The sequence below is a fragment of the Thalassospira sp. MCCC 1A02491 genome (assembly GCF_001613785.1).
Classification (GTDB): domain Bacteria; phylum Pseudomonadota; class Alphaproteobacteria; order Rhodospirillales; family Thalassospiraceae; genus Thalassospira; species Thalassospira povalilytica.
The window spans coordinates 115,344-204,543 of sequence record NZ_LPVX01000005.1 but is presented as its reverse complement, the minus strand read 5'-3'; the positions used below and the strand labels follow the sequence as shown (position 1 = coordinate 204,543).

Below are 89,200 nucleotides of genomic sequence, written 5' to 3'. Positions count from 1 at the left end.
GGTGAAAAACCGCCGCAACCCCAATGGCCCGGCGCTTGGGCTGGCGGTTGGGGTGTTGCGCCTGACCGATATGATCACCCGCGCGGCCCGGGTTGCACGCATCCCGCTTGGTTTTGAAATTCACCTGGCTGACCTGAAATCCGAAGGCGACGATCAGCTGATCTATACCAACCGTCAGGCCGATTACGCCGCGGAGCATATCCGCTCGGAACTGAATACCCCGTTCAATCCGAATGTCTCGAACTTCACATTCGGCTATCGCGACTGGACAATTGTCCTGCATCCGTCCCATAGCGGATTTGCCAGCCTGTATTACTGGCAGCCCTGGGCGATCTTTGTCTTTGGCAGCATGGTCAGCATCCTGTTGCTGATTTACCTGCGCTCGCTCAACCGCACGGAAAAATACGTCGTTGATCTGGTCGCACGCCGCACCAAGGAACTTGAAGACGCCCGCGAGGCCGCCGAACGGGCCATGAACCAGGCACAGCAGGCCGACCGGGCAAAATCCGAATTCATCGCCCATATGAGCCACGAATTCAGATCGCCGATGACCTCTATCCTTGGCTATACCCAGCTTGCCAGCGACAATCTCGACAAGGATTTCTCGGTCGATACGCTGCGTGATTATCTGGCAACCATTCGCGGGGCCGGGCGGCATGTGCTGTCGCTGATCGGTGATATTCTTGATATCTCCAAGATCGAGGCCGGGCGTCTTATTCTTGAAGAAGTACCCTTTGATCTGCACCGGATTTGCGAAGAAGTCACTTCGATGATGCTTGTCCCGGCACGGGCACAGGAAAACCAGCTGCATCTGGAAATCCCCGCAGACATTCCGCGCTGGGTGATTGGCGATCCGGTTCGCTTCAAACAGGTTCTGACCAACCTTGTTTCCAACGCCATCAAATTCACCAAGTTCGGCAACATCCATCTGACCGTGACCCCGAAATCGGTGACCGATGATGAACTGTCATTCCGCATTTCCGTGCGTGATGAAGGCATCGGCATTCCGTCGAACAAGCTTGAAACCATTTTCGAAGCCTTCGCCCAGGTCGATACATCGACCTCGCGGCGCTATGGCGGCACGGGGCTTGGACTGGCGATTTGCCAGCGCATGGTCAAGGCCATGGGTGGCAAGATCAAAGCCGAAAGCATCGAAGGTCGCGGCAGTGAATTCTGGTTTGAACTGACGCTTCCGCGCAGCTCGGCCGAGGCGGTCGCCGCCATCGAAAAAACCGAAGATCAGGATATTGACGGTCAGGACAAGGAACGCGTGATCGGCTGGAACCTGCTTCTGGTTGAAGATATCGAAATCAACCGCATTCTGGCCCAGAAGCTCCTTGAACAGCAGGGCCACACCATCACCCCGGCCGCAAACGGGCAGGATGCGCTTGAAAAACTCGCACAAGATGATTTTGACGCGGTCCTGATGGACATTCACATGCCCGTTCTTGACGGTGTCGAAGCCACCCGCCAGGTCCGGGCCTTTGAAGACCCGGTCAAGGCAACCATCCCGATCCTTGCGCTGACGGCCGACATTTCCAACGACAACCTTGCGACATTCCGGGCAGCGGGCTTTGACGCCCACTGCACCAAACCGCTTGATATCAAGGCAATCAATCGCGAACTGATGCGCCTCGAAAGCCGAATGCTGATCCGCCGCCGGGAAGCACTGTCCTCACAAGACGAATAGCAGCCATTCGCACGCAAGGTTTTCTTTGACCCGCCTTGGGCAAAAACCCTATTCTGACGCCCGGATTTGACCGCCCCACAGGCAAAGCCGGGCCAGTCCCCGGCTCCCACCAAGAATAATCAGGAGTACAAGAATGGGTCACGCCGCCACAGACAGCACCCCCACCACCTGGACCTGGTATAACGGCGAATGGTACGAAGGTAACCCCAACATCATGGGGCCGCAGACCCATGGTGTGTGGATGGCATCGACCGTGTTTGACGGGGCGCGCCGCATGAATGGCAAGATGCCCGATCTTTATCCGCATTGTGCGCGTGTGCTGCGTTCGGCGCAGTTGATGGGGCTTAAACCGTCGATCACCACCGATGAAATCGTTGCCCTGGTCAAGGACGGCGTTCAGAAATTTGATCCGGAACTGGCCCTTTATATCAAGCCGATTGTCTATGGTGGCGACGGTTTCCTGGCCCCGAACCCCGATAGCGCGCAATTCGTTCTGTGCATTTCGGTATCCGAAATCCCGGCCGCCATCGAAACCGGCTTTACCGCGCGCAAATCAAGCTTCCGCCGTCCGTCACCCGAAAGTGCACCGACCGAGGCAAAGGCCGCCTGTCTTTATCCGAACGTCGGCCGTGCCGTGACCGAGGCCACCGATGCCGGTTTTGACACCGGCGTGATGCTTGATCCGATTGGCAATGTTGCGGAATTTTCCTATGCCAACCTGTTCTTTGCCAAGGATGGCACGGTTTATACCCCGGCGATCAATGGTACGTTCCTCAATGGTCTGACCCGCCAGCGCGTGATCACGCTTTTGCGTGAAGACGGTGTCGAGGTGGTCGAGAAAACCTGCAAATACGAGGAACTCGAAGCCGCCGACGAAATTTTTGGCACCGGCAACTATTACAAGGTCGCACCATGCGTCAAACTTGATGATCGCAACCTGCAACCGGGCCCGATCACGCGCCGCGCCCAGGACCTTTACATGGCCTTTACCGCCGCCAGTGCCGACTGATCATCCAGCGCCGACTGACCACAAGGCAATATCGACTAAAAAGGGCCGGTTTTCCGGCCCTTTTCTGTTTGGTGGTTCTTCTTGGCAATTTGTCGGCGAACAGTTGGATTACTGTACCGGTGGCACGGCAACGCCACTGCCCGCGACATAGGGATATTGCGCAAAGATTGATGCCACGGCGTTGCGTACCGTTTCGTTCGGGGCTTCGCGTACCGAGCTTGTGACGCGCGCAACAGCCGTGCCTTCCCAGACCATCTGATTGGTGCGGCGATTGACCATATCAACCGTCAGCGTGCCCTCGGTATAGGTATCGACATATCCCGGCTCGACATAGCCCGGCCAGCCGACATACATGCCGCTGCGATATCCGTAATAGCCGCCAACATAAACCGGCGGAGAGCTTCGGGTTTTTTCCTGGGTCTTGAGATGGAAGTTGATCAGGATATCGGGATTGTGGATATCCACCCGATAGCCGCGCGCCTCAAGGGCGGTGCTGATCGCATCCTCGATCCGCTGTCCCGATAGGGTCTGATACTGGGCCTCGGCGTTTTTGCCCGCTTCTTCCATGAAGGCGAATGTGCGGAACTGGCTGAAATCCGCAGCCGGATCAACATCGGTATAAATCCGCGGACCGCTTGCGGCACATGCCGAAAGCATCAGGGCCATCACGCCCGCGATGACAAGTTTCATCTTTGTCATGTCCCGTATCCTTTGTCCTGTTGCGGCCTTTTCTGGCTACTTACTATGACGTTTCACAACAGGAATTACACCATCATAAATTGCCAAAATAATGGTAAGCGCATGCTGACAGTATGTGTTTTTCGATCAATTGCGCCCGCTTCGGTGCGCCCACCCAACAGCCCCAGCCTCGCCCGGGTTTGATGGCACTCGGCAAGCCGGGTGACCGGCGCAGTCAGATAAACATCCCGGATCCGGCCTTAAGGGCGCACGCTTGGGGCGTGGGGCTTTGGGCGTGGAGCGTGGAGCGTGGGGTTTCAAACTTCTGGCTTCGCGCTTCCGACGGCGAGCTTTAAGCGTGGGCGTGGGCGTGGGCGTGAGCTTGGGCTTGGGCTTGGGCTTGGGCAACCGACATAATCGGTGCGCGGGATCCAACCGGTAGCAACCGCCCGGTGTGCTGTGCAGGCCATCCCCGGCCACTTCGCCGTGTTGGCTCAGGGCATGGAGGCGCTGTGGCGCTGCGATGCGGTGCTGTGGTGCGGCGGTGCGGTGGTACTAAGGTCCCGTGGCGCTGATGCTCCGCAGCACTACGCCCCGGGCAGTTGGTATCCTCGAACACACCCTGCCGCGTCCACCAGCCCCTTTACGCCCCGTCGATCAGCCGGTTGGCGGTATCGCGCAGGTCACGGATTTCATCATCAAGGATCGCGCGGTCGGCCATGGAATGGGCAAGGATGATCGCCCCCTGCCAACGCAGGATCATCCGGCGACCTTCGGTCCTTGCGCGTTCATCGGCCATGCCGGCCCTGGCGAGTTGCCCGGCAACCCAATTGATCAAACCGTCAAACACCGCCTGCCCGGTCTGACGCGCCGGGTCAAAGGCCCCGTCAGCCGGAAGATCAAGCATCAATCTTGCCAGCGGGCAGCCATGGCTGACCCGGCGCGGGGTCATCGCATCAAGATAGTCAAAAAAGATCGACAGCCGTTGGCGCACCGTGCCATTGGGCGCGATGCTGGCCAAAAGCGGCGTGAACTCGTTTTCCATGGTTTCAAGGGCAGCCTGGGCAAGATCGTGCTTTTTGGGAAAACGATAAAACACGCCCCCGGCCGGCAGGCCCGCCTCGTCGGCGACGGCCTGGATGGTGGCGGCATGATACCCGTCACGCCAGATCACATTCATCGCCGCACGCGCCAGTTTCTGGCGCTTTTCCCCGGAAGTCAGTTTGCCTGCCATCAATTCAGTCCCACTAAAGTCAGTTAACTGACTTATGCATGAAATCAATAAAAAATCGTCAATGCCGACCATCCGGTTGCGCGACGCAGGGGAGATTGGTCGTTGCCGCGCTCCCCAAACGGCCTCAAAGACGATGCCTTTGAAAACCACGCCAAAAAAAAACGATGCCAAAACCACGCCCAAAAACGATGTCCCGAACACGGTGCTCCGGCAACGATGTGCCGGAAAGAACATCCCGGCGACGACACCCTGGCGACAATGCGCCATCCGCGACGCTTAGGAAACCATGCCCCACCCGGCGTTGTGGCAAAACTGCACCGCAACCACAGCGGAACCGCATCACGTGAAATTGCGATTTTTCTGATATTTCGTAAAAATTGATCCCGTCGGCATTGGGCGCTATCAACAAGGCGTCCGGACTTTAAAAACCAACGGAACCACGCGCCCCATGAAAAACCGACAATTTTCCATCGCTGAAATCAGGAACGCCATCGCGGCTGGCGTCATCAGCGAAGAATCCTTTGCCAGACTGGAAAGCTTCCTGATCGCGCAATCGCACGAAGCCGCCGAGACCGAGAAATTCACCCTGTTTCGCGGCATGAATGACATTTTCATCGCCCTTGGCGTTGTCGCACTCAGCATCGGCTGGTTCATTCTTTGGGGCATGCTTACCGCAAGTCCGGCATTCTGGGTGGCACCGCTTGTCGCGATTGCCGGTTACGTGGTGCTGGCGGAATATATCGCCGGCAAGCTCAAGGCGACCCTGCCATCGATTGCGATCATGGCATCGCTTGGCGTGACCATCATGCTCTATGCGGTTGCGATCTATATGTCACTGACCAGCACGCCCGATCAAATGTCGGGGCTGGATGATGTCGTTGATTTCGGCAAACGGTCGATCAATGTGCTTGTTGTGGTTTCGGTGATCGGCTTTGCCTTTCAGGTCGGCTTTTTCCTGCGTTACCGGTTGCCGGTTTCCTTTGCGTTGATTGCCGCCGGCATCCTTGGCGTCCTGTGGTCGGCATTGACCGCCGCCGTCGGCCCGGCCATCGGCAGCTATTTGCATTACCTGATCACCGCAACCGGGCTTTTGCTTTTGGGGCTTGGGGTTTTCATCGACAGTCGCGATCCTGATCGCATCAATGGCTGGGCGGAATGTGCATTCTGGCTTTATGTCATGGGCGCACCGATGACCATCCATTCGGTCGCCATTGCCTTTGACGCATCACCCTGGGTGATGGTGCCGGTCATTGTTCTTGCCATGCTGTTTTCGCTGATTGTTGATCGCCGGTCCCCGATCATCAGCGCGCTGATCTATGTCGGCTACTTGCTGCAATCCGGTTTCGAAGGCGTTTCCATCGATCCGTCGATCACCATTGTTCTGGTCTGCTTTATCATTGGCGGGCTGGTCATGGCATTTGGCGTTGGCTGGCAAAAAGCCCGTCAAACCATTCTTGCCCCGTTCGAAACCCATGCCTGGCGGCGCTATCTTCCGCCAAGTTAGGCATTGCAAACCAAAGGCCCGCCTCATTATGAAGCGGGCCTTTGTTATCTGGCATATCGTGATCCGGTTGGCAAAGCGGCATCACTTGATCGCCAGGATGTCATAATTCCGGACATTGGCGACAACCCCGTCCGTCCAGCCACCCCGGACAAGATCGCCCGATTTTTCCATCAGCAGTCCCGCGACCTGCCCGTCAAAATGCGCCGCACGGCCGGCTTCATCGGCGAAAATGTCAAAGATGGCAAAGGTCGTCTTGTCGATCTGCACCCCCGCCCAGAACAGGGTCCCCGGTTCGGTTTTCGCAACAATCGGCCCGGCCGCACGCAACAGGGCCGCCAGCTGGTCACTTTGCCCCGGTGCTGCTTCGATCATGATGAATGTTGCGGTTTTTGCGCTGTAAAGATCGGTGGCATCCTTGGTCGAAAGCACGTCGGCATTGCGGATATTGGCAACAACCCCGCGATCCCAGCCACCCGCAACCAGATTGTCAGCATTGTCTTTGAGCGCCGCGGCCACAGCACCGGCAAAATGCGCATCGCGCGCCGATGCATCAACAAAGACATCAAAGATTGCCAGCCTTTCTTGTGGCTTGTCTTGCGGCGTGTCTTGCGCCTTAAGCGCAAACCAAAGGGCGGTTCCCGGTTCGCTCTGTTTCACCAGTGGCGCGGCATCGGCCAGAAATTCGGCAAAGGCATCGGCCTGACCGGGTGCGGCCGGCATTTCGATAAAACTGGCGGTACGGTGATCGGCGGCATTTTCCTGTGCCCGAACCGGCATGCCGGCCACAACAAAGGCCAAAGCCGAAACGATTGGAAGGATGGCAGCTTTCATGGTCAGATCTCCTGAATATTGGTGGTTAACCGGGGCCTATCCCGTGCCACACTTGTCCCATGACGTGCCGGGTCTGCGCCAATTCCGATGCCCTATTTTACGATAGCCATTGACTATGGTTATTGATCGGAAGACCCTGTCAAAGGTGACAAAACCGGGAGACTGTCATGGAGATGAACCAGATCCGCTATTTTCTGGCGGTATGCGAACATCGCAACTTCACCCATGCGGCAAATGCATCGAACGTGTCGCAACCGTCCCTGACCACTGCGATCAAAAAGCTTGAAGATGAATTGGGCGGGCCTCTGTTTATCCGCGATCGGGCCGGGTGCCGGCTGACACCGCTTGGCAAACTGGTCAAACCGCGCCTGACCCGGGTTCTCGCCGAAACGATCGAAGCCAAGGCCGACGCCATCCGCCATACCCGATTAGACAGGGTCCCGATCAGCATCGGCATCGGCGAAACCATTGGCCATAACAGGGTCTCCAGGGCGGTCGAACGGTTCAGAACGCGCATCCCACAGGCCGAAATCGAACTGATCATCGCACCGGCTGACGGGTTGTTTTCCGGGCTGCGTGATGGCGATTTTGACATTGTCATCACCGCCCAACCGGCCAGTCCGACGCTATATCGCATAGATAGTCTCTATCGTGAGGACTATAAACTTGTCGTCGCCCCCCATCATCGGCTTGCCCGGTGCGATGGCGTTTCACTTGGCGATCTTGCCAGTATCAACATGCTGGACCGGCCCAATTGCGAAATGCGCGATACCCTTCATGCCGCCTGTGCCGATCAGGGGCATGTGCTGTATGCGGCCTATCGTTCCAATCGGGTGGATTGGTTGATTGAACTGGCGCGTCAGGGATCCGGGGCCGTGATCTTGCCTGCAACGGCAATTCCGGCGGGGGACGATCTGGTATCGCTGCCGATCCGCGATATGGAAATCACGCGCGATGTGGTCGCCCTGCGCTATCGCCATCAGATATCAAGACCGGAAACCAATGAACTGATCGCCGAATTTACCCGGTGCTGACAGCCAACCTGAACGCAACCGGCGGCAGGTGCATCTACAAGAGACCAGCCAGCCCCAAAACAAAAAGGCCCGCATCACAACGATGCGGGCCTTTGTCATGTTTGGTAACGGTCGGCCTGAAATCAGGCCCCCAGATCTTCGCCGGCCAAGGCGCGGTCGATCAGGGCAACGCTTTCTTCAAGACCATAAAGGGCAATGAAGGAGCCCATGCGCGGGCCCTGTTCCTGACCCAGCAGGATTTCATAAAGCGTTTTGAACCAGTCACGCAGGTTCTCGTAATTGTGGTTTTTGCCAACCGTGAAGACTTCGGTCTGGATGTCTGACGGATCGGTGCCCGGTTCGATTTTCGACAGCGCATCGCGCAGATCGCGAAGGGCTGCCTGCTCGGCCTCGGTGGCGGCACGGTATTTCTTCGTCGGTTTGACGAAGTCACGATAATAGTTGATCGCATAGCCGACCAGCTTGTCGAGATACGGCGCGCTTTGCGGGGTTGCACCGGTGGCATAACGCGAAATGAACTTCCACAGCAGATCACGGTCATCGGTGTTACACACCGAAACCAGGTTCAGCAAAATGCCAAACGACAGCGGAATGTCGCGATCCGGGGCCGTACCGGCATGGATGTGCCAGGCCGGGTTCTGAAGGATTTTGGCCGGATCGGTTTCGGTTTTGAGCTTCTCGGCAAAGGTCAGATATTCATCCACGGTTTTCGGGATGACATCGAAATAAAGACGCTTTGCGGTTTTCGGCTTCTGGAACATGAACAGCGACAGGCTGTCTTCCGGCGCATAGGTCAGCCATTCTTCAACCGACAGGCCATTGCCCTTGGATTTGGAAATCTTCTGGGCATTTTCATCGAGGAACAGCTCGTAATTGAAGCCTTCCGGCGGGGTGCCGCCAAGCGCCTTGACGATCTTGTTGCCAAGTTCGACCGACGGAATAAGGTCCTTGCCGGCCATTTCGTAATCCACACCCAGCGCATACCAGCGCATCGCCCAGTCGGGCTTCCACTGCAATTTGCAATGACCGCCGGTGACCGGGGTTTCGACCAGCTTGCCGGTTTCGGGATGTTCGTAAACGATGGTGCCGCTTTCGGGTTTCAGTTCGGTGACCTTGGCCATCAGGACCTTGTTGGTGTCCTGTTCGACCGGCATGAACGGGCTATAGGTCGCACGGCGTTCTTCGCCAAGGGTCGGCAGCATGATTTTCTGGATCGCGTCATACCGTTCCAGAACGCGCAGCAACGCATCGTCAAACATGCCCGAACGATAGCATTCGGTCGAAGATTTGAATTCATATTCAAACCCGAACCCGTCAAGGAATTCGCGCAGTTTGGCGTTGTTATGATGGGCAAAGCTTTCATGGGTGCCAAACGGGTCCGGAACGGATGTCAGCGCCTTGCCAAGATGCTGGGCGACCATGTCCTTGTTCGGGATATTGTCGGGCACCTTGCGCAGGCCATCCATATCATCGGAAAAGCAGAAAAGCTTGGTCGGGATATCGCACATGGTTTCAAACGCGCGGCGGACATAGCTTGTGCGCGCGACTTCGCCAAAGGTGCCGATATGGGGCAAACCCGACGGACCATAACCGGTTTCAAAAAGGACATAGCCCTTTTCAGGCGCCTTCTGTTTATACCGCTTGACCAGCTTGCTGGCTTCCTGAAAAGCCCAGACGTTGCTGTTAAGTGCGGCATCTCGAAGATCGGCTGTCATTTTTGAAACCTTGTTTGTCAGTTGGATCGTTAAATTAACGTGGAAAACCAATGCACGGCAGATCACCCGGATCGCGTGCGTGCGCGAAGCTATACCTCACCACCGCCCAAGATCAAGCATCTGTTGCGCATGGCTGCCAAATAATCGCGGAATTCGTCATGCCTGCGACCTCATGCAAACCCGTTTGCCCCGTCCCTGCCCCGCACCAGCCCCGCCCGACCCCGGGCGCAACAGCCACATCGGCCCGGCTTTCCCGAACCTGCCCGATAATTGCCGCACATTCCCGATAGATCATTGCAAAGCCCCGATCTTTTCGGGGTGGCCAGCGTCCCGATACCGGCATTTTGTTGATAGCAACCCGAATGCATGGTTGTATGGGACGTGATCTTTGCATCCTGTGCCATCAGACAAGGAATTTGCCAATGCTGCCCCTTCCTGTGACCGTCTGTACCGTTGCGATTTTCGCCCTGATGCTTACGGGGCTGAGTTTGTTTGTGTCGCTGCGCCGCCGTGATCTGGGGATCGCGACCGGTGATGGTGATGACCGCATCCTGCGCCGGCGCATTCGTGCCCATGGCAATTTCATTGAAAATGCACCGCTTTGCACCCTGCTTGTGCTTGCGCTCGAGGCCGTTCTGGCAACGTCTGACATTATCTGGGTGGTTGCGATCATTCTGATTGCCGCACGCATCATGCATGCAATCGGGACCCTGAACTGGTCAAGCAAACGGCTGATCCCGCCGGCCATGGTGATGCAACATGCCACCATGGTGATTTGTGGTATCTGGTTGCTGGTTCAGACATTTGGCAATCTGACCATGGCTGCTGGCATGTGATGGGCATTGACCAAAAATCACCCGCCATAACGGCAAAAATCGCACATTTCCCCGCCCCGGCCCGTGACAAGATCAGCCGGATCCGCGACATGATCCATGATGTGGCTGCCGGGCTGGACGGGGTTGGTGCGATTGAAGAAAGCCTGAAATGGGGGGAACCGGCCTGGCGCCCGATATCTGGATCGGGCACCACCATTCGTGCCGACTGGAAGGAAAAGACACCCGATCAGGTGATGATCTTCCTGGATTGCAAAACCGACCTGATTGACCGCGCCCGCAGCCTTTTGCACCCCGAACTGACCTGTTCGGGCAATCGCGCGGTCATCTTCGCCCTTGATCAGCCGCTTCCTGAAAATGCGATCAGAACCCTTTTGGGATGGGCGCTGACCTATCATCTGGACCGCAAAAAGCGCGCCTGATGGCGCGACATACAGCCGGTTTTTAAAAAATAAGCCTGAAAAAACACCCCAAAAAAACGCCTGAAATACCCCTGAAACGCCCGTGTGCCGCGCGATGGCGGTGCGTGGTTGTATGAGTGCGGACAAATACCTCCCCATATGAGGGTATATTCCTATTCTATGGTATTATATACCTATGGGTAGTTTCCTATACTTTTACAGATAGAACTACATCGGGGATAAAGGTCAATGCCAAGCGTTTTCAGGAATTTACGTATTTCGCACCGGCTTTACAGTCTGGTTGGAATGCTGGTCGTGTTCATCGGCATTCTGGGTGCCGTGGGTGTCTATACCATGTCGGTTATCGGGCATGAGCTCGAAGAAGTCGCCCATCGCGACCTGCCGCTGAATGGTATTCTGGAAAAAATCACGCAGCATCAGCTTGAACAGGCCATCCTGATGGAAAAGGCATTGCGGATCGCCAATATTTCCGCCCATGACAAAAGCGAAACCTTTGAGTCCGTGCGCGCGCATTTCACCGAAGTCGCCCACCTGACCGACGACGAAATCGCCACCGCCCATCAGATGGTCAAGGATTTCCTGGCCGGTGATCTCAGTGATGCGGCGCGCACGGAGTTTGAAAAAGTCCTGATCGCGCTTGAACGGATCGAAAAAGAACATCTCGATTATGAACTTCATATCGAGGAAATCTTTGATCAGGTCACCACCGGCAATTATGACGCCGCCACGTTCGAGCAGGCCGTCATCAAGGTCGAGGAAGAACAAAGCGTCCTTGATCACGAAGTCGAAGCCCTTCTTTCGGAAGTTTCCGCCTTTACCCGTGCCTCGATGGAAGTTGCCCTTCAGGATGAAATTCGCGGTCAGACCATGATCGCCATCCTTTCAAGTGCGGCGACCGTGCTTGCCATCATCTTGTCGGTTCTGCTGGGACGCAGCATTTCCGGCCCGATGAAGAACCTGACGTCGGCACTTGGCGCGCTGGCTGATGGAAAACTCGATACCCCGATCCCGGCCAGCAAGTATCGCGACGAGGTTGCCGATATCGGCGATGCGATGAAAGTGTTCCAGGCCAACATGATCCGCGCCCGCGAACTTGAAGAAGAACAAAAGAAAATCGATGCTCTTCAAATGCGCCGCCAGGATGAACGCAACCATCTGGTCAGCGTGTTCGGGTCCTCGATCGGTGCGGTTTTCGGCCGTATCCTCAACAGTTCCGAAAGCATGGTAAACCGTGCAAGCGGTGTGCGTGACAATTCGGGCCGGACCTATGACCTGGCCCTGACGGTCGCCACCGAAGCCGAACAATCTTCGGGCAATGCAAGTTCGCTAAGTTCCGCGGTCGAGGAAATGGTGGCATCGATCGAAGAAATTTCGAACCATGTTTCGAACTTTACCGATGTGTCGCGTGATGCCGTGCGCCATTCCGAAGTCTCGCGCGAAGAAATGAAAAACCTTCAGGAAGTGGCAAGCGAAATCGGCGAAGTGGTCAGCCTGATCACCTCGATCGCGCAACAGACCAGCATGCTGTCACTCAACGCCACCATCGAAGCCGCCCGTGCCGGTGAAATGGGCAAAGGCTTTGCCGTGGTCGCAGGCGAGGTCAAAACCCTTGCCAAACAAACATCAAACGCAACCGATGAAATCGCCCAGCGCATCACCCGCATTCAGGAAGTCGCCGACCGTTCGGCCCGTGCGATTGGCGATGTTGCTGCCGTGATCGAAAGCATCGACGAATATGTCACCGGTATCGCCGGGGCCGTCGAACAGCAAAATGCCGCAACCCGCGAAATTTCGCGTAACGTGACCTTTGTATCGGAAAGCGCGACACGGGTGGCCGGCAATATGGGTGAAATCCGCGGTCAGGTCGAAGATGTCAGCGGCAATGCATCCGAAGTCCACACCGTTGCGGAAACCACCGCCAAAGAAGCCGCCCTTCTGAGCCGCGAGGTCGATATTTTCCTGGCTGCGGTACAGAATTCCGACATTCATGACGATACCTACAGCGTCCATGACATCAATGTCGGCGGCAGGATCACGTTTGGCGAACAGGCGATGAACATCACCCTGTCGGAAATTTCCTGTGCCCATGTCCGGATTTCGCCGTCACCGGATCTGCGTCCGGGCGAAGTGGTCGAACTGGTGATTGATGGCATCAATCAGCCGATCAATGCCCGTGTTGCCCGCCATGAAGACGGACACAGCATCCTGCAATTCCCGCTTGATGGTGACCATCTTGCGGTGATGCGCGCCCATATCGATACACTCACCACACACAACAAACAGGCTGCATAATCATAAAATGAATTGGGAGTGGTGGTGAAACGGGGCGGTCATATGACCGCCCCGTTTTGGTGTGCCGACACTTGCGCAGACCAGATGATCAGGCGCGGCGCGGTTTTTCGATCTGATCGCGCAATGCCCGCAAGTCGCGATTAAGGCGCTTGGCAGTTTCAATATCAAGGCCGGTGGCCTCAAGAATGCAGGTCGGAATTTCTTCGGCCTTTTCGCGCAAGGCCTTGCCTTGTTCTGTCAGGCGGATGCGCACAGACCGTTCATCATTGGGATCACGGTTGCGCATGACCAGACCATTGGCTTCGAGCCGCTTAAGCAACGGTGTCAGGGTGCTGGATTCCAGATACATCTTTTCACCGATGCTGCGAACCGACTGGTCGTCTTCCTGCCACAGGCTGACCATCACCAGATATTGCGGATAGGTCAGGCCAATCTGGTCAAGCAGCGGCTTATAGATCCGGTTAAAGGCATGGCTTGCCGAATAAACCGAAAAGCACAGAAACTTTTCAAGCTGCAAAAAGTCTTCCTTGGACGTGTCTTTCATCGGTTCATCCTGTCTGAAACTGTCGGGCATCGCGTCTTTGTCAGATCACCGCACGGTGTCCTGACATCTGTATATATGGTGCCCTGACATATATCGGGCGGCGGTTATGGTCAAACCCGCGGCCCGGCCTTTGGGCGACATCACAGGATCACCTTCGGCTTTCTTGCCGGTGTCCTGCGGGTTTTTCTGCTTTTTTCTTAAACTTTCTGCCGTTTGCTTCACGAAACCTTCGGTGCAATCCGGATCGGCCTGAAACACAAAGCCCGACAATTTATATCGTGCACGATTTAATTACAAGCGATTCATTTGCATGCCTGCTATTTCATTTTTTATATCGTGCACGATTTAATTGTGTACGATACATAATTCCACACAGACACACAGCGCCCGCTACCGGGCCGATCAAAGGAACAGACCCATGAGCCCATTGAAATCAAAAATTGCCACCGCCGCAATATCTGCTGCACTGGCCTTTTCGACCGCGATTGCCTCTTCTGCTGCTTTTGCTGAACCGGTTCTTGAACCGACCACCCGGAACTTCATCAATGCCCTGGAAGCATCGGGCGGCCCGGCGATCTATACCCTGACCCCGACCGAGGCCCGCAATGTTCTGTCCGGTGCCCAGTCCGGCAAAATTGCCAAACCGGCCGTCGATATTACCGATACCGTCTTTGGCGTCGGCCCGACCGGCCAGACAAAAGTCCGCATCATCCGCCCGGCCGGAAATCAGGATCGCCTGCCTGCGATTGTCTATTTCCACGGCGCTGGCTGGGTGATGGGCGATACCGGCACCCATGACCGCCTGGTTCGGGAACTGGCCGTGCGCGCCAATGCTGCCCTTGTCTTTGTCGATTACGAACGTTCACCCGAACAGCGTTATCCGATCGCCATCGAACAGGATTACGCCGTGACCAAATATGTCGCCGAACATGGTGAACAGCTTAATATCGATCCGACCCGCCTTGCCATTGCCGGTGACAGTGTCGGGGGCAACATGACCGCTGTGGTCTCGCTTCTGGCCCAGGAACGCAAAGGTCCGGCGATCACCGCCCAGGTCCTGTTCTATCCGGTGACCGATGCCGATTTTGACAATGGCTCCTATCGCGCCTTTGCCAATGGCCCATGGTTGACCAAACCGGCAATGGAATGGTTCTGGAACCAGTACCTGCCCGAAGGCGTTGATCGTAAGGACCCGAAAATAACCCCGATCCATGCCAGCGCCGAACAGCTTTCCGGACAGGCACCTGCTCTTGTGATTACCGCTGAAAATGACGTGCTGCGTGACGAAGGCGAAGCCTATGCCCGCAAACTGTTCCAGGCTGGCGTCGATGTCACGGTCACCCGATATAACGGAACGATCCATGATTTTGTCATGCTTAATGCCCTTGCCGATACCCCGGCCGCCAAAGGCGCGATTGCCCAGGCTGCCCAGTACCTGCACACGGCCCTTCATGGCAAATGATCAACCGGTCTGACACGAAACCTTCACACTCTCTTTCGGGTAGGCGCGGTTGCGCCTGCCCACCCCCGGCGACATATGCAAGAAGATGCGATGGACAGCCGGGTCGTCAACCAGAACTGAAACACGGTTCAAACAAAGGATGAAAACCATGTCTGTAGATGTCAAATACACCGCACAAGCTTCTGCAACCGGTGGCCGCGATGGTCGCGCCAAAACGGCTGATGGCTCGCTTGATGTCAAGCTGACCACGCCCAAGGAACTTGGCGGTGCGGGTGGCGACGGCAACAACCCCGAACAGCTGTTTGCCATGGGCTATTCGGCCTGCTTCATCGGTGCGATGAAATTCGTATCTTCTCAGGGCGGCCCGAAAATCCCGGCCGATGTTTCCGTGACCGCCGATGTCGGGATCGGCCCGCGTTCGGCCGGCGGCTTTGGCCTTGCCGTCACCCTGACCGTCTCGCTTCCGGGCCTTGATAAGGCCGAGGCTGAAAAACTGGTCGAAGAAGCCCACAAGATCTGCCCGTATTCGAATGCAACGCGCGGCAATGTCGATGTCAAATCGGTCATTGCCTGATCACAAGGCTCCCCCCTGCTGATCGGCACTCCCCCCGAAAGCTGATCGGCGTTGCAAGGCCCGGTGTCCCCCGCACCGGGCCTTTTTTATGGCGTGTTCAGGCGATCATGCGTTCGATCAATGCTTCGTCGCCAAATCCACCGGATTTCGTCACGATATCGACACCGTCAAACTGTCCGCCCAGAATGCGCGACACCGGCAATCCCGGCCCGACTTCGCCAAAACATTCCATTGATTGTGCGCCGCTGGCCGCCAGAATGGCCGACAATGTATCCCCGCCAATCACCATGAGACCGGTTCCCGGATGCACCGAAAGTTTCGGGACCTCTTCCATCAGTGCGGCGACTGTTTCCTCGGCGTTTTTTGCCGTCGGTACCGGATCAAGCAGGACCGGCCCGTTCGCGACGGATCCAAGACCGTGACGCACGGCATTTGCAATCTGTTTTCGGGTCACCGGATGGGCCGTACCCGCCACAATGACGGATAACCGCGGTTGCGGGCGGCTTGTGAATTCCGGGGTCAGTGCCTGTGCAAGTCCGCGACTTCCCGCCCACAGGATGTCGGGCACATCGCGACAGCGCGCCACCAGCACATCAAGATCTGCTTGCGTCACCGCATTGCCGATCACAACGCCTTTGACCGGGTTCCCGGGTGAAAATATCTGTGCTTCGACACCAAAATCGGCAAACGCCTGGCGCAAATCATGGACCGATGCCGGTTCCCAGTCATTGCCGGACCGCACTTCATGCATGCCATCGCGTGTACGGCGTCCCATTTCGGGGAAGGCCGGTGCAAAGATACAGGTCGAAAATGCCCCGCATCGCATCATCTCGATGGTTTCAAGGATCGAATTGCCGCGCAGGACACTGTCGACCTTTTTAAACCACAGGGCCCGATCCTGACCCGTGCGGTTCACATTATCCCCGCCATCGCCAAGCAGCTGATAGGCTCGCCCGACCGCGGCCCGGCTTTGATCTTCGGGCAGATCGCGGCTTTCGCTGCTGATCGTCACCTTGGCACCTAGCATTCCGCCATCCGACAAAATCAGGCGCACCGGCGCATCAGGCGATGCAAACGGGGCTGCGGCATCAAGTGCACCGGTCAAATCATCGGCCAGAATACGCACGTCACTCATTGGGCACCTCTTGCGATACCGTTTCGACCGGTATGTTTCTTTGTTTCAGTTCCTTGAGCATGTCCGGGCTGATCCGGTCATCGGTAATGATCAGTCCGATTTCCTCAAGACCGCCAAACAGACTGAAGCTGCGGCTGAAAAACTTGCTGCTGTCGACCAGCAGAACCACGAATTCCGCCGCCGAAATGATTGCGCGTTTGACTTCGCACAGTTCGATTGAACTGTCGGAAAGACCATCGTTTGAAACCGCGTGGGCCCCGATGATCGCAACATCGGCGCGAAGCTGTTCGATCATGCGCACGGCCGACGCCCCCAGCAATGTAGATGACCCGGGGCGCACATTCCCGCCCGCGACAAAGGTATTGATCGTGTTGCTTTGGGAAAAAACTGACGCGATTGAAAGATCGTTCGTAAAGGCGGTGAAAGGCACATCGCGTTCGACCATGGCATGTGCCGCGGCAAGGGTGGTTGTTCCACTATCTACCAAAACGGTCTGACCGGGCTGAATAAGTGCAGCCGCGCGTTGGCCGATGCGGTTCTTGGCATCCCTTTCCAGTTCGGATGAAATCGCGGCTTCGGGTTCGAATCCCTTGCGGTCGCTGACATTCATCATCGCCCCGCCATGGGTGCGTGTCAGATGCCCGGTGGAACACAGATATTCCACATCGCGCCGGATCGTGGACACCGACATGTCCAGCCGTTCGGCCAGCTCCTTGAGTGACGCCATTTCCTCCCGGCGCAGGAATTCGATAATTCTGGCACGTCGCTTGGCTGGCAACATGAACGCCTCCTTGGTTTTTTCTTTGTGTTAGCACATCTCCGCACGCCAAGACGAGCCAATATCTTCCAAAATCACCCAACGGATACAAATTTTGGATATTTTTATGAATATTTTCTTCCAATAAATTCCATTTAGTGTCAATTTCTCCCACGATCAATCAAAATCAATCGGGAAATTAATTTCCCCACAGCGGTCCTTCGGGAGGAACCCATGAAAATCAAACACACACTCGAACGCATTCCTGGCGGCATGATGATTGTCCCGCTTTTGCTTGGCGCGACCATCAATACCTTTGCGCCGGACCTGCTGCGCATCGGCAATTTCACCGAGGCCCTTTTCGTCAATAGTGCTGGCGCACTGATCGCACTTTTCCTGCTCTGTGCAGGTGCGCAGATCACCCTGTCAAATGTCGGAACGGCGGCCGCCAAGGGCGCGACCCTTCTGGTTGTCAAATGGATTGCCGGTGCTGCGGTCGGTCTTCTGGCCTATGCCATGGCCGATAGTGGCGGCCTGTTCTTTGGCATGGTGCCGATTGCCATCATCGCGGCAATGACCAACTCGAACGGCGGACTTTATGTCGCGATTGTCGGTCAGTACGGACGCGCCGATGACAAGGCTGCCTATTCCATCCTTGCCTTGAATGACGGTCCTTTCCTGACCATGATCGCACTGACAGTCTTTGGTGCGATGGGCTTTGTCGAAGGCTTCTTCTCGATCATTTCGTTTGTTGCCGTGTTGCTGCCGATTGTTGTTGGCATGGTGCTTGGCAACCTTGATCATGAACTGCGCGCATTCCTTGCCAAAGGCAGCGACATGCTGATCCCGTTCTTTGCCTTTGCGCTTGGCATGGGCATCAATTTCCAGGCCATCATCGAAGGCGGCCTTGCCGGCATTCTGATCGGTATCCTGACGGTCTTTGTTACCGGTACTGCGGGCTATATCGTGTTCCGTGTCATGAAATGGAACCCGATTGTCGGCGCGTCCGAAGGATCGACCGCCGGTAACGCTGTTGCCACCCCGATGGCGATTGCGGCGGCCAACCCGCTGTTTGGTCAGCTGGCCGATCTTGCAACCGTTCAGGTCGCGGCATCGACCGTGACAACGGCCATTTTGCTGCCGATCTATATCTCGTTCCTTGTTCGCCGCACCGACTTGACCGGGATGACCGACCAGCAGGCAGAAACCACAACCGGGTCGGGCGAAACCACCGCCTGATCACCCGGCACGCAGATAAAAGAAGGTAAAAACATGAAACCGATCGTAGCAATCACCATGGGCGATGTTTGCGGTGTAGGTCCGGAAATCGTTGCACGCACCGTTGCCGATCCGCAAACTTACGAAATGGCCCGCCCGATCGTTATTGGCGATGCCGGCAAACTGGCCGTCGCCCGCGATATCGTCGGTGCAAAATTCGACATCAAGACGTTCCTGCCAACCGATCCGGTTCCGCAAGAACCGGAATTGGGCACCGTTCTTTGTGCCGATCCGGGCTTTGATCTTGGCGATCTTCCGTTTGGCGAAGTCAATGCCAAGGCCGGTCATGCCGCCTTTGAATATCTGAGTGCCGCCATCGATATGGCCAAGGCAGAGCGCGTGGCAGCAATTGTCACCGCTCCGCTCAACAAGGAAGCCCTGCATGCCGGTGGCCATATCTTTCCCGGCCATACCGAAATCCTCGCGGAACTGACCGGGACCGAAAGCTATTCGATGATGCTGGCGACCCCAAAGATGAAGGTCATTCATCTGACCACCCATGTTGGTCTGATCGAAGCCATCCGCCGCATCAACCCGGAACGGACCTATCAGGTGATCCGGCTGGCCCATGACACCCTGTCCAAGGCCGGTCAGACATCACCGCGCATTGCCGTTTGCGGCATCAACCCGCACGCCGGTGAAAACGGCCTGTTTGGCGAGGGCGAGGAAGAGGAAAAACTCATCCCCGGCATCGAACGCGCCCAAAAGGAAGGCATCGATGTTCAGGGCCCGCTTCCGGCCGATACCCTGTTCTACCGTGCAACACGCGGTGATTTTGACGTCGTGGTGGCCTGCTATCACGATCAGGGCCACGGCCCGGTCAAGGTGCAGTCGATTGACGAAGGTGTGAATATCACCGTCGGTCTTAAGGGCGGAATTATCCGCACATCGGTCGATCACGGCACCGCATTCGACATCGCCGGCAAGGGCATCGCCCGTTACGAAAGCCTGATCGCAGCCATCCGCTATGGTGTTCAGTTGGCACCAAATGATCGCGCTATCGGTCCTGCGGCATAATCTGTTTTTCAGATTATCGCTTCTGGGGGTGGACCGACCAAAGCCCGGCGTCAATGCGCCGGGCTTTTTTATGTCTTCGATGCTGGACCGCGCCGCAAAAGCAGGCTAATCCGGTGCGATGACAACCGATATCGCCCTTTTTGCCGGGTTATTATTTTCTGCCCTGACCTCGGCCACCATCCTGCCCGGCACGTCCGAGGCGGCACTGGGCGCCCTTGTCGCCAAGGGGGATCACGCGGTCTGGCTGCTTGTCATGATTGCGACTGCGGGCAATGTCATCGGATCGATCATCAACTGGGCGCTTGGCCTTTATATCGACCGGTTTCGCGATCGTCGCTGGTTCCCGGTATCGGGCGCGGCACTTGATCGTGCGGCACGATGGTTTTCGAAATACGGGCTGTGGTCGCTGCTTCTGGCCTGGCTTCCGATCATTGGCGATCCGCTGACCCTGTTTGCCGGGGTGATGCGGGTCCGTTTCATCCCGTTTCTGATCCTGGTCACCATTGGCAAGGCCGCGCGCTATGCCATGATTGCCGGCGGGGCATCGGCACTGGCATCGATGCTGTCATAATGCCATCACGTCACACCCTGCACTGATACAAACCATCGGCTGGGGCCACCGGTTTGAGCAATCTGCTTGGGTAATCGGCATAAGCAATCGTCACGGGCAATAGGCACTGGCAATCCGCTTGGGCACTGCGTCGGCCGGGGCAAAATTCCCGACAGGGCAATATCGTTCAATAAATCACGGCAAAACGGTCTCATCCTGCCTGCAACAATTTAACCGCTCCGGCCCCACAAAGCGGACACCAGCCAGCAGGAAACATCCGATGACCGCCACCCTCAGCCTTTATCTTTCCATGGCAAGTTTCGCGCTCGCCGCCTCGATCACGCCGGGCCCGGTCAATATTCTGGTGCTGAGTTCCGGCGTCCAATACGGGTTTCGCCCTTCGCTTCGTCTTGTCTTCGGGGCGACGGCGGGCTTTTGCCTTTTGCTGCTTTTGATCGGGCTTGGCCTGCATCAGTTGCTTGAAACCTTTCCGCAGCTGACCACGATCATTCAGTGGGCCGGTGTTGCCTTCTTGCTGTTCATGGCCTGGAAGCTGTTTTCATCAAATGGCGAGTTGGGAAAATCCGATGCCGGCACGGGCCCGTCGGTCATGACCGGTGCGGTGATGCAATGGCTTAACCCCAAGGCGTGGCTGGCATCAATCGCCGGTATGGGCGCCTACGCCGCGTCCGGTGCGCCGACCCTGATCTGGGAATTTACCGCGATCTATTTCGTGATCTGTTTTGCTTCTGTTGCCTGCTGGGCCTATGCCGGGGCGTTTTTGTCACGCTTTTTGGGGAATCCCGCCCGCATCCGCATTTTTAACCGCATCATGGCGGCCCTGCTGGCGGCAAGTGCGATCTATCTGACGCTATAAGCCGACCGTGCGGCTACTGGGTGTCGTCCTTGTTGCTATAGGCATCCTCCCCGATAAAGTGCGGCTGAACAATCGGCAGATCGCCCAGCACCTTGTCCTGCGTCAGTGACACCAGATAGTGATAGACAACATTGCCAAGGTTATAGAAATCAATCGCCACCAGCCCGTCGACCATTTTATCGCGCAGGATCGACACATGTTCGGGTGTTGGCGCGCCTGTCCCGCCAATCAGGATCAACGGCCGGTTCTGGCGTGCGTCTGCCGGTAAATTGCGAAAGGTCTGCACATATCGCTGCGGATCATGCAACGGCCATGACCCGACTGTGATAAAGGCATCCAGCCTGTCATCCAGCATGCTTTGGCGGAACTGCGTCATCGCCAGATCAAGATTGTCCTTGTTGAACCACGGACAGCGCGGGCTTTCGAACCAGCCGCCACTGCCATTTAACGGCAACTGACTGCCCAGATCGGACGTCTTTCTGATTTCGCTTCGAAACCCGTTGATCCGTTCATTCAGATTGGGGTCATAGGGCCCGGCACTCATCAAACAGACATTCCCGCCAAATGGCAGGCGGTTTTGCAATTCACGGGCAAGCATCCGCCCGATCAGGTGGTTTTCCACACCGATAAAAGCCTGTCTGAGATGGTGAAACGGCGCAATCAGATCGGAATCAAACGTAATAACCGGCACACCGGTTTCAATCAGCTTGGGCAAACCGTTTTCTGCAATGAATTCCGATTTGGTGACCGAAATGGCAACCCCGCTATAACCTTCGCCAACCGCATCTTCGATCGCGCGGTTCTGGGCCCTGAAATATCCCAGATTGTCGCCGCCCAGATGCACACACCGATCCCCCTTGATGCGCGCAGCATCATTGCATCCGCGCCAGGCCTCGATGAAATTGGGATCACCGACATTCTTGGTGATCAGGGCAAAAACCCGCTCGGCCATGGCATGCCGCGACGGGCCTGCAAAAATGCTGATTGTTGCGACCACCAGCAACAAGGACTGAAAACCAAAACCGGCCCTGACACAGGAAATCATTCCAAACGGTCTCCTTTTCGGCGCGGCTGGTGTTTGGCACCCCGATCAATGCCAAAAGCCGCGCCCGATTTATCTGTTCGCCCCTTCTTTAAAATAGAATAACTAAAATGAAACACGTTTTGGTTGATTAAGATCAAGGAGATTTAAATCAAAACAAACCACATGTTGAACCCGACACTGGCCGCACCCGCGCCGACCCCGGCCTCATCCGGGACCACCGGGCCACAACGGATTACACACGAACACACAAACGCGCACCGGGCTTGACCGGGTGTCGGATCAATGGGTCATTGCGGCGGAAGATCAGGGAAAATCAGGCGGCCTGCACGCGCGCATATTGGCGTGGTGTGGTTGCCATCAGACGTTTGAACATGCGTTGAAAATGCGCCTGATCGGCAAAACCGGTTTCAAGCGCGACATCAACGATCTTTTCCCCGCGCCTGAGCGCATGACGGGCGCGCTGCACCCGGCAATTGATCAGATAGGCATAAGGCGTCATGCCAAAGGTCTTTTTAAAAGCCCGCACCAGATAGGACCGCGAATAGCCCGCCAGATCGGCAAGATCATCCAGACTGATGGTTTCGGCATAATGGGTTTGGATATAATCGCCGACCCGCATCATTTTGCGGTCATGCACCGACCCGCCTGCCCTGCCCGACCTGCCCGACCCGCCCGTCCCGTCCAGCACCCCGCGCCGGTTCAGCCGCACATGCAGATCGCCAAAGAACGACACCAGTGCCGTTTCCTTGCCAAGAATATCAATATCCGCATTGACCAGCGTATCGGCCAGATCAAGCAACCCGCCATAAAGATGGGGATCATGGCTTAGCGTATCGGAAAACATCGCAAACTTGCCGGCCGCATCGGCATCGATTTCGATCTGCAAATCCAGAAGCCAGTCCGGGTCCACAAACAGCATGTCATAGCACCAGTCCGCCCCCTTGACCGGGTTGCAGCCATGAACATCCTCGGGATTAAGGATCACCACCGATCCTTCTTGCGTTTCATGGGTTTTGCCACGGTTCCAATAGGTGCTGTAACCGTCCTTCACCGTGCCGATCGAAAAGGTATCGTGGCTGTGGCGCTCGTAACAAACCGCATGCCCGTCCGCCACGCGCCGCAATTCGACAAACGGCAAAGCCGGATCGCGCCAGAAATGCTGATTGCGGGTGTTGGGGGCATTCATGCGGTGTGATCTTCTTGCGATTACAGTCAAGCTCGATAAATTCCAAGATAGGTCAATTTCCCCGGTAGCGCCACTGCACGTGCGCCCTTATAGTGCCCCAAATGTTCGATGATCGTTCCGAAGAAGCCCAGCCGCGTTTCATGCCGCCCAATGCACCTGTCATGGTCGTTGGATTGCGCCATGCTGTGTTTCTGTCGCCCGATGGCGAGATCGAGGAACTACCGCACGGGGCTGCGGCCAAGCGGGCACGCGCAACGCGGCCCATTCTGGTCCATACCCCGGCCTGTGCGCGGCGTTTAAAAATTGATCCGTTTGCCGCACATGATTTGCTCGAACTGTTTGCCTTTGTGCGTCCGGCACAGTTTTGCGTGCCGACCCCGCGCGGCATTGCGCTGGCCACCGGGCAAAAACCGGCCGATGACCTGATCGGTCAGGCAGAGGCCCTGGCAGAAGCCATGAAACGGCTTTTGCAGGAACTTGCCACCCTTCATCGCAACAAGCGCGGCCCGGCCCTATCCATCGCATGGCCGATGGCACGCGGGCATTGGCCGTGGGGCGTTTCGGTTCTGGCCGCCCTTGGCGCGGATGGCGATGGCCCGCATCGCTATGCGGTGTATGAAGGGCTGAAAGTCTGGAAAAAGCTTGGCGAATGGGCCGAACATGCCCCGCCACCGCCGCCCGCCAATTATCCGGTTGATCCCAAGGATGCCCGCAAGCGCCTGAAAGAACTTCTGGGCGAAGGGGCCGAAGAACGCCCGCAACAGGCCGATTATGCATCGTCCGTCTGTTCGGCCTTTGGCCCGCGCCTCCATGATGGTGCGCCCAATATCGTACTGGCCGAGGCCGGAACAGGGACAGGCAAGACGCTGGGCTATGTCGCACCGGCATCACTTTGGGCACAAAAGAATGACGGGGCAGTGTGGATTTCGACCTATACCCGTAACCTGCAACGTCAGATCGATCAGGAACTTGATCGCCTCTATGACGATCCCAAGGACAAGCGCCTTAAGGCCGTGGTGCGTAAAGGTCGTGAAAACTATTTCTGTCTTTTGAATTTCGAAGAAGCGCAAAGGCCGCTCGCCCAGCAACCCCATCAGGCCACCCCGCTTGGCCTGATTGCCAGATGGGCATCGACCACGCGCGATGGCGATATGGTCGGTGGGGATTTCCCGGCCTGGCTGACCGAGCTTCTAGGCAATCGTTTTACCGGGGCGCTGGCCGATCAGCGCGGCGAATGCATCTATGCCGCCTGCCCGCATTATTCGAAATGCTTTATCGAAAAGACCGTGCGTCGCGCCCGTTCCGCTGAAATCGTGGTCGCCAACCATGCCCTTGTCATGGTGCAGGCCGCCTTGGGCGGCCTTGATGACAGCTCCATGCCGACGCGATATGTCTTTGACGAAGGCCATCATTTGTTTGATGCAGCCGACAAGGCATTTTCATCCCACCTGACCGGTCAGGAAGGACAGGAATTGCGCCGCTGGCTGCTGGGGGCCGAGCAAAAGGGATCATCGCGTGCGCGTGGTCTTAAGCAGCGGCTTGAAACCCTGATCCATGATCGTGATGAATTGCGCGATGCGGTCAATGCCGTGATTGTTGCCGCACAATGCCTTCCCGAACAGGGATGGCTTGGCCGTATTCACGACGGATCGCAACATGCCAAGGGCCCGGCAGAAGTATTTCTGGCCCATGTGCGCGCACAGGTGATGGCACGGTCCGCCGATGGGGATCGCGGCTATTCGATTGAAACCGATTGCAAACCGGCCTTGAACGAAGTCCTGGCCAGTGCGGCCGACCTTGACCGCGCGCTTGAAGCCATGGAAAAACCGGCCAGATCGCTGATCAAGATCATCGCCCATATGCTTGATGAAAAGGCCGATGAACTTGACAGCGCCGAACGTCAGCGCCTTGATGCCGCGATCCGATCCCTTGAACGCCGCGCGATCATGCAGGTTGCAGCATGGCGTGAAATGCTGGCATCCCTGGTCGAAGAAACGCCGCAAAGCTTTGTCGACTGGTTTGCGATTGAACGCCAGTTTGGCCGTGATTTCGATGTCGGCATGCATCGTCATTATCTTGACCCGACATTGCCGCTGACATCGGCACTGGCCCCCACCGCGCATGGCATGGTGGTGACGTCCGCGACCCTTCGCGATGGCACCGGGGACGAAGATTTTGACTGGGCCGTAGCCGAGGACCGCACCGGGGCATCGCACATGCCGCTTCCGGCCATCCGGGCGGCGATGAAAAGCCCCTATAATTACCGCGAACAGACCCGCGTTTTCATCGTCAATGATCTGGGCCGTGATAACCCGGACCACATTGCCGCGGCCTATCGCGAACTGTTTCTGGCATCCGGCGGTGGCGCGCTTGGCCTGTTTACCGCGATTTCACGCTTGCGCGCGATTTACGAACGGCTGACCGGGCCGATGGATGATGCGGGCCTGCAATTGCTGGCCCAGCATATTGACGGCATGGATGTTTCGACCCTGATTGATATTTTCCGGGTTGAACGTGATGCCTGCCTGCTGGGGACCGATGCGGTGCGTGACGGGGTCGATGTTCCGGGCGACAGCCTCCGTCTGATCGTGTTTGACCGCGTGCCCTGGCCGCGCCCCGATATCCTGCACCGTGCGCGCAAATCGGCCTTCCACGGCGCACGCTATGACGACATGCTTACACGCCTGCGCATGAAGCAGGCCTTTGGCCGCCTTGTCCGCCGTGCCGAAGATCGCGGTGTGTTTGTCCTGCTGGATAACCGCATGCCATCACGGCTTCTGGGCGCCTTCCCCGAAGATGTCGAAGTCCAGCGTGTCGGCCTGCGCGAAGCGATTGAACAGACCCGCCTTTTCCTTGGCAATGTGCAGAACAGCGAAAACTGATCATCCGTCCGACCGCCTTTTCACTGCCGGAATTGGGTATTAAAGTCTGTCAGGCTTCTGATCCGTGAACCGCTTTTGCGAACGGCAAAAAGGATAGATCATGCATGTCATGCTGATGACCTATGGGACACGCGGTGATGTGCAGCCCTTTGTCGCCCTTGGCCGTGGTCTCATCGAAAACGGGCATCAGGTCACACTTGCCGCCCCCGAACGCTTTGCCGGTTTTGTTACGGGTCACAATCTTGAATTCGCGACCCTTGGCGATGCGCTGATCGCGCTTATGGATGATCCGCACTTTGGCCGGGCGTCCGGTCCCAAAGCATCATGGTTGCAAAAACTGATTTCTCTGTTTGCGATTGGCAAAAAGGCGCGCCGACTTCAGGACGGGCTGATCGATGATATTTTCCGCGCAATTGATCAGAACAAACCCGACGTCATTGTGTTTCATCCCAAGACCTTTGGCGCATTTCCGATTGCCAATCATTTCGGCATTCCGGTGGTCATGGCGCAACTGATCCCGTGCTTTATCCCGACCGGCGATTATCCCCATATGGGCGTCCCCGATACTGGTCTGCGAAACCGGTTCGCACGATGCTATAACCGTCTGACCGGCAAGCTTGTTTACAGGTTGTTGAACGCAACATTGCGTCGGCAATTTTGTCGCTGGGCGGCCCGACGCAAGAACGGCATTGATGGCAGGTCTTTGGACATCGTGAAATCATGCCAGTCCGGTGCCCTTCGGATCATTCATGCCTTTGGCAACGCCGTGATCCCGCGTCCGTCCGACTGGCCGGAACATGCCCGTGTCACAGGGTACTGGTTTCTCGATACAGATCCCCAAACCGGCATGCCCGATCGGGCGTTACAAGACTTTGTCGAACGCCACAAGAACCTGATTTATATCGGGTTTGGATCGATGCATGGCAATGATCCGACCGCAATGGCACAGATGATTTCAAATGCCGTTGCACAAACCGGCAAACCCGATCTGGCAGCCATTGTCGCAACCGGCTGGGGTGGTATGGATGACATTGACTGGCCATCCAATATCCTTGCGGTGCGCGAGGTCCCCCACGACTGGCTGTTTCCCAAGGTCAAAATCGTTCTTCATCACGGCGGCGCTGGCACCTGTGCGGCGGCCCTTCGCGCCGGTCGCCCGTCAATCATCATTCCGTTTTTTGGCGATCAACCATTCTGGGCCAAACGCCTTTGGACGCTGGGCGTTGCGCCAAAGCCGATAAAGCCGGCAAAACTCGATGCCGCAATTCTGGCAGACCGAATCAAGACCGTTCTTCAAACGCCGTCCTATCGCGCCAATGCCCAACATCTCGCGGGCAGGATTGCTGCCGAAGACGGGATCAACACAGCAATTGCCGAAATCATCCGTGCGGCCGAAGAAACCGACCACACCCGGACTGCAAGCCTTTGACAGCAGCGCTCAAACCCCATAAACAGCATCATGGTCAAACCGTGATGGAACGCGATACGTGCGACGCTGCTGGCATATCAGCCTGATCTGCAGACAGTGCCTTTTGGCGCTGGTCAGCGTCCTGTTCCTGGCCAATACCATCATGTTCGGCTTCATGCATATTCCGATGGCCAAGGCCAACGGGGCGTCGCTGGCATCCATGATGGATGGCGTGGTCCGTATTCCGATTGTGATTTGTACCGGCTCCACCTTCAAAACCATTCTGGTCCGTGCCGACGGCCTGCCCGATGAACCGGCCGAAAATGCCGATACGCCAGATGGTTATGAATGCGCGCTATGTGGTTTGGGCAATTATGCCTTTGGCATGCCCGTCGCACCGGAATTGCCCAAGCTTGCCGCGATCGAGCTTAGCAACGCCGTCACCGCCCTTCATATCACCGCGACAATGCATGGCTTTTGCGCCATTGCCCCGTCGCCGCGTGCCCCGCCTGCTGTTTCCTGTCCTGTAATCAAGCACGTCTGAGAAAACGCACCCGATCGGATCAGATCCATCGGTCGTGGCGTTTTCCGGTCTGCTTTTCCTGAAATTCAAGTGCCTTTGCCGGGTCGACAACGTTACGACCGGGAATGCACGCATCTGGACAAGAAACATGACCAAGAATTCCCGATCCCCTGAAAATCAGGGGAATACAAGCCTCTATCGCGCTGTCTGGCGCTGGCATTTCTATGCCGGTCTTTTGATCCTGCCCTTCATGATCCTGATGGCGGTCACGGGAGCAGCCTATATTTATCGCGATGAAATTGACGACTGGTATCACGCCGATCTTAAATTTGTTGAAGCATCAGGCAATACCGCCCTTCCGATCAGTTCACAGATCGACGCGGCCCTTCTTGCCGTTCCGGGCACCCCGGTCAAGGTGATGCCGCCCGCCGACCCGACGCGCAGCAGCGAGATCGTGATTGCCGCTGATGCCGGCGGACGGCAGGCGGTTTATGTCGATCCCTATCGCGGGGATGTGCTTGGCCATATGCCAGATCGCACCACATTGATGTGGGTGGTTCGACGTATCCACAGTCTGGCCGAGTTCGGCACGATCCCGAACTATGCGATTGAAATTGCGTCGGGCTGGGCGATCCTGCTGGTGCTCACCGGCACCTATTTGTGGTGGCCGCGCGGTGATCAGAAAGGCGGTATTGTCACGCTGCGCGACACGCCCAAACGCCGTCGCTGGTGGCGTGATGCCCATGCGGTAACCGGTATTTTTATCGGCATTTTCATCATCTTCATGGCCGCAACCGGCATGTTCTGGTCGGTCTTCTGGGGCAAATATGCCAACGAATTTGCCAATGGCACACCCAATGGCTACCCATCCGGGGTGCGGGTTGATGTGCCACTTTCAACCATCCCGATGATCGAGGCCTTTGGCGAAACCAGCTGGACCAATGAAAACATCCCGCTGCCGCAATCGGTTGATGGCGGGAATGGACAAACCGCAAATCCGGGCCCGATTGGCATTGATCGTGCGGTGTCGATTTTTAACGAAATGGGCCTGACACCGGGCTATGCTATCTCGCTCCCGCGCGGGGAAACCGGCGTTTATTCTGCTTCGATCTATCCTGATGATTTGTCCCTGCAACGGGTCATTCACCTTGATCAATATTCCGGCCGACCACTGATCGACATGGGATATGGCGATTACGGCCCCTTTGGCAAAATCATGGAATTTGGCATCAATGTCCATCTGGGACAGGAATTTGGTATCGCCAACCAGATCCTGTTGCTGGTGATCTGTGGCCTGATCATTTTCATGTCGGTTTCAGCCGCCGTGATGTGGTGGAAACGCCGCCCGTCGGGAACGCTTGGCGTCCCGCCGATGCCGCGTAATACCCGCAACCTTACGGTCGTAACCGCGATCCTTGCCATTGGCGGGATCATCTATCCGATGGTCGGCGCATCAATGATCGTGATCTGGCTGCTTGATTACCTGTTCGTTGTCCGTCTGCAACGCAGGTCGCGTATGGCTAGAACCTGATCGGAAATACTGGCGCAGCCCGGGTCACACTCGGGCTGTGCATCGCATCATCAAAATCTGGTTTCCTCAACAATATCGGCATCAATGTCATGCCGTATCGCCAGTCTGAGCGCATTAAGGATCGCGATCACGTCAATGCCTTCCTGCAACAGCGCACCGGCGACCGGGGTGATGTGGCCTGCGGCGGCAAAGCCCATGGCAAGGATGGATAAAACCATACCGCCAATCACGCTTTGCAAAAGGATGCGGCGCATGGCCATGCTGATGTGAAGAAGCTCGTCGACGGTCACAAGAGATGCTTCGGGGATGACCGCCCCGGCCGCATCGGCGGTCACCGCACTTTCCTTGCCAAAAGCAATGCCGACCGTGGCGACCGCCAATGCCGGGGCGTCATTGATGCCATCGCCCATGAATAGGGTCGGGGCCTTGGCGGCCTCGGCCCGGACGATGGCGACTTTCTGTTCCGGGCTTTGCGAGGCAAGGCTGTCGCGGATGCCCAGCAGGTCGGAAAGATAGCTGACCTCACTTTCGCGATCGCCCGACAGCAGCATGACTTTTTTGAAATGATGGATCGCGCCCAGATGCCCGACGAAATTTTCGCCCTCGGCCCGCGGGGTATCGCGGAAACGAAAAGTCGCGCCATACTGCCCGTCAATCAGCACCACGCATTCCAGCCCCGCCGCCGTTTCCGGCAGAAGGGCCGCGATATCGGGATCGGATTTCACCAGCTTGTTGCGATGGGTCACCGCCACATCATGGCCGTCGACCTGCCCGCTTAGACCCTGTCCGGGTTTTTCGGATGCGTGCGAGACTTCATCAAGCGGCAAATTGCGAAGCCGGGCCTCTTTGAGAACCGCCGATGCCAGCGGATGCTTGGAATAACGTTCAAGCCCGGCCGTCAAACGCAACACCAGATCGGCATCAAAATCCGGCCCCGCCAAAACATCAACCAGTTCGGGCCGGCCATAGGTCAGGGTCCCGGTCTTGTCAAAAATCGCGGTCTGACATGTCGGCAATCGTTCAAGGACGGTCGGGTCGCGAATGACGATGCCCCGCCGTGCGGCAATCGAAATCGCACTCATCACCGTGATCGGAATGGCAATCAGAAGCGGACAGGGTGTCGCCACCACGAGGACCGCCAGAAACCGCGATGAATCCCCGCTCAGATACCCGACAATAATGGCAAACAACAATGCCGCCGGGGCAAACCACGCCCCGATCTGATCGCCAAGGCGGCGGATATGCGGGCGTTTTTGTTCGGCCTCGGCCATCACATTCATGATCTGGGCATAACGGGAATCACGTGCGCGTTTTTCCGCCCGGATGATCAGGACCGCCTCGCCATTGATCGCACCTGAAAGGACTGCCGTTCCCGGTGCCTTTGACACGACATAGGGTTCCCCCGTCAGATAGCTTTCATCCATCGTGCCATGCCCGTCGACAACCGTGCCATCGACCGGGGCGGTTTCATGGGGAAAGACCGCAATCAGGTCATTGATTGCAATATCATCAAGGGCAATGTCGGCAATATCGCCATCGGCATTCTTGCGGTGCGCGACACTGGGCATGCGGCGTGCCAGTGCATTCAGGGCCGAGGACGCCTTGCGCATGGCAAAGCTTTCAAGAACCTGCCCGCCGGTCAGCATCAGAATGATCAGGCTGGCCGCCAGATATTCATCCAGCACAATGCCCGTGACAAAGGAAATCGCGGCCAGAAAATCCGCCCCCATTTCCCGTCTGAGCAACTTGATGGCAAGCTGCCCAAGGATCGGCAACCCGCCCGATACAAACAGGATAAAAAGTGGAATGTCGGCCGTTCGATATGCCCCGATCTGCTCGGGTGCGCCCCACATCAGGACAAAATGCCCCGCCATGGCAATCAGCGTCACCGCCAGAATGGCCCGGTTTAGCGCGGGCGCAGACAGGGCGCCATCAACCCGCGCAAGAACCCTGTCAATCGCGTGATCCGTCATGCCGCCTCCGAACATCATTACATTATCATGGCGTAAAATGAATGATAACGCCAGCGTTCAGGAAACAGCCAAAAGGCGATCAAAGATGGATCAGAGATCGATCAAACCCCGGTCAGACACGGGCGACTTTGCCCATTGCCATCGACACCATCAAATAGCTGAAGCCCGAAGACAACAGATTGATGCCCAAAAGCAATCCGATCGCCCAGGTGGCCGAACTTGGCAATTCGGCAAAGATCAGGATACCGGCAAGAATGGCGATCGCGCCTGAAAACAGCATCCATTTCCAGCCGGGAAACTGTTGCAGCCACATCCCCATGACAAGCTCGAACAAGCCATGCAGGATAAAGCCGATCGCCAGCAACACGGTAAGTGTCACAATCCCGCCAAGCGGCAGGAACGCCAGCCACACACCGATCACGCCAAATACAAGCCCCTGAATGATATCAACACCGCGGCGCGTCGGGGTATCGGCATTCCAGGCCCCGTAAAAATGGCCAAGTGCGCCAATGATAAACAGCCAGCCAATGATCGTCTTGAACGCAATCGTGGTCGCAAAAGGAAACGCCACCGCAAGGATCCCCAGCACCAGCATGACCACGCCAATATTGCGAAGCCGCTTGCGGCCCTTGTCAAGAAGTCCGCGCATTTCCGGGGTGCCGTCATTTACGATCTGGGTCATTGGCTTGCTCCTGCCTGACTGCGGTTTGTATCAACAGCTTCAACTCAAAATAGTTCATTTTGTTCCGACTGAATACAAAAGTTTATGAATTGCAACATGTTGGGAAGCTGTGATTGGTGATGCAATTGGCACTATCCCCAACCAAAACCGGGGTGAAAAACCGGTTCTGAAACCGCCCCGTCAAGGTCTTGAAACCCGGCCTTTGGCGAAAAAATTTCACTCCTATTTTACGCCGTCTGATGGTCATGCGGATGCACAGAGCACGGGTGGCCTGCCATTGCGGGACTTTCTGGAAGTATTATAAAAAAATAGTGATAACTGGTTCACAAATGCAGGCTTTGACAGGCCGGTTTCAAAGGTCTATTGAAAATCCGTATCTTTCCAATCTGGATAGAAAGCCGTGAGAACCACCCGAAACACCATACCGGTCGTTCGACGCACACTGTCACTCTTTGTCGGGTGGCTGTTGCTGGTGAACGCCCTGATGTTCGGGTTCATGCATGCGCCTGTCGCCCTTGCATCGGTTCCAAGCGGCATTGAAACTTCCGATGTGACCTATGTGCCGTTGATCATCTGTACGGCAAACGGCATCAAAACCATTTCGGTTCCCGCCGAGATCGCCAAGGATGGCGGTACATCGCCGCACAGCTCGGACGCCTATGAAGGCTTCCAGTGCGCCAGTTGCGGTCTTGGCAATCATGCCGTAGGCATGCCCGTCGAACCGGAACTTCCGCAAGTTCACCGCATCCGGCTGTCAAATCAGGTTACGGCCCTTCATATTACGGCCCGCCTGCATGATTTCTGCCCGATTGCGGCATCGCCGCGCGCCCCGCCCGCTTTGATCTGATTTTGTTTCGGCTGCGTTGGGCGGTTTTGCGCCACTGATGTATCCAGACGCCCGGAATCCGTGCCTGAAACAGTTGTCCTTGCCCATCCAATCGGGCCATCCCGGATGCCATGCCGGGTCAAAAGACTGGTGTCGATACGCGACCCCGCACTTGCCGCGTATCCTGATTTTGCCAATGGGGGACAACCCATGAACAAACAAGACGCCTTTGAACTGCTTGAAAAACTGGCGGAACCGGCAGCTCTTAATCTGCCCGCAGATGCCAGCATCGGCCACCATGCCGAAGATCAGACCTATATCTATCTTCTGGCAAGCGGCCTTGCGCTTCGGTGCAAATATACAGAAGACGGCGAAAGACAGGTCTGCCGGGTTTATCGTCCCGGTGACTTTATCGGGCTTGAGATGCTCGCAGTCAGTGATCCGTCACTGGTGATCGAAACCATTGCACCATCGATCATCAAACGCCTGCCGATCCAGCGGGTGCAAGCAGCCCAGCAAAAGGACCGGCATATACAGGCTGCGGTCATGTCACTGCTTGCGACCGAAGTCATGGACGCCCAGCAGCTTAAAATAAGCTTTGGCACCGGATCGGCGATGCGACGCATCTGCCGGTTCCTGCTTTGGGCGTCGCACAAGGATCAGGTTGCCCTGCCCAACCGTGAAAAGCTTGGCAATATCATTGCGACCACGACCGAAACGGCCAGTCGCATGATCGCCAATCTCAAACGTGAAGGGGCCCTTTCCAAAAGCCCGGCCTTGCCGACCGTCATGCAGATCAATCGTGACAAACTCTGCAAGGGGGCGGGCGAAGCCCAGCAACAATCTGCGGCCTGAACTACGGTAAGGGCCATCCAGGCCGATCCGGTCAAACCAAAAGGTGCATGGCATTGTGTCATGCACCTTTTTTCATGCTTTTTCGGAAAATGGCCCGCGGCACTATTGGGTTAGCAGGCCAAAGGGCTAGTGGGCGGTATTGCCATGACCGCTAAGCGGGAAGTGGGTCGGCGCGATTTTATTGGCCTTGAGCAACGCTTCCATGTCGGTTGCCGAAACCGGCTTGCTGAAATAGAAGCCCTGAACTTCGTCGACACCCTCGGATGCAATATGTTCAAGCTGGGTTTCGGTTTCGATGCCTTCGACATTGACCGCCATGCCAAATGACCGCGCCAGGAACACCACCGCACGCACAATCGCGGCATTGCCGTCTGAACTGTCGATATCAATGATAAAGGACCGGTCGATCTTGATCTTGTCGACCGGGAACCGTTTCAGATAGGCCAGTGACGAATAGCCGGTTCCGAAATCATCAATCGCAATACGAATGCCCTGATTGCGCAGGATGCCAAGGGTAATGGCGGCTTCGCGCGGATTGTCCATCACCGCACCTTCGGTGACTTCGAATTGCAGCTGGCGCGGATTAAGCCCCGACCGCGACAGAACTTCGCCGACACTTTCGATCAGATCTTCATGACGGGCCAGTTCAAGCGGCGACAGATTGACCGAAATCGTCAAGTCGCCATATCCGTCATCGCGCCAGGCACGGGTCTGTTCACATGCACGGGTCAAAACCCATTTGCCGATATCGCCGATAATGCCCATGCGTTCGGCCACCGGGATGAAATCGACCGGACTGACCGGCCCGCGCGACGGGCTGAACCAGCGTACAAGTGCCTCCATCCCGATGATGCGATGCCCGCCCATATCAATGATCGGCTGATAGAACAGTTCAAGTTCATCATTTTCGATCGCATGGCTCAGATCGCGTTCCATCGCCTTGCGTTCCTGGACTTCGACCTGCAATTTCGGTTCAAAGAAATGATACCGGTTGCGGCCTTCGGCCTTGGAGCAATAAAGCGCCAGATCGGCATTGCGCAAAAGGTCCTTTTCGTCGCGACCATCTTGCGGATACATGCAAATCCCGACCGATGTCGATGCCTGCACCTCGTTACCATCAAGCATGAAGCGTTCGGAAACCCGTTCAATCAGACGCTGGGCGACAAAGGTGACTTCCTCGACCGAGCCCGGTTCATGGATCAGAACCGCAAATTCGTCACCACCAAGCCGTGCCACCACATCCTCGTTGCGCAGGCAGACGCGCATGCGCTCCCCCACCCCCTGTAAGAGTAGGTCGCCGATAGGATGACCAAGCGTGTCGTTGATATCCTTGAAGTTATCAAGATCGAACATCATCAGCACAAAATTGCGCCGTTCGCGTTTGGACCGTTCGACCGCCGCGGCAAGGCGTTCCTGGAACAGGGTGCGGTTGGGAAGCCCGGTCAACCCGTCATGATGGGCCAAAAACTGAATGCGGGCTTCGCTGCGTTTGCGGTCGGTAATGTCGGTGATCGATCCTTCGATCAGGCTTGGCCGGCCCTTTTCATCGCGGACCAGACGGGCATTTTCCTCGACCCAGATGATCTTGCCATCCGTGCGGCGCAGTTCGGTTTCAAAACCGTGGATCGCGCCATCGCGCATCAACCGCCCCGTAAGGCGCAACCGGCTTACCGGATTAAGGTAATGATGCTGAAGCTCCTCACCCTGGGCCATCAATTCATCAACGGATTCATATCCCAGGATCGACACAAAGGCCGGGTTGGCCGACAGGACCGGGCCAAGCGGCCGGCTTTGATAAAGACCTTCGGCAGAGTTTTCGAAAATCCCGCGGAATTTTTCCTCGGCATGACGCAGCGCGCGTTCAACCGCAAGCTTTTCGGTCACGTCCTGCCCGATACAGATCACACCGGCAACATCGCCATCCTCGCCGAAATGCGCACGCGCATTCCACTGCAACAGGCGAATTTCCCCGTCGCGCCGTTTGAACGAAAATACTTCATCCTTGATGATTTCACCCGATAACAGGCGGCGCACAGCCATGCGCACCCGCGCACGGTCGCTTTCGATCAACAGGAAATCAAAGAAGTTCTGACCGGCGGCCTCCATCCAGGAATAGCCAAAAGTCCATTCGCATTCGCGGTTATATTCAAGAATGCGTCCTTCGGAATCCAAAAACAGGATGACGCTGCCCGCGGTCTGAACCAGCGCGCGATAGCGTTCCTGACGACGGCGCAGGTCATATTCCGCCTGCCGACTTTTGGTGATGTCGGTAATTGTGACGCTATATCCCAGAAGCCCGCCGCCCTCGCCACGGATTTCGGTTGCGTTGAAGCGCACCCAGATCTGACTGCCGTCCGAGCGGCGCATTTCAATATCGCGGGCCTGAACACCGATGCCGTTCGCCAGATCGCGGCGCAACTGGATGCGGTCGCTGTCCTGGGCATAGAAGGATTCCGGACGGCGCAAATAGGCCTGCATAACCTCGCGCACGGAATCATAGTTAAACAGGCTCGCGGTTTCTTCGTTCACACTGGTAATGGTGCCATCGGCACTCAGTTCAATGATCCCGTGAACCGCATGTTCAAGCGCGCGGCGATAGCTTTCCTCGCGGGTGCGTTCCTGTCCGAACAGAACCACGAAATCGGCCCCGAACAACGGCATGCATTGCCATTGGAAGAAACGCTGTCCGTAATGGACCGTGCGCGAATTTTCCGCATCAAATTGCGGTCCGTCATGATCGACAAGGGCGCGCTGATCGCTGGGATGGGCCAAGGCAAACGGGGTAACAAACCCCATTTCAAGCGCAACCTGCTCGGCCGCACTGTTGGCACAGCGCAACGCACCGCCACGTTCGAAAATCAAAACCGGTTGCGGCGATATCAGGCTGCCCATGCCCGATGACACATCATCATCCATCACCAGCAGACGGATATAATCCTGTCCGCCCACGGTCAATTTCCAGCCAAACAGAACCCTGTCAGTGCCTTTGACCTCTGATGTGCGGCTGTGATAACCGCCTTTTTCAAGGATTTCGTCTGCCAGATCGGGCAACAGTTGCGCCAGGCAGCCAAGATCGTCGATCTTGTGCCATTCGGACTCTTCCAGGGCCTTGTCGAACCAGGGAATCCATAACGAATTGACAAGAAGTCGCTTGCGGACAGGATCAAACAATCCAGCCGGCATACGCAGGTGGCTGATCAATGCCGCCAATGTGTCGACGGAATTGATTGCTTTGATGTCTCCCATATCCGCTTTAATCGTCATATTCGTTATCGCTGCGAGACCATAACTGCTACCCCATGCACTGCAAAGGCAATTTTTCCCCAAAGAGAGCAGGCAGCCACTTTATTTCGCTATTATTTTGATCCGACGTGTTTTTTTATTTTGCCCGAGACACGTGCGTCATTCGACGCATTTTTAACCCCCGCGTGACCGGCGCAAACAGATTGCGCCAGATTTTCCTACGCAATCATTAAAATCCAAAAAATTTAATTGCTTAACTGTTGCCCGTAAATTGTTATCAGCTTACCATTTGAACGCCTAATGGTTGTCACAGTTTGGCGGTATCCCCGTCAAATGTCCGCAGAGACGCGTTTCTGACACCCATATTGGAAAGGAGTAACCAACGTGATTTCGCATCAGGACGCCTTGATCTACACAATGGTTATGGTTTCGGCCGCCGATAACGACATTACCGATGCCGAACTTTCTGCGATGGGACGCCGGGTGCGTTACCTTCCGATTTTTGCCGGGTTTGACAATGACGGGGTGACCACGGTTGCCCGTGATTGCGCAAGTCTGCTTGGCGAAGAAGACGGGATGGACCGTGCCCTGACGATGATTCGCGACGCCCTGCCGCGCAAATTGCGCGAGACCGCCTATGTCTTTGCCTGCGAAATTGTTTTGTCTGACGGTGAAATCAGTCAGGAAGAATTGCGTATTCTTGAACTCCTGCGTCACCGGCTTGATATCGATCGGCTTGTGGGTGCGGCAATCGAACGGGCCATGGCCGCCCGCTATGTCCGCCCCGGCGATTTTTAAGACCGACCGGCACACCAGACAGTATGCTCACTGTTATGCTCAATGTATGGTCCGGATCGCCCGGCTCTGCCGACCGTAACCGTCCCGCACGGGACAATACAAAACACAACATCATAAATCAGCATTACCTGAAAGAACGAGGCCCCGTCTGATTGAAGTTGTGGCATAACAAGCGCATTTCGGGCATGGTCCCCTTGAAATCGCAGCTTTCATCCATGCCGCAATGTGATATGGCCTTGCCAACATGTTTTGCCGCACATGTGCCCGTCCGGCGCAGGTGCGGTTGCGTATCGACGTAACTGTTTTCGCCCACCGCCAAAAAGGGACTGCTGTCATGACTGCTCTTTCCGGGGAAAAGATTGCCTTTATCGGACTTGGACTGATGGGGCGCCCGATGGCGCTGAACCTTGAAAAGGCGGGTGCCCACCTGACGGTCAATACCCGCAATCCCGAAACGCTCAATGCCTTTGAAGATCTTGGCATTGCAACGGCCGGCACACCGGCCGATGCCGTGTCCGATGCCGATATCGTCATCATCTGTGTTGCCAATACCCCGGCCCTTGAAAACGTCCTTCTGGGCGAAGACGGGGTTATTGACGGCATGGAAGAAGGCACAATCGTTATCGATATGGGCACCACGGCAGTTGATGCGACACGCCGGTTTGCCGATGCGGTCGAAGATGCCGGTGGCAAATGGATCGACGCCCCGGTATCGGGCGGAACCCATGGTGCGGAAAACGGCACATTGTCGATCATGGTCGGTGCTGATCCCGAAGATTTCGAACGCGCCCACCGCGTCTTTGAAGTTCTGGGTGCCCGCGTGACCCATGTTGGCGATGTCACATCGGGTCAGATCGCCAAGGCCGCCAACCAGATGATTGTCGGCATTACCATCGGCGCCGTCGCCGAAGCCTTTTCCATGGCTGATGAAGCCGGTGTCGATCTTGGCAAGCTGCGCTCGGCACTGACCGGGGGCTTTGCTGATTCTGCGATCTTGCAGAAACATGGCGAACGCATGATCGAACGCAATTTCGAACCGGGCGGCAAGGTCGTCACCCAGCGCAAGGACCTTTATCAGGCGCTTGATTTCTCCGAAGGCGAGCTTGGCCTTGAATTGCCGATCACCCGTCTGGTGATGGAACTCTATGACGAAGTCATCGCCATGGGGGACGGTGATCTGGATCATTCGGCCCTGATCAAAGTCTATGAAGAAGACTGACGAAAACCGCATCGAACTGACATCGGTACTGACCTGTCCGGAATGCGGTCATGTCAGTACCGAAACCATGCCGACTGACGCCTGCCAGTATTTCTATGACTGCACGGGATGCGGTGCGGTTTTGCGCCCGCATCCGGGGGACTGCTGTGTGTATTGCTCATACGGCACCGTCCCCTGCCCGCCGGTGCAGCTGCATGGCAAAAATGCCGATTGCTGCGCCCCGACCCGATCGGGTGTTCCACCGCACGACTAGGCTGTCGCACGATTTTCCCCGCCATCATCAGGCCGGTTTATGTTTGCCGAACCGATACAGGTAAAGGCGATCGGTGCTGGTTTTCATCGGCACTTCGCCAAATGCCTGCCAGCCGGGAATGGCAAAGCCGCGCGATATGACAATCGCTCCGTCACGCAGGCGCTGCGAACAGACATCGCCAACATCGGCCATCACACGCGGATCAATAAAACACACCACAACATCCCCGGGATCGCGATCAAGTTTGCGAAAATCGCCACGGATAAAACGCAGGTTCGGCTTGCCCGCCAAAACCGCGCGCATCCGGCTGATTGCATAGGGAACGGGCGAAAGTTCAATCCCGGTGACCGAAATATCGGGACGGGCCCGCGCAATCGCGATCGCCAGATCCCCCCAGCCCGATCCGAAATCGGTCACCGACCGGATATCGGCGGGGATATAGGCGATAATTTCATCAGCCGCAGAACGCAAAGTCGGCATCGGCACCGATTGCAGGCGAACCGAATAGATCGCAATCAGCGCCAGAATGATCACAACAAAAACAAGTACCGATAAATCCGTCATATATCCGCGAAATATGTTACTGTCCGCCATGGGTTCCGACCCAGGTTCAATCACAGTCCTGCCATATGGCGGCATCCAAATCCAGAAGATACAAGCATGCATAACGACGATACGGAAAACCGCATCACCGAACTTGAAACCCAGCTCGCCCACATGGATTCCGTGGTAAGCGACCTTTCTGACATGATCAAATCCCAGTGGGACCGCATCGATCTTCTCGAACGTCAGAACAAACTGATGTCTTCTGATATTAAACGCATGATCGATTTTCTGCGTACAGCCCCCGAAGACGACGCCCCGCCGCCCCATTATTAAGGACGGGCTTCGTTTCGCGCGATCTTTTGGCTGTGCCCTGATCGATCGCGCCCCGCCACCGAGCTTGCGAGAAAGACGTGACCAGCCCCAACCCCAACGCCAACCCTTATCTCGACATTCCCGTCTTTGACGACTTTGCCAAGGTTCTTGACGGGTCTGTCTATCGGTCCATTCCCGATGACTGGTGGGTTGGCACATCCGATATTGTCGGATCGACCGGAGCCATTGCCGCGGGCCGGTTCAAGGATGTCAATATGGTCGGGGCATCGGTGATCTGTGCAGTTGGCAATGCCCTGGGTCATTCCGACTATCCGTTCATGTTTGGCGGCGATGGTGCAAGTTTTGCCTGTGCGCCCGACCGCATTGATGCGGTCCGTGACGCAATGGCGGCAACCGCGACATGGGCGCGCGAAACCCTTGGCTTTGAATTGCGCATCGCGCTGGTGCCGATTGCCGATATCCGCGCGACCGGCCGCGATGTGCGGGTGGCGCGCTTTGCCGTTTCACCGCCGGTATCCTATGCCATGTTCAATGGTCGCGGCCTCAGATGGGCCGAAGACCAGATGAAATCAGGCCATAACATGATCCCGCCCGCCCCGCCGGGCACCCGGCCCGATCTGTCGGGTCTGTCCTGTCGCTGGTCACCGATCCGCGCAACTGGCAGCGACCATATCCTGTCGATCATTGTTCATCCCGCCGATGACCGCGCCCGGTTTGATCATGTCGTCACGGGTCTTTTTGACATTCTCGATGACAGCCCGCGCAAAAGCAGCCCGATCCCGGCGCGCGGTCCCGACTTTTCCTTTCCGCCCAAGGGTCTGAAACTCGAAGCCCTGGCGACCCAGCATAAGGAAGGCGGCTATATCAAGGCCTGGCTCAAGGCGCTTTATATTTCGCTGATTGCGCTGGTTCTGATGAAAACCGGCTGGAAACTGGGGGATTTTGATCCCAAACGCTATCGCGATTTTACCGGCTACAACACCGATTTTCGCAAGTTTGGGGATGGACTTTGGATGACGGTCAATTGCACGGTACAGCGTAGCGAAGAAATCGATGCCTTTTTGCGGGCTGCCGAAGATCGCGGTGATATCCGCTTTGGCCTTCATCGTCAGCGCACCGCAATCATGACCTGTATCGTGCCGTCCATCACCAATGATGCCCATTTCCATTTTCTGGATGGCGGCGAAGGCGGTTATACTGCCGCCGCATCGGCCTATAAAGCCAAAATTCCCGATGCCGACCGCGCATAACATGCATGAAATGCATCAATAATTTCGAACCAATAGATTGATTGCATCGCGATAAAAAATCCATGACACTGTCGCGACCCTTGGCAGCTGTGGATATGGATCATGGATACCCGCGAACTCGAAGCATTGATTGCTGTTGCCGATGCCCAGTCTTTTCACGGGGCGGCAAACCGGCTCGGCCTGACCCAGCCTGCGGTGACCCGGCGTATTCAACGACTTGAAGAACGCATCGGCACATCGCTGTTTGACCGTTCGACCAAGCCGCTGCAACCCACCCCGGCGGGTCATCGTGCCCTGACCGAGGCCCGCGATCTGTTGCGCAGGCTTGACGGATTCAGTGATTCCGTTACCGGCATGGCGCGCTGTCATGGTCCGTTCCGCCTTGGCGTCAGCCACGGTGCCGCCCCGCTGCTTGCCGCCCGCGAATTGCGCGATCTCCATCAGGCATTTCCAGACATGTCACTTACGATCAAAAGCGGCTGGTCGGCGGAACTGCTGCCGCTTTTGCGCCGGGGTGAAATCGATGCCATGCTGTCGCTTGATGGCCCGCACGGCATTGTCGGCGGTGTTCAAAGCCGCGACCTTCCGGCAAGCTTGCTGCCGGAAACCCTGCTTGATGACCATATCGTTGCCATCGGTCCGAAATCGGCGCGTCAGCACCCGACCACCATCGCCGAACTTGCCAGACACCCGATGGTGCTGATGCCCGAAGGATGCACTTTTCGCGCCCTTGGCAATGCCTGGGCCCACAAGAACGGGGTGGAATTCAATTCCGTTCTCGAAGTATCGGCACTTGAATTGCAAATCGAAATGGTCGCCGCCGGGGCCGGCTATGGCATCATGGCGCGGCGTTTTTGCATGCACAGTCCCGCCCATGACCGCATCCGCATTCTTGATATTCCCGGCATGAACTGGGGCATGGCGATCACGCTAATCCGGCGGGCCTCCAGCGGGGACCTTAATGACATTATCGACAAGGTTGGTGAAATCGTCATTCAGGCCGGCGAGATGTCCAACCTCGATCATGCACGAATGTTATCAGCATCATGAACCGAATGAATTGGACGCATTGACGATCCGCCGCCACAATCGCCACCAACTTGCAATCTGCCTTTCGGAGGACACCTGATGAGCCCCACCCAAAGCCCGCAAAACAGTCCGGGACGCATGACCATCATGCGCGCGACCAAATGGTTCCCGTGGCTGGTTCTGCTTTGCGGCTGCCTTGTTCTGTCGCTGAACCTTGGCGTCCGACAGTCGCTTGGCCTGTTCATTCCCGACATGCTCAATGATACCGGCTGGAATGCTGCCACCTTTGGTCTGGCCTTTGCCATCCAGAACCTGATGTGGGGGATTTCGGCCCCGATCGCCGGGGCGCTGGCCGACCGGTTCGGCACCACGCGTACCCTGATTGGCGGATCGGTATTATATGGTCTTGGCCTTTATATGATGGGCACGTCATCATCGCCCGGCGAATTGCACCTGACCGCGGGCTTCCTGATCGGGACCGGGGTTGGTGCCACCAGTTTCCCGGTGATCCTTGCTGCCATCAGCCGGGTATTCAGCCCGGAACGTCGAAGCTTCGCCCTTGGCCTGGCATCGGCCGGTGGTTCGGTTGGCCAGTTCATCATGGCCCCGACCGCACAGGCACTTAACGGATCGCTTGGCTATGTCACGACCCTTGCCATTCTTGCCGCGATTTCGATGCTGATTGTTCCGGCCGCCTTTGCGCTGACCGGCAAGGCCGAAGGCAACAGCCCGACCGCGGCCCCCGATCTTGGCCCGCAAGGATTGGCTGCGGCCTTCCACGAGGCCCGCAAACATCGCGGCTTCCTGCTTTTGAATGCCGGGTTCTTTGTCTGCGGTTTCCATATTGCCGTGATCGCCACCCATCTTCCGACCTTTACCGAACTGTGCGGCTTGCCGCGTTCTGTCGCCGCCGAAGGCCTGGCACTGGTCGGGCTGTTTAACATCTTTGGCACCCTGACGGCGGGTTGGGCCGGTGGCAAATGGCGCAAGAAAAATGGCCTGTCGGTGATTTACGGCATGCGGGCCCTTGTGATTGTCGCCTTTATCTTTGCGCCCAAAACATCTGAAACCATCTTGCTGTTTTCGGCATCGATGGGGGCATTGTGGCTTTCGACCGTGCCGCTGACCAGTGGCCTGATCGCACAGGTTTTCGGCCCGCGCTATATGGCGACCCTGTTTGGCATCGTCATGCTGTCCCATCAGATCGGGGCCTTCTTTGGCGCCTGGATGGGCGGGATTGTCTATGACCTGACCGGCAATTTCGATGCGGTCTGGTGGGCATCGGTTGCGCTTGGCATCTTTGCGGCCCTTGTCCATATGCCGATTGATGACAAGGAATTGCGCAGCACGGCCAAAGCGGCCTGATCGCTGTCCGAATATCTGAAAACGGGGGCGATCTGTTTTGGCAGGTCGCCCCTTTTTTTACGGTCTTTTCGCGTCAGGTTCTTTGGGGTAAAAGCCGGTCATGGACAGACCGATTTACATCACGCCCGAGGGCCTCGACGCCCTTAAATCCGAACTCGACCACCTTTGGAAAAAGGAACGGCCCGAAGTTGTCGCCGTTGTGCATTGGGCGGCGGGCAATGGCGATCGTTCGGAAAATGGCGATTACATTTATGGCAAAAAGCGCCTGCGCGAAATTGACCGCCGGGTGCGCTATTTGCGCAAACGGATCGAGGATGCGGTGGTTGTCCGCCCCGAAGAACAGCCCGATCATTCCCGTATTTTCTTTGGCGCGACAGTGACTTACGTCAATTCCCGTGACGAGGAAAAAACCATCCGCATTGTCGGCGAGGACGAGGCCGACAGCCTGAATGGCAAGATCAGCTGGATTTCCCCGGTCGCCCGCGCCCTGATGAAATCGGGTGTCGGCGATGTCGTAACGGTCCGCACCCCTGCTGGCGAGGACGAACTCGAAATCCTCGATATCCGCTATCCTGCCTGATCGGCAGGAATTCCCGCATCAATTGCCCGTAATCGGCACATGCAGGCCCATGTTCAGCCTGTCGCTTTTCTGGCCGCTTTTCCCGGCATCTTTTTCTGGCAAAAGTTGCATATCTTTTGTCAGAAAAAGGCGTCATGAATGGACGTCAAATCGTTACTTTGGCGGGCAGGATGAAACAATTTGTGCTGAGAAGTCTTGCGCAATCAATCAATTCGCGCCCATGATTGGGTCGTAAAACGCGGCGGATTGAAGATGGATTGCTTCCCCCGAAATACGTGATTTCTGACGAACTTTATCGACATTCAAGAAAACGGCCGGAAATTGAAAATGAGTGATTCTACGTTCCCGATTGGCATGAAACTGCGCCATGCACGCAAGCTCAAAGGAATGAGACTGTGCGATCTTGCCGATCAGGTCGAATGTTCCGAAGGCTTCCTGTCAAAACTTGAAAACGACAAGGTCAAACCGTCACTGCAACTGTTGCATCGCATTGTCGCGGTGCTGGAAACATCCATCAGCGCCCTGTTCAGCGAAGCAAGTGACAGCATCGTTTCGCGTGCGGGAACAAGACAGGTCCTGCATACCAGCAACATCCGTCCGGGCGAAGGTGTCAGCCTTGAAACGCTGGTTTCCCCGTCATCGGGGCATCTGTTGTTTGGCACGATCCATATTGTCCGCGCCGGTGGCGGCAGTTCGGGCACCATCGTTCACGAAGGCGAAGAACTTGGCTATGTGCTCGAAGGTGAACTTGATCTGAATGTCGATGGCGTCGAATACCATCTGATGCCGGGCGACTCATTCTTCTTCCCGTCCAGAATGCCACATGGCTATCGCAATCCGACCGATAAGGAAACCCGGGTTCTCTGGGTCAACACCCCGCCGACCTTCTGATTTTTCAGGCCTAAGTAAAATTACTTGCGTATTAGGCAAGTGACTTGACCAATAGGAAAGACTTGGTCAGTATGCCCCCTGCTGGCTAACTCGCAAACCCACCGCACACAAGGTGGCCAGGTCAAAATGACCCAGGTTCGGGAAGAAACATAACTCTCGCATCGATGTGGCTGGCGAAACCTCGGAACCCTTTTCAAAGGGTCTTTCGGGCTGTTTTCAAAAAAGCCAACAGGGGGCTTATCTTTATGAAATTTCTAAGCAAATCGGCTGTTTCTGCGATTGCATTCTCGATGGCGCTGACCGCTGGCGCGCATTTCGCCGACGCCAAAGACAAGGTAAAAGTTGCCTTTATCGGCCCGCTGACCGGCGGTGTTTCCGCAGTGGGTGTGGGTGGCCGTAACTCGGCAGAACTGGCAGTTCAGCTTCGCAATGCCGACCCGAATGCCAAATACGAGTACGAGCTGGTTGCAATGGATTCCGAATGCAAACCGAACGTTGGCGTTCAGGTCGCAACCAAAATTGCCGCAGACAGATCGATCATTGGCCTTGTCGGACATTATTGTTCGGCAGTCGCAATGGGCGCGGTTGATATCTATCACAAATTCAACCTGCCAATGTCGGTCTGGGGTGCGGTTCTGCCTGATGTCACCTATGGCAATGACTACAAGGAAATTCACCGTGTCAACGGTACGATGATCAACCAGAACGATGTTGCGGCAAAGTTCATGACGGAACAGGGCTACAAAACCTGGGTCATCATTCATGACACGACCGATTACGGCAAAGGCCACGACAAGTATTTTTCTGAATACCTGACCCAGAACGGTGGCGAAATCCTTGCTGATTTCGGTGTCCCGGCCGATCAGCAGGACTTTACCGCCGAACTGACCAAAGCCAAGCAGCTTAATCCGGATGTCATTTATTTCGGTGGTCTGACCCCGCTTGGCGTGCGCATCCGTGCCCAGATGGAAAAACTTGGCATCACTGCACAGTTCCAAGGTGTTTCGGGCATCAAGTCTGACTCCTTTATTGACGGTGTCGGTGCCGACCTGTCCGAAGGAGTGGTCAGCTTCCTTGAAGGTGCACCGGTCGACAAACTGCCAGGTGGCCAGTATTTCACCGAAAAATACAAGGCAGCCGGTTTTGCTGAATCCGAAGAAGCCTATGGACCGTTTGCATTTGCGGCGATGAACCTGATCCTTGATGGTATCGAGGAAGTCGGCCCGAACCGCAAAAAACTGACCAAATACCTTGGTGACATCCACGGGTATGAGTCAATTGTCGGCGAAATCTCGTTCGATGATCACGGTCAGAACACCGTTGCGGCCATCACCAAATATGTCGTCCAGGACGGCAAATGGGTTGTCTGGGAAGACAGCGAATACGCAACAGGCAAGCGCAAGCTCGCAGGCAAATAAGCCGGTTGAAACGCTCCCTTCCCTGTCGGGTTGTTCCTGACGGGGAAGGACGGGCTGTTTTCTTCGCAAGAAACTCAACTAATCAAATCAAAGAGGTAGGTTGGCCATGGATGTGGGCCTTCTCGGTCAGTTTGTTGTTAACGGCATGATGCTTGGCATGATGTATGCCCTTGTTGCTGTTGGCTTCACGCTGTTTTTCGGTGTGCTTGATGTCATCAAGTTTTCTCATGGTGATGTCCTGATGGTCGGCACCTTTGCGGGTTTTTCGACCTATCTCGGTATGACCGCGATCGGGATCGATAACGCGTTCATTCAGCTTGTCGGTGTTCTGGTGATCGCCGTCGGGTCGATGGCCATTCTCGGGGCCATTATTGCGCGCTATCTTGTGCTTCCGCTTAAATCGGCACCGCCGCTCAATACGCTGCTGGTGACACTTATGCTTGGCACCGTTCTGCGCGAAGCGATCCGTCTGTTTTATCCCGACGGTTCCAACCCCAAACACTTCCCGTCGCTGTTGCCGACGGAATCCTGGTCTTTGGGATCCTTCACATTGCGCGCTGACAGCGTGATCCTTCTGATTGGCGGGCTTCTGGTCATTATTGGCGTGAATGTGCTGATCAATCGCACCCGTCTTGGTCTGGCGATCCGTGCTGTGGCCCAGGATGAAGAAACCGCCAAATGCATGGGCATCAATTTCAAGATGATCGTGCTTCTGACCTTTGCGCTGGGGTCCGGTGTTGCCGCCTTTGCCGGGGTGATGAACGGTCTTTACTACAATGAAATCAACTTCGGCATGGGCCTTCTGCTTGGCGTGATCGGCTTTAGTGCCGCCATCGTTGGTGGTCTTGGCAACATTTATGGCGCCATTCTTGGCGGCTTCCTGTTTGCCGGATTGCAGACCCTTGGTGCCGTCGCCCTGCCCTTTGCCAGTGCGTACAAAGACGTTTTCGCGTTTGCAGTGGTCATTGCCATCATCGCCTGGCGCCCGACCGGCCTGATCGCCGAAAAAACAAGCGAAAGGGTCTGATCAATGACGCAATCGTTTAAAGACAAGGCCGTGATTGTTCTGCTGGCCGCTGCTGCGGCGGCGTTCACGATCACATTCATCGCCATCGAAGAACAGGCCGAGATTTTCGCACTGATTTTATTCGCCGCTGCCCTGGTCTTTGCCGGTGCAAAGTTCGGCTTTACCCGGTCAATCGCACAATCGCTTTCGCGTAATGAACGACTGATGAATATGGCGGTGATTGCCGCAACCCTGGTCGTTATTTTCTGGTTCCGCGAAGACCATTTCCCGTTGCTGATGATCGCGACTGTCATGCTGTACGTGATTGCCTGTTGCGGGCTGAACATGCAGTTCGGCTATACCGGTGTCGTCAACTTTGCCGGTGCGGCCTTCTTCGGGGTTGGCTGTTATACCGCCGCGGTTCTTGGCGATACATCCATTCCGCTTTTGCTGGTCATCATTCTGGGCGGCGTCATCGCCGCCATTGTCGGATCGGTGCTGATTATTCCGGTTCTGCGCACACGTGGCCATTATGCGGCGGTTGTCACCATTGCCTTTGGCCTTCTGTTTCGCACCTTCCTTGAAGTCAATGACACGCTTGGCGGTCCGCAGGGACTGGGCGTTTCGGGCATGAACCTGTTTGGTTGGGATTTCAACAACAACATCGAAATCACCGAAAACATCGAACTTTCATTCTATCTGAACTACGTGATCCTGGCTCTTGTCATGGTCATTCTGACCTTTGTTCTGATGCGTCGTATCGAACGGTCGTGGATCGGGTTGAATTTCGATGCCGTGCGTCTTGATGAAACCGCTGCTGCCTGTTTTGGCATCGACATCAAACGCTGGAAAATTGTTGCCTTTACCCTTGGCAACTTCCTGGCCGGAACGGCTGGTGCGCTTTACGCCATGATGCTTGGCTTTATTGCACCGTCGAACTTTGCATTTTCGGACTCCCTTATTCTGGTTTCGATTGTTCTGCTTGGCGGGATGGGAAGCCTGTGGGGTACGATCCTTGCTGCCGGTCTTGTCGTTCTGCTGCCTGAAAAGCTTCAGGTCATTCAGGAATACCGGTTCCTGATCTATGCGGTGGTGATGATCCTGATCCTGCTGTTCCGTCCGCAGGGCATCCTTCCGCGTGGTTTGCGTGCATATATTCCAGGCTGGAGAGGTTGATATGGCCCAGCAACAAGAAACCGTACTGGCCTTTCGCGAACTGACCCGGCGTTTCGGCGGTGTCGTCGCACTCAACAAGTTCGACATGGAACTTACCAATGGCCAGATCCTGGGCCTGATCGGGCCGAACGGATCGGGTAAAACCACGTCGTTCAATGTTTTGACCGGCATCTATGAAGCCAATGGCGGCAGCATCGAATTTCTCGGACAGGACATCACAAGCTGGCCTGCCCAGAAAGTCTACGAAGCCGGCGTTGCCCGCACGTTTCAGCGTTCGCGCCTGTGCCTTGAATTGTCAATTTTCGACAACATCATGATCGGCAATCACAAGCGCCTTGATCAGGGATTGCTGTTCAACATTTTCAAGCGCAAGGCCCTTCGCGAACAGATCCGGGAAAATCACGAAGAAGCCCGCAAGCTTCTTAAGATTTTTGATCCGGCCCTGGCCGACAAGATGTTCGATCCGGTCGGAAGCCTGCGCATGATTGATCGTCGCCGCATTGAAATTTGCCGTGCGCTGATCAGTCACCCGCGCCTGTTGCTTCTTGATGAACCATCCGCTGGCATGACCCACGAAGAAACCCGCGAATTGATGGATGATATTCTTGAAGTCCGCGAAATGATCGATGGTCTTTCGATCATTCTGGTCGAACATGAAATGGGCATGATCGAACGTGTGACAGACAAATGCATTGTCTTGAACTTCGGACAGAAAATTTGTGAAGGCGCCTATCGTGACGTCGCCTCGGACAAGCTTGTCCAGGAAGCCTATCTGGGGGGAGAATAATCATGGCCACGGCAAGTGCACTCGAAGTCAAAGACATCTATGCGGCCTATGATTCCGCCGACGTTCTCGAAGGCGTGTCGCTAAAGGTTCCAGCAGGCAAAATCACCTGCCTGCTGGGATCAAATGGCGCGGGCAAATCGACCATCATTCGCGCCATTCTTGGTCTGACGCCACCGCGTTCCGGCGACATCCAGATCGATGGACAAAGCCTGATCGGGCTTCCGACCCACAAGATCATCTCGGCGGGCATCGCCTGCATTCCCGAAGGCCGCAAGGTGTTCCCGAAAATGACGGTGGTCGATAACCTGCGTCTTGGCGGCTATCAGGAAAATACCGAAGCCGTCCTGCGCGATCGCATGGATCAGGTATTTGAGATTTTCCCCCGTCTCAAGGAACGCCGCAATCAGCTGGCCGGTACGATGTCGGGTGGTGAACAGGCAATGGTGTCCATCGGGCGCGGCCTGATGGCGGCCCCCAAGGTCCTGCTGATCGATGAACCGTCCCTTGGTTTGTCGCCGCTGTTCGTCAAAGAAAACTTCAACATCATCAAACGGATCAACGATCAGGGCATCACCGTGTTCCTTGTTGAACAGAATGTGCACCAGACGCTGGCCATCGCCCATTACGGCTATGTGATGTCGCAGGGGCGTGTTGTCGCCGAAGGTACGGCACAGGAACTGTCTGAAAACAAGGAAGTCCACGAGGCTTACTTCGGCTGATCCAAATTCGAAATTCAGCGCCCAAAGAACGCAGAGGAAACAACGTGCCCAACACCAAAATTGATGCGGTCGAACTGACCCGTCAACTGATCCGGTTTGAAACCGTCAATCCGGTCAATCCCGAAAAGGATTGCGTCGAATATGTCGGTAGTCTTCTGGCCGAAAACGGTTTTGACATTTCCTATCATGACTTCGCACCGGGCAGAACCAACCTGATTGCCCGGATCGGTGGGTCGGAAACCTGTCCCCCGATCTGCTTTACCGGTCATCTTGATACCGTCCCGCTGGGTCACACCGAATGGTCGATAGCACCGTTTGGTGCCGATATCGCGGACGGCAAGCTTTATGGTCGCGGATCAAGCGACATGAAATCGGGCGTCGCCGCATTTGTCGCCGCCGTGATCGAAATTTCCGCTGATCTGGCCAAGGGTCCCGGTGTGGTTCTTTTGATTACCGCGGGCGAGGAAACCGGGTGCGAAGGTGCGGCCTATATCGCGGGTCTTGGCGATGTGATTGGCAAGGCCGGTGCCATCGTTGTCGCCGAACCGACATCGAATTATCCCTATGTCGGGCACAAGGGTGCCTTGTGGATGAAGGCCGTGACCGATGGTGTGACCGCCCATGGTTCGATGCCTGAACTTGGCGTTAACGCCATCTATAAGGCATCGCGCGCGATCACCAAGCTTGAAGACTATGACTTCAACGTTGCCCGCCATCCGGTCATGGGGCCTGCGACCTTAAATGTCGGGACGGTTGATGGCGGTATCAACGTCAATTCCGTGCCCAACCGGGCCGAAATCGGCATCGATGTCCGCACCATCCCCGGTCAGGATAATGATGTCATTTTGAAACAGCTCGCTTCCTATCTGGGGGACGAGGTGACATTGACCCCGACGGTCAATCTGGAACCGGTCTGGACATCGCCGGAAGATCCGTGGATGCAGTCGGTGTTCGAGGTGGTTGCACCGCTTCATGACGACCCGATTGTCAACAAGACCGCGGCCTATTTCACCGATGCGTCGATTTTCACCCGTGCCTATGACTTTGCCCCAACCGTCATTCTTGGCCCGGGCGAAGCCGCCATGGCCCATCAGACCGACGAGTTTTGCTATGTCTCGCGGATCGAAGAGGCGGTTGGCATTTACCGCACACTGGCCGAAAACTGGAACAATCAATGATGTCACAGCCAAACAGATTGTCGCTTCTCGATGCGGCCAGTGCGATTTCCGACGGTCAATTGACGCCGGAAACGCTTTTGGCATCCTGCCTGAATCGCATTTCCGAACGTGAAGGCCATGTTCGCGCATGGATGCATATCGATGCAGAAAGCGCCAAGGCACGGGCCAGCAATCCTGCGAGCGGTCCGCTTTCGGGTCTTCCGATCGGGATCAAGGACCTGATTGATACCGCCGATATGCCCACGGGCTATGGATCATCGATCTATGACGGCCATCAACCGGCACAGGACGCCGCATGCGTTGCAACCATCCGCAATGCCGGCGGGATTGTTCTTGGCAAAACCGTTTCGACCGAATTTGCCTATTTCCAGCCGGGCAAAACGGCCAACCCCAATGACCTTGGCCGCACACCGGGCGGATCATCAAGCGGCTCGGCCGCGGCCGTTGCCGATTACCATGTTCCGGCCGCCTTGGGCACCCAGACGGCTGGTTCGATCATTCGTCCCGCATCCTATTGCGGGGTTGTTGGCTATAAACCCAGTTACGGCTTCTTGCCGTTAACCGGCATCCGTCCCCTCGCGCCATCGATGGATCACCTCGGGGTTATGACCCGTACGGTGAAGGATGCCGGTTTCCTTGCTTCTATCCTTGGGCGTCGTCCCGAACTCGCCATTCATCAGGATAGCGATGATTTCGTCCCCACCATCGGTTTTTGCCAGACACCGCAATGGGACGCGGCCGAGGCATCGACACAGTCGCTTCTTGAAGATGCCGCAACCAGATTGGGTAAGGCCGGTTCGAAAGTTTCCAGCTTTGCTCTGCCCGACATCTTTGAAACGCTTGCCAATGCCCATGGCATTGCGATGGATTACGAAGTCAGTTTCACCGGTCTTTATGATGTTTCAAACCACCCGGATCAGGTCAGCGCAAAGTTCCGCGAACGATTTGATGCCGGGATGAAGGTTTTGACATCTGATTATGACAAGGCACTTGATCAGGCCAAGCAAAGCCGCACGGCCCTTGCCAATGCCATGGGGGATTATGACATCCTGATCTGTCCGAGTGCGCCGGGCGAGGCCCCGCTTGGCCTGAACGCCACGGGTGATCCGGTGTTTAACCGTATCTGGACATTCTCTGGCGTGCCCTGCATCAACATTCCGGGCCTGTCTGGCCCCAACAACATGCCGGTCGGCTTGCAGGTAATTGGCCGCTTTGGCGATGATGCACGGATGCTTAAGGCGGCGGACTGGGTTTCCCGTCATCTCTGATTTCGGGCGGGAACCTACATCCGGCTTTTAACACGGCGTGTGGGTTCCGCCTGAAGCGGGTCATCGGGCCAGTAATGTTTGGGATAGCGTCCCTTCATCTCGGCTTTGAGCTGCGCATAGGACCCGTTCCAGAAGCCCACCAGATCACTTGTGACCTGGATCGGGCGCTGGGCCGGGGACAGAAGATGCAAGGTCACGGCAACCTTGCCACCGGCAACCTTTGGCGTTTCGGTCGCGCCAAACATTTCCTGCATCCGCACCGGCAAGGCCGGGGTTTCGCCGCTATAATCAATGCGGATATTTGATCCGGTCGGCACTTGCCAATGAGTGGGTGCCAAACGGTCCAGTTCCTGACGCTGGTTCCAGTCGATCCCGGCCAGTAGTGCCTCGGACAGATTGATCTGTTTAAGCTGCCCGCGTTTGGTAATCCCGGTCAAATAGGGCGCGATCCAGTCTTCAAGCGATGCCAGCAACCCGTCATCAGACATATCAGGCCAATGATCGCCATCGACCCGATGCAGGAAGGATAACCGTTGGCGCAGGCCTTCCGATGCTTTGTCCCATGGCAGGCAATGCAGGCCGATCTTGCGAATGCCTTCGATCATCGCGGTTGCAATCGCATCGGGATCGGCTTCGTCATGGGTGGCTTTTTCATCCAGCACCAATGCACCGATCCGGCGTTGCCAGCGGGCCTGTACCGCATCTGATTGCGTATCCCAGGAAACCTCGGTGCCTTCGGAAATCTGATCGGCGAAGTGGGTTTCAAGGGTTGCGCGTGCCACCGGCGCGGCAAGATATATCTTGGCCTCACGTGCCTGCCCGTCCAGTTCGGCAACGGCGATATAGGCTTCATTCGCAAGACTGTCTTCATTGGGTAAAACGCCACCGCGCCCGCCCGACAGGCGATAACGCGCATCTGCCCCCTTGCGCCGTTCACCAATCCGGTCGGGATAGGCAAAGGCCAGAAGCAACCCGACCTCGTCGGCACGATCAACCTTTGTATCCTTGCCTTTGGGAAGGTTGGCCTGACGCATGACATCGCCAAGCCTGCGGGCAAGCTGCTTGGCGGCCTCGCTGATCATTTTGGGCGCATGGCCGCGTAGGATGGCATCAATGCGCAACCGCAAATCCGCCCCGCGCCCGCGCATGAAATCCCGATCCGAAAGAAGGGCAGCCAAGGCACAGGCAACCTGATCGAGCCCCAATGCCGCCCCGCGCAACATCATGTGCGCCAGTCTGGGATGGACCGGTATGCCCGCCATCGCCGTCCCCATCGCGGTAATCCGATTTTCATGATCAATCGCTTCCAACCCGCGCAGAATATCGCGGGCCTGATCAATTTTGGCGGCTTCGGGCACATCAAGCCACGGCAGGCTTTTGGGATCGGTGACACCCCAACGCGCCAGTTCCAACGTCAGGGGGGCCAGATCGGCCTCGGCAATTTCCGGCGCGGTAAAGGGCGCACGGGCACGTTGTTCATTTTCCGCCCACAGACGATAACAGATACCCGGTTCCAGACGTCCGGCACGACCACGGCGTTGTTCGGCACTTGCCTGTGATGATTTCACCGTGATCAGGCGGGTCATGCCCGATGCCGGATCAAAACGCGGGAGGCGTTGCAACCCGCTATCGACCACAACGCGAATGCCATCAATGGTTAGCGACGTTTCGGCAATCGCGGTTGCCAGAACCACCTTGCGCTTACCATCGGGTGCGGGCTGGATCGCGATATCCTGTGCCTTGGCATCCATAGCGCCATAAAGCGGGGCGATGATGATATCGCTGCCGACCGCTTCCTTAAGTGCTGCCTCGACCCTTGTGATTTCCCCCTGTCCGGGCAGGAAGGCAAGGATCGATCCGCTTTCCTCGCGAAGGGCGGTTTTGATCGCGGCGGTCATTTCCCCGTCAATGCGGATATTGCCCCATTTATCGGGCTTGGGTGGGAAATACCGGGTTTCGACCGGGAAGGCGCGCCCCTCGGACGTGATTACCGGACAATCACCCATAAGCGATGCCATCGGCCCGCCATCAAGGGTTGCCGACATCACAAGGATGCGCAGATCATCACGAAGCGCGCCCTGGGTTTCCAGGGCCAGTGCCAATCCAAGGTCGGCATCAAGGGATCGTTCGTGAAATTCATCAAACAGGATCGCACCAATCCCTGAAAGCTCCGGGTCGTCCTGGATCATCCGGACCAGAATACCCTCGGTCACGACCTCGATTTTGGTTTTTGCCGATACCTTGCTGTCAAACCGAACGCGATAGCCAACCCGCTCGCCAACCCCTTCGCCCAAAAGCTGCGCCATACGGCGCGCAGCCGCACGGGCGGCAAGCCTTCGGGGTTCGAGCATGATGATCTTCTGATCACCAAGCCATCCACCATTACGCAACGCCAAGGGCACCTTGGTCGTCTTACCCGCGCCCGGCGGGGCCTGCAAAACCGCATTGGTCCCGGTTTCCAGCGCCGCACACAGATCGGGCAGAACGGTATCAATCGGAAGGGCTGGAAATTCAGGCATGTTGGCTTTCATCAGTCAGCAGGGTTCTGGCTGTTTATGACGCAAAGCCGCCCTACCCGCAATATCAGCGCGCGGGACTAGTTTCCGCCTTCAAACGTCTTGACGATTTCGGCTTGCCCCATCTGATCAAAATCACCGGGCACTTCAATCCCGGCGTCTTTCAGAAAGCCGATGCGGGTTGCTTTAAGAATGATCCCGCGTTCCCCGCCAATTCGTTGCAGGGTCTTCATCCCGCGGGTCAGGCCATAAAGGGCCTCCATATCGCCGGCGGCTTTCATCTGCGTGGCCTCGGCCCGCGTGATTGCATAAAGGGCGCGAAAGGCATCCTCGGACAAGGCCCGCAACGCCGCCTCCTTTGCCGGGCGGTCCGGATCGGGATGGGCAAATGAAAGCGGTGCGGTTGGATCAAATTCCGGCATTGGTCATTCTTGCTGCGTGGGTTTCATTGCTTCTATCACGATTGACAGCCCCCAGACCATCCAGGCCTGTGTCCAGCGCATATAAACGTGCCTATCGCGCCCCAATCGTCCAATCCCGGCATAAAACACATCGCGTTTGCGATCATAAAGGGTTTGCACCGCCCATTCTGCAACATGGATTGCCCCACCGAGATCGCCAAACCGGCACAGGCTTGCCATTGCCTGTGCGACCGCATGGGCATCAAGATATCCGCCCCGGCCGGCATAGCTGCGCGGGATGCCCGCATCGTCAAAGCAGGCTTTGCGATAAAATGCCCATCCGCGTGCAATCGCATCATCAAGGCTATCCACACCCGCCGCCCGAAACCGGTCCAAAAGATCAAGCACATAGCCAGTGTGAAACCCGTCAACAAAGCCATGATGGCCGCGTGTGCCATAAACCCAACTGCCATCGCGTTGCTGGGCATCGACAACCCGGCGCAACGCGCATTCCGATTTCGCATTTCCCGGCCTGATCCGGTTCAGGGCAAAGGTCGCCCAAAGGCTGGCATTATGAATTTCAGTATCATCATGGGCGAAATAGGCGAAATACCCATCCCGCCAAAGGTCCCGTTCGATGAAATCTGCCGCCCGGATCAGGGCGGGGTCATCGGGGGTGACGCCGCCCTTGCAGATGCTGTCCATGACAAAGCTTGTAACGATTGCATTGCTTTGATGTCGTTTGGCGTGAAAGGCGCGCGCCTGCCATTCAAATGGATAAGCCCACCCGCCATCGGCTTGTTGCATGGAACGCAACCGGTCTGAAAAATCACCAAGCCTGATCCCCTCGCCTGCCCCGTTCAGCAAGGCCAATGTCTTGGGATTGATCATCGGGGCAATATCGGCCAACCGGCGCAAAAAGCGTGGTCCGCGCTTGATTGCCTGAAGCCAGATCAGACGGCATGTCCGAAACCGGCCAAGCCCGCTTGCCGCAAACAGGCGGCTTTCAAGCCCGTCAAACGGATCGGCACCGGCAAAATCGTCTTGCGCCATTCTGGCCAAGACCCGATCGCGGATATCAATCATTTCGGACCGGTTCACCGTTCTTTCCTTCTTGCGCGCTGATCCCGGCCGCAATGGCACAACAGATCAGATAATGGCCGTAATTCAGACTGTTGTCCGTAATCATGGTGACGAAAACCGACAGCAAGATACAAACCGCCAATCGCGTCTGGCGCACCATCAAGATCACGACAGCCCACCCCGTCCCCCACAGCAACGCGCCGACAATCCCGGTTTCAAACAGAATACGGAAATGATCGTTGTGAAGTGCGCCAAATGATCCGAACGATGCGGTCTGAGACAGGATTTCTTCCACCGACCCGGCCCCGAAGCCAAGCCACCTTTGCCCGTCTGATCCGTCACGCCAGATTTCGGCAAACATCGTCCAGAATGCCAGCCGCCCGCTGTCATGGGTCATCACAAGACGGGGCAGATACGCCATCACACCCCCGGCCACAATGCCGACAATGATCAAGCCCGCAATCCACGTCATCGCCCGTGAAAACCGGATCATGCCGAAGGCATTGATCAGCATCGCAATCACGGCAATCCGGGTTTGGGACAGAAAGACCGCACCCGCAGTCGCCATCATCAACCAGCGCCGATGGCCGAAATTGCAAACAGAACACAGGGCAAAAAATCCCAGAAACAAAAAGGCGTGATTAAGCCGCGCCCCTTCATGGGTCAGATAAAACGAACTTGAAAGGATCAGGTAAAACAGCATGGCGGGCATCAGGATGCGCAAACAATCGCGCCCGATCACCGCCCCGGCCACAAGCCCGACCGGCATCATCATCAGATTACCGATCAGGCGGATCTTTTCATCACCTCCGCCATTCCCGAACATGATCAGCCCGGTCAATCCGGCAAGGATCAGCAAACCGGTCAGCAAACCGGGGCCAAGCCGGATCGTGCGGAGCGAACCCGCCACCATCAGCACCCAAAAGGCCAGCAAAACCAGCTTGGCCAACATCCCCCCGGCCCCAAGCAACCAGAATGATGCTGCCATCACCCCGTTGCCCGCAATCACCACCCATATCGGCAATCGACGCCGGGCATTCTGACCGGAATGGCGATCGGTTTTACCAAAGTGTGGTTTGCCAATTCCCGGTTTGGCAAATGATGCGGTCTGCCTATTGCCGTTCATGGCAATCCCCGCACTGCTTGTGGTCAGGATTGCCGGTTTGGCTGGCGACAGGCCGATCAAATTGGGCTAGGGTCATCTCCTTCATTTCAAAGCAGATTGGCACAGGTCGATGGTGCGACTGGCGCAGTTTTGTCTGATGGCGGAAATCATTCTTGCCCCCGTGATGCTGGGCGGCGGGCGGCCTTGGACGATTGCGGTTCTCGCCATCCTGACCGGGGTCGGGTTGATCGCCATGTGCTGGCGAATGCACACCATATCCCTGCCCCGCTACGTGATCGGTGTCTGGCTGTTTGCCGCCATTATCGTCATCTGGATGATCATACAGGCATCCCCGGTCTGGCCGGATCAAGCCTTTCCGTTTGATGTTCCCTTTGTTGCCCTGTATCCCGCGGCCTGGATCAATCAAACCTTTGATATCATCTGGCTTTGCGCGACCGTCACGCTGATATCCCTGATCGCGCAAAAGGCCCCCAATGGCGGGCTTTTGGCAATTTTGCATGCCATCATCATTGCTTGCACCCTTCAGATGGTGCTGGCGCTTGGCAATGCGGTTTTTGACGCACAGACAACATTCTGGTTTGCCAAGACCGCCCATATCGGGGACTGGACCGGAAGCCTTGCCAATCGCAGTGCGTTTGGCGGATTGATGGGGATCGGATATATCGCCAGCATCTATCTGTTTATGGTTCCCCATACCAATTACCGTCATGCTGGCGCTGATGCCGATACCCGTCATCATGTGCCGATTGGACGACGCCTTGATCAGTCGGGCGGCTATCTTGCACTTGCCATCCTGTTTGTTGCAGCCCTGACCCAAAGCCATTCGCGCCTGGCATTTGCCCTGGTTCTGATCGCGACCTTTTTCATGATCGGCTTTGCCCGGTATCCGGGCCGATCGACCCACATGCGGCACTGGGGAAAGCTGTTTTTTGCCGGTTTCTGTGTGATCGGCATCGGGCTTGTCGCATCGGTTGGTGTACCTGAACTGGTATCGCGGTTTCATGATCTGACGCGCTTTGACCTGATCCAGCGCGATGATGCCTGGGCGACGGCCCTTCGGGCCATTTCCGATCGACCATTCACCGGCTTCGGACCAGACAGCATTGCCCTTGTCATGGGTCATTTTGCGACCCCGGAACTCAATAAAGATGCCAACTGGTTCAGTACGCATAACCTGTGGCTTGATGGTGCAATTATCTTTGGGGTACCGGTAACTTTGGCACTGGCAATTGCCGTGATTTTCAGTGCAGCCTTGATCATGCGTGCCACATGGAACCAGCCATTTCGGGGACTTATGATAGCCGTGATCAGCCTGTTTCTGACAAGCACGATATTTGACTGGGTCATCGGGCTACCGGCCCTGATTTTGCCGGTTGTTGCCATTTTGGGGGCCGGGTTTGAAGCATCAATTGCCCGGCATCGCGCATCGTCCTTATCCGCCGGTCATGCGGGGCAAGTGACAAGGCCCGGTCAAACAGGGCCGCACGCCGTTGCAGATCACGGTCATCCCTAACCATCCCCGACAGGGCGGAAACCGCCATCAAAAACGGATCGAACGGGGCATGGCTACGCTGATCGGTGATGGTGTGATCAAGGATTTTCGGGTCACCCGTCGCCAGTGCCTTGTGCAATGCCTCGGTGCGAAGGGCGGCTTCAAATCCGTTTGCATTGGCAAATCCGGCTTGCGGGTCATCAAGTTTGCGCAATGCCGCCGCTTCTGTCGCCAGTTGCCCGCCGGCATAAAGGATCACGGCCAATGCCCCGGCCATCACAATGCCCCGCATCATACCCGGCCCCCCATCGTTTGGGGCATATCGGCCCGTCCATAGGCCGGTCGCGCCGGACCGCCATTCAAGACGATGCCGCTGGCAACAATACCCGCCGTGGCAAGACGATCAAGCGCGTCCTTGGCGTCGCGCTTTTTGCTTGATCCGTGTCGCAAAACAAACAGCCTGACATCGGCAAGCCCCATGGCAACCAGCCCGTCCGCAACCGACAGGATCGGCGGCGTATCAAGGATGATGTAATCAAACTGATCGCGCAATTGATCAACAAGCGGTCCCAGATGTCGCTCAATCAGTCCGGTCGCGATGGATCCGGGCACCGCCATCCTTGCCCCCAGATGCCAATATTGCCCGGTTTGCCCGTCGGTCTTGGCAGCGGCGTCTTTAAATCCGGTCACATCCGTTTCGCCGGAAAGAAGGGCGACCAGATCGGCAAAGACGCGGTTGGTATTTTCCCCGCCGGTCGGATCATGAAGGTCCCCATCAATCAGCAGGGTTTTGTGACCAAGCCCGGCAAAACATGATGCAAGTGCGTGGGCGATGTGGCTTTTGCCTTCGCCGGTTTGTGCCGATCCGATGGCGATGATCTGCGCGGTTGATCCGGTTGGCGGGGGTTTTCGGTTCTGATCAACGATGCGCATCAAAACCGCCAGATGCCCGATTGCTTCATCGCCTCCGCCATCCGTCGCAAGCCCCCTGCCATCCGTCATATTGCGGGCGGGGATGCGCGCATAAAGCGGCACGCCCAAAACGTCTTGCGGTTCGAAATCATCGGCAATGGTTTGATCGAAATAGTGCCGCAACAAAGCGGCAATCACCGCGGCAAACAATGCCACCATGATGGCCAGCGCCATCAGATCGCGTTTGGCCGGAAATTCCGCCGACACCGGAAGGGTCGGTGATTGCAGAATTTCCAAATCGCCGCGAAAGGATGCCAGTTCACGGCGCAATGTCTGAACGTGCCGGGAAAGTTGATCGACATTGTCACGCGCCAGTGCCACCGCACGCTGCAATTGGCCCTGACCTTGTGTACGGGCATGGCGGTCATTCAATCGGCTTTGCCAAAGATCACGTTGCCCGGAGATCAGACGAAGCCTTTCCCGCGCACTGGCAAGCGCATCACCCATCTGCCCCGATACCGTCATTGCCGCATCCACCAATTGCGCATAAAGATCATCAAGCACCTTCTGGCGGCCTTGCATTATCGGGTGTTTGGGTCCGTAACGCTGATCAAGCCTGTCAAACTCCTGACGTTCGGTTTCATAGCGTTGCGAAAGCTGTGCGACCATCGGATGCCCGGCGATATCAGGAATGGCCAAAAGATCGTCAAGCCCGTTTGCCATTGCCCGGCGACGGGCCGCCAGTTCAAGGGTTGCAACCTCCTGACCGATTTTTTCGGCCTGCTCGTCAAGCGCATAGATCCGTTCAAGCATCAATGCGCCTTCTTCCTGATCAAGCATCCCGGCCTGTTGTTGCCAGGCCAGCAAATCACCTTCGCGGGCAAAAAGGTCCTCGCGGGCGGTGGCAAGCTGACTGTCCGCATCCTCAAGACGGGATCGAATGACATGTTTCTGGCGATCTTCACGCTGCCAGACATAGCTTTCGACAATTGCCTGAAGGGCGACCTGACTGACGGTCGCATCCGTTGCGACAAAGCTTGCCTCAATCACGGCGGAATGACCGATCCGTTCGGCCACGAACCGGGCACGCAGCCAGTTGATTGCACCGGTTTCAGGCACCCCTGTTCGGGGCGCAGGATCATTTGCCAAACTGTTTTCGACACCGCCCGGATCGAAACCGATGCCCGCACCACGCAGGACCGCCAGGGCGGTCGCCAGGGTTTCCTCGCTGCGCATTTCGGCAATCACGGTTTCGATTTGCTGGGCGGTCAATTCACCGGTTCTGTGGGCTGCACTGTCACTGGCGCGATCACCAGACATCGTGACAACCGGTATCAGGCCGACTTCCGCCGTCGCACGATATCCCGGCTGCCAGTTGGCAATCACGCCAAGCAGCGCCACCAGCACAATGACAAAGGCAAGAATTGCGACGCCACGTCGCCGCCACAAGATCGCAACCAGTTCACGCAAGGACGGGTCAAACTGTTCAAATGATGGGCCCGTCATCTTGGACTGACATCCTCCTGCTGAAATGTCTCATCGCCAAGCTCGTCCACCAGATCCTGCCAGACCGGGCTGGCCTGCCCACCTGTCTGCACAACGCGGTAAATCACGTCATAGGAAACCGCCTGGCGGACTTGGGCCTGCGGAACGGTTATGCCCGATGACGGGGTGCCTATCCCTGTTTCAACAACCGCAATATCATCATCAAACCGGTCATCCCCCGGCACAAACCGAACGGCCCCGTCACCGAAAAAGCGTGATGCAAGGGTCGGCACATTATTTTCAATCATGCGGGTCAGGCGGCTTGGTTCCGGATGCAGACCAAGAAGCTGCTTTAACACGCCGCCAAAAACCGCCTCGACCAGAAAGCTGTTTCCCCCCGCAGCACTCAGGATAACCTCCATCATTTTAAGGACCGCCGAAATCGTTGCATCCGCACTCTGCCAATCGACCTGACGGTTATCGACCTGACGGGCATCGGCCTTTTCGGTCACTTCCACCGTCTCGCCAAACAGTGCCAGATCAAGCAGCCGATCAATCATGTTTCGGACGTCCTGCGGGGTGGTAAGGGCGCTGATCTTTTGTGCGATCTGCGTGCGCATTTCCGGGGTTTCAATCCCGGGGGGCGCATCGGTGGGCGCATCGGTGGGCACAGCGGGGGATACAGCGGGGGATACAGCGGGGGATACAGCGGGGGCGGGTGTGACGACTTGGGAACCGGCATCACGCGCAAACAGGATCACCGGTGTTGCCAGTGTGATCATTGCCGCCAGCCTTGCCCAACCGGGCATGTGCCCCACGCGATGGGCAATGATTTTCGGCATCACCAGCCGCGCAAACGCCCAAAGCCCGCGCCCGTAACGCGGCAACATGTATCGGGGCTGACAGGCAATCCGCCACAAAAACTCCAACCCGGCCTTTTGCATGACAACCGGTGCCCGCCTTATTTGGCCCGACAGAACATCAAATGCCCCGCCGACCCCCATAATAAATCCGCATCCGGTCTGATCACCGAACCTGTCAACAAAGATTTCCTTGCGCGGCGATGGCAGGGCAACAAAGACCGCGTCCGCCCCGCTTTGCCGGACAATCGCGGCCAGTTTGGCATCATCGGCATCAAATCCGTGATGAATGCCGGCAATTTGAAGATCGGGATAACGGCGCATCAAGCGTGCCCGAAGTTCGCGCACAACATCGGGGCGCGCGCCAAGCAGGAAAACCCGCACCCCCTGTTTTTCAAACCGGGGCAACAATGCGGTCATGACGTCAATGCCGGTCACCCGTTCGGGCACCTTGATGCCCAAAAGCCGCGCAGCCCAGACAATACCCATGCCATCGGCATTCAGGCTGTCGGCATTTGCCAATGCCCGGAACAACCGGGCGTCACCGCGTGCCTGTGGCAATTTCAATGCATTCAGGGATTGCTGTCGAAAACAGGGACCATCGGCATACCGGTCACGAGATGCCAGCCAATTACAGATATCTGCGCATAGTTTTTCGCGCTGCCTGAGATCAAGACGCAACCCGAAAATCGCAGCTTTCCCCTGTCGCATTCATCGTCCCCGCCAGTCCAGAACCAACTGCCCGGAAATCCAACCAGATCACATTTTTTTCAGCATCCATAGATACTTATGCCCATGGCTGCACTTTTGTATCGTTGATGGAAAAGGTAACTTATGATTGATTAAACAGCAACAACAGCATCCACGGATGAGCTTCTGGTGAAAATAGCGTTGCTGACCAACATTGTTGCGCCGTACCGGTTTGACAGTTACAGCGCCCTGCATCACCACGCCCGAAACGCCGGTGGCGGCCTGACCGTCATCTGCACCAACCGCACCGAACCGCAACGCAACTGGCCCGACCGTACGCCCCCCTTTGCGCAGATCAATCTTGCCGGTTTGAATATATATCTCGGTGAAAACCGCAATCTGACTTTTCCGGTTGGCGTCACAAAGGCCATCCGGCAAACAAGGCCCGATATCCTGATCCTTGCCGGGTTTGGCATGGCGCAATGGCGGGCGCGAAATCTCGCCGCACAATCCGGCATTCCCGTCATTGTCCAGTTTGACGGATGGTCCGCATCGGACGCCCTTTATGACAATCCGGTGCGTCGTTACATCCGCCGCCAGATGGTCCGCACGGCTGATGGCCATATTGCTGCCAGCACACGCGGCAAAGACTGGTTTTCCACCCACGGCGCCAGCGCCGAAGATATCTTTGTTACGCCGATACCCGTGTCCTTTGGCAATGATGCGATCCCGGTCACTCTTTCCAATCGCGGCTTTTTCGAACGCCCCTTTGATCTTGTGTGGTGTGGTCGGACAACCCGTCGCAAGGGCTTCGACACCTTCCTTGAAATTGCCGCAACACTGGTGCGATCAAACATTGTGCACAAGATCGGCATTGTCGGATGCACCGATACCGGGCAGATCAAGGATCGCCTTTGCCATACAGGTCTTGCAGACATTACCCAAACATGGGGTCAACTTCCCCCGGCACAGCTTCCCGCACATCTTGGCGCGGCCAGGCTTTGCCTGTTTCCAAGCCACAATGATGCCTATGGCCTTGGCGTGGTTGAGGCGATTGCATGTGGCGCGGTCGCACTTGCCAGTGATGCTGTCGGGTGTGCCCCCGATATTCTCGATCCCGATGATACCCTTTTGGCGAACACGCCATCTGCATGGGTATCGGCTTGTTCAAACCTCTTACGCAATCCCGGTCGTTGGCATCAAACCCGGCAAAGACAGGCAAGCCGGATTACCGCCAACACCGCCCGACATCATGCCGACACCCTGTGGCAGGCGGTCTGTCGCGGCATCGCCAGGCACCGGGGTCATTGCCAATGGAATTGATCCACCCGGTCCCGAAACCGTCCAAAACCGGCCCATCTGTGTGGATGGTCAGCCGGGTTGATCAGTCGGCAATTCTGGCAGGTTACCTTGCCCGGCAGAACCGCCTGATCCGCTGGGACAGTTTCTGGCGACATGATGGGCGCGGCTTTCCAACCCCGCCATCGCGTATGACCGACCCCGTCCTTGCACAAGTTCCCGGTCGGCATTTGGTGCCCGATCTTATGGGGCAGGTCGCCCGCAAATTGCGCCTGCCCGCCGCCAACCTTTATTCCGACATACCGTTGTCGGTTCTGGCATCGCTTCACAATCCCAAGGCCGATATTTTCCACGGTCAGGGCAATTACAGCCTTCCTGCCATGCGCCGCGCCAAGGCGCGCGGGATGGTGACCATTGCCGATATTACCGGCCAACTGGCCCCGATCCGGTATCGCCAACTTGCCGCGGAATATCAGTCACATGGTCTGACATATCGCGAAATTTCCGCATTCCTTGCCCGTCGCAGAACCCGTGAAGCACAGTTTGCCGATGCGGTTCTGGCACCGTCCGATGCGGTCGCATACGGTCTGCAAACATGTGGCATCAATCCGGACAAGATTTATCTGGTGCCCTTCATATCCCCGCAATGCCAGGAACTGGTCCACCGCCTCCGCCCGGCTCGTACCGGGACGGTTATCCGGCTGCTTTATGTTGGCAATCTGTCATTGGCCAAGGGGATAGCCCATCTTCTGCGCGCCTGGTCGACCCTTCGGGCCAAATATCGACTGCGCATTTGCCTGACCCTGATCGGGCCTGCGCAACCTTGTGCCAGAACGCTTTTGGCCAACCTGCCAGACGGCTGTGAATGGCTTGGTCCCCAACCCCGATCCGTGGTCGCCGACCGGTTGCTGGGCTCTGACATCTTTGTGTTTCCCAGCCTGTCAGAAGGCAGCAGCCTTGCCGTGATGGAGGCCATGGCAGCCGGATGCGCCATTGTCACCACCTTTGATGCCGGAAGTCCGGTAATCAATCACATAAGCGGCCTGATCATTGCGCCACGTGATGCCGATGCAATGACAACCGCCCTGTCGGCCCTGATTGAAAATCCGGCCATGCGCAAAAACCTGTCGCACGCCGCCCGGGATCAGATCAGCCGGGATCTTGTCACCGGCTATGGCAATCGGGTTGATCTGGCCTATGAAGCCATGTTGTCACGCCATGGATAAAGCCATCGATAAAGTCATTGATAAAGTCATTCTGGCAATAACGGCCAATCTGTTTCCGTTATGGATGGTCGGGGCGAACCTGATCGCCAGACTGGGCGGCATGATCATTCTTTTGCTGATCGGGCATGGTTTTGCACCCGACATCCTTGGCGGGTATTTTGCGATACTGGCAATGACCGGACTTGCCGTTACCGCAACACAGGCGGGCACCGGCCCACTTTTGATCCGGCTGGTTCAGACCGGGGCGCACACCACCGCTATTCTCGTTGTCACTTTCAGGCTTTTGGTCGCCTTTGCCGCGATTGCGCTGCTTGTGACCCGACCGGAATTTGTCCTTCCAATCCACTGGCCGTTCGTGATCATGCCGATTGCCGCGGCCCTGTCGCCCGACTGGATCATTACCGCCCGGACCGCATTTTCCCGTCTTGGGCAGATTGCCGTGATCGCCCAGCTTGCCGGTATCGGGGCTGCATTTTTGGCCGTCGCAACGAACAACAATTTCATTTTGTTTACCATCGCACCGGCGATCTCCATCGCGGCCTTTATTGCATCAATCTGCTTTGCAGCGCGCTTGCACACCGAACCGCAAACGCGTTTGGTCGCGCCCGCACCTGATATCAAACAGATATGCGGACTAATCGGCTTTACCCTTCTGGCCGGTTTCCTGCCCAACCTTGATTTTGTGTTGTTGGGGGATGGATCGCACGCACTGTTCCTTGCACAACGTGTCTTTCTGTTCTGTGCCGGTTTGATAACTGCGATTGCGGCCACCCTGTTTGCCAAAGGCCAGGAAGGACCGGTACGGGAATGCTGGCTGTTTGTACCAATGGCATCTGTCACCATCTTGCTGCTGTTTTTCCCCGACCTGATCGCACATCTGATCTATGCAGCACCGGACACGCATCTTGTCGCAATCCTGCGTACCGGCGCGTTCTGGCCGCTTCTTTTGGCTGTCATTATTCGCCAATGCCTTGTCTTACAGGAAAGCGGTCGGGTGATCTGGCTGGGGTGGCTTCTTCTGATCTTGTTGTTTGCAACGCTTCCACTGTTTTCCGAACCGATGAAAACGCCGGGTTTGTTGGCAAACCTTATGATCATCGCCCAGATCAGGCTCAGTGTGTTGTGCGTCATACTGGCAGGCTGTCAGGTCTGGCTGATGCGCAAGGATGTGCGCACATGAGCAAACTCGACGTTTTGATTACCGATAACCGGGTTATGGATGGCCGATTTGGCGATATCTCGTTTGCCGATTGGGGCATTGAATGTTCGGATCGGCATTCTTTTGTCACCCTGACCGATATCGCGCGCAATGCCCATAACACCGGCGATATCTGGCATCTGTCGGGCGGGCGGTTAAAGATTGATCTGAAAACGCATCTTGTGGCCCCCCGATGCCTTACCGTGTCGGCAAGTTTCACTGCACTCGATGACATCACGCTTCAGGATGCGGTGATCCGGTTTGTCTTTGCCAAAACCGGCATTGATCACGGCATAATTGCCGATCAATCGTTTAAACATACCAATAGCGACAAATACCGTCTTTACCCTGTCAGGCAGGCCGAACTGGTCAGCCATGCCAACCATCGGGCAGTCCTTACCCTGACCCGATCTGATGGCGCGGGGCGGTTTGACCCGTATCTTTATCTGCGTGATCGCGATGATCACTGGATCATTCATGCCCGTCTATTACCCTCCGGTCCGGTTGATCAGGTCTGGCTGCGCTGGGCCAACCGGTTCTTTACCCTTTCCGCCCCGGATTGGGTTGCCAAACGGCTTTGGAGGATGGGACCGGTTCGGCGATTTTTATGGCGGCTTCGCGAACGTCGGGGCCAACATTGCCCGGAAATTCAGGCCGTACCGCTTAACCGGCTCACGGCTGGTCAGACACTCGGGATGGAGGTCACATGTCACTTCCACTGACCCATGCCGGGATGACCGAACGCTGTCTCAGACTGGCGAAAATCATCGCCGATGAATTGGTTCGCCGTCAAAAACGTGATGGCGATTTCGTGCTTCCCGATTTTTACGGCAAGGCCTTTGCCTGCGCGCTTTGGTCCGGGCTTGATCGCGATCAGTATCATCGTCAGATCGCCCGTGCACAAACCGCCCTTCAACGCGAAATTCCCGACAAAACCTATCACCGTGAATTCATCGAATATGCCTTGCTTTCAATGCCGGACATGTCGGCAACCGCCCGTCGCGCCATCCTGAAAAATGCCCGCAATCAAAATCCCGATGTCGCAAACTGGCAGATCCTGCAATTGCGCAATCGTCAGGCAAAAAATTCGGGCGCATTCAGCCGGTTGTCTGCTTCCTTGCACCGCTGCTTTATTCGCATGCGTTATTGGCGATCCGATCTGTTTCTTGATCGACCCGGATGCTTTTCCGCGCAATATCATGCCTTTTGCGCGGCCCTGCTGTCGCAAAGCGCTAACCGGACCGATCAGGCACTGGCACGCAAGGCAACGCATCTGATTGCCAGCATATGCCAAAACCACGGATATGCGAATTTGGCCGGTCGTGGTGCGGGGCAAAGCTTCGGGGCGGTCTGTGCGTTTTATGTTCTGTTGAAATACGGTTTTCATGACGCGGCCGATGCGGTTCTATATCGCATCGAAGATGCCATGCTAAATGCCGCGACCTTGCCGCTCAATCTTCTTGCACCTTGCGCCGTTCCCGAAAACCCCGGTCCGACCAACCGCTTAACACCGGGCTGGTATGGTTATAACCGTCATGACGATTATCTGGCTTTTGGCGGTTACTGGCTGTTGCAGGCAGCCGGACTTTCACCAGAAACGCCGCAAAGCACGCCGACCGATCATCCACACCAAACCCGGATGATTTTTACCACCACATCGGCACATTATGACGCACAGATGCTTCTTTCAGGCGCCCGGATTTTTGATGTGACGCCCTCACCTGTCATTGTATCGGGAAAGGGGAGCGGTGCGATGATCCTGTTCCCGCCAACCGGCGGCGAGCAGGATCAGCCAAGCCTGTATGTCCCGGCAACCATACCGCTTCCGGCGACCCGGGATGGCACGGTCGCACGTTTTATCACTGCCACGTGCCAATCGGACCGGCGGGTTGTTGTAACCTTTCAATTAGCGGGAACAACAGGGCAGCGGATCATTGATTTTGACGATGCCGAAATCCGGATTACAGACAGCTGCGATGAACGTCTTTCACCAAAACCCGATTTGCTGCGCGTTCTTGCCACCGCGGATGTAAAGCTGAACCGCATTTCCGATACCGAACTGTCCATCGTACAAACCGGCATTCGTTTGATGTGCGATCACCCGATCGTGGTTGATGACAATGACGCGATTACGGTTGCAGGCCCGGCTCAACGTATCACGGCCCCGAAGACATACAAGGCAACCCTTATTATCGGGTGGGAGAACGGGCAAAATGATTGATCCGGTCACGGTCATCACAACCATCTATAACGGATCGCGTTTTATCGACGGATTTGCCCGCAACCTTGTTCAAACACTGCGCGCGCAAGATCGCGCCACCCTGCTTGATGATGGATCAAATCCGCCGCTTGTCTTGCCAGAAATCCTTCGTTCAGATACCCGGATAAAGCTGATCACAGCCAAACGGCTTGGGCGCGGGGCGGCCTTAAATCTGGCAATCGGCAATTGCAAAACCGGCCTGATTGCCATTCAGGACATCGACGACCTTTCACTTCCCGGTCGTCTCGACGCACAGGCGGACTTTCTTGCCGCCCGACCGGACGCGTTGTTATTCACCCCGGCACAATCGGACCGACCAATCATCCGTTGTAAAGGATCACGGCAAATTACCCCGTCCCGCCTTTATCTCAGCAATCCGTTCCATCACTCATCCCTGGCGTTTCACCGCGATATCTGGGTTCGTGCGGGCGGCTATGACACCAACCTTCCGTGCTGTATCGATCTTGATTTCTATTTGCGCGCGGCCTGCCGGACTGGCGCATCGTTTTGGCAGCTCGACACCGCATTCATGGCCCGCAACTTTGATCCGGCCACACGTTTTTATGCCGCGATCCCGTCTGATATCTATCGGGCGACCTTGCAAACTGTTCTGGACCGTTATCGGGCCGATGTCGGTTTTTCACACTGGATGATACTGGCGATGATGCGTACAAAATTTGGCTTTGTGCGGGGGACCGGGGGATGACAAAACGCAACCGGCTTGTTGCCATGGTTCAATTGCCCCCGCCCATGCACGGGGCAGCCAAAATGAACCGGCATGCGATTGAAGCACTGTCGGAAAAGTTCGACACGCATGTCATCGAAATGCGCTTTGCCGCCAAGCTTTCAGACATCGCCCGACCAACTGCTGGAAAAATCCTGCGTGCGCTTTGGCTTGCCATCCGGCTTGTTTTTGCCCTTCCCGGTCGGGATGCCCTTTATATCTGCTTTGCCCCGACGGGCGGGGCCTATTACCGTGATTGCCTTTATGTCTTGCTGGCCAGATTGTTTGGCGTTCCCGCCATCATCCATCTGCATGGCCGTGGTCTTTGCGCCATGCGCCAAACCGCGGGGTCAGCATGGTTTCAAAGGCGGGTCTTTTCCGGCCAGACCGCCATTTTGCTTGGTGAAACGCTGCGCGCTGAAATTGCCGGTCTGGATTGCCGTTCCGTTATCATCGCCAATTGCCTGGATGATGATGCCTTTGCCAGGTCGCTCGGCCCTGATTGGTGCCCGACATCGCCTGTGCGCATTTTATGGCTGTCCAATCTGTTTCGCGCCAAGGGGATTGAAACCCTGATCGCGGCGTGTGCGCTACTCGGGAAACGTGGTGTTTCCTTCAACCTGACCATTGCCGGGGCACCGGGTGATATGTCCACGGCCGAACTCGACACCCTTTTGGCATCCTGTGGCATCAGAACATTTTCAAATTATGTCGGTTCGATTGCCCCGAATGCGTGCACGGCTCTTTATCAAAACTGCGATCTGTTTGTGTTGCCAACCAATTATGCCAACGAAGCCCAGCCGCTAGTCGTGATTGAGGCGATGGCAGCGGGCATTCCGGTAATTACCAGCGATATCGCCACATTGCCGGAATTTGTCATCCCGGGTCAAACCGGCTGGCTATGCCCGCTAGGCGATCCCGATCTGCTTGCCCGTGCTATCATCGACGTGACCCGTTATCCCGCCCGCACCGACATGATCCGTCGAAATGCCTGGACGCTGTGTCAGAACCGTTTTCACCGCGCCCGGTTTGCCGATCAAATCCAGATGACGGTTATGGATGTTTTGCAAAACACACTTCCCATCACCGGCGCCACCCATCAGAATGCCGGGAACCCCAATCCGGATGACCGCAAATGACCCGCGAAGAATTCAATGCCTTTTGCAAATCACTGCCCCACACCACGCATGTCGTGCAATGGGGTGGTGCCGATGTCTGGAAGGTTGGCGGCAAGGTCTTTGCCATTGCCGGATGGACCCGGAACGAAACCCTTGGCATTACCTTCAAGACATCTGAAATCGGCTATGAGGTGCTTAAAGAAATGCCGGGGCTGCGCCCTGCTCCCTATCTGGCATCAAGGGGCATGAAATGGATCCAGCATTATGACGCACCGGGTCTTGGCGATGCGGATCTTTGCGATCATATAAAAAGCTCGCACCGCATTGTCGCCAAGGGTTTGACGAAGAAAATGCAGCGCGAGCTTGATCTTTATCAGGATGAAGCTGATTAAGGCCCGGCTTACAGACGCCAGAGATCAATACCCGCCGGAACCGCGTCACGCGGCAGAACTGCCCGCACATCGGCGACAAAGCCCTTGCCATCTTTCAGAAGCCCCGAAACCAGCGGCCAGCCCTTGGTGACATATTCCTTGTGCGATACGGCGAGGACAAGCGCATCTGCCGGTTTCAGATCATCATCACCACAAAGTTTCAAACCGTCAAATTCGTGGGTGACTTCCTCGGCATCGGCATGAACGTCATGGACCTGAACATTGATCCCGGCATCTTCAAGCGACCGGATGATGTCAATCACGCGGGTATTGCGGATATCGGGAACATCCTCCTTGAAGGTCAGGCCAAGCACAGTCACGGTCGGGTTCTTGGTCGCCCCTTCGCGCAGTAAGGCCCGGATCACCTTGTTGGCAACAACTTCGCCCATGCCGTCATTCACGCGGCGACCGGCCAGAACCACCTGCGGGTAATAGCCAAGCTCTTCGGACTTGTGGGTCAGGTAATAGGGATCGACACCGATGCAGTGACCGCCAACCAGACCCGGGGTAAATTTCAGGAAGTTCCACTTGGTCCCGGCTGCTTCGAGCACATCACGGGTATCAATGCCCGCCCGGTCAAAGATCAGCGACAGCTCGTTCATCAGCGCGATATTGAGATCACGCTGGGTGTTTTCAATCACCTTGGCGGCTTCGGCGGCCTTGATGGTCGGCGCCTTGTGAATGCCTGCGGTAACGACACTGCCATACACCTCCGCGACAATATCAAGGGTCGCCTGATCCTGACCCGATACGACCTTGGTAATGGTGGTGAAACGATGTTCGCGATCCCCCGGGTTGATGCGTTCGGGGGAATAACCGACCGTGAAATCGGTCCCGGCCGTAAGGCCCGAAAGCTGTTCCAGGATCGGAACGCAAACCTCTTCGGTCGCCCCGGGATAGACCGTGCTTTCATAGACCACGATGTCACCCTTTTTCAGGATGGCACCAACGGTTTTCGATGCCGAACGCAACGGCGAAAGATCCGGGCGGTTTGAACTGTCAATCGGGGTCGGCACGGTGACGATATGGAAATCGGCCTCGCGCAGATCTTCGGGATTGTCACTTAACAACAGGTCGGCTGCTGCCAGTTCGTGATCATCGACTTCGCCCGTCGCATCATGTCCGGCCTTGAGCTGCGCAATACGGGCCTTGTTGATATCAAAGGCCACGGTCCGACCTGTCGACGTTCCGAATGCAACAGCAACCGGCAACCCGACATAGCCCAAACCGATAACAGAAATCTTGCGCCCGTGGCTCATTGCTCAACCCTTACTAAGATATGCTGAACTGACTTCTAGCCAGCCCCATCCCGACCGTCAATAATCGAGATCAAAAAGCAACAGGGCACCAGAATTTCTGATGCCCTGCCTTGAAATCGCTGCGTGAACGGGACTTAACCCTTCACGACAATATTGACCAGTTTCGGTGTCGGCTTGGCGACATAGATCACCTTGACGATCTGCATGCCTTCAAGATGGCGCGCAACATTCGGGTCCGCCTTGGCAAGGGCTTCGACCGTTGCCTGATCGGCATCGGCGGCCACCATGACAGAACCGCGTTTCTTGCCATTGACCTGAACCGGGACTTCGAACTCGTCATCCTTGGCCTTTTCGGCGTCGAATTCCGGCCAGTCGAACTTGATCACCGACTTCTTGGCGCCGAATTCATCCGAAGCCATCCGGCTCATCAGTTCCTCGCCCAGATGCGGCGCAAACGGTGCGACCATCAAGGCCAATGCCTTGGCATGGTCATCGTGAACCGCATTCTGTTTGGTCAGCGCATTGGTCAGTTCGATCAAGGCGGCAATCGCCGTATTCAGACGAAGATCGGCAATATCGCCGGTCACCTTGGCAATCGTCTTGTGCACAAGCGTTTCGATCTTGCCGTCCACGCTGTCGGTGCGTTCCATCTGGGTGGTGACTTTCCAGACATTGGACAGGAACCGCATCATGCCGACAATCGCATCGGACTGCCACGGCTTGGAACTGTCAAGCGGGCCCATATACATCTCGTACGTTCTGAACGTATCGATGGTGTACTGGTCGCAGATTTCCTCGGGCGGGATGCCGTTTTTATACCGTTTGCCCATCTTGCCCGGCACGGTCGTCAGCTGTTCGTCCGTCTTGGCATTGAACGGGACTTTCTTGCCATCGACATCGCGCATTTCGACATCATGAATGTCGACATAAACACCGCGCGCATCGGTATAGGCATCAGCCGTGATCATGCCCTGGTTAAACAGTTTCTGGAACGGCTCGGGCGTTGCGACATAGCCAAGATCAAACAGGACCTTGTGCCAGAAGCGCGAATACAGCAAATGAAGTACTGCGTGCTCCGCCCCGCCGACATAAAGGTCAACCGCCCCCGGAAGCGCCTTGCCATCCTTGTCAGTGCTGTTCGCCCAATAGGCCGCAGCATCGTCTGATGCGAATTTCGCATCGTTCTTGGCATCGAAATAGCGCAGATAATACCAGCACGACCCTGCCCAGTTCGGCATGGAGTTGGCGTCGCGTTTGAACGCACGCACCTCATATTCCGCACCGTCATGGGCGTATGTTGAACCCACAGCCGCATCAACCGGAAGAACCGAACCATCGCCAAGGACGATACCGGTGACTTCCATCCATTCCTTGGCGCGCGCCAATGGCGGCTCCGGCTCGGAATTCGGGTCTTCGTTCGATTGCGGTTTGAAATCGGTCATTTCCGGCAGAACAACCGGAAGTGCGGCCTCGGCAATGCCGTGAACCTGATCGGTTTCCTTGTCAAACAGAACCGGGAACGGCTCGCCCCAATAACGCTGGCGCGAAAACAGCCAGTCACGCAATTTATACTGCACGCGACCGCGCCCAATGCCCTTGCCTTCCATCCATTCGATGATTTTGGCCTTGGCATCGGGGGTCGAAAGACCGTTGATCGAAACCTCGTCATTGGCGGAATTGATCGTTTCGCCAATTTCGGTCTGGGCTGTTTTGAAGCTGCCCGGATTTGCTTCATAAAGGGCCGCCAAAGCAGCCCCGTCAAGATCACCCGCATCGGCCGGTGCATTATCCTTAAGCCAGCTATCCGACGGCTTGGTGGTTGCCTTGATCGGCAGACCGAATTTATGGGCAAATTCAAAGTCGCGCTGATCGCCGGCCGGAACCGCCATGATCGCCCCGGTGCCATAGCCCATCAGGACATAATCGGCAATCCAGACCGGGATTTCTTCACCCGTCACCGGGTTGGTCGCATATGCGCCGATAAACACACCGGTCTTTTCACGTTCGGCATCATCCTTGGCCGAGACGGCCTTAAGCTCGGACGCCTGCGCGCGATAGGCGGCAACATCGCCCTTTTTATCCTCGGCACACAGCTTGTCCACCAGCGGATGTTCCGGTGCCAGAACCATATAGGTCGCACCAAAAATCGTATCCGGACGGGTGGTGTAAACGGCGATTTTCTCGTCCGCACCATCAACGGTCTTCACCGGGAAATTGACCCGCGCGCCAACAGAACGACCAATCCAGCCCTTCTGCATTTCAACAACGCCATTGGGCCAATCAAGCCCTTCAAGGTCGGCCACCAGACGATCGGCATAATCGGTAATGCGCAACATCCACTGTTTCAGCGGACGTTTATAGACCGGGTAATCACCACGTTCGGACTTGCCTTCGTTGGTGACTTCCTCGTTCGACAGAACCGTGCCCAGCATCGGGCACCAGTTGACCGGAACTTCGTCGACATAGGCCAGACGCCCGCGATCAATTGCCCGGTCGATCTCCTTGCCTTCGGCTTTGACACCTTCGCCAATCACCGATTTCGGCTGCGGCACGCCATCTTCGTCAAGCAACCATTCACCACTTTCCAGAAGCGGGCGCAGCTCGGCAATCGGGCGGGCACGGCCGGTGATGGTCTGACCCTGCGGGCCTTTCCATTCGACAGTCGGATCATAGAAGCTGTTGAAAAGCTGAAGGAAAATCCACTGCGTCCATTTGTAATAATCCACATCGGTGGTGGCGAACCGGCGATGCGGATCATGGCCCAGGCCAATCACCTGAAGCTGACGCAGCATATTTTCGATATTGGCTTCGGTGGTGATGCGCGGATGCTGACCGGTCTGGATGGCGAACTGTTCTGCCGGCAGGCCAAAGGCATCAAAGCCCATGGAATGCAGAACATTGTGCCCGCGCATGCGTTCGAACCGTGCCTTTACATCGGTCGCGATATAACCCAGCGGATGGCCGATATGCAGGCCAACCCCGCTTGGATAGGGGAACATATCAAGGATGACGCTTTTCTTTTTCGAAGCATCAAAGTCGGCATCTCCGGGATTGGGGGTACGATAGGTATCGTTTTCCCGCCAATATTCCTGCCAGCGCTTTTCAAATTCCCGCGCACTTTCCTGATAGTTCGCCACGCTCTCTCAACTCCTGCCTGTCACACCCGTCGGTGGCCCGGGCACCGCTTCACATCGCGCCCGCCATCCCGAACCGGGTTTTAAAATAATATTGGGTGCCAAACTCTTTCACATCATGCCGATCCGTTTGCGCGACCATCATGTGAATAAGTTTACGCCCTCAGCAGTGTTCATAAGCGCGCTTTGATCACTGTGCAACATCAGATCGACTGAAATCAGCGGAAATGCAGACGATTTTCGCGCAACAGCCATGACAATCTGCACAGCTCCCTTGCGCCCCCATCAACCCCGACTTGTGTGTCAGGACTGGATTTTTCACCCATACCATGCCATATTAGGGGGTGAAATTCGCCAGACAGCTGATCGTGCATGAAAAATTGTGCATTTTCTGTCTGGCAAAAGTGCTGATTGCCAGCACAGCTCTCAAAAGACTTCGTCCAGGGAGGACGATTATGGATATCACCATTGGCGGCCTCACGTCCCAGCAATCGGGTGCCCAGTCCGGAAACTCGGTGCGCTCGGCCCAATCCTTTGTTCCCGGTCAGAGTGATTCTGAAAAAACCGGCAATAACGGAACCTCGGCCTTTGCTGCGGCAACGTCGGTTTCCCTGTCATCCGGGTCGGCCAACCGCCTGACCACGGATCAGATCGTCTCTGCGATTAATGAAAGCCTGTCTTCGACCGGCATTTCAATCGGCAATGTCGATCCGGGCGAATACACCCCCGAAGCCGTGGCCGACCGCATTCTTGCCCGGGTTGGCGACCTGATCGCATCAAACGCCGATTCAGAAGCCGAAGCCCGCGAGATTTTCGACAAGGCCAGCGAAGGCATCCAGAAGGGTCTTGATGACGCCCGCAAATTCCTTGAGGGCCTTGGCGCGCTTAACGAAGAAATCAACGGCAACATCACCGAGACCGAAGAACGCCTGAATGAAGGCCTCAAATCGATCGAGCAGCGCCTGACCGAGCTTTATAACTCAAGCGCGTCAGAAGAAGCGGCCGAATCCATAACGCCTGAACGCGATGAACAGGTCCTGCAATCGCAGATCACCCAGACCGCACAGGCAAGCCAGGCCTACGCCGAAGCCGGCACCAACGCCCAGCGCAACACCCCGCGCTACGGCACCACTGGCTAACCGTCCAAACATCTCGTTCAGCTTTACAGAAGCCGGTTTCTGGTGACTATGCGCTGTTGAAAACGGTATGGTCTGAGAATTCGTCTTTCAAAAAACTAATCAACTGTTCACCTGCGTAATTTCTATCCGATAGTTGTCCGATAATACGTACACGATCCATAAATATTACGTTATCTGTGAAACGCGCATTGACCCAGCGACCAGAAGAAGTTCTAAAACATACAGGCACAAACATAACAGGTACGGACTTGACCTTTGGCACAAACCATGACCTGTAATAATCAATATCGGCTTCAGATCGCTTTTTTTCCCAAGAGTGCTCATCTTCTTGCGCTGCGCACTGGCCAATGTATACGTTCCAACCGCCCTCTGTTTCATCCAATCGCTGTACGCCAACCAAATCTATGCCGCCGTCACCTTGTTTGGACTCTCCTTCGCTCCATCCGGCAACTAACCCCATACCCATGAAGGAAGCTAAGTTTTCAACAGCCTCGTGCAAGTCAGTGCCAAATCGCTCTCTACGATCAACTGATCCAGAGCCAAAGGCAACAATTTCTGAGCTCGGAGGCATCAAACCAGCAAGAGCCCCTTTACATACCTCTTCAAATTGACTCGCAATTTTTTGAGTTAAACCCTTACTTCCCTTAAATGTGCGGGTTCTGGAAGCGGATAATAGAAAAATGTAAAGGAACTGCTCAGAAGAGATTTCCGCTTTCAAACTAAGGTTCTCGCCATCAACAACGAACGGATAGCAATCTCCTAAACATGCTGCACGGTATTCTAGCTGCTCGAAACAGTCATCCACTTCCGCTTGAAGTTTCTCAACTATTCCAGCAGAAGGTAAATCATCGGGAAATTCATCTTCATCCAAATCCTCCTCGTCAAGATCAAGCAGCTCGTCGGCAGGACGAATGGAGGTCTCACCCAAAGTCAACGCATCAACTTTGGAGACATATCCAATTTCACCGAAAACACACATAATTTCTACTGCATCAGCGAATAGGTGCGGTCTATTTCTGTGAACTCTACCGAAATCAATCATCATCTTTGAAGTGATTATTAAGTTGCCGCGCTTGCTTACGAATTGAGTCCGCATCAACGATACGATCTTGTGTCACTTGTACGTCCGCAACAATTGAGTTTGCCTCGCGGAGCCCACTTAGCACTGCCGCTGTCAGTCGATCAAACTCTCGATCAATACCGTCGGTTGTCTTATAAGCTTGTTCGAGCGTAAACCCACGTTCAAATGCGGTTAAAGCTGGCTGAGATGCAACCACCTGAGACAACTTACTCAAATTGCGACTTTCTCCAAGCCTCGTCTTTCCGTTTGCTCCTTTTGCAAACATCCATTCGAAGAGTTTTCTGAGATTTTCTTGAATTAAAGTTCTTTCGTCGAACGGCACATCTGCGTCTTCGTAGACGAAATCTTGGACACCTTCGTAGTCGAGAGCTGTAGAAAGAAGTGAAAACTTCACGCTTGTTTCATCAACCCCGTCGAGACCGAAAAACTCTTGCTCCTCCGCTACTTCGTAAGCCTCAAGTGCCTTCAATGACCTTGCAATGAAGTCTGAGCGACTACCGATCGATCTCGCAACCCGTTTTACTCGATCCTGATACTCGCCTACACCACCAAAGTTCTCGAAAAGCTGTTTGACATATCTTGCCTTGGCAAGGGCTCCCCAAGGTTTAACCCCGGCGATATGCTTGTTTCCCAGATATGTTAGTACGTCTGCACGCGCAGGGTAGAGGTCAACTGGTACACTTTCTGGGTGGAAAGCCGCATCATCGACAATGCTTTGCAATTTCTTCGGCATCCCCTCAAACACGCCGCCGCCCAGAATTTTTAAGGCGGTGAGACGTCGGTTACCTTCGACAATTACTACTTCATCGCCCTCTACAACCCCGATTAAAGGTTCGGAAGCGAAGTAATCATTGGTGCCAATCGCCGACACCAGTTCGTCAATTGCAGACGATTTTGCAAGAAATTCAAATATTTGCTCTTCGTCACTAGTGTCCACATAGCTAGGCAATCGCGGGTTGTTCGGATCAAGCCGCAAATCCGTGACGGGCAAAAGTTTTTGCTCAACCATTTCAATTACCAAATATTGGGAAGATTTCTAGCAACCGCCTCAAAGAGAGGTGGAGGAACAGCATTACCGACCACTTTGTATTTCTCAGTCAGGCTACCAGTATCAGGGAAATCAATGCGCGGGTCAAACCCCTGAAGTAAGGCGCATTCCCGAAATGAGAACCGCCGAGCCCTAGCGTCGTTAACGAACACCCACTTGTCTACCTCTATTTTCCGCAAACGCGGACTACTTGGGTGAAGCCCAACGTGCCGACTACTTGCAACAACTGTCTTGCTACACTCGTCCCAACCTCGGTAACGATTTCGAGAGAGATAATACCAATGAAACGGCTCAGCATTAAACTCTCCCTCAGGCCACTCAGGCAAGTGCCCAATCGCATCCCGAATTGATCGGTAGGGCGTCCCGCCGGAACTACCATGTGTCGGCTTTGGAAACTCGTAGCGAAGGTCAAAATCTGATCTAATACCAACGATAAAAAGTCTGACACGATCTTGAGGCACACCGTAGTCTTTTGCGTCAAGCTTTTGCCATGTCACACGATAGCCGGCGGATCTAAATCTAACAATCTGGTTTTGCAAAAGATGTCGCAAATCACTGCGCTGCATCCCAGACACATTTTCCACAATGAAAGCCTTAGGTTTTATTCTTCTTAAGGCCCTATCAAACTCTCTGTAGAGAAAGTTAATTTTTCTATCAGCTTTTCGGACTCCACCCTGACTGAATCCTTGACAAGGATAGCAACCAACCAGCAAATCTGCTTCAGGAAAATGCTTCACCTCGCTGACATCTCCCAAGTGATAGTCAGTTTCTGGGTGATTTGCTTGATAGAATTGCTTTGCATACGGCAAAACGTCGTTTGCAAAGACGACATTAAAGCCTGCCTTGACCACGCCAGCATCAGATCCGCCGCATCCAGTAAAGAGCGAGACTACGTTTTTCACTACTAATTAACCCCTGAGATCAAACCTGTCTGAACGGATTACGATTGACCAAGCCACGCCCCCATCGACATACATCTGCAAAGACGTTTCCGCTCGACGAAACCTATACACATTTTCCCACATCAAAGACAATTATATTGGTTGGTACGTAGTCAACGTTCTATCGTATTCGACAACTAATTATCATGATGACCTCACTTGGTAACGATCTAATTAAAAACAGACAAATTGCGACACAACCAAAAAAACATCAAAGCAGTCGCTCGACAAGTTTAGCATCCCCTAACACAACACTTAGGCGCGGTCCCGTCCCTAACCAGCCTCACGATCATCATTAACCCGAAACAGCTTTTGTCCCACGGCTTGGATGCGGGCAAAAGCGTCTTCGGTCATGTAGCCCGAAACAAAGGCCATGAAGGTCACAAGATAAGGGCTGATATCGACCTGCCGTTGTCATCGGGTCCACCTTGGGTGAGCATCAGCATCCTGGCCTCGGTAAATAGGAAAATCGCGAATGCAGTTGCAATCCCCCCACACATCAAGACCACCTTCTGCAAAACACAAAACCGGTGACCATGGTCACCGGTTTTTTTGTGGGAATTACTGATTTCACGCGGCCTACACTCAAGAATAGTCCGAAATTAAATCGTTAAAAATCAAAATCTTATACCGAAACCTTTGAAACCCTATACACTTGTATTCCCGAACAAAGTCACGTAGGGTCTAGATGCGAAAACGCTCATGTAGGGCGTTGCACGTTATTTATCGTAATCTTCTTTACGCCTTGCTTGTTCAGGTAGGAACTGCGTCATGGCTTTGAATATAATATCAAACTACGCGGCGAACCTTGCCCATCGGAACCTTACGGCGTCCGATGCTGCGGCAACCCGTTCGCTTGCCAAACTTTCTTCGGGAACGCGTGTGGTTTCCGCGCGTGATGATGCGGCCTCGATGGCAATTGGCGCGCGCCTGAATGCCACGGCCCAGGCCCTTAAAACCGCCACCGTCAATGTCGGTCAGGCCAATTCGATGTTGCAGATCGCCGATGGCGGCATGGCCACCATTGACGACATTCTGGTACGGATGAAGACGCTGGCGGTGCAGGCATCGTCGGGCAACCTGTCCGATACCGAACGCGGCTTTCTCAATGACGAATTCACCCAGCTGCGTGACGAAATCGACCGTATCTCGTCCTCGACCAATTTCAACGGCATTCAGTTGCTGGGCGATGGCGGCGATGTGTCGCTTGACTATGCCAACCTGAATTCCGGCAACCAGGGCGAAGACATTTCGCCGGCCAACGGGTTTGATGGCATTGCGATTACCGACAACAATTACTGGGCGACGGATGCCAACAATAACGGCGTCAATGACAACTCATTCAAGCTTCATTTCGTCAAGGTCGGGAATTCGGCACTGATCAATGTCGTCACGACGATTGATGGCGTGAATGACCGGGTGCAAAGCATTGATGTCACCGATTTTGCCACCGGCGGGACCAAGGCCCTGTCGGCCGGTGAAAAGACAACAGTGACCTTTGACGAGCTGGGGTTAAGCTTTGATCTTAACAACAATATCAGCACCATCATCGCCAACACCATCACCCTTGGTTCCGACGGGGCCGGGGCGGACGGTTTTGCCACCGCACAGGTGATTGGCGGCGGTGCGACGCCCGGCGATAACAGCACCGTGCGCATGCTGGCCGATAACGGACAGAAACTGCCGGCCAATATCTCGTTCCAGATCGGGGCCGGCAATACGTCCAATGACCGGCTGGCGATCTCGTTTCAGTCGGTTGACAGTGCCGCCCTTGGCACCGGGGCGGCCGGCACCGAAGACGGGCTTGATGATCTTGGCGTCAATGCCATTTCAACCGCGGCATCGGCCCAGAACGCGGTTGAGGTCGTCACCCGCGCGATTGACGATCTGCAACGCGCGCGTGCCAATGTCGGCACCTATCAGAACCGGCTTGATTTCGCGGGGCAGAACCTTGCCACCATGCTTGAAAATGTCGAAGAAGCCCGTTCCACCCTGCTTGATCTGGATGTCGCAGCCGAAATGACGATCTTCACATCAAAGCAGATCCTGGTGCAGTCCGGCGTTGCCATGCTGGCCCAGGCCAACCAGATGCCGCAAAATCTTTTGCGCCTGCTGCAAGGCTGATCGCGCCGTTTCTCGACCGGTTACTCGCCCCGTTAAAGCGTGCCTGCATTTATCCAACGAAACTTCAACCGGCGTCATTGCACGCCGGTTTTCTTTTGCCTTATGGCTTTGGCGCATCGGGCTTTTTGGGATCGTGATCGCCTTCCCCGCCGGGCATGCGAAAGATCTTTTTGCCGGCAAACTGAATGCGCGCAAAGGCATCCTCGGCCATAAAGCCCGAAACGAACGCCATGAAGGTCACCAGAAACGGGCTGATATCAATCTGTCCGGTGCCGTCCGGTCCGCCCTGACTGACCATCAGCATCCCGGCCTCGGCACACAGGAAAATGGCCATGGCGGCGGCTATGCCTTCTCCGGTCATGACAAACAATCGGGCGGCGGGCAACACCCGTTCCCCCAGATGTGTCCAGCCCTGTCTTTGCACATCCGTCCGGCCCGTATTGGCATGTAGGGCATCGGGATTACGGGCATTGGCGTCATTGATTCCATTATCCTGACCCACACCGAAACCGGCGGGATATGGCGCGACCGGGCGGCCGAAATTCTGCCGGGTAAAGGCCACCACCGCACCAAGCCCGCCTGCGGCCACGGTGACCAGCAAGGTCAGCATGATGGTCGGAAGCTGGATCAGATAAGACAGGATACGCCCGACCGGATGTTGAAACAGCGCGACAAGCGACTGCATTTCAAGACGCAGATCATCGCTTTGATGGATGAATTGCGCCTGTGTTTCTTCAAGTTCGTTTTCCAGACTTTTGCGCAAAAGTGCCGCATGCCGGTTTTCCGAATGAATATTTGCCCATTCGACCTGTGCGCGGGCATTTTTCTCGTCATAACGGATCATCGCGGCACGAATGGCATCGACTTGCAGATTGACCTGTTCGACAAGGGCCGGTGAGGCATCCTTGGTGAATTTCGGCTTATCAAGCAGCACATGCAAACTGGCCATCACTTCGGCGGCCTCGGCCTGGCGCGTTGTGTCGGTTGTGATTTCATCGACCAGAAAATCCGGTGGTGCCACATCCCCGCCGGATTGATCGGTACTGCCCGCACTATCAGCATCACTAACGCCCGCGCCAGCGCCACCAATGCCAGCGCCACCAGCATCAGAAGCACCAGCAGCAAAAGGATTGCCGGCATTCCCGGCAATGCCGCTGCTATTGACCCTGTTTTGCGGTGTGGGGCCCCCGTCCATGGTGACGGCCGATTTCTGGTCCGACACCAGCTGATAGGCGGAATTCATGACATCGGAAAAGACTGCGGTGAAGTCGCTATCAAAGGACGCCCGGTGTTTTGTCACGGTCGCTGCCAGTCGGGAATAGCCGTCAAAGGCTTCCCACCAGGCAAGTACCGCGTCCTTTTGCATGATCAGCCCGTTGCGTGTGTCCTGAAGGGCGCGGGCGTCAAGTTCGCGGATGCTGGTGCGCAATCTTGCCTGTTCCTCAAGGGCGACGGCCTCGTGATAGGCCTGAAGCACCAGCCGTTCCAGCGTCCCCGGGGACGATGCCCCCAATTCCCGGCGCAGTGCATCGCGCTGAATATCGGCAGTAAATCCGGCAAAAAGCGTAATCACAAAGCCGAAATAAAAGGCGCTGGTCAGCGCGATCAGAATGATCGATCCGGCCATTCTCCAGATATTGAAACCATCCTCTTGTGCCTGACCCATCTGTTACCTGCCATCGCTGCGAACCTTTTATCGACGGACAGGCGAAATGCTTGTGAGGGCACAAAAATCCCGTTGCGGGCTTTGCGTCCGGCAGGATTTGATCCTATTGTCAAAACCACAATCAGAAAAAGACCGGATCGACATGACCAACAATTCCCCGAACACCTGGCAGCACCTTTCTTCTGACTGGATCAACTGGGCCGACCGGCTTGCCCCGGCGGCCGAGAAAATCAACCGCCATATGATCGAGGCCGCGGATCTTGAGACCCTGGCGCGGTTGCGCGGTAATGCGCCGCTTGATGTGCTTGATCTGGCGTCCGGGGTTGGGGAACCGGCCTTTTCCTTTGCCCGTGCACTCGCGGCACTGACCGGCGAAACGGCGACGGCTGGCGGGGCTGCGAATGACGCAGAACCGGCGAACAGCAATGATGTTAGCGCTAACACCCCCCACGCATCAGGGCATGTAACCGCATCCGATATCGTGCCCGAAATGTGTGACGGGCTGGCCGCGCGGGCAGAAGAAGAAGGCATCGCCAATATTTCCGTGATCCCGGCCGATATGGAAAATCTGCCATTTTCCGATCAAAGCTTTGATGTGGTGTCCTGTCGGTTTGGCGTGATGTTTTGCAATGATCCGGATCGGGCATTGTGTGAAGCCCACCGGGTATTGCGGCCCGGCGGGCGGGCAGTTTACATGGTTTGGGCACCGATGGTTGATAACCCGCTTTTTGCCGCGATGGATGCGGTTCTGGGCAATATTCTGGGCATCGGGTTTGATCAGGCCGGGCTTGATCCGTTTTCGTTTGGCAATATCGATCAATCCATGGACCGGATGGAAACGGCGGGCTTTACCGGCATTACCGCCACCACCCACAGCCCGGCCGGACGCATCCCCGAAAAGGTCCCGTTCTGGAAACCGCAAATGGACATGCTGTTTGGCAATGTGCTGCGCGATGCATCGGATATGGATCGCGGCGCGATTGATGCGGCGATGTTTGAAACACTTTCACCCTATATCGAAGACGGCCATTTTCAGGTTCCGATTTGTTTTCATGTGCTTAGTGGCAAGCGGGCCTGACACACACCCGCCTCCCATCACATGACAAGGCCAAAATCGCAGCATTCCTGCGCCAAACGCATGGTTGCATGCGGTGATTTTTGCTTGCCTTTTGGCGGCCATCATGGCACATGCCCGCCCTGAAGCGATGATTGCTTCCCTGTCGTAGCACCAGGTTAAAAACACGAAAGACATATGATTATGAAGACGATTGTCGTCTGCTCTGGCGGGTTGGATTCCGTCACGCTGGCCTATAAGGTTGCAGCCGAGCACAATTTGCATTCCCTGATTTCGTTCGATTATGGCCAGCGCCATAAAAAGGAACTCGATTTCGCTGCGCGTACCGCACGCGATCTTGGTGTCAAACATCACATTGTTGATTTGACCCCGGTTGGCGCGCTTTTGACCGGGTCGTCACTGACCAGTGATGATATCGACGTGCCCGATGGCCATTACGCCGAAGAAACCATGCGCGTCACCGTGGTGCCCAACCGCAATGCCATCATGCTGGCGGTGGCCTTTGGGGCGGCGGCCAGTGCCGGGGCCGATGCGGTTGCAGCCGCCGTTCACGGCGGGGATCATTTCATCTATCCCGATTGCCGCCCCGATTTCATCAAATCGTTCCAGGCCATGCAGGACCACGCCCTTGAAGGGGTTCGCGACGTCACCCTTTATACGCCGTTTGTCAATGTGTCGAAGGCCGATATCGCGCTTGAAGCCGGTCGGCTTGGCGTGCCGGTCGATCTGACCTGGTCATGCTACAAGGGCGGGGAAACCCATTGCGGTCGTTGCGGCACCTGTGTCGAACGGCGCGAGGCCCTTGAACTGGCCGGGGTCAAGGACCCGACCGTTTATGTCGATCGCGAATACTGGAAACAGGCCCGCGCCGATCACCGTGCGCGTCAGCTTGCCGCACATGAAACGGCATCTGCATCCAATAACGCCGCCGAATAATTCCTGAAATACCGTGATTTGACCGGGCTTGCGCCGATGGATTTCCATCCGGCTTGCACCCGGCCTGTCGCGCCATGAAAGACAGATTGATGTTCACCATCACCAAACAATTCGCCTTTTCCGCCAGCCACCAACTGGCCGGGCTGGAAGCCGATCACCCCTGTTCGCGCCTGCATGGCCATAACTATATCGTCGAGGTCGAGCTTAAAGGCGCAAACCTCGATGCCCGCGGCTTTGTGCGCGATTACCGTGAACTCGGGCCGCTTAAACGTCTGATTGATGATGAATTTGATCATCGTCACCTGAACGAAGTTCTGGGCCATGATCACCCGACCGCCGAAAAGCTTGCCCTGTTCTTTTATGAATGGGCGCATGATCGCTGGCCCGAAGTCAGCGCCGTGCGGGTTTCCGAAACACCGAAAACCTGGGCGGAATATCGTCCATGACGGTGATTGATCGCAATCTGGCAGCCATGTCGGACCCGGCCGAGCATCGCGGCAAAATCCGCATATCCGAGATTTTCGGCCCGACCGTGCAGGGCGAAGGCGCACTGATCGGGGTGCCGACCGTATTTGTGCGCACCGGTGGCTGTGATTTTCGCTGTTCCTGGTGCGATACGCTTTATGCGGTTGATCCGGCCTTTCGGGCCGACTGGAAACCGATGACTGCGGCCGAGGTTCTGGACGCGGTCAAAAAGCTTTCGGGTGGCAAGCCGATCCTGATCACCCTGTCGGGTGGCAACCCCGCGATCCAGCCATTGGGCGCACTGATTGCCCTAGGCAAGCAAGAAGGCTTCACCTTTGCCATCGAAACCCAGGGCAGCATCGCCAAGGACTGGTTTGCCGACCTTAATTACCTGACGATCAGCCCGAAACCGCCCAGCGCCTCAACCAGTTTTGATGCCGATGCCCTGGCTGCCTGCATTGAAGCTGCCCAGTCCCGCGGGATGCTGGATGGTCCTGCAATCACGTTGAAATTCCCGGTCCGTGACGAGGCCGACCTGATGTTTGCCGATTATGTGAGGAACCTTCACATTGGCATTCCGGTCTGTGTGCAGCCGGTCAACACAACCCCCGCCGAACCGCATCCGGATGGCAAAGACGGCGTTGATATCGAGGACCTGACCGCACGCTATCGCTGGCTGGTCGATGAAATCGCCAGACGCCGGTGGTTTGATGTCCGTGTTCTGCCGCAATGGCATGTCCATGTCTGGGGCAATCTGCGCGGGGTGTAAGCCGACAACTTGTACCGGGCGTGCTGTGGCCGCAAACGGCACAATCCATCCGGCACACCAAGCCCAGCAACTTGTCACTTGGCATCTGTCACTTGGCACTGGATACACAGACACGGCATACGGCACATGGGCCACTTGCTGAACCTCAGCAAACGATGGCGGAGGCATCAGCATCGGGCATGATGCGTCGTGCTTGGGGCGTGGGCTTGGGCGTAGGCGTGGCCCAGCGAGGCGTAGCTTGGGGCTTGTTGGGCGCAGGCCTAGCTTGGAGCTCGGAACTTGGGGCTTTGGCTTTGGCTTTGGCCTTGGCTTGGCAACACCACAGCGCCAATTTGCGTTTTGGCAATCACCATACCATATATAATATGCAAGCCCGGTTGTGCCGGAACGGTGCGCGGGTCTTGCAGGTGCTTTATCATCAGCCCGACGGTTTGAGCAGCCGGACGGTCAAAGCACCCGGTTTCATTGCCGGACCCTGATCGCCCGCAAGGGGGCGCATTCACAATAAAAACCAGATCAGCCCCGCACGCGGTCATCTTCCGGATGCTCGAAGGAGCCATGATCATGAGCATTACCCGCACAACCCATCGTACGGTGACGTTCTTTCATCCGTTCCATCTGTCCTGCCATGACGGATTGCTGCCGGCGGGTGAATATGACGTCGATACACTTGAAAAGCTTGATACAGAGGCCGCAACGCGCAGCTATATCAAACTGGAATGCCACCTGCATCTTTGGTCGGATGGCGACACCAGGCGCACCGGAAAGCAGGATCAGGGCGAAAAGGTCCTGACGGTCAATCCGCGTGACCTTGAGGCGGCCCTGGCCCTTGATTCCGATCCGCTGCGCGAAGATGAACGCAACAAGATGATCAAATCATTTGGCGGATTGCCCGAAAATGACGCGGCGTAACACGCCCGCACGATACAGCCTATCGCGCCATCGCCATCATCATTGAAAACTGCGCCATCGCGTCCCGGCGCATCCCGGCTGATTTTTCACAGTCATTTCTGGCCTTTTTCCGAGTTTTCGGACTTTACCGGTCCAAAACCGCCCTCCCCCTAGGGCACATGAATGACCGGCACGATCCAGCCGTGATCCTGCAAAACCTTGATCCCTTCAAACACCGGTATTGCCATCAAGAACCAAAGCGCATCGCGCGTGGTCGTTAGAAAAAGCGATGGCCGACACACCAGATCGGCCTCGTCACGCCAGCGATGCCAGGTCGGGCGAAACCGCGGCACAAGGTTTTTATAGCGCGTGAATGCAACCCCGAACCGGGCGGCAAGATGGGCTTCTTCGCGCAGGACAACCGCCCGAAATACCAGCCAGCACA

Annotated in this window: 78 protein-coding genes (1 of these 78 running past the window's edge); 52 read left to right on the top strand and 26 right to left on the bottom strand. The window is 56.0% G+C overall.

Going from position 1 to position 89,200, the window contains the following annotated elements:
- Positions 1-1,690 (top strand): ATP-binding protein (locus AUQ42_RS03665; protein WP_156480816.1); only part of this gene is annotated, 1,690 nt, incomplete at its 5' end.
- 133 nt (positions 1,691-1,823) lie between these two features.
- Complete coding sequence (locus AUQ42_RS03660; protein WP_068517632.1) at positions 1,824-2,699, top strand: branched-chain amino acid aminotransferase; 876 nt, start codon at positions 1,824-1,826, stop codon at positions 2,697-2,699.
- A 108-nt stretch (positions 2,700-2,807) separates the two neighbouring features.
- Here AUQ42_RS03660 and AUQ42_RS03655 read toward each other — a convergent pair whose 3' ends face one another.
- Together AUQ42_RS03655 and AUQ42_RS03650 are read right to left on the bottom strand one after the other, a co-directional pair.
- Positions 2,808-3,398: a DUF4136 domain-containing protein gene (locus AUQ42_RS03655; RefSeq protein WP_068517631.1), complete on the bottom strand. Its 591-nt coding sequence runs from the start codon at positions 3,396-3,398 to the stop codon at positions 2,808-2,810.
- Positions 3,399-4,020: 622 nt separating this feature from the next.
- Entirely contained in the window at positions 4,021-4,611 is a 591-nt protein-coding gene (locus tag AUQ42_RS03650; protein ID WP_068517630.1) for a TetR/AcrR family transcriptional regulator, read from the bottom strand.
- Between the two features lie 102 nt (positions 4,612-4,713).
- On the opposite strand from AUQ42_RS03650, the gene AUQ42_RS15865 reads away from it, so the two are divergent.
- Both AUQ42_RS15865 and AUQ42_RS03640 read left to right on the top strand, forming a co-directional pair.
- A complete protein-coding gene (locus tag AUQ42_RS15865) occupies positions 4,714-4,992 on the top strand; it encodes a hypothetical protein (protein ID WP_068517628.1) in 279 nt (92 codons plus the stop codon).
- A 67-nt stretch (positions 4,993-5,059) separates the two neighbouring features.
- Positions 5,060-6,115 (top strand): hypothetical protein, encoded by a 1,056-nt coding sequence (locus tag AUQ42_RS03640; protein ID WP_068517626.1) that lies wholly within the window; start codon positions 5,060-5,062, stop codon positions 6,113-6,115.
- Positions 6,116-6,196: 81 nt separating this feature from the next.
- Here AUQ42_RS03640 and AUQ42_RS03635 read toward each other — a convergent pair whose 3' ends face one another.
- Positions 6,197-6,946 carry a hypothetical protein gene (locus AUQ42_RS03635; protein WP_068517624.1) on the bottom strand — a complete coding sequence of 250 codons (750 nt, stop codon included), beginning with the start codon at positions 6,944-6,946 and terminating at the stop codon, positions 6,197-6,199.
- A 167-nt stretch (positions 6,947-7,113) separates the two neighbouring features.
- On the opposite strand from AUQ42_RS03635, the gene AUQ42_RS03630 reads away from it, so the two are divergent.
- A complete protein-coding gene (locus AUQ42_RS03630) occupies positions 7,114-7,980 on the top strand; it encodes a LysR family transcriptional regulator (protein WP_068517622.1) in 867 nt (288 codons plus the stop codon).
- 122 nt (positions 7,981-8,102) lie between these two features.
- Here AUQ42_RS03630 and AUQ42_RS03625 read toward each other — a convergent pair whose 3' ends face one another.
- Entirely contained in the window at positions 8,103-9,695 is a 1,593-nt protein-coding gene (locus tag AUQ42_RS03625; protein ID WP_068517621.1) for a lysine--tRNA ligase, read from the bottom strand.
- Between the two features lie 422 nt (positions 9,696-10,117).
- Between AUQ42_RS03625 and AUQ42_RS03620 the strand changes: the two genes are divergently transcribed.
- The 3 genes from AUQ42_RS03620 to AUQ42_RS03610 all read left to right on the top strand — a co-directional run bounded on the left by AUQ42_RS03620 (position 10,118) and on the right by AUQ42_RS03610 (position 13,242).
- Positions 10,118-10,531 carry an MAPEG family protein gene (locus AUQ42_RS03620; protein ID WP_068517618.1) on the top strand — a complete coding sequence of 138 codons (414 nt, stop codon included), beginning with the start codon at positions 10,118-10,120 and terminating at the stop codon, positions 10,529-10,531.
- A complete protein-coding gene (locus AUQ42_RS03615) occupies positions 10,531-10,950 on the top strand; it encodes a DUF1801 domain-containing protein (protein WP_068517616.1) in 420 nt (139 codons plus the stop codon). The genes AUQ42_RS03620 and AUQ42_RS03615 overlap by 1 nt, the downstream gene beginning before the upstream one ends.
- A gap of 228 nt (positions 10,951-11,178) precedes the next feature.
- Positions 11,179-13,242: a methyl-accepting chemotaxis protein gene (locus AUQ42_RS03610; protein WP_082817710.1), complete on the top strand. Its 2,064-nt coding sequence runs from the start codon at positions 11,179-11,181 to the stop codon at positions 13,240-13,242.
- An 88-nt stretch (positions 13,243-13,330) separates the two neighbouring features.
- Here AUQ42_RS03610 and AUQ42_RS03605 read toward each other — a convergent pair whose 3' ends face one another.
- Positions 13,331-13,786 (bottom strand): MarR family winged helix-turn-helix transcriptional regulator, encoded by a 456-nt coding sequence (locus AUQ42_RS03605; RefSeq protein ID WP_082817715.1) that lies wholly within the window; start codon positions 13,784-13,786, stop codon positions 13,331-13,333.
- A gap of 418 nt (positions 13,787-14,204) precedes the next feature.
- Between AUQ42_RS03605 and AUQ42_RS03595 the strand changes: the two genes are divergently transcribed.
- Positions 14,205-15,248, top strand: a complete 1,044-nt coding sequence (locus AUQ42_RS03595; protein WP_068517611.1) for an alpha/beta hydrolase — start codon at positions 14,205-14,207, stop codon at positions 15,246-15,248.
- 148 nt (positions 15,249-15,396) lie between these two features.
- A complete protein-coding gene (locus tag AUQ42_RS03590; protein ID WP_068517610.1) occupies positions 15,397-15,822 on the top strand; it encodes an organic hydroperoxide resistance protein in 426 nt (141 codons plus the stop codon).
- 97 nt (positions 15,823-15,919) lie between these two features.
- Here AUQ42_RS03590 and AUQ42_RS03585 read toward each other — a convergent pair whose 3' ends face one another.
- The gene (locus AUQ42_RS03585; RefSeq protein ID WP_068517609.1) at positions 15,920-16,957 is read right to left on the bottom strand and encodes a four-carbon acid sugar kinase family protein; all 1,038 of its coding nucleotides are present in this window, start codon (positions 16,955-16,957) and stop codon (positions 15,920-15,922) included.
- Positions 16,950-17,738 (bottom strand): DeoR/GlpR family DNA-binding transcription regulator, encoded by a 789-nt coding sequence (locus AUQ42_RS03580; RefSeq protein WP_068517607.1) that lies wholly within the window; start codon positions 17,736-17,738, stop codon positions 16,950-16,952. Before AUQ42_RS03580 ends, AUQ42_RS03585 begins: the two co-directional genes overlap by 8 nt.
- 210 nt (positions 17,739-17,948) lie before the next feature.
- Here AUQ42_RS03580 and AUQ42_RS03575 point away from each other — a divergent pair, with 210 nt between their 5' ends.
- From AUQ42_RS03575 to AUQ42_RS03560, 4 genes are all read left to right on the top strand, one after another.
- Positions 17,949-18,953, top strand: coding sequence for a 2-keto-3-deoxygluconate permease (locus AUQ42_RS03575; protein WP_068517605.1), 1,005 nt, complete (start codon positions 17,949-17,951; stop codon positions 18,951-18,953).
- Between the two features lie 33 nt (positions 18,954-18,986).
- Positions 18,987-20,009: a 4-hydroxythreonine-4-phosphate dehydrogenase PdxA gene (pdxA, locus tag AUQ42_RS03570; RefSeq protein WP_068517603.1), complete on the top strand. Its 1,023-nt coding sequence runs from the start codon at positions 18,987-18,989 to the stop codon at positions 20,007-20,009.
- Between the two features lie 118 nt (positions 20,010-20,127).
- Positions 20,128-20,580, top strand: a complete 453-nt coding sequence (locus AUQ42_RS03565; RefSeq protein ID WP_068517601.1) for a YqaA family protein — start codon at positions 20,128-20,130, stop codon at positions 20,578-20,580.
- A gap of 259 nt (positions 20,581-20,839) precedes the next feature.
- On the top strand, positions 20,840-21,436 hold the full coding sequence (locus AUQ42_RS03560; protein WP_068517600.1) for a LysE family translocator: 597 nt from the start codon (positions 20,840-20,842) through the stop codon (positions 21,434-21,436).
- 13 nt (positions 21,437-21,449) lie between these two features.
- Here the strand turns inward: AUQ42_RS03560 and AUQ42_RS03555 are convergent, their stop codons facing one another.
- Together AUQ42_RS03555 and AUQ42_RS03550 are read right to left on the bottom strand one after the other, a co-directional pair.
- Positions 21,450-22,481: a substrate-binding domain-containing protein gene (locus tag AUQ42_RS03555; protein WP_068517598.1), complete on the bottom strand. Its 1,032-nt coding sequence runs from the start codon at positions 22,479-22,481 to the stop codon at positions 21,450-21,452.
- A 313-nt stretch (positions 22,482-22,794) separates the two neighbouring features.
- The gene (locus AUQ42_RS03550) at positions 22,795-23,667 is read right to left on the bottom strand and encodes an AraC family transcriptional regulator (RefSeq protein ID WP_068517597.1); all 873 of its coding nucleotides are present in this window, start codon (positions 23,665-23,667) and stop codon (positions 22,795-22,797) included.
- Positions 23,668-23,768: 101 nt separating this feature from the next.
- Here AUQ42_RS03550 and AUQ42_RS03545 point away from each other — a divergent pair, with 101 nt between their 5' ends.
- The 4 genes from AUQ42_RS03545 (at position 23,769) to AUQ42_RS03530 (ending at position 30,011) form a co-directional block, all read left to right on the top strand.
- Positions 23,769-26,549, top strand: coding sequence for an ATP-dependent DNA helicase (locus AUQ42_RS03545; RefSeq protein WP_068517595.1), 2,781 nt, complete (start codon positions 23,769-23,771; stop codon positions 26,547-26,549).
- Positions 26,550-26,649: 100 nt separating this feature from the next.
- Positions 26,650-27,978, top strand: coding sequence for a glycosyltransferase (locus AUQ42_RS03540; RefSeq protein ID WP_068517593.1), 1,329 nt, complete (start codon positions 26,650-26,652; stop codon positions 27,976-27,978).
- A 103-nt stretch (positions 27,979-28,081) separates the two neighbouring features.
- Positions 28,082-28,501 carry a DUF2946 family protein gene (locus AUQ42_RS03535; protein ID WP_068517592.1) on the top strand — a complete coding sequence of 140 codons (420 nt, stop codon included), beginning with the start codon at positions 28,082-28,084 and terminating at the stop codon, positions 28,499-28,501.
- 127 nt (positions 28,502-28,628) lie between these two features.
- Positions 28,629-30,011, top strand: a complete 1,383-nt coding sequence (locus tag AUQ42_RS03530) for a PepSY domain-containing protein (protein ID WP_068517663.1) — start codon at positions 28,629-28,631, stop codon at positions 30,009-30,011.
- 50 nt (positions 30,012-30,061) lie between these two features.
- On the opposite strand, the gene AUQ42_RS03525 is transcribed toward AUQ42_RS03530, so the two are convergent.
- Both AUQ42_RS03525 and AUQ42_RS03520 read right to left on the bottom strand, forming a co-directional pair.
- The gene (locus AUQ42_RS03525; protein ID WP_082817714.1) at positions 30,062-31,984 is read right to left on the bottom strand and encodes a heavy metal translocating P-type ATPase; all 1,923 of its coding nucleotides are present in this window, start codon (positions 31,982-31,984) and stop codon (positions 30,062-30,064) included.
- A 112-nt stretch (positions 31,985-32,096) separates the two neighbouring features.
- The gene (locus AUQ42_RS03520; RefSeq protein ID WP_068517590.1) at positions 32,097-32,666 is read right to left on the bottom strand and encodes an HdeD family acid-resistance protein; all 570 of its coding nucleotides are present in this window, start codon (positions 32,664-32,666) and stop codon (positions 32,097-32,099) included.
- A gap of 400 nt (positions 32,667-33,066) precedes the next feature.
- On the opposite strand from AUQ42_RS03520, the gene AUQ42_RS03515 reads away from it, so the two are divergent.
- On the top strand, positions 33,067-33,513 hold the full coding sequence (locus tag AUQ42_RS03515; protein ID WP_068517587.1) for a DUF2946 family protein: 447 nt from the start codon (positions 33,067-33,069) through the stop codon (positions 33,511-33,513).
- 189 nt (positions 33,514-33,702) lie between these two features.
- On the top strand, positions 33,703-34,347 hold the full coding sequence (locus AUQ42_RS03510; RefSeq protein WP_068517586.1) for a Crp/Fnr family transcriptional regulator: 645 nt from the start codon (positions 33,703-33,705) through the stop codon (positions 34,345-34,347).
- A 126-nt stretch (positions 34,348-34,473) separates the two neighbouring features.
- Here the strand turns inward: AUQ42_RS03510 and AUQ42_RS03505 are convergent, their stop codons facing one another.
- A complete protein-coding gene (locus tag AUQ42_RS03505) occupies positions 34,474-37,611 on the bottom strand; it encodes an EAL domain-containing protein (protein ID WP_231856672.1) in 3,138 nt (1,045 codons plus the stop codon).
- Between the two features lie 363 nt (positions 37,612-37,974).
- Here AUQ42_RS03505 and AUQ42_RS03500 point away from each other — a divergent pair, with 363 nt between their 5' ends.
- The 3 genes from AUQ42_RS03500 (at position 37,975) to AUQ42_RS03490 (ending at position 39,860) form a co-directional block, all read left to right on the top strand.
- A complete protein-coding gene (locus AUQ42_RS03500; RefSeq protein ID WP_082817709.1) occupies positions 37,975-38,388 on the top strand; it encodes a tellurite resistance TerB family protein in 414 nt (137 codons plus the stop codon).
- A gap of 244 nt (positions 38,389-38,632) precedes the next feature.
- Entirely contained in the window at positions 38,633-39,607 is a 975-nt protein-coding gene (locus AUQ42_RS03495) for an NAD(P)-dependent oxidoreductase (RefSeq protein WP_082817708.1), read from the top strand.
- Positions 39,594-39,860, top strand: a complete 267-nt coding sequence (locus AUQ42_RS03490; RefSeq protein ID WP_068517584.1) for a GDCCVxC domain-containing (seleno)protein — start codon at positions 39,594-39,596, stop codon at positions 39,858-39,860. Before AUQ42_RS03495 ends, AUQ42_RS03490 begins: the two co-directional genes overlap by 14 nt.
- Before the next feature lie 27 nt (positions 39,861-39,887).
- Here the strand turns inward: AUQ42_RS03490 and AUQ42_RS03485 are convergent, their stop codons facing one another.
- The gene (locus tag AUQ42_RS03485; RefSeq protein ID WP_231856671.1) at positions 39,888-40,454 is read right to left on the bottom strand and encodes a cyclopropane-fatty-acyl-phospholipid synthase family protein; all 567 of its coding nucleotides are present in this window, start codon (positions 40,452-40,454) and stop codon (positions 39,888-39,890) included.
- Between the two features lie 66 nt (positions 40,455-40,520).
- Between AUQ42_RS03485 and AUQ42_RS03480 the strand changes: the two genes are divergently transcribed.
- The 13 genes from AUQ42_RS03480 to AUQ42_RS03420 all read left to right on the top strand — a co-directional run bounded on the left by AUQ42_RS03480 (position 40,521) and on the right by AUQ42_RS03420 (position 53,406).
- Positions 40,521-40,739: a SlyX family protein gene (locus AUQ42_RS03480; RefSeq protein ID WP_068517582.1), complete on the top strand. Its 219-nt coding sequence runs from the start codon at positions 40,521-40,523 to the stop codon at positions 40,737-40,739.
- A gap of 77 nt (positions 40,740-40,816) precedes the next feature.
- Positions 40,817-41,989 (top strand): DUF3095 domain-containing protein, encoded by a 1,173-nt coding sequence (locus AUQ42_RS03475; RefSeq protein ID WP_068517581.1) that lies wholly within the window; start codon positions 40,817-40,819, stop codon positions 41,987-41,989.
- Positions 41,990-42,091: 102 nt separating this feature from the next.
- Complete coding sequence (locus tag AUQ42_RS03470; protein ID WP_068517579.1) at positions 42,092-43,039, top strand: LysR family transcriptional regulator; 948 nt, start codon at positions 42,092-42,094, stop codon at positions 43,037-43,039.
- Positions 43,040-43,117: 78 nt separating this feature from the next.
- Positions 43,118-44,383, top strand: a complete 1,266-nt coding sequence (locus AUQ42_RS03465) for an MFS transporter (protein WP_228194244.1) — start codon at positions 43,118-43,120, stop codon at positions 44,381-44,383.
- 100 nt (positions 44,384-44,483) lie between these two features.
- Positions 44,484-44,963, top strand: coding sequence for a transcription elongation factor GreB (gene greB, locus AUQ42_RS03460; protein WP_068517575.1), 480 nt, complete (start codon positions 44,484-44,486; stop codon positions 44,961-44,963).
- A gap of 327 nt (positions 44,964-45,290) precedes the next feature.
- On the top strand, positions 45,291-45,854 hold the full coding sequence (locus tag AUQ42_RS03455) for a cupin domain-containing protein (RefSeq protein WP_197460770.1): 564 nt from the start codon (positions 45,291-45,293) through the stop codon (positions 45,852-45,854).
- A gap of 245 nt (positions 45,855-46,099) precedes the next feature.
- Positions 46,100-47,272 (top strand): branched-chain amino acid ABC transporter substrate-binding protein, encoded by a 1,173-nt coding sequence (locus tag AUQ42_RS03450; protein ID WP_068517573.1) that lies wholly within the window; start codon positions 46,100-46,102, stop codon positions 47,270-47,272.
- A gap of 106 nt (positions 47,273-47,378) precedes the next feature.
- Positions 47,379-48,299, top strand: a complete 921-nt coding sequence (locus AUQ42_RS03445; RefSeq protein WP_068517571.1) for a branched-chain amino acid ABC transporter permease — start codon at positions 47,379-47,381, stop codon at positions 48,297-48,299.
- A 3-nt stretch (positions 48,300-48,302) separates the two neighbouring features.
- Positions 48,303-49,454 (top strand): branched-chain amino acid ABC transporter permease, encoded by a 1,152-nt coding sequence (locus AUQ42_RS03440; protein ID WP_068517569.1) that lies wholly within the window; start codon positions 48,303-48,305, stop codon positions 49,452-49,454.
- Position 49,455: 1 nt separating this feature from the next.
- A complete protein-coding gene (locus tag AUQ42_RS03435; protein WP_068517566.1) occupies positions 49,456-50,241 on the top strand; it encodes an ABC transporter ATP-binding protein in 786 nt (261 codons plus the stop codon).
- 2 nt (positions 50,242-50,243) lie between these two features.
- Positions 50,244-50,960, top strand: a complete 717-nt coding sequence (locus AUQ42_RS03430; protein WP_068517564.1) for an ABC transporter ATP-binding protein — start codon at positions 50,244-50,246, stop codon at positions 50,958-50,960.
- A 44-nt stretch (positions 50,961-51,004) separates the two neighbouring features.
- A complete protein-coding gene (locus tag AUQ42_RS03425; protein ID WP_197460769.1) occupies positions 51,005-52,138 on the top strand; it encodes a M20 family metallopeptidase in 1,134 nt (377 codons plus the stop codon).
- Positions 52,135-53,406: an amidase gene (locus AUQ42_RS03420; protein ID WP_068517561.1), complete on the top strand. Its 1,272-nt coding sequence runs from the start codon at positions 52,135-52,137 to the stop codon at positions 53,404-53,406. The genes AUQ42_RS03425 and AUQ42_RS03420 overlap by 4 nt, the downstream gene beginning before the upstream one ends.
- 14 nt (positions 53,407-53,420) lie before the next feature.
- On the opposite strand, the gene hrpB is transcribed toward AUQ42_RS03420, so the two are convergent.
- The 4 genes from hrpB to AUQ42_RS03405 form a co-directional block, all read right to left on the bottom strand.
- Positions 53,421-55,925 (bottom strand): ATP-dependent helicase HrpB, encoded by a 2,505-nt coding sequence (gene hrpB, locus AUQ42_RS03415; RefSeq protein WP_068517560.1) that lies wholly within the window; start codon positions 55,923-55,925, stop codon positions 53,421-53,423.
- A gap of 77 nt (positions 55,926-56,002) precedes the next feature.
- Positions 56,003-56,344, bottom strand: a complete 342-nt coding sequence (locus AUQ42_RS15860) for a hypothetical protein (protein WP_197460768.1) — start codon at positions 56,342-56,344, stop codon at positions 56,003-56,005.
- A gap of 3 nt (positions 56,345-56,347) precedes the next feature.
- Positions 56,348-57,376, bottom strand: coding sequence for a hypothetical protein (locus tag AUQ42_RS03410; RefSeq protein WP_197460767.1), 1,029 nt, complete (start codon positions 57,374-57,376; stop codon positions 56,348-56,350).
- Positions 57,377-57,401: 25 nt separating this feature from the next.
- Positions 57,402-58,532 carry an O-antigen ligase gene (locus tag AUQ42_RS03405; protein WP_231856670.1) on the bottom strand — a complete coding sequence of 377 codons (1,131 nt, stop codon included), beginning with the start codon at positions 58,530-58,532 and terminating at the stop codon, positions 57,402-57,404.
- 136 nt (positions 58,533-58,668) lie between these two features.
- On the opposite strand from AUQ42_RS03405, the gene AUQ42_RS03400 reads away from it, so the two are divergent.
- A complete protein-coding gene (locus AUQ42_RS03400) occupies positions 58,669-60,045 on the top strand; it encodes an O-antigen ligase (RefSeq protein WP_197460766.1) in 1,377 nt (458 codons plus the stop codon).
- A gap of 270 nt (positions 60,046-60,315) precedes the next feature.
- On the opposite strand, the gene AUQ42_RS03395 is transcribed toward AUQ42_RS03400, so the two are convergent.
- Together AUQ42_RS03395 and AUQ42_RS03390 are read right to left on the bottom strand one after the other, a co-directional pair.
- Entirely contained in the window at positions 60,316-62,442 is a 2,127-nt protein-coding gene (locus AUQ42_RS03395; RefSeq protein ID WP_068517556.1) for a tyrosine-protein kinase domain-containing protein, read from the bottom strand.
- Entirely contained in the window at positions 62,439-63,992 is a 1,554-nt protein-coding gene (locus tag AUQ42_RS03390; protein WP_082817707.1) for a WecB/TagA/CpsF family glycosyltransferase, read from the bottom strand. Before AUQ42_RS03390 ends, AUQ42_RS03395 begins: the two co-directional genes overlap by 4 nt.
- A gap of 168 nt (positions 63,993-64,160) precedes the next feature.
- On the opposite strand from AUQ42_RS03390, the gene AUQ42_RS03385 reads away from it, so the two are divergent.
- From AUQ42_RS03385 to AUQ42_RS03350, 8 genes are read left to right on the top strand one after another with little or no spacing between them, the layout of a single operon-like run.
- Entirely contained in the window at positions 64,161-65,294 is a 1,134-nt protein-coding gene (locus AUQ42_RS03385) for a glycosyltransferase family 4 protein (protein WP_082817706.1), read from the top strand.
- The gene (locus tag AUQ42_RS03380) at positions 65,285-66,496 is read left to right on the top strand and encodes a glycosyltransferase family 4 protein (protein ID WP_068517553.1); all 1,212 of its coding nucleotides are present in this window, start codon (positions 65,285-65,287) and stop codon (positions 66,494-66,496) included. The genes AUQ42_RS03385 and AUQ42_RS03380 overlap by 10 nt, the downstream gene beginning before the upstream one ends.
- Positions 66,489-67,676, top strand: a complete 1,188-nt coding sequence (locus AUQ42_RS03375; RefSeq protein ID WP_068517552.1) for a hypothetical protein — start codon at positions 66,489-66,491, stop codon at positions 67,674-67,676. The genes AUQ42_RS03380 and AUQ42_RS03375 overlap by 8 nt, the downstream gene beginning before the upstream one ends.
- The gene (locus AUQ42_RS03370) at positions 67,673-68,416 is read left to right on the top strand and encodes a hypothetical protein (protein ID WP_068517551.1); all 744 of its coding nucleotides are present in this window, start codon (positions 67,673-67,675) and stop codon (positions 68,414-68,416) included. The genes AUQ42_RS03375 and AUQ42_RS03370 overlap by 4 nt, the downstream gene beginning before the upstream one ends.
- Positions 68,401-69,915 carry a hypothetical protein gene (locus AUQ42_RS03365; RefSeq protein ID WP_068517550.1) on the top strand — a complete coding sequence of 505 codons (1,515 nt, stop codon included), beginning with the start codon at positions 68,401-68,403 and terminating at the stop codon, positions 69,913-69,915. The genes AUQ42_RS03370 and AUQ42_RS03365 overlap by 16 nt, the downstream gene beginning before the upstream one ends.
- A complete protein-coding gene (locus AUQ42_RS03360) occupies positions 69,908-70,660 on the top strand; it encodes a glycosyltransferase (protein WP_068517549.1) in 753 nt (250 codons plus the stop codon). Before AUQ42_RS03365 ends, AUQ42_RS03360 begins: the two co-directional genes overlap by 8 nt.
- Positions 70,657-71,817, top strand: coding sequence for a glycosyltransferase family 4 protein (locus AUQ42_RS03355; RefSeq protein ID WP_068517548.1), 1,161 nt, complete (start codon positions 70,657-70,659; stop codon positions 71,815-71,817). Before AUQ42_RS03360 ends, AUQ42_RS03355 begins: the two co-directional genes overlap by 4 nt.
- Positions 71,814-72,188, top strand: a complete 375-nt coding sequence (locus tag AUQ42_RS03350) for an MmcQ/YjbR family DNA-binding protein (protein ID WP_068517547.1) — start codon at positions 71,814-71,816, stop codon at positions 72,186-72,188. The genes AUQ42_RS03355 and AUQ42_RS03350 overlap by 4 nt, the downstream gene beginning before the upstream one ends.
- Positions 72,189-72,196: 8 nt before the next feature.
- Here the strand turns inward: AUQ42_RS03350 and AUQ42_RS03345 are convergent, their stop codons facing one another.
- Positions 72,197-73,486, bottom strand: coding sequence for a nucleotide sugar dehydrogenase (locus tag AUQ42_RS03345; protein WP_068517546.1), 1,290 nt, complete (start codon positions 73,484-73,486; stop codon positions 72,197-72,199).
- Positions 73,487-73,620: 134 nt separating this feature from the next.
- Positions 73,621-76,623, bottom strand: coding sequence for a leucine--tRNA ligase (locus tag AUQ42_RS03340; protein ID WP_068517545.1), 3,003 nt, complete (start codon positions 76,621-76,623; stop codon positions 73,621-73,623).
- 452 nt (positions 76,624-77,075) lie between these two features.
- On the opposite strand from AUQ42_RS03340, the gene AUQ42_RS03335 reads away from it, so the two are divergent.
- Positions 77,076-77,759 carry a DUF5610 domain-containing protein gene (locus tag AUQ42_RS03335; protein ID WP_068517544.1) on the top strand — a complete coding sequence of 228 codons (684 nt, stop codon included), beginning with the start codon at positions 77,076-77,078 and terminating at the stop codon, positions 77,757-77,759.
- A gap of 46 nt (positions 77,760-77,805) precedes the next feature.
- Here the strand turns inward: AUQ42_RS03335 and AUQ42_RS03330 are convergent, their stop codons facing one another.
- Genes AUQ42_RS03330 through AUQ42_RS03320 form a run of 3 tightly spaced genes read right to left on the bottom strand, consistent with a single transcriptional unit; the run spans position 77,806 to position 80,790 of the window.
- On the bottom strand, positions 77,806-78,804 hold the full coding sequence (locus AUQ42_RS03330; protein WP_156480815.1) for a hypothetical protein: 999 nt from the start codon (positions 78,802-78,804) through the stop codon (positions 77,806-77,808).
- The gene (locus AUQ42_RS03325) at positions 78,794-79,849 is read right to left on the bottom strand and encodes a hypothetical protein (RefSeq protein ID WP_068517542.1); all 1,056 of its coding nucleotides are present in this window, start codon (positions 79,847-79,849) and stop codon (positions 78,794-78,796) included. Before AUQ42_RS03325 ends, AUQ42_RS03330 begins: the two co-directional genes overlap by 11 nt.
- Before the next feature lie 5 nt (positions 79,850-79,854).
- Positions 79,855-80,790, bottom strand: coding sequence for a DNA cytosine methyltransferase (locus tag AUQ42_RS03320; RefSeq protein ID WP_068517541.1), 936 nt, complete (start codon positions 80,788-80,790; stop codon positions 79,855-79,857).
- 810 nt (positions 80,791-81,600) lie between these two features.
- On the opposite strand from AUQ42_RS03320, the gene AUQ42_RS03315 reads away from it, so the two are divergent.
- Positions 81,601-82,953: a flagellin gene (locus tag AUQ42_RS03315; protein ID WP_068517540.1), complete on the top strand. Its 1,353-nt coding sequence runs from the start codon at positions 81,601-81,603 to the stop codon at positions 82,951-82,953.
- Positions 82,954-83,053: 100 nt separating this feature from the next.
- Here the strand turns inward: AUQ42_RS03315 and AUQ42_RS03310 are convergent, their stop codons facing one another.
- Positions 83,054-84,619: a hypothetical protein gene (locus AUQ42_RS03310; protein WP_156480814.1), complete on the bottom strand. Its 1,566-nt coding sequence runs from the start codon at positions 84,617-84,619 to the stop codon at positions 83,054-83,056.
- A 106-nt stretch (positions 84,620-84,725) separates the two neighbouring features.
- Here AUQ42_RS03310 and AUQ42_RS03305 point away from each other — a divergent pair, with 106 nt between their 5' ends.
- From AUQ42_RS03305 to AUQ42_RS03280, 5 genes are all read left to right on the top strand, one after another.
- Positions 84,726-85,697: a methyltransferase domain-containing protein gene (locus tag AUQ42_RS03305; protein WP_231856669.1), complete on the top strand. Its 972-nt coding sequence runs from the start codon at positions 84,726-84,728 to the stop codon at positions 85,695-85,697.
- Between the two features lie 180 nt (positions 85,698-85,877).
- Positions 85,878-86,630: a 7-cyano-7-deazaguanine synthase QueC gene (queC, locus tag AUQ42_RS03300; protein WP_068517649.1), complete on the top strand. Its 753-nt coding sequence runs from the start codon at positions 85,878-85,880 to the stop codon at positions 86,628-86,630.
- An 89-nt stretch (positions 86,631-86,719) separates the two neighbouring features.
- On the top strand, positions 86,720-87,076 hold the full coding sequence (gene queD / locus AUQ42_RS03295) for a 6-carboxytetrahydropterin synthase QueD (RefSeq protein WP_068517537.1): 357 nt from the start codon (positions 86,720-86,722) through the stop codon (positions 87,074-87,076).
- Positions 87,073-87,864, top strand: a complete 792-nt coding sequence (gene queE, locus AUQ42_RS03290; protein ID WP_082817704.1) for a 7-carboxy-7-deazaguanine synthase QueE — start codon at positions 87,073-87,075, stop codon at positions 87,862-87,864. The genes queD and queE overlap by 4 nt, the downstream gene beginning before the upstream one ends.
- 564 nt (positions 87,865-88,428) lie before the next feature.
- On the top strand, positions 88,429-88,776 hold the full coding sequence (locus AUQ42_RS03280) for a hypothetical protein (RefSeq protein WP_068517535.1): 348 nt from the start codon (positions 88,429-88,431) through the stop codon (positions 88,774-88,776).
- A gap of 149 nt (positions 88,777-88,925) precedes the next feature.
- On the opposite strand, the gene AUQ42_RS03275 is transcribed toward AUQ42_RS03280, so the two are convergent.
- On the bottom strand, positions 88,926-89,200 hold the 3' end of the coding sequence (locus AUQ42_RS03275) for an isoprenylcysteine carboxylmethyltransferase family protein (RefSeq protein WP_231856668.1). Its footprint extends 328 nt past the window's final position; the window shows 275 of its 603 coding nt (coding positions 329-603); the start codon falls outside the window, past its right edge; it ends in the stop codon at positions 88,926-88,928.

What these genes read in the sequence shown, in the direction of transcription:
- AUQ42_RS03315 (WP_068517540.1), top strand. Translation starts at nt 81,601, where the DNA reads ATGGCTTTGAATATAATATCAAACTACGCGGCGAACCTTGCCCATCGG.
- AUQ42_RS03420 (WP_068517561.1), top strand. Translation starts at nt 52,135, where the DNA reads ATGATGTCACAGCCAAACAGATTGTCGCTTCTCGATGCGGCCAGTGCG.
- AUQ42_RS03505 (WP_231856672.1), bottom strand. Translation starts at nt 37,611, where the DNA reads ATGACGATTAAAGCGGATATGGGAGACATCAAAGCAATCAATTCCGTC.
- AUQ42_RS03620 (WP_068517618.1), top strand. Translation starts at nt 10,118, where the DNA reads ATGCTGCCCCTTCCTGTGACCGTCTGTACCGTTGCGATTTTCGCCCTG.
- AUQ42_RS03310 (WP_156480814.1), bottom strand. Translation starts at nt 84,619, where the DNA reads ATGGGTCAGGCACAAGAGGATGGTTTCAATATCTGGAGAATGGCCGGA.
- AUQ42_RS03470 (WP_068517579.1), top strand. Translation starts at nt 42,092, where the DNA reads ATGGATACCCGCGAACTCGAAGCATTGATTGCTGTTGCCGATGCCCAG.
- AUQ42_RS03590 (WP_068517610.1), top strand. Translation starts at nt 15,397, where the DNA reads ATGTCTGTAGATGTCAAATACACCGCACAAGCTTCTGCAACCGGTGGC.
- AUQ42_RS03615 (WP_068517616.1), top strand. Translation starts at nt 10,531, where the DNA reads ATGGGCATTGACCAAAAATCACCCGCCATAACGGCAAAAATCGCACAT.
- pdxA (WP_068517603.1), top strand. Translation starts at nt 18,987, where the DNA reads ATGAAACCGATCGTAGCAATCACCATGGGCGATGTTTGCGGTGTAGGT.
- AUQ42_RS03440 (WP_068517569.1), top strand. Translation starts at nt 48,303, where the DNA reads ATGACGCAATCGTTTAAAGACAAGGCCGTGATTGTTCTGCTGGCCGCT.
- AUQ42_RS03595 (WP_068517611.1), top strand. Translation starts at nt 14,205, where the DNA reads ATGAGCCCATTGAAATCAAAAATTGCCACCGCCGCAATATCTGCTGCA.
- AUQ42_RS03405 (WP_231856670.1), bottom strand. Translation starts at nt 58,532, where the DNA reads ATGAACGGCAATAGGCAGACCGCATCATTTGCCAAACCGGGAATTGGC.
- AUQ42_RS03555 (WP_068517598.1), bottom strand. Translation starts at nt 22,481, where the DNA reads ATGATTTCCTGTGTCAGGGCCGGTTTTGGTTTTCAGTCCTTGTTGCTG.
- AUQ42_RS03560 (WP_068517600.1), top strand. Translation starts at nt 20,840, where the DNA reads ATGACCGCCACCCTCAGCCTTTATCTTTCCATGGCAAGTTTCGCGCTC.
- AUQ42_RS03540 (WP_068517593.1), top strand. Translation starts at nt 26,650, where the DNA reads ATGCATGTCATGCTGATGACCTATGGGACACGCGGTGATGTGCAGCCC.
- AUQ42_RS03630 (WP_068517622.1), top strand. Translation starts at nt 7,114, where the DNA reads ATGGAGATGAACCAGATCCGCTATTTTCTGGCGGTATGCGAACATCGC.
- AUQ42_RS03580 (WP_068517607.1), bottom strand. Translation starts at nt 17,738, where the DNA reads ATGTTGCCAGCCAAGCGACGTGCCAGAATTATCGAATTCCTGCGCCGG.
- AUQ42_RS03485 (WP_231856671.1), bottom strand. Translation starts at nt 40,454, where the DNA reads ATGGCGGACAGTAACATATTTCGCGGATATATGACGGATTTATCGGTA.
- AUQ42_RS03330 (WP_156480815.1), bottom strand. Translation starts at nt 78,804, where the DNA reads ATGATGATTGATTTCGGTAGAGTTCACAGAAATAGACCGCACCTATTC.
- AUQ42_RS03585 (WP_068517609.1), bottom strand. Translation starts at nt 16,957, where the DNA reads ATGAGTGACGTGCGTATTCTGGCCGATGATTTGACCGGTGCACTTGAT.
- queE (WP_082817704.1), top strand. Translation starts at nt 87,073, where the DNA reads ATGACGGTGATTGATCGCAATCTGGCAGCCATGTCGGACCCGGCCGAG.
- AUQ42_RS03390 (WP_082817707.1), bottom strand. Translation starts at nt 63,992, where the DNA reads ATGCGACAGGGGAAAGCTGCGATTTTCGGGTTGCGTCTTGATCTCAGG.
- AUQ42_RS03360 (WP_068517549.1), top strand. Translation starts at nt 69,908, where the DNA reads ATGATTGATCCGGTCACGGTCATCACAACCATCTATAACGGATCGCGT.
- AUQ42_RS03435 (WP_068517566.1), top strand. Translation starts at nt 49,456, where the DNA reads ATGGCCCAGCAACAAGAAACCGTACTGGCCTTTCGCGAACTGACCCGG.
- AUQ42_RS03370 (WP_068517551.1), top strand. Translation starts at nt 67,673, where the DNA reads ATGAGCAAACTCGACGTTTTGATTACCGATAACCGGGTTATGGATGGC.
- AUQ42_RS03565 (WP_068517601.1), top strand. Translation starts at nt 20,128, where the DNA reads ATGACAACCGATATCGCCCTTTTTGCCGGGTTATTATTTTCTGCCCTG.
- AUQ42_RS03410 (WP_197460767.1), bottom strand. Translation starts at nt 57,376, where the DNA reads ATGGCGCAAGACGATTTTGCCGGTGCCGATCCGTTTGACGGGCTTGAA.
- AUQ42_RS03325 (WP_068517542.1), bottom strand. Translation starts at nt 79,849, where the DNA reads ATGGTTGAGCAAAAACTTTTGCCCGTCACGGATTTGCGGCTTGATCCG.
- AUQ42_RS03530 (WP_068517663.1), top strand. Translation starts at nt 28,629, where the DNA reads ATGACCAAGAATTCCCGATCCCCTGAAAATCAGGGGAATACAAGCCTC.
- greB (WP_068517575.1), top strand. Translation starts at nt 44,484, where the DNA reads ATGGACAGACCGATTTACATCACGCCCGAGGGCCTCGACGCCCTTAAA.
- AUQ42_RS03525 (WP_082817714.1), bottom strand. Translation starts at nt 31,984, where the DNA reads ATGACGGATCACGCGATTGACAGGGTTCTTGCGCGGGTTGATGGCGCC.
- AUQ42_RS03650 (WP_068517630.1), bottom strand. Translation starts at nt 4,611, where the DNA reads ATGGCAGGCAAACTGACTTCCGGGGAAAAGCGCCAGAAACTGGCGCGT.
- AUQ42_RS03495 (WP_082817708.1), top strand. Translation starts at nt 38,633, where the DNA reads ATGTTTTGCCGCACATGTGCCCGTCCGGCGCAGGTGCGGTTGCGTATC.
- AUQ42_RS03335 (WP_068517544.1), top strand. Translation starts at nt 77,076, where the DNA reads ATGGATATCACCATTGGCGGCCTCACGTCCCAGCAATCGGGTGCCCAG.
- AUQ42_RS03445 (WP_068517571.1), top strand. Translation starts at nt 47,379, where the DNA reads ATGGATGTGGGCCTTCTCGGTCAGTTTGTTGTTAACGGCATGATGCTT.
- queC (WP_068517649.1), top strand. Translation starts at nt 85,878, where the DNA reads ATGAAGACGATTGTCGTCTGCTCTGGCGGGTTGGATTCCGTCACGCTG.
- AUQ42_RS03490 (WP_068517584.1), top strand. Translation starts at nt 39,594, where the DNA reads ATGAAGAAGACTGACGAAAACCGCATCGAACTGACATCGGTACTGACC.
- AUQ42_RS03550 (WP_068517597.1), bottom strand. Translation starts at nt 23,667, where the DNA reads ATGAATGCCCCCAACACCCGCAATCAGCATTTCTGGCGCGATCCGGCT.
- AUQ42_RS03655 (WP_068517631.1), bottom strand. Translation starts at nt 3,398, where the DNA reads ATGACAAAGATGAAACTTGTCATCGCGGGCGTGATGGCCCTGATGCTT.
- AUQ42_RS03350 (WP_068517547.1), top strand. Translation starts at nt 71,814, where the DNA reads ATGACCCGCGAAGAATTCAATGCCTTTTGCAAATCACTGCCCCACACC.
- AUQ42_RS03380 (WP_068517553.1), top strand. Translation starts at nt 65,285, where the DNA reads ATGGAATTGATCCACCCGGTCCCGAAACCGTCCAAAACCGGCCCATCT.
- AUQ42_RS03375 (WP_068517552.1), top strand. Translation starts at nt 66,489, where the DNA reads ATGGATAAAGCCATCGATAAAGTCATTGATAAAGTCATTCTGGCAATA.
- AUQ42_RS03610 (WP_082817710.1), top strand. Translation starts at nt 11,179, where the DNA reads ATGCCAAGCGTTTTCAGGAATTTACGTATTTCGCACCGGCTTTACAGT.
- AUQ42_RS03395 (WP_068517556.1), bottom strand. Translation starts at nt 62,442, where the DNA reads ATGACGGGCCCATCATTTGAACAGTTTGACCCGTCCTTGCGTGAACTG.
- AUQ42_RS15860 (WP_197460768.1), bottom strand. Translation starts at nt 56,344, where the DNA reads ATGCCGGAATTTGATCCAACCGCACCGCTTTCATTTGCCCATCCCGAT.
- queD (WP_068517537.1), top strand. Translation starts at nt 86,720, where the DNA reads ATGTTCACCATCACCAAACAATTCGCCTTTTCCGCCAGCCACCAACTG.
- AUQ42_RS03365 (WP_068517550.1), top strand. Translation starts at nt 68,401, where the DNA reads ATGTCACTTCCACTGACCCATGCCGGGATGACCGAACGCTGTCTCAGA.
- AUQ42_RS03605 (WP_082817715.1), bottom strand. Translation starts at nt 13,786, where the DNA reads ATGAAAGACACGTCCAAGGAAGACTTTTTGCAGCTTGAAAAGTTTCTG.
- AUQ42_RS03280 (WP_068517535.1), top strand. Translation starts at nt 88,429, where the DNA reads ATGAGCATTACCCGCACAACCCATCGTACGGTGACGTTCTTTCATCCG.
- hrpB (WP_068517560.1), bottom strand. Translation starts at nt 55,925, where the DNA reads ATGCCTGAATTTCCAGCCCTTCCGATTGATACCGTTCTGCCCGATCTG.
- AUQ42_RS03355 (WP_068517548.1), top strand. Translation starts at nt 70,657, where the DNA reads ATGACAAAACGCAACCGGCTTGTTGCCATGGTTCAATTGCCCCCGCCC.
- AUQ42_RS03465 (WP_228194244.1), top strand. Translation starts at nt 43,118, where the DNA reads ATGAGCCCCACCCAAAGCCCGCAAAACAGTCCGGGACGCATGACCATC.
- AUQ42_RS03400 (WP_197460766.1), top strand. Translation starts at nt 58,669, where the DNA reads ATGGCGGAAATCATTCTTGCCCCCGTGATGCTGGGCGGCGGGCGGCCT.
- AUQ42_RS03510 (WP_068517586.1), top strand. Translation starts at nt 33,703, where the DNA reads ATGAACAAACAAGACGCCTTTGAACTGCTTGAAAAACTGGCGGAACCG.
- AUQ42_RS03345 (WP_068517546.1), bottom strand. Translation starts at nt 73,486, where the DNA reads ATGAGCCACGGGCGCAAGATTTCTGTTATCGGTTTGGGCTATGTCGGG.
- AUQ42_RS03450 (WP_068517573.1), top strand. Translation starts at nt 46,100, where the DNA reads ATGAAATTTCTAAGCAAATCGGCTGTTTCTGCGATTGCATTCTCGATG.
- AUQ42_RS03635 (WP_068517624.1), bottom strand. Translation starts at nt 6,946, where the DNA reads ATGAAAGCTGCCATCCTTCCAATCGTTTCGGCTTTGGCCTTTGTTGTG.
- AUQ42_RS03480 (WP_068517582.1), top strand. Translation starts at nt 40,521, where the DNA reads ATGCATAACGACGATACGGAAAACCGCATCACCGAACTTGAAACCCAG.
- AUQ42_RS03545 (WP_068517595.1), top strand. Translation starts at nt 23,769, where the DNA reads ATGTTCGATGATCGTTCCGAAGAAGCCCAGCCGCGTTTCATGCCGCCC.
- AUQ42_RS03455 (WP_197460770.1), top strand. Translation starts at nt 45,291, where the DNA reads ATGAGTGATTCTACGTTCCCGATTGGCATGAAACTGCGCCATGCACGC.
- AUQ42_RS03625 (WP_068517621.1), bottom strand. Translation starts at nt 9,695, where the DNA reads ATGACAGCCGATCTTCGAGATGCCGCACTTAACAGCAACGTCTGGGCT.
- AUQ42_RS03575 (WP_068517605.1), top strand. Translation starts at nt 17,949, where the DNA reads ATGAAAATCAAACACACACTCGAACGCATTCCTGGCGGCATGATGATT.
- AUQ42_RS03520 (WP_068517590.1), bottom strand. Translation starts at nt 32,666, where the DNA reads ATGACCCAGATCGTAAATGACGGCACCCCGGAAATGCGCGGACTTCTT.
- AUQ42_RS03640 (WP_068517626.1), top strand. Translation starts at nt 5,060, where the DNA reads ATGAAAAACCGACAATTTTCCATCGCTGAAATCAGGAACGCCATCGCG.
- AUQ42_RS03430 (WP_068517564.1), top strand. Translation starts at nt 50,244, where the DNA reads ATGGCCACGGCAAGTGCACTCGAAGTCAAAGACATCTATGCGGCCTAT.
- AUQ42_RS03660 (WP_068517632.1), top strand. Translation starts at nt 1,824, where the DNA reads ATGGGTCACGCCGCCACAGACAGCACCCCCACCACCTGGACCTGGTAT.